This is a genomic window from Enterobacter cloacae complex sp. ESBL7, from assembly GCF_041679625.1.
Classification (GTDB): domain Bacteria; phylum Pseudomonadota; class Gammaproteobacteria; order Enterobacterales; family Enterobacteriaceae; genus Enterobacter; species Enterobacter asburiae_B.
Map to the genome: position 1 here is coordinate 111,933 of NZ_JBGORN010000003.1, position 115,343 is coordinate 227,275.

97 protein-coding genes, 1 pseudogene and 1 riboswitch (2 of these 99 cut by a window edge) are annotated in these 115,343 nt (G+C 56.1%); of the genes and pseudogenes, 41 read left to right on the forward strand and 57 right to left on the reverse strand.

Going from position 1 to position 115,343, the window contains the following annotated elements; genetic code table 11:
* On the forward strand, window positions 1-503 hold the 3' portion of the coding sequence (gene speD / locus ACERY3_RS13930; RefSeq protein WP_032649781.1) for an adenosylmethionine decarboxylase. It extends 292 nt beyond the left edge of the window; only the last 503 of its 795 coding nucleotides appear in the window; its start codon lies off the left edge, out of view; its stop codon occupies window positions 501-503.
* Window positions 504-534: 31 nt separating this feature from the next.
* Here the strand turns inward: speD and yacL are convergent, their stop codons facing one another.
* Together yacL and acnB are read right to left on the reverse strand one after the other, a co-directional pair.
* Window positions 535-897, reverse strand: a complete 363-nt coding sequence (gene yacL, locus ACERY3_RS13935) for a protein YacL (RefSeq protein ID WP_023310423.1) — start codon at window positions 895-897, stop codon at window positions 535-537.
* Between the two features lie 190 nt (window positions 898-1,087).
* Window positions 1,088-3,685, reverse strand: a complete 2,598-nt coding sequence (gene acnB / locus ACERY3_RS13940; RefSeq protein ID WP_033144650.1) for a bifunctional aconitate hydratase 2/2-methylisocitrate dehydratase — start codon at window positions 3,683-3,685, stop codon at window positions 1,088-1,090.
* Between the two features lie 399 nt (window positions 3,686-4,084).
* Here acnB and ACERY3_RS13945 point away from each other — a divergent pair, with 399 nt between their 5' ends.
* Window positions 4,085-5,641 carry a DUF3300 domain-containing protein gene (locus ACERY3_RS13945; protein WP_373225890.1) on the forward strand — a complete coding sequence of 519 codons (1,557 nt, stop codon included), beginning with the start codon at window positions 4,085-4,087 and terminating at the stop codon, window positions 5,639-5,641.
* Window positions 5,642-5,651: 10 nt separating this feature from the next.
* Window positions 5,652-6,443 carry a DUF2950 family protein gene (locus ACERY3_RS13950; RefSeq protein WP_373225966.1) on the forward strand — a complete coding sequence of 264 codons (792 nt, stop codon included), beginning with the start codon at window positions 5,652-5,654 and terminating at the stop codon, window positions 6,441-6,443.
* A 53-nt stretch (window positions 6,444-6,496) separates the two neighbouring features.
* Here the strand turns inward: ACERY3_RS13950 and lpdA are convergent, their stop codons facing one another.
* The 4 genes from lpdA to pdhR all read right to left on the reverse strand — a co-directional run bounded on the left by lpdA (window position 6,497) and on the right by pdhR (window position 13,679).
* Entirely contained in the window at window positions 6,497-7,921 is a 1,425-nt protein-coding gene (lpdA, locus tag ACERY3_RS13955; protein WP_003856313.1) for a dihydrolipoyl dehydrogenase, read from the reverse strand.
* 175 nt (window positions 7,922-8,096) lie between these two features.
* The gene (gene aceF / locus ACERY3_RS13960; protein WP_096150668.1) at window positions 8,097-9,992 is read right to left on the reverse strand and encodes a pyruvate dehydrogenase complex dihydrolipoyllysine-residue acetyltransferase; all 1,896 of its coding nucleotides are present in this window, start codon (window positions 9,990-9,992) and stop codon (window positions 8,097-8,099) included.
* A 14-nt stretch (window positions 9,993-10,006) separates the two neighbouring features.
* Window positions 10,007-12,670 carry a pyruvate dehydrogenase (acetyl-transferring), homodimeric type gene (gene aceE / locus ACERY3_RS13965; protein ID WP_023310418.1) on the reverse strand — a complete coding sequence of 888 codons (2,664 nt, stop codon included), beginning with the start codon at window positions 12,668-12,670 and terminating at the stop codon, window positions 10,007-10,009.
* Between the two features lie 244 nt (window positions 12,671-12,914).
* The gene (pdhR, locus tag ACERY3_RS13970; protein WP_008501960.1) at window positions 12,915-13,679 is read right to left on the reverse strand and encodes a pyruvate dehydrogenase complex transcriptional repressor PdhR; all 765 of its coding nucleotides are present in this window, start codon (window positions 13,677-13,679) and stop codon (window positions 12,915-12,917) included.
* Window positions 13,680-13,942: 263 nt separating this feature from the next.
* Here pdhR and ACERY3_RS13975 point away from each other — a divergent pair, with 263 nt between their 5' ends.
* The 4 genes from ACERY3_RS13975 to ACERY3_RS13990 all read left to right on the forward strand — a co-directional run bounded on the left by ACERY3_RS13975 (window position 13,943) and on the right by ACERY3_RS13990 (window position 18,110).
* Window positions 13,943-14,170: a hypothetical protein gene (locus tag ACERY3_RS13975; RefSeq protein ID WP_080352817.1), complete on the forward strand. Its 228-nt coding sequence runs from the start codon at window positions 13,943-13,945 to the stop codon at window positions 14,168-14,170.
* 46 nt (window positions 14,171-14,216) lie between these two features.
* Window positions 14,217-15,587 carry an aromatic amino acid transporter AroP gene (aroP, locus tag ACERY3_RS13980; RefSeq protein WP_058840544.1) on the forward strand — a complete coding sequence of 457 codons (1,371 nt, stop codon included), beginning with the start codon at window positions 14,217-14,219 and terminating at the stop codon, window positions 15,585-15,587.
* A 164-nt stretch (window positions 15,588-15,751) separates the two neighbouring features.
* Window positions 15,752-17,149, forward strand: coding sequence for a glycoside-pentoside-hexuronide (GPH):cation symporter (locus tag ACERY3_RS13985; protein ID WP_047060120.1), 1,398 nt, complete (start codon window positions 15,752-15,754; stop codon window positions 17,147-17,149).
* A gap of 10 nt (window positions 17,150-17,159) precedes the next feature.
* Window positions 17,160-18,110 (forward strand): family 43 glycosylhydrolase, encoded by a 951-nt coding sequence (locus ACERY3_RS13990; RefSeq protein ID WP_373225891.1) that lies wholly within the window; start codon window positions 17,160-17,162, stop codon window positions 18,108-18,110.
* 18 nt (window positions 18,111-18,128) lie between these two features.
* On the opposite strand, the gene ampE is transcribed toward ACERY3_RS13990, so the two are convergent.
* Both ampE and ampD read right to left on the reverse strand, forming a co-directional pair.
* Window positions 18,129-18,983, reverse strand: coding sequence for a beta-lactamase regulator AmpE (gene ampE / locus ACERY3_RS13995; RefSeq protein ID WP_058840542.1), 855 nt, complete (start codon window positions 18,981-18,983; stop codon window positions 18,129-18,131).
* A gap of 9 nt (window positions 18,984-18,992) precedes the next feature.
* Window positions 18,993-19,544, reverse strand: a complete 552-nt coding sequence (ampD, locus tag ACERY3_RS14000) for a 1,6-anhydro-N-acetylmuramyl-L-alanine amidase AmpD (RefSeq protein ID WP_024907473.1) — start codon at window positions 19,542-19,544, stop codon at window positions 18,993-18,995.
* A gap of 87 nt (window positions 19,545-19,631) precedes the next feature.
* On the opposite strand from ampD, the gene nadC reads away from it, so the two are divergent.
* From nadC to hofC, 4 genes are all read left to right on the forward strand, one after another.
* A complete protein-coding gene (gene nadC / locus ACERY3_RS14005; RefSeq protein WP_033144643.1) occupies window positions 19,632-20,525 on the forward strand; it encodes a carboxylating nicotinate-nucleotide diphosphorylase in 894 nt (297 codons plus the stop codon).
* A gap of 174 nt (window positions 20,526-20,699) precedes the next feature.
* On the forward strand, window positions 20,700-21,137 hold the full coding sequence (ppdD, locus tag ACERY3_RS14010; RefSeq protein ID WP_058840541.1) for a prepilin peptidase-dependent pilin: 438 nt from the start codon (window positions 20,700-20,702) through the stop codon (window positions 21,135-21,137).
* A 10-nt stretch (window positions 21,138-21,147) separates the two neighbouring features.
* The gene (gspE, locus tag ACERY3_RS14015; protein WP_058840540.1) at window positions 21,148-22,530 is read left to right on the forward strand and encodes a type II secretion system protein GspE; all 1,383 of its coding nucleotides are present in this window, start codon (window positions 21,148-21,150) and stop codon (window positions 22,528-22,530) included.
* Entirely contained in the window at window positions 22,520-23,704 is a 1,185-nt protein-coding gene (gene hofC, locus ACERY3_RS14020) for a protein transport protein HofC (protein ID WP_373225892.1), read from the forward strand. Before gspE ends, hofC begins: the two co-directional genes overlap by 11 nt.
* A gap of 43 nt (window positions 23,705-23,747) precedes the next feature.
* On the opposite strand, the gene ACERY3_RS14025 is transcribed toward hofC, so the two are convergent.
* Window positions 23,748-24,791, reverse strand: a complete 1,044-nt coding sequence (locus ACERY3_RS14025) for a GMP reductase (protein WP_023310407.1) — start codon at window positions 24,789-24,791, stop codon at window positions 23,748-23,750.
* A 228-nt stretch (window positions 24,792-25,019) separates the two neighbouring features.
* Here ACERY3_RS14025 and coaE point away from each other — a divergent pair, with 228 nt between their 5' ends.
* The 3 genes from coaE to yacG are packed head-to-tail and all read left to right on the forward strand — an operon-like array spanning window position 25,020 to window position 26,587.
* Window positions 25,020-25,640: a dephospho-CoA kinase gene (gene coaE, locus ACERY3_RS14030; RefSeq protein ID WP_039260810.1), complete on the forward strand. Its 621-nt coding sequence runs from the start codon at window positions 25,020-25,022 to the stop codon at window positions 25,638-25,640.
* The gene (gene zapD / locus ACERY3_RS14035; protein WP_023310405.1) at window positions 25,640-26,383 is read left to right on the forward strand and encodes a cell division protein ZapD; all 744 of its coding nucleotides are present in this window, start codon (window positions 25,640-25,642) and stop codon (window positions 26,381-26,383) included. Before coaE ends, zapD begins: the two co-directional genes overlap by 1 nt.
* 9 nt (window positions 26,384-26,392) lie before the next feature.
* Window positions 26,393-26,587, forward strand: a complete 195-nt coding sequence (gene yacG, locus ACERY3_RS14040) for a DNA gyrase inhibitor YacG (protein ID WP_023310404.1) — start codon at window positions 26,393-26,395, stop codon at window positions 26,585-26,587.
* Window positions 26,588-26,621: 34 nt separating this feature from the next.
* On the opposite strand, the gene mutT is transcribed toward yacG, so the two are convergent.
* The 23 genes from mutT to leuO form a co-directional block, all read right to left on the reverse strand.
* Window positions 26,622-27,014 carry an 8-oxo-dGTP diphosphatase MutT gene (gene mutT, locus ACERY3_RS14045; RefSeq protein ID WP_045888157.1) on the reverse strand — a complete coding sequence of 131 codons (393 nt, stop codon included), beginning with the start codon at window positions 27,012-27,014 and terminating at the stop codon, window positions 26,622-26,624.
* A gap of 57 nt (window positions 27,015-27,071) precedes the next feature.
* Window positions 27,072-29,777, reverse strand: a complete 2,706-nt coding sequence (secA, locus tag ACERY3_RS14050; RefSeq protein ID WP_023310402.1) for a preprotein translocase subunit SecA — start codon at window positions 29,775-29,777, stop codon at window positions 27,072-27,074.
* A gap of 58 nt (window positions 29,778-29,835) precedes the next feature.
* Window positions 29,836-30,339, reverse strand: coding sequence for a secA translation cis-regulator SecM (secM, locus tag ACERY3_RS14055; protein WP_033146485.1), 504 nt, complete (start codon window positions 30,337-30,339; stop codon window positions 29,836-29,838).
* 277 nt (window positions 30,340-30,616) lie between these two features.
* Entirely contained in the window at window positions 30,617-31,534 is a 918-nt protein-coding gene (gene lpxC, locus ACERY3_RS14060; RefSeq protein WP_008501977.1) for a UDP-3-O-acyl-N-acetylglucosamine deacetylase, read from the reverse strand.
* Window positions 31,535-31,635: 101 nt separating this feature from the next.
* A complete protein-coding gene (gene ftsZ / locus ACERY3_RS14065) occupies window positions 31,636-32,787 on the reverse strand; it encodes a cell division protein FtsZ (protein ID WP_008501978.1) in 1,152 nt (383 codons plus the stop codon).
* A 63-nt stretch (window positions 32,788-32,850) separates the two neighbouring features.
* Complete coding sequence (ftsA, locus tag ACERY3_RS14070) at window positions 32,851-34,107, reverse strand: cell division protein FtsA (RefSeq protein ID WP_373225893.1); 1,257 nt, start codon at window positions 34,105-34,107, stop codon at window positions 32,851-32,853.
* A complete protein-coding gene (gene ftsQ, locus ACERY3_RS14075) occupies window positions 34,104-34,946 on the reverse strand; it encodes a cell division protein FtsQ (protein WP_023310399.1) in 843 nt (280 codons plus the stop codon). The genes ftsA and ftsQ overlap by 4 nt, the downstream gene beginning before the upstream one ends.
* Before the next feature lies 1 nt (window position 34,947).
* The gene (locus tag ACERY3_RS14080) at window positions 34,948-35,868 is read right to left on the reverse strand and encodes a D-alanine--D-alanine ligase (RefSeq protein ID WP_058840536.1); all 921 of its coding nucleotides are present in this window, start codon (window positions 35,866-35,868) and stop codon (window positions 34,948-34,950) included.
* Entirely contained in the window at window positions 35,861-37,336 is a 1,476-nt protein-coding gene (gene murC / locus ACERY3_RS14085; RefSeq protein ID WP_033144631.1) for a UDP-N-acetylmuramate--L-alanine ligase, read from the reverse strand. The genes ACERY3_RS14080 and murC overlap by 8 nt, the downstream gene beginning before the upstream one ends.
* Window positions 37,337-37,392: 56 nt before the next feature.
* Window positions 37,393-38,457, reverse strand: coding sequence for an undecaprenyldiphospho-muramoylpentapeptide beta-N-acetylglucosaminyltransferase (gene murG, locus ACERY3_RS14090; RefSeq protein ID WP_039260813.1), 1,065 nt, complete (start codon window positions 38,455-38,457; stop codon window positions 37,393-37,395).
* Window positions 38,454-39,698, reverse strand: coding sequence for a cell division protein FtsW (ftsW, locus tag ACERY3_RS14095; protein ID WP_023310395.1), 1,245 nt, complete (start codon window positions 39,696-39,698; stop codon window positions 38,454-38,456). Before ftsW ends, murG begins: the two co-directional genes overlap by 4 nt.
* Window positions 39,698-41,014, reverse strand: a complete 1,317-nt coding sequence (gene murD, locus ACERY3_RS14100; RefSeq protein ID WP_033144630.1) for a UDP-N-acetylmuramoyl-L-alanine--D-glutamate ligase — start codon at window positions 41,012-41,014, stop codon at window positions 39,698-39,700. The genes ftsW and murD overlap by 1 nt, the downstream gene beginning before the upstream one ends.
* Before the next feature lie 2 nt (window positions 41,015-41,016).
* Window positions 41,017-42,099: a phospho-N-acetylmuramoyl-pentapeptide-transferase gene (gene mraY / locus ACERY3_RS14105; protein ID WP_008501985.1), complete on the reverse strand. Its 1,083-nt coding sequence runs from the start codon at window positions 42,097-42,099 to the stop codon at window positions 41,017-41,019.
* Entirely contained in the window at window positions 42,093-43,451 is a 1,359-nt protein-coding gene (gene murF / locus ACERY3_RS14110) for a UDP-N-acetylmuramoyl-tripeptide--D-alanyl-D-alanine ligase (RefSeq protein WP_048979010.1), read from the reverse strand. Before murF ends, mraY begins: the two co-directional genes overlap by 7 nt.
* Window positions 43,448-44,935: a UDP-N-acetylmuramoyl-L-alanyl-D-glutamate--2,6-diaminopimelate ligase gene (gene murE, locus ACERY3_RS14115; RefSeq protein WP_048979011.1), complete on the reverse strand. Its 1,488-nt coding sequence runs from the start codon at window positions 44,933-44,935 to the stop codon at window positions 43,448-43,450. The genes murF and murE overlap by 4 nt, the downstream gene beginning before the upstream one ends.
* Window positions 44,922-46,688: a peptidoglycan glycosyltransferase FtsI gene (locus ACERY3_RS14120; RefSeq protein ID WP_033144627.1), complete on the reverse strand. Its 1,767-nt coding sequence runs from the start codon at window positions 46,686-46,688 to the stop codon at window positions 44,922-44,924. Before ACERY3_RS14120 ends, murE begins: the two co-directional genes overlap by 14 nt.
* Window positions 46,689-46,703: 15 nt before the next feature.
* Window positions 46,704-47,069: a cell division protein FtsL gene (gene ftsL, locus ACERY3_RS14125; protein ID WP_008501989.1), complete on the reverse strand. Its 366-nt coding sequence runs from the start codon at window positions 47,067-47,069 to the stop codon at window positions 46,704-46,706.
* Window positions 47,066-48,007 (reverse strand): 16S rRNA (cytosine(1402)-N(4))-methyltransferase RsmH, encoded by a 942-nt coding sequence (gene rsmH / locus ACERY3_RS14130; RefSeq protein ID WP_021240527.1) that lies wholly within the window; start codon window positions 48,005-48,007, stop codon window positions 47,066-47,068. Before rsmH ends, ftsL begins: the two co-directional genes overlap by 4 nt.
* A gap of 2 nt (window positions 48,008-48,009) precedes the next feature.
* The gene (gene mraZ / locus ACERY3_RS14135) at window positions 48,010-48,468 is read right to left on the reverse strand and encodes a division/cell wall cluster transcriptional repressor MraZ (protein WP_021240528.1); all 459 of its coding nucleotides are present in this window, start codon (window positions 48,466-48,468) and stop codon (window positions 48,010-48,012) included.
* A 599-nt stretch (window positions 48,469-49,067) separates the two neighbouring features.
* Window positions 49,068-50,075, reverse strand: a complete 1,008-nt coding sequence (cra, locus tag ACERY3_RS14140; protein ID WP_058840535.1) for a catabolite repressor/activator — start codon at window positions 50,073-50,075, stop codon at window positions 49,068-49,070.
* A 179-nt stretch (window positions 50,076-50,254) separates the two neighbouring features.
* Window positions 50,255-50,746 carry an acetolactate synthase small subunit gene (gene ilvN / locus ACERY3_RS14145; protein WP_023310389.1) on the reverse strand — a complete coding sequence of 164 codons (492 nt, stop codon included), beginning with the start codon at window positions 50,744-50,746 and terminating at the stop codon, window positions 50,255-50,257.
* Window position 50,747: 1 nt separating this feature from the next.
* On the reverse strand, window positions 50,748-52,472 hold the full coding sequence (gene ilvI, locus ACERY3_RS14150) for an acetolactate synthase 3 large subunit (RefSeq protein ID WP_236902391.1): 1,725 nt from the start codon (window positions 52,470-52,472) through the stop codon (window positions 50,748-50,750).
* A 379-nt stretch (window positions 52,473-52,851) separates the two neighbouring features.
* Complete coding sequence (gene leuO, locus ACERY3_RS14155; RefSeq protein WP_045888154.1) at window positions 52,852-53,814, reverse strand: transcriptional regulator LeuO; 963 nt, start codon at window positions 53,812-53,814, stop codon at window positions 52,852-52,854.
* A 588-nt stretch (window positions 53,815-54,402) separates the two neighbouring features.
* Here leuO and leuL point away from each other — a divergent pair.
* The 7 genes from leuL (at window position 54,403) to ACERY3_RS14190 (ending at window position 61,003) form a co-directional block, all read left to right on the forward strand.
* On the forward strand, window positions 54,403-54,489 hold the full coding sequence (gene leuL, locus ACERY3_RS14160; RefSeq protein ID WP_071786497.1) for a leu operon leader peptide: 87 nt from the start codon (window positions 54,403-54,405) through the stop codon (window positions 54,487-54,489).
* A 91-nt stretch (window positions 54,490-54,580) separates the two neighbouring features.
* On the forward strand, window positions 54,581-56,152 hold the full coding sequence (gene leuA / locus ACERY3_RS14165; RefSeq protein ID WP_029741222.1) for a 2-isopropylmalate synthase: 1,572 nt from the start codon (window positions 54,581-54,583) through the stop codon (window positions 56,150-56,152).
* The gene (gene leuB / locus ACERY3_RS14170; protein ID WP_047060144.1) at window positions 56,152-57,243 is read left to right on the forward strand and encodes a 3-isopropylmalate dehydrogenase; all 1,092 of its coding nucleotides are present in this window, start codon (window positions 56,152-56,154) and stop codon (window positions 57,241-57,243) included. Before leuA ends, leuB begins: the two co-directional genes overlap by 1 nt.
* 2 nt (window positions 57,244-57,245) lie before the next feature.
* Entirely contained in the window at window positions 57,246-58,646 is a 1,401-nt protein-coding gene (gene leuC / locus ACERY3_RS14175; RefSeq protein ID WP_196354876.1) for a 3-isopropylmalate dehydratase large subunit, read from the forward strand.
* Between the two features lie 10 nt (window positions 58,647-58,656).
* A complete protein-coding gene (gene leuD / locus ACERY3_RS14180; RefSeq protein ID WP_373225894.1) occupies window positions 58,657-59,262 on the forward strand; it encodes a 3-isopropylmalate dehydratase small subunit in 606 nt (201 codons plus the stop codon).
* A gap of 162 nt (window positions 59,263-59,424) precedes the next feature.
* Complete coding sequence (locus tag ACERY3_RS14185) at window positions 59,425-60,315, forward strand: cation diffusion facilitator family transporter (protein ID WP_167818877.1); 891 nt, start codon at window positions 59,425-59,427, stop codon at window positions 60,313-60,315.
* A gap of 106 nt (window positions 60,316-60,421) precedes the next feature.
* Complete coding sequence (locus ACERY3_RS14190) at window positions 60,422-61,003, forward strand: cytochrome b/b6 domain-containing protein (RefSeq protein WP_045400998.1); 582 nt, start codon at window positions 60,422-60,424, stop codon at window positions 61,001-61,003.
* A 48-nt stretch (window positions 61,004-61,051) separates the two neighbouring features.
* Here the strand turns inward: ACERY3_RS14190 and ACERY3_RS14195 are convergent, their stop codons facing one another.
* Together ACERY3_RS14195 and sgrT are read right to left on the reverse strand one after the other, a co-directional pair.
* The gene (locus ACERY3_RS14195) at window positions 61,052-62,230 is read right to left on the reverse strand and encodes a sugar efflux transporter (RefSeq protein ID WP_319876567.1); all 1,179 of its coding nucleotides are present in this window, start codon (window positions 62,228-62,230) and stop codon (window positions 61,052-61,054) included.
* 119 nt (window positions 62,231-62,349) lie between these two features.
* Window positions 62,350-62,502, reverse strand: coding sequence for a glucose uptake inhibitor SgrT (sgrT, locus tag ACERY3_RS14200; RefSeq protein ID WP_032665133.1), 153 nt, complete (start codon window positions 62,500-62,502; stop codon window positions 62,350-62,352).
* Window positions 62,503-62,590: 88 nt separating this feature from the next.
* Here sgrT and sgrR point away from each other — a divergent pair, with 88 nt between their 5' ends.
* From sgrR to thiQ, 4 genes are all read left to right on the forward strand, one after another.
* The gene (gene sgrR, locus ACERY3_RS14205) at window positions 62,591-64,246 is read left to right on the forward strand and encodes an HTH-type transcriptional regulator SgrR (protein ID WP_224979375.1); all 1,656 of its coding nucleotides are present in this window, start codon (window positions 62,591-62,593) and stop codon (window positions 64,244-64,246) included.
* A 36-nt stretch (window positions 64,247-64,282) separates the two neighbouring features.
* Window positions 64,283-64,383: riboswitch (TPP riboswitch) on the forward strand.
* A gap of 31 nt (window positions 64,384-64,414) precedes the next feature.
* Window positions 64,415-65,398, forward strand: a complete 984-nt coding sequence (gene thiB, locus ACERY3_RS14210) for a thiamine ABC transporter substrate binding subunit (RefSeq protein WP_069303662.1) — start codon at window positions 64,415-64,417, stop codon at window positions 65,396-65,398.
* The gene (gene thiP, locus ACERY3_RS14215) at window positions 65,374-66,984 is read left to right on the forward strand and encodes a thiamine/thiamine pyrophosphate ABC transporter permease ThiP (RefSeq protein WP_373225895.1); all 1,611 of its coding nucleotides are present in this window, start codon (window positions 65,374-65,376) and stop codon (window positions 66,982-66,984) included. The genes thiB and thiP overlap by 25 nt, the downstream gene beginning before the upstream one ends.
* Window positions 66,968-67,669, forward strand: a complete 702-nt coding sequence (gene thiQ, locus ACERY3_RS14220) for a thiamine ABC transporter ATP-binding protein ThiQ (RefSeq protein ID WP_373225896.1) — start codon at window positions 66,968-66,970, stop codon at window positions 67,667-67,669. Before thiP ends, thiQ begins: the two co-directional genes overlap by 17 nt.
* 31 nt (window positions 67,670-67,700) lie before the next feature.
* Here the strand turns inward: thiQ and ACERY3_RS14225 are convergent, their stop codons facing one another.
* Window positions 67,701-68,468: a DedA family protein gene (locus ACERY3_RS14225; RefSeq protein ID WP_023334483.1), complete on the reverse strand. Its 768-nt coding sequence runs from the start codon at window positions 68,466-68,468 to the stop codon at window positions 67,701-67,703.
* 128 nt (window positions 68,469-68,596) lie between these two features.
* Window positions 68,597-69,442, reverse strand: coding sequence for an arabinose operon transcriptional regulator AraC (araC, locus tag ACERY3_RS14230; protein WP_033144615.1), 846 nt, complete (start codon window positions 69,440-69,442; stop codon window positions 68,597-68,599).
* Window positions 69,443-69,779: 337 nt separating this feature from the next.
* Here araC and araB point away from each other — a divergent pair, with 337 nt between their 5' ends.
* The 6 genes from araB to rluA all read left to right on the forward strand — a co-directional run bounded on the left by araB (window position 69,780) and on the right by rluA (window position 79,884).
* Window positions 69,780-71,489: a ribulokinase gene (gene araB, locus ACERY3_RS14235; RefSeq protein ID WP_373225897.1), complete on the forward strand. Its 1,710-nt coding sequence runs from the start codon at window positions 69,780-69,782 to the stop codon at window positions 71,487-71,489.
* A gap of 10 nt (window positions 71,490-71,499) precedes the next feature.
* Window positions 71,500-73,002 (forward strand): L-arabinose isomerase, encoded by a 1,503-nt coding sequence (gene araA, locus ACERY3_RS14240; protein WP_023310371.1) that lies wholly within the window; start codon window positions 71,500-71,502, stop codon window positions 73,000-73,002.
* A 47-nt stretch (window positions 73,003-73,049) separates the two neighbouring features.
* Window positions 73,050-73,745: an L-ribulose-5-phosphate 4-epimerase gene (gene araD, locus ACERY3_RS14245; protein ID WP_039260840.1), complete on the forward strand. Its 696-nt coding sequence runs from the start codon at window positions 73,050-73,052 to the stop codon at window positions 73,743-73,745.
* A 74-nt stretch (window positions 73,746-73,819) separates the two neighbouring features.
* Window positions 73,820-76,177, forward strand: a complete 2,358-nt coding sequence (polB, locus tag ACERY3_RS14250; RefSeq protein WP_214586672.1) for a DNA polymerase II — start codon at window positions 73,820-73,822, stop codon at window positions 76,175-76,177.
* Between the two features lie 128 nt (window positions 76,178-76,305).
* A complete protein-coding gene (gene rapA, locus ACERY3_RS14255) occupies window positions 76,306-79,212 on the forward strand; it encodes an RNA polymerase-associated protein RapA (protein WP_048975045.1) in 2,907 nt (968 codons plus the stop codon).
* Window positions 79,213-79,224: 12 nt separating this feature from the next.
* On the forward strand, window positions 79,225-79,884 hold the full coding sequence (gene rluA, locus ACERY3_RS14260) for a bifunctional tRNA pseudouridine(32) synthase/23S rRNA pseudouridine(746) synthase RluA (protein WP_008502014.1): 660 nt from the start codon (window positions 79,225-79,227) through the stop codon (window positions 79,882-79,884).
* Between the two features lie 30 nt (window positions 79,885-79,914).
* Here the strand turns inward: rluA and djlA are convergent, their stop codons facing one another.
* Entirely contained in the window at window positions 79,915-80,730 is an 816-nt protein-coding gene (gene djlA / locus ACERY3_RS14265; RefSeq protein ID WP_023310366.1) for a co-chaperone DjlA, read from the reverse strand.
* Between the two features lie 239 nt (window positions 80,731-80,969).
* On the opposite strand from djlA, the gene lptD reads away from it, so the two are divergent.
* The 6 genes from lptD to apaH are packed head-to-tail and all read left to right on the forward strand — an operon-like array spanning window position 80,970 to window position 87,699.
* On the forward strand, window positions 80,970-83,321 hold the full coding sequence (gene lptD, locus ACERY3_RS14270; RefSeq protein WP_058840528.1) for an LPS assembly protein LptD: 2,352 nt from the start codon (window positions 80,970-80,972) through the stop codon (window positions 83,319-83,321).
* A gap of 53 nt (window positions 83,322-83,374) precedes the next feature.
* Window positions 83,375-84,661: a peptidylprolyl isomerase SurA gene (gene surA, locus ACERY3_RS14275; protein ID WP_033144608.1), complete on the forward strand. Its 1,287-nt coding sequence runs from the start codon at window positions 83,375-83,377 to the stop codon at window positions 84,659-84,661.
* A complete protein-coding gene (pdxA, locus tag ACERY3_RS14280) occupies window positions 84,661-85,647 on the forward strand; it encodes a 4-hydroxythreonine-4-phosphate dehydrogenase PdxA (RefSeq protein WP_058840527.1) in 987 nt (328 codons plus the stop codon). The genes surA and pdxA overlap by 1 nt, the downstream gene beginning before the upstream one ends.
* Window positions 85,644-86,465 (forward strand): 16S rRNA (adenine(1518)-N(6)/adenine(1519)-N(6))-dimethyltransferase RsmA, encoded by an 822-nt coding sequence (gene rsmA, locus ACERY3_RS14285; RefSeq protein ID WP_023310362.1) that lies wholly within the window; start codon window positions 85,644-85,646, stop codon window positions 86,463-86,465. Before pdxA ends, rsmA begins: the two co-directional genes overlap by 4 nt.
* A 3-nt stretch (window positions 86,466-86,468) precedes the next feature.
* Complete coding sequence (gene apaG / locus ACERY3_RS14290; protein WP_023310361.1) at window positions 86,469-86,846, forward strand: Co2+/Mg2+ efflux protein ApaG; 378 nt, start codon at window positions 86,469-86,471, stop codon at window positions 86,844-86,846.
* A 4-nt stretch (window positions 86,847-86,850) separates the two neighbouring features.
* On the forward strand, window positions 86,851-87,699 hold the full coding sequence (gene apaH / locus ACERY3_RS14295; protein WP_023310360.1) for a bis(5'-nucleosyl)-tetraphosphatase (symmetrical) ApaH: 849 nt from the start codon (window positions 86,851-86,853) through the stop codon (window positions 87,697-87,699).
* A gap of 39 nt (window positions 87,700-87,738) precedes the next feature.
* On the opposite strand, the gene folA is transcribed toward apaH, so the two are convergent.
* The 13 genes and pseudogenes from folA to ACERY3_RS14360 all read right to left on the reverse strand — a co-directional run bounded on the left by folA (window position 87,739) and on the right by ACERY3_RS14360 (window position 103,037).
* Window positions 87,739-88,218: a type 3 dihydrofolate reductase gene (folA, locus tag ACERY3_RS14300; protein ID WP_008502023.1), complete on the reverse strand. Its 480-nt coding sequence runs from the start codon at window positions 88,216-88,218 to the stop codon at window positions 87,739-87,741.
* A gap of 114 nt (window positions 88,219-88,332) precedes the next feature.
* On the reverse strand, window positions 88,333-90,198 hold the full coding sequence (kefC, locus tag ACERY3_RS14305) for a glutathione-regulated potassium-efflux system protein KefC (protein WP_033144606.1): 1,866 nt from the start codon (window positions 90,196-90,198) through the stop codon (window positions 88,333-88,335).
* Window positions 90,191-90,721, reverse strand: a complete 531-nt coding sequence (gene kefF / locus ACERY3_RS14310) for a glutathione-regulated potassium-efflux system oxidoreductase KefF (protein ID WP_045888144.1) — start codon at window positions 90,719-90,721, stop codon at window positions 90,191-90,193. Before kefF ends, kefC begins: the two co-directional genes overlap by 8 nt.
* A gap of 103 nt (window positions 90,722-90,824) precedes the next feature.
* Window positions 90,825-91,058 (reverse strand): YgdI/YgdR family lipoprotein, encoded by a 234-nt coding sequence (locus tag ACERY3_RS14315; protein ID WP_023310357.1) that lies wholly within the window; start codon window positions 91,056-91,058, stop codon window positions 90,825-90,827.
* A 138-nt stretch (window positions 91,059-91,196) separates the two neighbouring features.
* Window positions 91,197-94,421, reverse strand: a complete 3,225-nt coding sequence (carB, locus tag ACERY3_RS14320) for a carbamoyl-phosphate synthase large subunit (RefSeq protein ID WP_039260850.1) — start codon at window positions 94,419-94,421, stop codon at window positions 91,197-91,199.
* An 18-nt stretch (window positions 94,422-94,439) separates the two neighbouring features.
* Window positions 94,440-95,588: a glutamine-hydrolyzing carbamoyl-phosphate synthase small subunit gene (carA, locus tag ACERY3_RS14325; protein ID WP_219940520.1), complete on the reverse strand. Its 1,149-nt coding sequence runs from the start codon at window positions 95,586-95,588 to the stop codon at window positions 94,440-94,442.
* Between the two features lie 453 nt (window positions 95,589-96,041).
* The gene (dapB, locus tag ACERY3_RS14330) at window positions 96,042-96,863 is read right to left on the reverse strand and encodes a 4-hydroxy-tetrahydrodipicolinate reductase (RefSeq protein WP_029740868.1); all 822 of its coding nucleotides are present in this window, start codon (window positions 96,861-96,863) and stop codon (window positions 96,042-96,044) included.
* A gap of 205 nt (window positions 96,864-97,068) precedes the next feature.
* Complete coding sequence (gene ispH / locus ACERY3_RS14335; protein ID WP_058840525.1) at window positions 97,069-98,019, reverse strand: 4-hydroxy-3-methylbut-2-enyl diphosphate reductase; 951 nt, start codon at window positions 98,017-98,019, stop codon at window positions 97,069-97,071.
* A 1-nt stretch (window position 98,020) separates the two neighbouring features.
* Window positions 98,021-98,470 carry an FKBP-type peptidyl-prolyl cis-trans isomerase gene (fkpB, locus tag ACERY3_RS14340; protein WP_003856450.1) on the reverse strand — a complete coding sequence of 150 codons (450 nt, stop codon included), beginning with the start codon at window positions 98,468-98,470 and terminating at the stop codon, window positions 98,021-98,023.
* A 52-nt stretch (window positions 98,471-98,522) separates the two neighbouring features.
* Window positions 98,523-99,023 carry a signal peptidase II gene (gene lspA, locus ACERY3_RS14345; protein WP_058840524.1) on the reverse strand — a complete coding sequence of 167 codons (501 nt, stop codon included), beginning with the start codon at window positions 99,021-99,023 and terminating at the stop codon, window positions 98,523-98,525.
* Complete coding sequence (gene ileS / locus ACERY3_RS14350; protein WP_058840523.1) at window positions 99,023-101,839, reverse strand: isoleucine--tRNA ligase; 2,817 nt, start codon at window positions 101,837-101,839, stop codon at window positions 99,023-99,025. The genes lspA and ileS overlap by 1 nt, the downstream gene beginning before the upstream one ends.
* A 45-nt stretch (window positions 101,840-101,884) precedes the next feature.
* A complete protein-coding gene (ribF, locus tag ACERY3_RS14355) occupies window positions 101,885-102,811 on the reverse strand; it encodes a bifunctional riboflavin kinase/FAD synthetase (RefSeq protein ID WP_023310350.1) in 927 nt (308 codons plus the stop codon).
* Window positions 102,812-102,818: 7 nt separating this feature from the next.
* Window positions 102,819-103,037, reverse strand: a pseudogene (locus ACERY3_RS14360) (DUF2575 domain-containing protein).
* 101 nt (window positions 103,038-103,138) lie between these two features.
* Here ACERY3_RS14360 and rpsT point away from each other — a divergent pair.
* The gene (gene rpsT / locus ACERY3_RS14365) at window positions 103,139-103,402 is read left to right on the forward strand and encodes a 30S ribosomal protein S20 (protein WP_003856458.1); all 264 of its coding nucleotides are present in this window, start codon (window positions 103,139-103,141) and stop codon (window positions 103,400-103,402) included.
* A 57-nt stretch (window positions 103,403-103,459) separates the two neighbouring features.
* Here the strand turns inward: rpsT and nhaR are convergent, their stop codons facing one another.
* From nhaR to dnaK, 4 genes are all read right to left on the reverse strand, one after another.
* Complete coding sequence (gene nhaR, locus ACERY3_RS14370) at window positions 103,460-104,359, reverse strand: transcriptional activator NhaR (RefSeq protein ID WP_373225898.1); 900 nt, start codon at window positions 104,357-104,359, stop codon at window positions 103,460-103,462.
* 58 nt (window positions 104,360-104,417) lie between these two features.
* Window positions 104,418-105,593 (reverse strand): Na+/H+ antiporter NhaA, encoded by a 1,176-nt coding sequence (nhaA, locus tag ACERY3_RS14375; RefSeq protein ID WP_039260856.1) that lies wholly within the window; start codon window positions 105,591-105,593, stop codon window positions 104,418-104,420.
* 172 nt (window positions 105,594-105,765) lie between these two features.
* The gene (gene dnaJ / locus ACERY3_RS14380; RefSeq protein ID WP_290094455.1) at window positions 105,766-106,896 is read right to left on the reverse strand and encodes a molecular chaperone DnaJ; all 1,131 of its coding nucleotides are present in this window, start codon (window positions 106,894-106,896) and stop codon (window positions 105,766-105,768) included.
* Window positions 106,897-106,983: 87 nt separating this feature from the next.
* Entirely contained in the window at window positions 106,984-108,897 is a 1,914-nt protein-coding gene (gene dnaK / locus ACERY3_RS14385; protein ID WP_023310346.1) for a molecular chaperone DnaK, read from the reverse strand.
* 296 nt (window positions 108,898-109,193) lie between these two features.
* Here dnaK and satP point away from each other — a divergent pair, with 296 nt between their 5' ends.
* Entirely contained in the window at window positions 109,194-109,760 is a 567-nt protein-coding gene (gene satP, locus ACERY3_RS14390; RefSeq protein ID WP_058840521.1) for an acetate uptake transporter, read from the forward strand.
* Here satP and ACERY3_RS14395 read toward each other — a convergent pair.
* From ACERY3_RS14395 to tal, 3 genes are all read right to left on the reverse strand, one after another.
* On the reverse strand, window positions 109,737-111,059 hold the full coding sequence (locus ACERY3_RS14395; protein WP_373225899.1) for an MFS transporter: 1,323 nt from the start codon (window positions 111,057-111,059) through the stop codon (window positions 109,737-109,739). The genes satP and ACERY3_RS14395 overlap by 24 nt on opposite strands.
* Window positions 111,060-111,181: 122 nt before the next feature.
* Complete coding sequence (mog, locus tag ACERY3_RS14400; protein WP_023310343.1) at window positions 111,182-111,769, reverse strand: molybdopterin adenylyltransferase; 588 nt, start codon at window positions 111,767-111,769, stop codon at window positions 111,182-111,184.
* A 110-nt stretch (window positions 111,770-111,879) separates the two neighbouring features.
* A complete protein-coding gene (gene tal / locus ACERY3_RS14405; protein WP_023310342.1) occupies window positions 111,880-112,833 on the reverse strand; it encodes a transaldolase in 954 nt (317 codons plus the stop codon).
* Window positions 112,834-113,095: 262 nt separating this feature from the next.
* Here tal and ACERY3_RS14410 point away from each other — a divergent pair, with 262 nt between their 5' ends.
* Both ACERY3_RS14410 and yaaA read left to right on the forward strand, forming a co-directional pair.
* A complete protein-coding gene (locus tag ACERY3_RS14410; RefSeq protein ID WP_319876549.1) occupies window positions 113,096-114,526 on the forward strand; it encodes a sodium:alanine symporter family protein in 1,431 nt (476 codons plus the stop codon).
* A 66-nt stretch (window positions 114,527-114,592) separates the two neighbouring features.
* Window positions 114,593-115,343: the 5' portion of a peroxide stress protein YaaA gene (gene yaaA, locus ACERY3_RS14415; protein WP_039260860.1), read on the forward strand. Its footprint extends 23 nt past the window's final position; only the first 751 of its 774 coding nucleotides appear in the window; the start codon lies at window positions 114,593-114,595; its stop codon lies off the right edge, out of view.

The window sequence follows — 115,343 nt, forward strand, 5'->3', positions numbered from 1 at the left end:
CGGGCCCGCTGCCGGAAGTGGTCGTGGCCCACCTGGATAAAAGCCATATCTGCGTGCACACCTACCCGGAGAGTCACCCGGAAGGCGGGCTGTGCACGTTCCGCGCCGATATTGAAGTGTCGACCTGCGGCGTGATTTCCCCGCTAAACGCGCTGAACTATTTAATCCACCAGCTGGAATCGGACATCGTCACCATTGACTATCGCGTGCGTGGTTTTACCCGCGATATCAACGGCATGAAGCATTTCATCGACCACGAGATCAACTCCATCCAGAACTTTATGTCCGAGGACATGAAATCGCTGTACGACATGATGGACGTGAACGTGTATCAGGAAAATATCTTCCATACCAAGATGTTACTTAAGGAATTCGACCTTAAGCACTATATGTTCCACACGAAGCCGGAAGATTTGAGCGAAGAAGAGCGTAAGGCGATTACTGACCTGCTCTGGAAAGAGATGCGCGAGATTTACTACGGCCGCAATATTCCGGCCGTGTAAGAGCAAGCCGGAGCAGGGATGCTCCGGGCTGTTATTTCTGTTTCATAAAGTCGCGGTAGGCATTTACCACCTGAAGGAAATCCTCTACGCCGCACATCGACAGGCTTTCTTCGTCATAGTAGCTCATCCCCTCTTCCATCTCGTCACCTGAAAACTCGAGCTGGTTGGCACGCACCATGACCTCTTCACCGTCCATCCACAGCGTATATTCATGCCCGGCGCGCTGCCAGGATCGTTCACTGCCTTTCACCGTATTTGCCGCCTGTTCAACCTCATCAAGAAGTGCGAGATTTTCTTTCACCTCTTCGTTAAACCAGTGTCCAACGGCTTCGTGGCCCATCGACATACGCACTTTCACCACCCCGGTGATGTCGCGCAGAAATTCGTAATCCATAGTGTTTTCCTCTGCAAAGCCATTAAGGTAATTATCGCAGCAGCGAGGAAGAAAAAAAGCGTGAGAGGTGGGAGGAATGAAAATAAAAAGGTGAGAGCAAGACCCTGCGGCCTGATGCCCTCACCCCGTCCCTCTCCCACGGGAGAGGGTGCAAACACTAAAAACCGTCTCATGGAGACGGTTTTGCTGTTTATACCGCCGTCTGGAAGATAACCCCGTCGGCCTTCTCGGTGTACTGAGAAAGCTGGTCGAAGTTCAGATAGCGATAGGTATCCACCGCGGTCTTATCCACCTGAGCCACAAAGGTCTGGTACTCTTCCGGCGTTGGCAGTTTGCCAATCAGCGCCGCAACCGCCGCCAGCTCCGCAGAGGCCAGGAAGACGTTCGCACCGGTACCTAAACGGTTCGGGAAGTTACGGGTAGAGGTGGAAACCACCGTCGCACCGTCGGCTACGCGCGCCTGGTTGCCCATACACAGGGAACAGCCAGGGATTTCGATACGCGCACCGCTCTTACCAAACACGCTGTAGTAGCCCTCTTCGGTCAGCTGTGCCGCGTCCATACGGGTTGGCGGCGCCACCCACAGACGGGTTGGCAGCTGGCCTTTGTGGGTATCCAGCAGCTTACCGGCAGCACGGAAGTGACCGATGTTGGTCATACAGGATCCGATGAACACTTCGTCGATCTTCTCGCCCTGAACCTCAGACAGCGGACGCGCGTCGTCCGGATCGTTCGGCGCACACAGGATTGGCTCTTTGATATCCGCCAGATCGATGTCGATCACCGCCGCGTACTCTGCGTCAGCATCGGCTTCCAGCAGCTGCGGATCGGCCAGCCATTTTTCCATGCCCTGGATACGACGCTCCAGCGTACGACGGTCGCCGTAGCCTTCTGCAATCATCCACTTCAGCAGCACGATGTTGGAGGTCAGATACTCGATAATCGGCTCTTTGTTCAGCTTGATGGTACAGCCCGCCGCAGAGCGCTCGGCGGAAGCATCGGTCAGCTCGAACGCCTGCTCCACTTTCAGATCCGGCAGACCTTCAATTTCCAGAATGCGGCCAGAGAAGATGTTTTTCTTCCCTTTCTTCTCAACGGTCAGCAGGCCCTGTTTAATCGCATACAGCGGGATCGCGTGAACCAGGTCGCGCAGGGTGATGCCCGGCTGCATTTTACCTTTGAAGCGCACCAGCACCGATTCCGGCATATCCAGCGGCATCACGCCGGTCGCAGCAGCAAACGCCACCAGACCGGAGCCCGCCGGGAAGGAGATACCGATTGGGAAACGGGTATGGGAGTCACCGCCGGTACCGACGGTATCCGGCAGCAGCATGCGGTTCAGCCAGGAGTGGATTACGCCGTCACCCGGACGCAGGGAAACGCCGCCGCGGTTCATGATGAAGTCTGGCAGCGTGTGGTGCGTGGTCACGTCAACCGGCTTCGGATAGGCCGCCGTGTGGCAGAAGGACTGCATCACCAGATCAGAAGAGAAGCCCAGGCACGCCAGGTCTTTCAGTTCGTCACGGGTCATTGGGCCAGTGGTGTCCTGAGAGCCCACGGAGGTCATCTTAGGCTCGCAGTAAGCGCCAGGACGAATACCGGCTACGCCGCACGCGCGCCCCACCATTTTCTGTGCCAGAGAATAACCGCGGTTGCTTTCAGCAACGTCTTTCGCCTGACGGAAAACGTCAGAGTGCGGCAGACCCAGCGCTTCACGCGCTTTGGTAGTCAGACCACGACCAATGATCAGCGGGATACGGCCACCGGCGCGCACTTCGTCGATCAGCACGTCGGTTTTCAGCTCGAAGCTTGCCAGCAGCTCGTTGGTCTCGTGGTTGCGCACTTCGCCTTTGTACGGGTAAACGTCAATCACGTCGCCCATGTTCAGGTTAGAAACGTCCACTTCGATCGGCAGGGCGCCCGCATCTTCCATGGTGTTGAAGAAGATTGGCGCAATTTTGCCGCCGAGGCACAGGCCGCCGCCGCGCTTGTTCGGCACGTGCGGAATGTCGTCGCCCATGAACCACAGCACGGAGTTGGTTGCGGACTTGCGGGAAGAACCGGTACCCACAACGTCACCCACATAAGCCAGCGGGAACCCTTTTTTCTGCAGGGCTTCGATCTGTTTGATCGGCCCGACGCTGCCCGGCTGATCCGGCTCAATACCTTCACGGGCGTTTTTCAGCATCGCCAGAGCGTGCAGAGGGATATCCGGGCGAGACCACGCGTCCGGTGCCGGAGAGAGGTCATCAGTGTTGGTTTCACCGGTCACTTTAAAGACGGTAACGGTGATTTTTTCAGCCAGCGCTGGGCGGTTCAGGAACCATTCGGCATCAGCCCAGGACTGCATCACCTGCTTCGCATAGACGTTGCCCGCTTTGGCTTTTTCTTCCACATCGTAGAAGTTATCGAACATCAGCAGCGTGGACGAGAGCGCTTTAGCGGCAATCGGTGCCAGCTTGTCGTTATCCAGCGCGTCAATCAGCGGATGAATGTTGTAACCACCCTGCATGGTGCCGAGCAGTTCAATGGCTTTTTCAGGAGTAACCAGTGGGGAGGTGGCTTCGCCTTTGGCGATAGCAGCAAGGAATCCGGCTTTTACGTAGGCAGCTTCATCTACGCCAGGCGGTACGCGGTTGATCAGCAGATCTAACAGGAATTCTTCTTCGCCCTTAGGCGGGTTCTTCAGCAGCTCGACGAGCGCGGCCATTTGGGTTGCATCTAAAGGTTTGGGTACAATTCCCTCGGCGGCACGTTCTGCTACGTGCTTACGGTATTCTTCTAGCACGACGGTTCTCCTCGCTCTCATTGTCATATGCGGCGGGCGTTCTCTTCACGCTCCTGTGAGACAGCAGTTTGTAGGGTAAATGCCCGATACCGCGTCGGGCAGCATAGCAGGAATTCTGCACAGTGTTAATCCGTTTACAAAAAAGCAACATTAAAAAATTTGCTGAATCGTTAAGCATGGTGTAGCGGGGATTCAGGGCATCTTTTTGCGGTATCTTCTGCACCGTGACGCTTCAGTTTTTTCTTCATCAGATATAATTGTGTAATAAATACTCACACTCTTTATCCGGACGTACCGGACGCTTCCCAATAAAAGTCAAAACAGTAAAAGACGGGTGAATAATACTCACGCCAACCGTAACGCCTCACGGCACAGCGCTTGTCTCGTTGGAGTCATTTTATGAAGTTGCCCTTTAAGCCACATCTGCTCGTCCTTGTGTGCAGTGCCGGGCTGTTTGCCGCCTCGGGCGTCATGTTTGTCAAAGGCCGCGCCACGGAGCCCGCCGCGCCGGCCCCCGTCGCACAACAACCGGCTGCACCTGCGCCTGCCGCAGCCCAGCCCGCCCATGTTGTCGCGCCAGCCTACACTGCCGCGCAAATCGATCAATGGGTTGCTCCCATCGCGCTCTACCCGGATGCCCTGCTGTCGCAAATTTTAATGGCGTCGACCTATCCGGCCAACGTGATCCAGGCGGCGCAGTGGTCCAAAGACAACCCTAAAATGGAAGGGGACGCCGCGATTCAGGCCGTTGCCAGCCAGCCCTGGGATCCCAGCGTAAAATCGCTGGTCGCGTTTCCTCAGCTTATGTCCCTGATGGGCGAAAACCCGCCGTGGGTACAAAATCTGGGTGATGCGTTTCTCGCGCAGCCGAAAGACGTGATGGATTCCGTTCAGCGCCTGCGCGCGCTGGCACAGAAGACCGGCGCTTTACAATCCACGCCCCAGCAGACGGTCACCACCGTGACAAAACCGGCGCCAGCGAAAACCAGCGCCACCGAGGCAACGACAACCACGACGTCCGCGCCCGCCCCAACGGTAATCAAAATTGAATCTGCCGACCCGCAGGTTGTTTACGTCCCCACCTATAACCCCAATACGGTTTACGGTACCTGGTCAAATACCGCCTATCCGCCCACCTATCTTCCGCCTACTCCCGGGGAGCAGTTTGGCAACAGCTTCGTAAACGGTTTAGGCTTCAGCCTGGGCGTTGCCACAACCTATGCCATCTTCAGCAACATCGACTGGGATGATGACGATGACTGGGATCATCACCATAGCGACTGGGATAATCACGGCGGCTATAACCGCAACGGTGATAACAATATCAATATCAACGTTGAGAACTTCAATAAAATCAGCGGACAGCGCCTGACGGACGCCAACCGCACCTGGCAGCACAACCCGGCCTATCGGGAAGGCGTGCCCTATCCGACTAACCAGCTCAACACTCGCTTCCACTCCACCAACGCGGCGACAGGGCTCAGCTCAACGCAGCAAAAACCGGTTAACCGCGATAGCCAGCGTCAGGCCGCGCTAAGCCAGATGGAGAAATCCACGGGTAAAACCTTCCCCCAAACGGCGCGCACCGGAACGAAAGACGTGCAGCGTCAGGCCTCAGGCGAACAGCTGAAGCAGATTTCGCAGCGCAATAACTACCGCGGCTACGACACCAAACCGCAGACGGCGAAGCGGAGCACCGCGCAGCAGCGAGAAAACCGCCAGACCACCGCGCAGAGACAAGAGAAGCGGGCTTCGCAGCCCGCGCAGCAACGCTCTCTCCAGCAGCGAAGCAGCCAGCCGCGGGCCAATGCGCTGAGCGGTAACGACAGCCGCTCGGCGAACTGGCAGGCGCAGCAGCAGCGCGGTGCGCAAAGCAGACAGCTCGCTGCGCGCCAGCAGCAGCCACGTCAGGCGTCTGGTGGACGTGCTGAACGCCGTGAAATTCGACATCGCTAAGGGAACCGACATGAAACGTAAACTACTCAGCGGAATGGTGTTATTTATGCTTTCGGCCCCGGTGATGGCGCAGCAGTCCTTTAGCACGCCCGATCGGGCAACCGATGCGCTGACCAAAGCCATCAGTGAGCAAAATGAGAGCGCGATGACCAACCTGCTCGGAGAGAACTGGCGCGATTTTCTGCCCCCCGAAGGCGTTGATCCGGATGCTGTCGATCGCTTCCTGCGCGACTGGAACGTCCGTCATACCACGGTTGTCGAGGGAGATACGGCGCATCTGGTTGTCGGAGACAGCGGCTGGCAGCTTCCCATCCCGGTGATCAAAACCTCTGCAGGCTGGCAGTTCGACATCAAAGGAGGGGCTGAAGAGATCCTGACCCGCGAAATCGGGCGTAACGAGCTCGCCGCCATTGAAGCCTTGCATGCCTATGTTGATGCGCAGCAAAGCTATTTTGCGATGAACCAGAAATACGCACAGAAGATTGTCAGCTCGAAAGGGAAAAAAGACGGTTTGTACTGGCCAGCCTCGCCCGGCGAAGCGCCCAGCCCGCTCGGCCCGGCATTTAGCCCGAAAGAGCCGGGTACCGGATATCACGGCTATCGCTTCCGCATCCTGCCGGACAATCACGGTTTCGCGATGGTGGCCTGGCCGGTCAGCTATGGTCAGACGGGCGTAATGAGCTTTGTGATAAACCAGGACGACAAGGTGTATCAGTCCGATCTCGGCAGCGATTCAGAGCAGAAAGCCCGGGCGCTAGCCGCCTATGGCCCTGATAAAACCTGGCAGCCTGTGGCCCCCTGAACGCAGCGCATAAAAAAAGCGGCCATTGGCCGCTTTTTTTCATCTGAAGAAACTTATTTCTTCTTCGCTTTCGCGTTTGGCAGGTCAGTGATGCTGCCTTCAAACACTTCTGCCGCCAGGCCCACGGACTCGTGCAGAGTCGGGTGAGCGTGGATGGTCAGCGCGATGTCTTCAGCGTCACAGCCCATTTCGATAGCCAGACCGATTTCACCCAGCAGCTCGCCGCCGTTGGTACCGACAATCGCACCACCGATGACGCGGTGAGTCTCTTTGTCGAAGATCAGTTTGGTCATACCGTCAGCGCAGTCGGAAGCGATAGCACGGCCAGAAGCAGCCCACGGGAAGGTGGCGGTTTCGTAGCTGATGCCTTTCTCTTTCGCTTCTTTCTCAGTCAGACCCACCCATGCCACTTCTGGCTCGGTGTACGCGATAGATGGAATAACTTTCGGATCGAAGTAGTGCTTCATGCCGGCGATAACTTCAGCGGCAACGTGACCTTCGTGAACACCTTTGTGCGCCAGCATTGGCTGACCGACGATATCGCCGATAGCAAAGATGTGCGGCACGTTAGTGCGCAGCTGCTTGTCAACGCGGATAAAGCCACGGTCGTCCACTTCCACGCCAGCTTTGCCCGCGTCGAGGTTTTTACCGTTCGGCACACGGCCGATAGCCACCAGCACGGCGTCGTAACGCTGTGGTTCGGATGGGGCTTTTTTGCCTTCCATGGAAACGTAAATACCGTCTTCTTTCGCTTCAACGGCAGTCACTTTGGTTTCCAGCATCAGGTTGAATTTCTTGCTGATGCGTTTGGTGAAGACTTTAACGATATCTTTGTCGGCAGCCGGGATAACCTGGTCGAACATTTCAACCACGTCGATCTCTGAACCCAGCGCATGGTACACGGTACCCATTTCCAGACCGATGATACCGCCGCCCATAACCAGCAGACGCTTAGGAACGGTTTTCAGCTCCAGCGCATCGGTGGAATCCCACACGCGTGGATCTTCATGCGGAATGAATGGCAGTTCGATTGGGCGAGAGCCTGCCGCGATGATCGCGTTGTCGAAGTTGATCACGGTTTTGCCGTTTTCGCCTTCCACTTCCAGGGTGTTCGCACCGGTGAATTTACCCAGACCGTTTACCACTTTCACTTTACGGCCTTTGGCCATACCCGCCAGACCGCCGGTCAGCTGAGTGATAACTTTCTCTTTCCAGGTACGAATTTTGTCGATATCGGTTTTCGGCTCGCCGAAGACGATACCGTGTTCAGCCAGCGCTTTGGCTTCTTCGATAACTTTCGCTACGTGCAGCAGCGCTTTAGAAGGGATACAGCCGACGTTCAGACAAACACCGCCGAGGGTGCTGTAACGTTCTACGATGACGGTTTCCAGACCTAAATCCGCTGCACGGAATGCTGCGGAGTAACCTGCCGGGCCTGCCCCAAGTACTACGACCTGAGTTTTGATTTCTGTGCTCATCATGACCTCTTAATTTATACCCGTCGTCCACCGGGTCGTTCTATCCGCCCGCAGTTTACAAAATTGTTAACAATTTTGAAACAACAAACGGCTCACGAATTGTCGCTTTCGCCAATAACCTCACAAACACCATGAGATTATCAGAAAAAAGCCGGCCGACTGGCCGGCTTTTCGATTACATCACCAGGCGGCGAATGTCGCTCAGCATGTTGTTGATGATGGTGATGAAGCGCGCACCATCAGCACCGTCGATCACGCGGTGGTCGAAGGACAGAGAGATTGGCATCATCAGACGCGGCACGAACTCTTTGCCATTCCACACCGGCTCCATCGCGGACTTGGACACACCGAGGATAGCCACTTCCGGCGCGTTAACGATCGGCGCGAAGTGGGTGGTACCCAGGCCGCCGATGCTGGAGATAGTGAAGCAGCCGCCCTGCATTTCGCCGGCAGTCAGCTTACCATCACGCGCTTTCTTGGAGATCACGGTCAGTTCACGGGACAGCTCAGTGATGCTCTTCTTGTTCACGTCTTTGAAGACCGGAACAACCAGACCATTTGGCGTATCAACCGCAACACCGATGTTGATGTATTTCTTCAGCGTCAGCTTCTGGCCGTCTTCGGAAAGGGAGCTGTTGAAGCGTGGCATCTGCTCAAGGGCAGCGGCAACGGCTTTCATGATGAAGACCACTGGGGTGAATTTCACGTCCAGTTTGCGCTTCTCAGCTTCAGCGTTCTGCTGTTTACGGAACGCTTCCAGATCGGTGATATCGGTTTTGTCGAAGTGCGTAACGTGCGGGATCATCACCCAGTTACGGCTCAGGTTAGCACCAGAGATTTTCTGGATACGGCCCAGCTCCACTTCTTCGATTTCGCCGAACTTGCTGAAGTCTACTTTCGGCCATGGCAGCATGCCCGGGATACCGCCGCCAGCGGCTGCAGCTGGTGCAGCTTCGGCGCGTTTCACCGCGTCTTTCACGTAGGTCTGAACGTCTTCGCGCAGGATACGACCCTTACGGCCGGTTCCTTTCACTTTCGCCAGGTTCACACCGAACTCGCGCGCCAGGCGACGAATCAGCGGGGTAGCGTGGACGTAAGCGTCGTTTTCAGCGAACTCAGATTTTTCTGCTTTAGCGGCAGGGGCAGCGGCTGGTTTAGCTGCCTGCGCCGGTGCAGCAGCAGGGGCTGGAGCAGCCGCGGCAGCCGGAGCTGCGGCAGGCGCAGCGCCTTCCACTTCGAAGACCATGATCAGAGAGCCGGTAGACACTTTGTCGCCGGTGCTGATTTTGATCTCTTTAACGGTACCCGCGAACGGCGCCGGCACTTCCATAGAAGCTTTGTCGCCTTCAACGGTGATCAGTGACTGTTCAGCGGCAACTTTGTCGCCCACTTTCACCATCACTTCGGTCACTTCAACTTCGTCACCGCCGATGTCCGGTACATTAACGTCTTTCGCACCGCCAGCAGCTGCTGGTGCAGCAGCCGGAGCCGGAGCAGCGGCCTGCGCAGGCGCTGCAGCGCCTTCTGCACCCGCCACTTCGAAGATCATGATAAGCGACCCGGTAGACACTTTGTCGCCGGTGTTGATCTTGATCTCTTTAACGGTACCCGCGAACGGCGCCGGCACTTCCATAGAGGCTTTGTCGCCTTCTACGGTGATCAGTGACTGCTCAGCCGCAACGGTGTCGCCCACTTTCACCAGGATTTCAGTGACTTCAACTTCGTCACCGCCGATGTCAGGCACGTTCACTTCTTTCGCGCTCGCGGCAGCTGCTGGAGCAGCGGCGGCCGGAGCGGCTTTCTTCTCTTCCTGCGCAGGTGCAGCAGCTGCTGCACCGTCGGCGGAATCGAAAATCATGATCAGTTTGCCGGTCTCGGTTTTATCGCCAACAGAGACTTTGATCTCTTTAACGATGCCAGCCTGAGGAGACGGGACTTCCATAGAGGCTTTGTCGCCTTCTACGGTGATCAGCGACTGTTCAGCTTCAACTTTGTCGCCTACTTTGACCAGGATCTCGGTGATTTCAACTTCATCAGCCCCGATGTCCGGTACATTGATTTCGATAGCCATTATTCTTTTACCTCTTACGCCAGACGCGGGTTAACTTTTTCTGCATCGATGTTGAATTTGGTGATTGCGTCCGCAACCACTTTCTTATCGATTTCGCCACGTTTAGCCAGTTCGCCCAGTGCTGCTACAACCACGTAAGAAGCATCAACTTCGAAGTGGTGACGCAGGTTTTCGCGGCTGTCAGAACGACCGAAGCCGTCAGTACCCAGAACGCGATAATCATCAGCTGGAACGTAAGTACGAACCTGCTCAGCGAACAGTTTCATATAGTCAGTAGACGCCACCGCTGGCGCGTCGTTCATCACCTGAGCGATGTACGGAACGCGTGGAGTTTCCAGTGGGTGCAGCATGTTCCAGCGCTCACAATCCTGGCCATCACGCGCCAGTTCGGTGAAGGAGGTCACAGAGTACACGTCGGAACCCACGCCGTAGTCTTTCGCCAGAATCTGCGCTGCTTCACGTACGTGACGCAGGATAGAGCCGGAGCCCAGCAGCTGAACTTTACCTTTGCTACCTTCGATGGTTTCGAGTTTGTAGATACCTTTACGGATACCTTCCTCGGCACCTGCTGGCATTGCCGGCATGTGGTAGTTTTCGTTCAGGGTGGTGATGTAGTAGTAAATGTTCTCTTGCGCTTCACCGTACATGCGCTGCAGACCGTCATGCATGATGACTGCCACTTCGTACGCATAAGACGGGTCGTAAGAGATACAGTTAGGGATAGTCAGAGACTGAATGTGGCTGTGGCCATCTTCGTGCTGCAGACCTTCACCGTTCAGAGTCGTACGACCGGAGGTACCGCCTACCAGGAAGCCGCGAGCCTGCTGGTCGCCTGCCTGCCAGCACAGGTCACCGATACGCTGGAACCCGAACATGGAGTAGTAGATGTAGAACGGGATCATCGGCAGGTTGTTGGTGCTGTAAGAGGTCGCAGCAGCCAGCCAGGATGCGCCTGCGCCCAGCTCGTTGATACCTTCCTGCAGGATCTGACCTTTCTCGTCTTCTTTGTAGTATGCAACCTGCTCACGGTCCTGCGGGGTGTACTGCTGGCCGTTCGGGCTGTAGATACCGATCTGACGGAACAGACCTTCCATACCGAAAGTACGCGCTTCGTCGGCGATGATTGGAACCAGACGATCTTTGATCGACTTGTTCTTCAGCATCACGTTCAGGGCACGAACGAAAGCGATAGTGGTAGAGATCTCTTTGTTCTGCTCTTCCAGCAGCTGAGAGAAGTCTTCCAGCGCTGGCAGTTCCAGCTTCTCGGTGAAGTTAGGCTGACGAGCTGGCAGGTAGCCTTTCAGCGCCTGACGACGTTCGTGCAGGTACTTGTGCTCTTCAGAACCTTCCGGGAAGGTGATGTAAGACAGGTTTTCTACCTGCTCATCGGTCACTGGAACGTTGAAACGGTCGCGGATATAACGCACGCCGTCCATGTTCATTTTCTTAACCTGGTGAGCGATGTTTTTACCTTCTGCGGTATCACCCATGCCGTAACCTTTAATGGTATGGGCCAGGATTACAGTCGCTTTACCTTTGGTTTCACGCGCTTTTTTCAGTGCAGCGTAGACTTTCTTCGGATCGTGACCACCGCGGTTCAGAGCCCAGATCTGCTCATCAGTCCAGTCTGCAACCAGTGCTGCGGTTTCAGGGTATTTGCCGAAGAAGTGCTCACGAACGTAGGCACCGTCTTTGGATTTGAAGGTCTGGTAGTCACCGTCAACGGTTTCGTTCATCAGCTGGATCAGCTTACCGCTGGTGTCTTTACGCAGCAGCTCATCCCAACGACCGCCCCACATGACTTTGATCACGTTCCAGCCAGCACCAGCGAAGATGCCTTCCAGTTCGTTGATGATCTTGCCGTTACCGGTTACCGGACCATCCAGACGCTGCAGGTTACAGTTGATGATGAAGCACAGGTTGTCCAGCTTCTCACGGGTTGCGATGGTGATCGCACCTTTGGATTCTGGCTCATCCATTTCGCCGTCGCCCAGGAAGGCGTAAACGGTCTGCTCAGAGGTGTCTTTCAGACCACGGTGTTCCAGGTATTTCAGGAACTTAGCCTGATAGATCGCACCGATTGGGCCCAGACCCATAGATACGGTCGGGAACTGCCAGAATTCAGGCATCAGTTTAGGGTGCGGGTAAGAAGACAGACCTTTACCGTGAACTTCCTGACGGAAGTTGTTCATCTGCTCTTCAGTCAGACGACCTTCCAGGAATGCACGTGCATAGATGCCCGGAGAGATGTGGCCCTGGAAGTACACCAGATCGCCGCCGTCTTTCTCGTTCGCTGCACGGAAGAAGTGGTTGAAGCACACTTCGTAAACGGTCGCAGAAGACTGGAAGGACGCCATGTGGCCACCCAGTTCCAGGTCTTTCTTGGATGCGCGCAGAACGGTCATGATGGCGTTCCAGCGGATTGCAGAACGGATACGACGTTCCAGATCCAGATTGCCCGGGTATTCCGGTTCGTCTTCGACGGCAATCGTGTTTACGTAGTTGCTAGCCCCTGCACCTGAAGCAACCTTCACACCGCCTTTGCGGGCTTCAGAAAGCAGCTGATCAATCAGATACTGAGCGCGCTCAACACCTTCTTCACGGATGACCGATTCGATCGCCTGTAGCCAGTCGCGAGTTTCGATCGGATCCACGTCATTTTGGAGACGTTCTGACATGGGGGTATTCCTTATCTATCTAATACGTTGATTTGTCTGGAACCTGTCCCATTGTGCTCTTTGTTCTTAATATTTCGGGTTATCTCTTTGTTGGCTGCGCTTTCTCACCCCGGTCACATAGTTCGCTATGCTCCCGGGGATTCGCGCGCTTGCCGCCGCGATATAACCAGAACTATTTGAACAACCAAAAGCACAATAAGACAGGTTCTGCGTTTAGTTGCCGCGCTCTAAAAGTACCTGGCGCTTAATCCTTTCGTTGCTGTATGCGGCGTAATGAACGTTCGCGACGCGATTGTTCACGGCTGCGGTCCAGCAAGATTTCCTCAATGAAAGCCAGATGTCGGTGCGACGCTTCGCGCGCCTGCTCCGGTTCCCCGGCCATTATCGCCTCGAATACTCGGGTGCGATGGTTGCTTACCAGTGGGAGCATGTCCCGACGGGCATACAACAATTCAAAATTCTGACGAACGTTCTGGGCCAGCATCGGCTCCATGCAGCGTAGCAGATGGAGGAGCACCACGTTGTGGGCCGCTTCGGTGACGGCGATTTGATACTGGACGACGGCGCTGGACTCGGCGTCTAGATCGCCGGACTGCTGTGCCCGTTCAATGGCCTGATGCAGTTCGCGGATACGCACGCGATCTTCATCAGTGCTGCGAAGGGCGGCGTAATAGGCCGCAATACCTTCAAGCGCGTGACGGGTCTCAAGCAGGTCAAACTGGGATTCTGGGTGGTCAGAGAGAAGTTCTACCAGCGGATCGCTGAAGCTCTGCCACAGGCTGTTTTGCACAAAGGTTCCGCCGCCCTGGCGACGAAGCAGCAAGCCCTTTGCTTCGAGACGTTGAATCGCCTCACGCAGAGAGGGACGTGAAACGTCGAACTGTTTTGCCAGCTCGCGTTCTGGCGGAAGTTTCTCACCCGGGCGCAGAGTCCCTTCGAGGATTAAAAACTCCAGCTGCTGCTCAATCACATCAGATAGTTTTGGTTGGCGAATTTTGCTGTAGGCCATATTCCCTGTCTTACGCCTTTTTGCCCGGAGTCAATTGGTCTTACCAATTTCTATTTCGTATCGCTAAAGTAACAAAGTATTCACCTTCTGTCCATATTGGTTTTGATTGAAATCAGTAAACCCTGCACATTTTAACAACCTTACAGAAATAACGTTTCAGAAATGTAACTTTGCACAAATGAGTTGATTACTCCTTAAGAGGGAGTTTTAACCATAATGAAACGAGGGTTTTTGCAATCTGAAGCGATTCAACAAGGCAAATAATGAAAATTCGCCCACTTACGGAGCATTTCTATTCTATAGGTTGGGTTAGGAAGAATAAGCGGGCCGATTTACAAATGCTTTCTTTTTATTCAAGTCGTCATCACCCCTTCATAAAGCAGGTGCATTCGCAGGCGCTTACCACTATTCTTGCGCTTACGGAAGTCATGTCCGCTTTTTTCGGTCTCGTTAACCGTAAAGAAATAAATACAGAATATGGATTTTCATAATTACACACGCACAGCGTGAACATAACAACCACACACGAGGTTTCAAATGGAAGCTCAACAGCACGGCGATCAGCTAAAGCGCGGGCTTAAAAACCGCCATATACAGCTCATCGCACTGGGCGGTGCGATTGGTACTGGCCTGTTTCTGGGCAGCGCATCCGTTATCCAGTCAGCCGGTCCCGGCATTATTTTGGGTTACGCGATTGCCGGCTTTATTGCCTTTCTGATTATGCGCCAGTTGGGTGAAATGGTCGTTGAAGAGCCGGTCGCAGGCTCCTTCAGCCACTTTGCCTATAAATACTGGGGCAGCTTTGCCGGTTTCGCCTCGGGCTGGAACTACTGGGTGCTGTACGTTCTGGTTGCCATGGCCGAACTTACCGCCGTCGGGAAATACATTCAGTTCTGGTATCCCGAGATCCCAACCTGGGCCTCCGCAGCGGCTTTCTTCGTCATTATTAACGCCATTAACCTGACCAACGTAAAAGTGTTCGGTGAGATGGAGTTCTGGTTCGCTATCATCAAGGTCATTGCCGTTGTGGCGATGATTATCTTTGGCGGCTGGCTGCTGTTCAGCGGCAACGGCGGCCCGCAGGCAACCGTGCGCAACCTCTGGGAACAGGGCGGCTTCCTGCCTCACGGCATGACCGGTCTGGTGATGATGATGGCCATCATCATGTTCTCCTTCGGCGGTCTGGAGCTGGTGGGCATCACCGCTGCTGAAGCCGACAACCCGGAGCAGAGCATTCCAAAAGCCACTAACCAGGTTATCTACCGCATTCTGATCTTCTATGTGGGCTCGCTGGCCGTGCTGCTCTCCCTGCTGCCGTGGACGCGCGTGACCGCCGACACCAGCCCGTTTGTGCTGATCTTCCACGAGCTGGGCGATACCTTTGTAGCAAACGCACTCAACGTGGTTGTTCTGACAGCAGCGCTCTCCGTTTACAACAGCTGCGTATACTGCAACAGCCGCATGCTGTTCGGCCTGGCCCAGCAGGGCAACGCGCCTAAAGCGCTGCTCAACGTCGATAAACGCGGCGTGCCGGTAAACACAATTCTGGTTTCGGCGGTTGTGACCGGGCTGTGCGTGCTCATTAACTACATGGCTCCGGAATCGGCGTTTGGCCTGCTGATGGCACTGGTGGTCTCTGCCCTGGTCATCAACTGGGCGATGATCAGCCTGGCGCACATGAAGTTTCGCCGCGCCAAGCAGCAGCAGGGCGTCACCACCCGCTTCCCTGCCCTGCTCTATCCGCTGGGCAACTGGGTGTGCCTGGTGTTCATGGCGGCCGTGCTGGTGATCATGCTGATCACCCCGGGTATGGCGATTTCCGTCTACCTGATCCCGGTCTGGATTGCGATCCTTGGCGTAGGCTATCTCTTCAGCCAGAAAAGTCGTAATGCCATGAAAGCACACTAAGCCTCTCTCCGCGGCGCCTGCTTTTGCGGGTGCCGCGCGTTGTTACCTCCCTCACACTTTCACGCCCACAGCCCATTTATCCATATCACCGCCCTGATACTGCAACGCATATATTCCTTTGCCAGCAAATAATTCTCTCCATACCGTAAACCGGAGAGCTGTCGATGGATAACAACACACTGTCAGTAAAAGAAAAGATCGGCTATGGGATGGGCGACGCGGGATGCAACATCATCTTCGGCGCCATCATGCTGTTTGTTAACTATTTTTATACGGATATTTTTGGCCTCGCCCCTGCGCTGGTCGGCGTGCTGCTGCTTTCCGTACGGGTGATTGACGCCGTAACGGACCCGATCATGGGCGCGATTGCTGACCGTACCCGCAGCAAATATGGTCGGTTTCGTCCATGGCTGCTGTGGATCGCTTTCCCCTACGCGCTGTTCAGCATTCTGATGTTCACCACGCCGGAGTGGAGCTATAACAGCAAAGTTATCTATGCGTTTGTCACCTACTTCCTGCTCTCTTTAACATATACGGCCATCAACATTCCCTACTGCTCGCTGGGCGGGGTGATCACCAACGATCCAAAAGAGCGCGTGGCCTGCCAGTCGTATCGCTTCGTGCTGGTCGGCATCGCCACGCTGCTGCTCTCATTAACGCTGCTACCGATGGCCGACTGGTTTGGCGGGGATAACAAAGCCAAAGGCTATCAAATGGCGATGACCGTTCTGGCGCTGATTGGAACCTGCATGTTCCTGTTCTGCTTCGCCACCGTGCGCGAGCGCGTGCGCCCGGCGGTACAGACCAACGACGAGCTGAAAAACGATCTGAAAGACGTGTGGAAGAACGACCAGTGGGTACGTATTCTGCTCCTGACCCTGTGCAACGTCTGCCCGGGCTTTATCCGCATGGCAGCCACCATGTATTACGTCACCTGGGTGATGGGCCAGAGCACCCATTTCGCCACGCTGTTTATCAGCCTGGGCGTGGTCGGCATGATGCTCGGCAGCGTGCTGGCAAAAGTGCTGACCGACCGCTGGTGTAAGCTCAAGGTCTTCTTCTGGACCAATATCGTTCTGGCGATTTTCTCAACCGCCTTTTATTTCTTCGACCCGAAAGCCACCGTCACCATCGTGGTGCTCTACTTCCTGCTGAACATCCTGCACCAGATCCCGTCTCCGCTGCACTGGTCGCTGATGGCCGACGTGGACGACTACGGCGAGTGGAAGACCGGTAAGCGCATCACCGGGATCAGCTTCTCCGGCAACATCTTCTTCCTGAAGCTGGGGCTGGCGATTGCCGGGGCGATGGTCGGCTTCCTGCTCTCCTGGTACGGCTATGACGCGGGCGCAAAAGCGCAGAGCGCGGACGCCATTAATGGGATCGTGCTGCTCTTTACCGTCATTCCCGGCATTGGATACTTTGTTACCGCTGGCGTAGTGCGCCTGCTGAAAGTGGACCGCGAAACCATGAAGCAGATCCAGTCCGATCTGGAAAAGCGTCGCAATAACTACCGCGAGCTGAATGATTATCAGGAACTCAAAGCCGCAGAGACAAAATAAGGAAAGCCGAATGCAAACCTGGCCAAACCCATTTATTGAACAACGCGCCGATCCGTACATTTTACGACATGAGGGGCAGTACTACTTTATCGCCTCCGTGCCGGAGTACGACAGGCTGGCGATCCGCCGCGCAGAGTCTCTGGAAGGCTTACGTAATGCCGAAGAAGTGGTGGTCTGGCACAAACCCAACACCGGCCCGATGAGCCAGCTGATCTGGGCGCCGGAACTGCACCACATCGACGGGAAGTGGTACATCTATTTTGCTGCGACGCACACCCAGGCGCTCGACGCGCTCGGAATGTTCCAGCACCGTATGTTCGCCATTGAATGTGCCGACGGCGATCCGCTCACCGGCACGTGGGTTGAGAAAGGGCAAATCAAAACGCCTTTCGATACCTTCGCTCTGGACGCCACCACATTTGCTCATCAGGGGAAACGCTGGTATCTGTGGGCGCAAAAAGCGCCGGACATCACCGGTAACTCCAATCTTTATCTCTGTGAAATGGAGAACCCGTGGACGCTGAAAGGCGAGCCGGTGATGCTCAGCAATCCGGAGTACGACTGGGAGCGTCGCGGGTTTTGGGTCAACGAAGGCCCGGCGGTGCTGGTTCACGGCGATCGGCTGTTTATCAGCTATTCCGCCAGCGCCACCGACGAGAACTACTGCATGGGTCTACTGTGGATAGACCTGAATGCCGATCCGCAAAACCCGGCAAACTGGCACAAATCCCCGCGTCCGGTGTTCGTTACCAGCTACGAAAATCGTCAGTACGGCCCGGGCCACAACAGCTTTACGCAAACGCCGGAAGGGGAAGATGTGCTGGTGTATCACGCGCGGAACTACACCGAAATTGAGGGCGACCCGCTGTACGATCCGAATCGCCATACCCGCCTGAAGCTTGTCCGCTGGAATGAAAACGGGATGCCTGATTTCGGCATCCCGCCCGCGGATACGCTTTAGCCTTTGCGGCGCGCTGGCCTACACCAGCGTGCCGTAAATCGTCAGCAGCGCCACGATAACCACCACCACAAACGACGTTTTCTTCGCCATGGAGACAGCGGCTTTCGGCGTTTCAATCTTGTCGGTATGCGGCTCACGCGCCAGCGAGAACTGCGCCAGACGCGTTAGCACCTGGTACTGCGACGTATGGCGATCGGCAAGAGAAGCGAACCATGCTGGCAGCGCTTTTTCACCGTGACCAATTAACGCGTATACCACGCCGACCAGACGTACCGGGAGCCAGTCGAGCACGTGCAGGATGGCGTCAATACCGGACTGCAGGCGTTCATGCGGCGTCAGATAACGGGCAAGCCAGGTCTGCCAGGCGCGCAGGAACGCATATCCCATCAGCAGTACCGGCCCCAGCGGGCCACCCACTACAAACCAGAACAGCGGCGCAAGATAGTAACGGAAGTTAATCCACAGCAGCGCGTTTTGCAGCTCGCGCAGGAATTCGCGCTCGTCGCAGTCCGGCGGCACGCCGTGGATCATCGTCAGCTCGCTCGCCATGGCACCGCGCGCATGGGCATCGTCACGGGAGGCGGCTTTCAGGTATGCGTGATAGTGTAAACGCACCTTGCCTGCGCCAATGCACAGCACCCCAAGCAGGATCCACACCACCAGCAGCGGCACGTCGAAAAAGAGTCCGTACAGCGAACGCAGGAGCAGGAACGTAATGACCATCACCCCAGCCATCATCAGCAGCGTGCGCAGCATGGAAAAATGTTTGATACGGCGGAATAACACCTCCAGCCGGTGATCCAGATGCCAGTGCTCGCCGAGCTTGAACAGGCGTTCAGCGATGATAACCAGCAGCATGGTAAACAACGTCATGGTATCTCCTTATTCTGACGACGCGGTGAGCATGGCGCGAAACCGGGGCCAGTCAAAGGCCGGGCCGGGATCGGTTTTTCTCTCCGGGGCTATATCACTGTGTCCCGTGATATTGTCGGCGATAGCCGGGTAGAGTCCGATAAGCGTGCGGGTCACTGCCGCTAGCTGTTGATACTGTGAATCGGTGTAGGGCGTCGTATCCGTGCCTTCCAGTTCGATTCCGATAGAAAAATCGTTGCACCGTTCGCGCCCGTGATACATCGACACGCCGGCATGCCAGGCGCGCTTATCAAAGGGAACATACTGAACCACTTCACCATCGCGACGAATCAGGCAGTGAGCCGATACGCGCAGATGTGCAATTTCAGCAAAGAAGGGATGAGCATCGGGATCAATCGTTCCCGTGAATAACGCATCGATCCACGGGCCGCCAAATTCACCCGGCGGGAGACTAATATTATGAACCACCAGCAGTGTGGGCTTTTCATCCTCCGGGCGGCAATCGTGGTGCGGCGAGGGCACGTGCCGCGCATCCACCAGCCATCCGTTTTCTAACAACATGCTGGAACTCCTTCTGTATGGTGCAATGACTCGGTTCAGAGTAGCATGTTTCAATATTATGATTCGTTACCAATTTGGAGTTTTATCATGCCGCCTCGCCGCTACAACCCCGACCACCGACGTGAAGCGCTTCTGGAACGTATTAATATGGATATTCCGGCAAGCGTCTCCCATGCTTTGAAAGAAGATCTGGGCGGTGACGTTAACGCTGATAAGGATATTACCGCACAATTGTTGCCAAAAGAGACGCGCTCGCACGCGGTCATTATCACCCGTGAAGACGGCGTTTTTTGCGGCAAGCGTTGGGTTGAAGAGGTCTTTACCCAGCTGGCGGGTGATGATGTGCAGATTATCTGGCACGTTGAGGACGGCGATGCAATTACGGCAAACCAGCCGCTGTTTGAACTGGACGGTCCTTCCCGCGTCTTGCTGACCGGCGAACGTACCGCGCTCAATTTTGTACAAACGCTCTCTGGCGTGGCCAGTGAAGTGCGTCGCTACGTTGACCTGCTGGCCGGTACCCGCACCCAGCTGCTGGATACCCGCAAAACGCTGCCGGGCCTGCGCACCGCGCTGAAGTATGCGGTGCTCTGCGGCGGCGGCGCAAACCATCGCCTGGGCTTATCCGACGCCTTCCTGATTAAAGAGAACCACATTATTGCCTCTGGCTCCGTGCGTCAGGCGGTGGAAAAAGCCTTCTGGCTGCACCCGGATGTGCCTGTCGAGGTAGAGGTCGAAAGCCTGGAAGAGCTGGAGCAGGCGATCAAGGCCGGGGCCGATATCATCATGCTCGATAACTTCGAAACAGAGCAGATGCGCGAGGCGGTAAAACTGACTAACGGCCGGGCCCAGCTTGAAGTATCCGGGAACGTCACTTTCGAAACGATCCGTGAATTCGCCGAAACCGGCGTGGATTACATCTCCGTCGGCGCGCTGACCAAACACGTTCGCGCCCTCGACCTCTCAATGCGCTTCAAATAACGCATTCTCCCCTCTCCACCCGGAGAGGGGAATTTCAGCCCCGCTCGCAGATCCGCTGTTCTTCCCTGCAACACTGAATAAATTCTCTGAAGCCTCCTTCCCGTTCCCTTTTTTGCCTCTCGTTTCTGCTCTTTCTCGCTGACAAAGTAGCGCCACTTTGCATAAGGAGCAGATATGGACAGACAACAAGGCTTCACCCTCATTGAGCTGATGGTGGTCATTGGCATCATTGCGATTCTGAGCGCCATCGGCGTTCCCGCCTATCAGAACTACCTGCGCAAGGCGGCGCTGACCGATATGCTGCAAACTTTCGTTCCCTACCGCACGGCCATTGAGCTTTGCGCGCTGGATCACGGTGGCGTGGAGAGCTGCGACGCCGGCAGTAACGGTATCCCTTCCCCCACCACGACACGCTACGTTTCAGGAATGAGCGTGGCGAAAGGGACCGTGACCTTAACAGGACAGGAGAGTCTTAACGGGCTGACGGTAACCATGACGCCACGGTGGAGCGACGGCAACGGTATGACGGGCTGGACGCGCGACTGCAACATCAGTGCTGACAGCGCCCTGAAACAGGCCTGCGAAGACGTTTTCCGCTTCGACAATAACTGAGGAGCGGATAATGAATACCGATCAACTCGTGGCGCTTTGTCAGCGCCATCACGCTCTGCTGCTCACCAGCGACAGTGACATGGTCAGCATCGCCGTCATGGGCAGCCCCGCGGCTGAACTCATGGAGGCGCTGCGCTTCGCGACCCAGAAACGGATTGATATTGAGTGCTGGAGCGCTGAGCGCATGGAAAAACACCGGCAGCTAACGTCACAATCGCATCTGCCCGTCGTTTCGCAAACACACTCGACGGTGGATATCCTCAACCACACGCTGCAGCAGGCAATCAACCAGCGCGCCTCCGACATTCATATCGAACCGATGGAGCATGCATGCCAGATCCGGTTACGCATCGACGGGGTTCTTTGCCCCCAACCTCCGCTTTCCGCCTCGCTGGCCAGCCTGTTCAGCGCTCGTTTAAAGGTGCTCGGTAATCTGGATATTGCAGAACGTCGTTTACCTCAGGACGGTCAGTTTACGATTGAGCTGGCAAACGAGCCGGTCTCGTTTCGGATCGCGACGCTTCCCTGCAGCGGTGGCGAGAAAATTGTGCTGCGTCTCCTGCATCAGGTTCAACAGGCTCTTGAGCCGAAAGCGCTTGGCATGAGCGCAGAACAACTGGCCTGTTTCAATGAGGTTCTCCACCAGCCGCAGGGGCTGATTCTGGTCACCGGCCCTACCGGCAGCGGCAAAACCGTGACGCTGTACAGCGCGCTGCAGGCGCGTAATACCCCTGACGTCAACATCTGTAGCGTGGAGGATCCGATTGAGATCCCCCTTGCGGGATTAAACCAGACGCAGATTAATCCCCGGGCGGGTTTAACATTCCAGAGCGTGCTGAGGGCGCTGCTGCGTCAGGATCCAGACATCATTATGGTCGGCGAAATCCGTGACGGTGAAACGGCAGAAATTGCCATTAATGCCGCCCAGACCGGTCATCTGGTGCTGTCAACGCTGCACACCAACTCGACGACGGAAACCCTGATTCGCCTGGAGCAGATGGGCGTCGCGCGCTGGATGATATCTTCCGCGCTGTCGATGGTGATTGCCCAGCGGCTGGTCCGGCGTTTGTGCCCGCACTGTCGCCGGGAAGCCAGCGAGCATGCTGAATTACCGCGCGCCGTATGGTCCAGACCGCTTCCACGCTGGCAGCCCACCGGCTGCGATCGCTGTTATCACGGTTTTTATGGCCGCGTGGCCATTTTTGAAGTGCTGGCGATCGACAATACCCTGCGTCAGGCCATTGCCAGCGGGGCGGGAATCGAAGTGATAGAGGCGAGCGCCCGGCAGGCGGGAATGATTTCTCTTTTTGAGCACGGCTGCATGGCCGTAGAAAAAGGGCTGACCACGATCGAAGAGCTGGTGCGCGTGCTGGGAATGCCGGATGGCTGCTAATCAGCTCTGGCGCTGGCGAGCGCTCACCAAAGAAGGTGAACCCCAAAGCGGAACGCTCTGGGCCACAGACCGCAATGCCGCCTTCACCAGGCTGATGCGTAGCGATCTCCATCCTCTGGCGCTGACCCGATGCGCTCAGCGGCACCGCTGGCGGCCGCATCACTGCTACGAGATGTTTCGCCAGCTCGCAACGCTTCTGCAGGCGGGGCTGACGTTGTCCCACAGCCTGCAGATGCTGGCAGAGCAACATCCGTTAAAACCGTGGCAGGCGCTGCTGCAAAGCATTGCCGATGAGCTCAGTGAGGGTTCCCCCTTTTCTGAGTCGCTAAAAAAGTGGCCAGCGGTGTTTAGCCCACTGCATGTCTCTATGGTCAAAACCGGTGAGCTCACAGGGAAACTGGAGGAGTGCTGCCGCCAGCTCGCGCGGCAGCAAAAAGCGCAGCAGCAGCTCAGAGAGAAGGTGAAAAAGGCCCTGCGCTATCCGGCGATCGTCCTGACGCTGGCCGTGCTCGTGGTGCTGGCGATGGTCATTCTGGTCTTGCCCGAGTTTGCCGCGATCTACAAAACGTTTAACACACCGCTTCCGATGCTGACACAAATGGTCATGGGGATGGCCGCATTTATCCAGTCCTATGCCCTCGCGTTGTTCGCAGCGTTATTAGCGCCCTTGGCCGCCGCCTGGGCTCTGAGGCAGAACCCTCGCTGGCAGCGCATGCTGATCCATACGCCCGTGATGGGCGCGCTGGCAAAAGGCCAAAAACTGGGACACATCTTTACCGTGCTGTCACTCACGCAGCAGGCAGGTCTCCCCTTTTTACAGGGCCTGGAGAGCGCAGAGGAGACCGTTGAAAGTCGCTATTGGCGGGGAATACTCCGCAGCGTTCGCGAGGACATTGAAAAAGGTCTCCCCGTCTGGTCATCCTTTCAGAAAGCGGCCATCTTTACCCCGCTGTGTATTCAGCTTTTACGAACCGGCGAAATGTCAGGTGCGCTGGACATCATGCTGGCAAATCTCGCCCGGCACCACACGGAACAGACCTTTCAGCGGGCAGATAATCTGGCGGCACTTCTCGAACCAGTGCTTCTGATTGTGACAGGGGTCATCATCGGCACGCTGGTAGTGGCAATGTATCTGCCGATTTTCCATCTGGGAGATGCGATGAGCGCGGGTTAGTGCTGAACAGTGCTGGCGCACGGGCATGCGCCAGCAGAAGCCATTACAGGCTATTGAATACGCGGTTTTCCTGTTCCTGAACGCGAATAAACGTCGTACGTTTCGTCAGCTCTTTCAGGCGGGATGCCCCAACGTAGGTGCAGGCCGAGCGCAGGCCGCCGAGGATATCGCGCGCGGTGTATTCCACCGGGCCGCGCAGAGGTAGCTTCACGGTTTTGCCTTCTGCCGCACGGTATTTTGCCACGCCACCGACGTGACGGGTCATCGCGGATTCAGAGCTCATGCCGTAGAAGAGCATAAATTTCTCTCCATTTTCTTCCACAACGGTACCACCGCTCTCTTCGTGTCCAGCCAGCATACCGCCGAGCATTACGAAGTCTGCGCCGCCGCCGAAGGCTTTCGCAACATCACCCGGCATGGTACAGCCGCCATCGCTGATGATCTGACCGCCCAGACCGTGCGCCGCATCGGCGCATTCAATGACTGCAGAGAGCTGCGGATAACCGACGCCGGTTTTGACGCGGGTCGTGCACACAGAGCCCGGGCCAATACCCACTTTCACGATATCTGCACCGGAAAGGATCAGCTCTTCACACATTTCACCGGTCACCACGTTGCCCGCGATGATGGTTTTCGTCGGCCAGGCTTCACGCGCCTTGCTGACGAACTGCACGAAGTGTTCGGAGTAACCGTTCGCCACGTCAATACAAACGAAGTTGAGCGCCGGGTTCGCGTTCAGGATCTGTTTGGTCTTCTCGAAATCCGCATCGGAGGTCCCGGTAGAAACCATCACATGCTTCACCACGTCAGCAGACGCGGACGCAACAAACGCATTCCACTCTTCAGGGCTGTAATGCTTGTGCACGGCGGTGAGAATGTCGAACTGTGCCAGGGCGGTTGCCATCTCAAAGGTTCCCACAGTATCCATGTTGGCGGCGATGATCGGCACGCCAGACCAGGTCTGACCGGAATGCTTAAAGGTGAATTGACGTTCGAGTTCAACGTCTGAGCGACTTTTCAATGTAGAGCGTTTTGGGCGGATAAGAACGTCTTTGAAACCTAACTTCAGATCTTCTTCGATACGCATGTGCGGATTCCTGGGGTTAGAGGCAAATATGTTAAAAGCACAACTCCAGTGACGTTATCATACGCACTAATACCTGCTCCGCAAGACTGCGAAATTCTCTTTTTTTACGCTACAATCCTATAAATTTACCTGGTAAAAAGCCGGTAAACAGGGCCAAACAGTTGCCAGCGCACCTAATAGTTTTAAACAACTGATTTTAATAATGAATAATTCCCAGGATTTGAATTAATGGGGTATATCGTCGCATTAACCGGCGGCATCGGTAGTGGCAAAAGTACCGTTGCGGACGCGTTCTCTCGTTTGGGTATCACGATTATTGATGCCGATATCATTGCCCGCCAGGTGGTAGAGCCTAATACACCCGCGCTAAAGGCCATCGCAGAACATTTTGGTCAGGCTGTCATCAGTGCCGATGGCACACTGAATCGCCGTCAGCTTCGCGAATGTATTTTTTCTGATTCTGCGGAAAAAGACTGGCTTAATGCCCTGCTCCACCCCATCATCCACCAGGAAACTCAACGTCAGATAGCCGCAGCCCGCTCGCCCTATGTCCTGTGGGTGGTTCCGCTACTGGTTGAAAATCAGCTGCAGAAGAAAGCCGATCGTGTGCTGGTGATTGATGTCGCACCCGAAACGCAAATCCAGAGAACCATGACGCGCGATCGCGTCTCGCGGGAGCATGCTGAACAAATTCTTGCCGCTCAGGCTACGCGCGCTCAGCGCCTTGCCGTGGCGGATGATGTTATTGATAATAACGGCGCACCAGATGCCATTGCATCGGATGTTGCCCGTCTGCACGCGCAGTATCTGACGTTCGCCGCGCAGGCCGTTGCACAGGAAAAACCATAATGTCGACACACATCCTTTTTGAGCATCCGCTCAACGAAAAAATGCGCACCTGGCTGCGCATCGAATTCCTTATTCAACAACTTTCACAACATCTGCCTGTTAACGATCATGCCACCGCGCTGCACTTCTTCCGCAACGTAGGCGATCTGCTGGATGTGATTGAACGCGGCGATGTCCGCACAGAATTACTCAAAGAGCTGGAGCGCCAGCAGCGTAAATTGCAGGCATGGACAGAGGTCCCCGGCGTAGATCAGAGCCGTATCGACGCGCTCCGCCAGCAGTTGAAAAGCAGTAGCGCCGTCCTGATGGCCGCGCCGCGCGTCGGGCAGTTTTTGCGTGAAGACCGCCTGATTGGCCTGGTGCGCCAGCGTCTGAGCATCCCTGGCGGCTGCTGTAGCTTCGACCTGCCGACGCTGCATATGTGGCTACATATGCCACAGGCGCAGCGTGACGCACAGGTGAACAGCTGGTTGGCAAGCCTGGAGCCAATGCACCAGACGCTATCGCTGATCCTCGATCTGATCCGTAACTCTGCGCCGTTCCGCAAGCAAACCAGCCTGAATGGTTTCTTCCAGGATAACGGTGATGATGCCGATCTTCTGCGTCTCAATCTGTCTCTCGGCGAACAGCTTTACCCACAGATTTCCGGGCATAAGAGCCGCTTTGCGATTCGCTTTATGCCGCTGGACAGTGAAAATGGCACCGTGCCGGAACGTCTCGATTTTGAACTGGCCTGTTGTTAAGGAGTGCCGATGTCTGATGTCACCACCGTAAGCTGCCCAACCTGTGGCAAAACCGTTGTCTGGGGCGAAGTCAGTCCGTTCCGCCCATTCTGCTGCAAGCGCTGCCAGCTCATTGACCTGGGCGAATGGGCGGCGGAAGAGAAACGCATACCTAGCGAAGGCGATCTCTCGGACAGCGATGACTGGAGTGAAACCCAGCAGTAATCTGTAAAGCCTGCTGGCGCTTCGCTCAGCAGGCCTACGGTTGTGCGACTAACCGCAGGATCACGGGTTCATTAGCTGGCGGGAATTTTTCGGCGTCACTTGCCTGAAGTTCCACCCAGTTACCCGGCTGTCCCTCTTTTCCCCAGGGTTCACCTTCCCAGTTTTCCACCAGCCAGAACCACAGCGTAATGTGCCTGTCCGGAAACTGGTACTCAAGCTTATCAAACAGCGTTGCGCTAAGCGGGGTGATCCCCACCTCTTCCTGAAGCTCCCGAACCAGCGCCTCTTCCGGCGTTTCACCTGACTCGATTTTACCGCCTGGAAACTCCCACTTGTTCGCCATATGGGCGTCGGCAGCGCGCTGAGTGATAAAGATTTGGTTTTGCGGGTTGCGAATAATCCCGACGGCAATTTGCAGTATTTTCATATTGTCACTTCCATAAAAAAGGCGCAGATTTCTGCGCCTTTTTGTTTTTTTATGAACTTAGCTCAGGCGGCCGTGGCACGCCTTGTACTTTTTACCGGAACCACACGGGCAAGGATCGTTACGACCCACTTTACGATCGCCGGTCTGCGCGGCGATCGCCGCTGCGGCTTCGCTGTCGTCGGTCTGATGACTCAGCTGTTGCATTTGTGCCAGGCGCTCGGCCTCTTCACGACGCTGCTGCTCCATCGCTTCCACTTCTTCAGGCATACGCACCTGAACCTTGCTCAGGGTGCTGATCACTTCGTACTTCAGTGATTCCAGCATCGAGGCAAACATGGAGAAGGATTCACGCTTATATTCCTGCTTCGGATCTTTCTGCGCATAGCCACGCAGGTGAATACCCTGACGCAGGTAGTCCATCGCCGCCAGGTGCTCTTTCCACAGGGAGTCGAGCGTCTGCAGCATTACGCCTTTTTCGAAATGACGCATCATTTCAGCACCAACAACCTCTTCCTTACGCTTGTAGACGTCCAGCGCGGTTTCAAAGATACGTTCGCGAAGGGTCTCTTCGTGCAGCTCAGGCTCTTTATCCAGCCACTCTTTGATTGGCAGATCGAGGTCAAAGTCATTTTTCAGACGTTCCTGCAGGCCTTCGATATCCCACATCTCTTCCAGAGACTGCGGTGGAATATGCGCGTCGATGGTGGCTTTAAACACATCTTCACGAATGCTGTTGATGGTTTCGCTCACGTCGGACACGTCCAGCAGTTCGTTACGCTGGGTGTAGATCGCACGACGCTGATCGTTAGCCACATCATCATATTCCAGCAGCTGCTTACGAATATCAAAGTTGCGGCTTTCCACTTTACGCTGTGCGTTAGCGATCGCTTTAGTCACCCACGGGTGCTCGATGGCTTCGCCAGGCTTCATCCCCAGCTTACGCATCATGCCGGACACGCGGTCGGAGGCGAAAATACGCATCAGCGCATCTTCCATAGACAGGTAGAAGCGGGATGAACCGGCATCACCCTGACGACCCGCACGGCCGCGCAGCTGGTTATCGATACGACGAGATTCGTGACGCTCTGTACCGATGATGTGCAGACCGCCGGAAGCCAGGACGGCGTCATGACGAACCTGCCAGTCAGCTTTGATCTGCGCAATCTGTTCTGGCGTTGGGTTTTCCAGCTCCGCCACTTCAGCCTGCCAGCTACCGCCCAGCATAATATCAGTACCACGACCCGCCATGTTGGTGGCGATGGTCACCGCCGCCGGATAACCCGCCTGCGCAACAATGTCCGCTTCTTTAGCGTGGAATTTGGCGTTCAGAACGTTGTGTTTGATACCCGCTTTAGTCAGCTCGTGAGAAACCACTTCGGATTTCTCGATGGAGATGGTCCCCACCAGAACCGGCTGGCCGTTGGCAGTACGGTCGCGAATATCTTCGATGATCGCCTGAATTTTTTCCGCTTCGGTCATGTACACCAGATCCGGCATATCCTTACGGATCATCGGACGGTTGGTTGGAACGACCACGGTATCCAGCTTGTAGATGGAGCTGAATTCAAACGCTTCGGTATCAGCGGTACCGGTCATCCCCGCCAGCTTCTCGTACAGACGGAAGTAGTTCTGGAAGGTAATAGACGCCAGCGTCTGGTTTTCATTCTGAATATCCACACCTTCTTTGGCTTCGACAGCCTGGTGCAGACCGTCAGACCAGCGACGTCCCTGCATGGTACGGCCGGTGTGTTCATCGACAATGATCACTTCGCCGTCTTTAACGATGTAATCGACGTCGCGGGTGAACAGCGCGTGGGCGCGCAGTGCAGCGGTCACGTGGTGCATCAGCATGATGTTGCTCGGAGAGTACAGGGACTCGCCCTCTTCCATGATGCCTTCAGCGACCAGCAGCTCTTCAATTTTCACCAGACCACGTTCGGTCAGGTTCACCTGGCGCGCTTTTTCATCTACGGAGAAGTGGCCTTCACCCTGGAAGGTATCCGAGTCCTCTTTCTCCTGGCGCAGCAGGTGTGGAATGATTTTGTCGACCTTACGGTACATCTCTGAGCTGTCTTCAGCCGGGCCGGAGATGATCAGCGGAGTACGCGCTTCATCGATCAGGATGGAGTCAACCTCATCCACCAGCGCATAGTGCAGCTTACGCTGTACGCGCTCTTCCGGGCTGAACGCCATGTTGTCACGAAGGTAGTCGAAGCCGTATTCGTTGTTGGTGCCGTAGGTGATGTCCGCGTTATACGCTTCGCGCTTGGCTGGCGCAGGCAGGCCGGACATATTGATACCGACGGTCATACCGAGGAATTCGAACAGTGGGCGGTTGTTTTCGGCGTCACGCTGCGCCAGATAGTCGTTGACGGTAACGACGTGAACGCCTTTACCGGTCAGTGCGTTCAGGTAAGCCGGCAGCGTTGCGGTCAGGGTTTTACCTTCACCGGTACGCATTTCCGCGATGCAGCGCTCGTTAAGCACCATACCACCCAGCAGCTGGACGTCGAAGTGACGCATGCCGAATACGCGCTTACTCGCTTCGCGCACGACAGCAAACGCTTCCGGGATCAGGCTTTCTAAGGTTTCACCTTTTTCCAGACGCGCACGGAATTCCGCCGTTTTCGCTTTCAGCTCGTCATCAGAGAGCTTCTCCATCGCCGGTTCCATACCGTTGATGACGGCAACAGCTTTGCGCATACGGCGCAGGGTACGATCGTTACGACTACCAAAAACTTTAGTTAACAATTTGATTAGCATAATAAATTCTCAAACGCCCCATTGTGGGCAGATAAATTAAGGTATTGAAAAAGTTAATTTAGCTGAGGCGTTGCGGCCCGGCGCGAATGCCGTGAGCCTGGCTAATCCAGGTTGAAACAGAGAATGAAGCTGGTGAAACAAACGCACGCTGCGTTGTCTGACGAACCATGACCGGCGGCTGGCTGTCCTGCGTGAGCAGCGCGTTGAGCGTGTCCAGCAGGGCAAGATGCTGAGCCTGCACCGGCAGCGCCTCTTCCGCAACAGGCATGGCCTGCGGTGCCATCGCAAAGGACAGATGGCGGATAACGGTGCGGATAGCGTGCTGGTGCCAGTAATCGACGGTGAAGTTTGGGCGGCGGCTGGCTTCAAGCCACGCGAGGTTAGTGAAGTTAACCCGCGTGCTGAGATCGTGTTTAGTGGTGGAGGTTTTTGCGGGCGTCGCCGCTTCGGCACTGTTGCTGAGCGCAGGCAAGCCGAAACTCGCCGCGACCATCCCTAATAAGAGATGCGGCCAGAAGTAACGTCTGCCAAATTGTCGCCAGCGCGTCAGTATTCCGCTCACCTGCTCCACCCAATAAGCCAGCCTTGCAGAGGCTGAGTTCAGTTATTCATTTTAGCGCCCAGATAGTACCACTAAAGCCAATATACATCAGCAGGAATGAGGTGCCGCCGCGGAGAAAAACGGTCAAGAATGCAGCTAACGCACATATTTTCTGAGTAAGACAAACGAGAGATAGCGCTGGGGTAAACGAAGAAGGGTAAAAATAAAAACGACTGGTCTTCCTGGTCGGAGAGAGTACCAGGTTAACCAGTCGATTTTTACGAAACGGTTTGAACCGTTACGCCAGAACCATGCTTGGTGCTTTGAAAGCCAGCGGCAGTTCAGCTTCGTCTTCGAAGGTCACATATTCCCAGGCTTCCTGTTTTGCCAGGACGGCCTGCAACAGTTTGTTGTTCAGCGCATGACCGGATTTGAACGCGGTAAATGCACCAATGATGTTGTGACCACACATGAACAGGTCGCCGATAGCATCCAGCATTTTGTGACGAACGAATTCATCTTCGAAACGCAGGCCGTCTTCGTTCAGTACGCGATAATCGTCAACAACGATGGCACAATCGAAGCTGCCGCCCAGGCACAGGCCGCGGGACTGCAGATATTCGATATCACGCATGAAGCCAAATGTACGGGCTCGGCTGATCTGGCGCATAAACGCATCGGCAGAGAAGTTCATCGCATAGCGCTGGGTGCTGGAGTCAATCGCCGGATGGTTAAAGTCGATGGTAAAGTCCAACGAGAAACCATTGTACGGTTTGAATTCAGCCCACTTGTCGCCATCTTCGACGCGAACGGTCTCTTTGATGCGTACAAATTTCTTCGCGCAGTTCAGTTCTTCGATGCCGGCATCCAGCAACAGATAGACGAACGGTGCAGCACTGCCATCCATAATCGGGATTTCTGGCGCATCGACTTCAACAATAATGTTGTCGATACCCAGACCCGCCAGGGCGGCGTTCAGGTGCTCTACGGTAGAAATCCGCACGTCATGCTCGTTCACCAGACAAGTACAGAGCATAGTATCACGCACAGATTTGGCATCGGCCGGAAAATCTACCGGTGGATTCAAGTCAGTGCGACGATAGATGACCCCGGTATTGGCCGGCGCAGGGCGTAACGTCAGCGTGACTTTCTTGCCGGTATGTAAACCGACACCAGTCGCCTGAACGATACGTTTAAGTGTCCTTTGTTTGATCATCGTATAATCTCGCCAAATTAACTATCCAACCGAGAGTGTATATCACTAACGGTGGGCCAGTTTAGCACAAAGAGCGCAAATCCCCTAATTCCAGCCAATTCTTAGTCAGCTTGCTTACGCAGGAACGCCGGGATATCCAGATAATCTGGCTCTTTCGCCGTTTGCGGCGTTGGGTCGTTCACCACTTTCGCGGCCGGTTTCTGCTCCTGAGTCAGAGGAGACATACCGTGCTGCTGGTAACGATCCATTACCGGTTGCTGAGTCTGCTTGTTGGTCACTAAGGTGATCTCAGGACGCTTGTCCATACCGATACCGGTCGCAACAACGGTAACACGCAGCTCGTCGTTCATTTCAGGGTCAAGGGAAGTACCGATTACCACGGTCGCGTTGTCAGAGGCGAACGCACGGATAGTGTTACCCACGGTTTCGAACTCATCCAGACGCAGGTCAAAGCCAGCGGTAATGTTGACCAGCACGCCGCGCGCACCAGACAGATCGATATCTTCCAGCAGTGGAGAAGAGATAGCCATTTCAGCCGCTTCTTCAGCACGGTCTTCACCGCTCGCCACGCCAGAGCCCATCATCGCGTAGCCCATTTCGGACATCACGGTGCGAACGTCTGCAAAGTCAACGTTCATCAGGCCAGGACGGGTAATCAGTTCAGCGATACCCTGAACCGCGCCTTTCAGCACGTCGTTTGCTGCACCGAATGCGTCCAGCAGGGAAATACCGCGACCCAGAACTTTCAACAGCTTGTCGTTCGGGATGGTGATCAGCGAGTCCACATGCTTGGACAGCTCGGTGATACCCTGCTCCGCGAAGGCCATACGCTTCTTGCCTTCAAAATTGAAAGGCTTGGTCACGACAGCAACGGTCAGGATACCTAAATCTTTAGCCACTTCAGCCACAACAGGTGCTGCGCCGGTACCGGTACCGCCACCCATGCCTGCTGCGATGAAGACCATGTCCGCACCTTCCAGTGCAGCGCGCAGCGCTTCACGATCTTCTTCAGCCGCATTGCGACCGACTTCCGGGTTAGCCCCTGCTCCCAGCCCTTTGGTGATACCACCGCCGATCTGGATAGTCTGGCCTACAGCCGTCTTACGCAGTGCCTGCGCATCGGTGTTAACTGCGAAGAATTCAACACCTTCAATGCGTTCACGCACCATATGCTCTACGGCGTTACCGCCGCCGCCACCGACGCCGATGACTTTAATCACCGCGTCGTTGGTCAGTTCCATAGGTTCAAACATAATTTCTCTCTCCGTTGTGCCTGTCGCCCGAGACCGCTAATTCTCTCCGGTCTCTTAAAAAAATTAAAACTCTTTTCGCAACCAGTTGTTCAGTCGTTTGACCCACGACCCCACTGAGACGCGTTTTTCCACTTCTGCTTCACCACTGAGATGAGATTCCTTCCCGTAGTGGAGCAGGCCCACAGCCGTTGAATAATACGGCTCCTGAGCATAATCCGTTAAACCGGTGATATTCAGCGGCGCACCAATACGCACCTGCGTATGGAATACGCGCTGAGCACAGGCCGCAAGACCTTCAATTTGCGCTGCACCGCCGGTTAATACAATCCCCGCCGCAAGATGATGTTTAACGCCCTGCTGACGAAGCTGTTCCTGTAACTGTAAAATCTCTTCGTTGACCAGGTTGAGCAGCTCGGTATAGCGCGGCTCTATCACCTCTGCCAACGTCTGGCGCTGCAGGCTACGCGGTGGACGACCACCGACGCTCGGCACTTCAACGCTCTCATCTTTGCCAACGATAGACCCCAGCGCGCAGCCGTGGCGCACTTTAATCGCTTCTGCATCGCTCGACGGCGTACCAAAAGCGTAAGCAATATCGCTGGTCACAACATTCCCGGCATAAGGGATCACTTTCGTGTGGCGCAACGCACCGCCGGTATACACGGCGATATCCATTGTACCACCACCAATATCGACCACACAGACACCCAGTTCACGTTCATCTTCGGTCAGTACGGAATAACTTGCCGCCAGACCCGCGAAAATAAGTTGGTCAACTTTCAGGCCACAACGTTCAACGGCTTTTACAATGTTCTTCGCCATATCGTTGTGACATGTGATCAGGTGCACTTTTGCCTGCATACGTACGCCAGAAAGGCCGACCGGGTTCTTAATCCCTTCCTGGTAGTCAATCGCATATTCCTGCGGAATGACATGCAGCACGCGATGCTCGTCGCGGACACGCACGGATTTCGCCGTGTGCACGACGTTTTCAACGTCTTCCTGCGTCACTTCTTCTTCGGAAATCGGCACCATACCGATTTCGTTCTGGCAGCTAATGTGCTTACCAGAAAGGGCCAGATAGACAGAAGAAATCTGGCAATCTGCCATCAGTTCAGCCTGATCGATGGCGCGCTGAACGCATTTCACCACCGATTCAAGATCGTTTACCCCACCTTTATCCATACCACGGGACGGGCAACTGCCTACGCCAATGATATTGACCATACCGTCGGGCAGAACTTCCCCTACTAAAGCGGCAACCTTCGCGGTGCCAATCTCCAGTCCAACTACCAGTTTTCTGTCCGTCGCCTTGATCATTGTTGTTCTGCCTGTACCTGTGCCTGATTCTGTTGCTGATTAGGTTCCTCGACCGGAGCCGGTACCCAACCGACTGCTGCGCCTGAGTCATAGCGCAAATCAACGTAGCTTATCCGTTTGCCGTCAGTCTGTGCCTGCTGCTGTAAAACCGGGTAAAGTTCGACAAAACGCGCCAGACGCTTCATTGTGTCGCCGCGTCCCAGGTTGAGCTTAATGCCGTTCGTTAACGTCAGCTGCCAGGAACGGCGCGCCGTCATGGCAGCATCTTTTAACGTAAACCTGTCCTTCGCCAGCACCTGACCCATTTCGCGAAAACCTTGTAACACCTCGTTTTCGCTACCTTCCGGGCCATACAACATCGGTAAATTTTGCTTGTTGACACGATCGGCCGGGACGCTGAAGGAGTTTCCGTCTGCGTCAACCATGTGCTGATCATTCCAACGCGCAATGGGCACATATTCAACCAGATGAATCTTCAATTCATCAGGCCATTGCTTTCTTACGCTCGCCTGTTTTATCCATGGCAGACGTTCTATCTGGCTCTGGATAATGTTGACGTCCTGCGTCATAAAAGTGCCAGGCGAGCCCAGCGCCAGAATTGACTGGCGAATATCGTCGTTACGCGTGTAGTGACGCTCACCGGTGACCACCAGCTTAGAAAGCGGCAACCGCTGCGCATCTTCCATCCAGCCCAGGACCATCCAGCCGCTGATAAACACGGTGCACAGCACCCCGAGCAGGAAAATGATGCCTGCAAGACGCGTTCCATTACTGCGGCGTGAGGAGGCGTATTCGTCCTCGTCATCGCGGTTGCGCGTGTTCAATGCAGCCTGAGACATATCAGCCCGCCTGGTCCAGAATGCGTACGACTAACTGCGAGAAGCTCATCCCCGCCTGACGCGCGGCCATCGGCACAAGGCTGTGGCTGGTCATTCCCGGAGAGGTATTCGCTTCCAGCAGATAAAATTGTCCGTCACTGTCCTGCATCACGTCGATGCGTCCCCAGCCCTGACAACCCAGAATATGCCAGGCTTTAAGCACCAGGGACTGTAAATCTGCTTCACGCTCAGCTTCAAGACCACAAGGGCAGAAATATTGCGTCTCATCAGAGAGATACTTCGCCTCATAATCATAGAAGGTTCCGGCCGGTTGGATACGAATTGACGGTAAAATTTCTTCGCCAAGCATCGCGACGGTAAATTCCGGCCCGCTGAGCCATTTTTCAATCAGAACTTCTTCATCATGTTGAAATGCCAGTGCTAAAGCGGACGAAAGATCTTCAGCTTTGTCGACTTTGGACATTCCCACGCTGGAGCCTTCCCGGCTGGGCTTTACAATAACCGGTAAGCCCAGCTCAGCAATGCGTGCATTAACGCTATCCGGCAGGCCCAATTCAAATTCGCGACGCGTCAGCGCAACCCAAGGCGCAACGGGTAACCCCGCGCCCTGCCACAGAAGCTTGCTGCGCAGTTTATCCATAGAGATAGCGGAGGCCATCACGCCGCTGCCGGTGTAAGGCATGCCGATCAAATCCAGAAGCCCCTGCAGGGTGCCGTCTTCGCCGCCGCGACCATGCAAAGCGATAAAGACTTTATCGAAGCCCATGGCTTTTAATTGCGTCACGTCGACCTCTTTTGGGTCGACCAGGTGCGCATTGACGCCAGCTTCACGCAAGCCCGCCAGCACAGCCGCGCCGGAATTCAGGGAAACCTCGCGCTCGGCGGAGGTGCCGCCAGACAGGACAGCAATCTTATCAGCCATGATGCTCATCCTCCTGGGTTTGCGGCTTCAGTTTGATTTCAGCTAAGGTACGGGCGATTTTGCCAATATTTCCCGCGCCCTGAATCAGAATCAAATCGTTACCTGTCAGAACCGGTGCCAGAATTTCCGCCACCTGTGCAGGGTCAGAAACCAGAATAGGGTCAACTTTACCGCGTCCACGGATGGTACGACACAGGGAACGGCTGTCAGCCCCCGGAATCGGCGTCTCGCCTGCGGCGTACACGTCCAGCATTAACAGGGTGTCTACCTGTGACAGGACGCTGGCGAAATCGTCGTACAGATCGCGCGTACGCGTGAAGCGGTGCGGCTGGAAGACCATCACCAGATTTTTGTCCGGCCAGCCTGCACGTGCGGCTTTAATGGTGGCGTCGACTTCGGTCGGATGGTGGCCATAGTCGTCCACCAGCATCGCAGTGCCGGCTTTACCGTTCACGGCGTCCAGCGGGAATTCACCGAGGAAGTCGAAACGACGGCCGGTGCCCTGGAAGCTTTCCAGCGCGCGCAGAATCGCATCATCATCAATGCCTTCTTCCGTCGCGACGGCCACAGCCGCTGCGGCATTGAGGGCGTTATGGCGACCTGGCGCATTCAGCGTGACGTGCAGCAGCTCTTTGTCCTGACGCGCCAGCGTGAAGTGCCCCTGCGCACCAATCTGTTTGTACTCTTCCACGCGGACGTCAGCGTCTTCACTGAAGCCGTAAGTAGTGATTTGACGACCCACGCGCGGCAGCAGCTCGCGGATCACCGGATCGTCGACGCACATCACCGCGCGTCCATAGAACGGCAGGTTGTGCAGGAAGTTGATGAAGGTCTGCTTTAAGTTCTCGAAGTCGCCCTGGTAGGTATCCATATGGTCAGCTTCGATGTTAGTGACAATCGCCACCATCGGCTGCAGGTGCAGGAACGACGCGTCGCTCTCATCCGCTTCAGCAATCAGGTAACGACTGTGGCCCAGACGCGCGTGTACGCCCGCGGCTTTGACCAGACCGCCGTTGACGAACGTCGGGTCGAGACCCGCTTCCGCATAAATACTGGAAACCATCGCCGTGGTCGTGGTTTTACCGTGGGTCCCGGCAATGGCGATGCCGTGACGGAAACGCATCAGTTCCGCCAGCATTTCTGCACGGCGGATCACCGGAATGCGCGCTTCGTGCGCGGCAACGATTTCCGGGTTGTCAGAGGAGATAGCGCTCGAGACCACCACCACGCTCGCATCGCGCACGTTTTCCGGGCGATGGTTGAAATAGATAGTCGCCCCAAGCGACGCCAGCTGCTGCGTTACAGGGTTTGGCGCCAGGTCAGACCCGCTGATCTGATAGCCTTCGTTAGCTAACACTTCGGCAATACCGCCCATGCCAGCACCACCGATGCCAACAAAGTGAATGTGCCGGACGCGACGCATCTCGGGCACGATTGAACGCAGTTTTGCCAGTTGTTGTGTATTCATTCTCTAAACGCCATCGACTACTTAAAATTCGTGCAGCGCAACACGCGCTGCGAGGGTTAAGCCTGGGCTGCCAGGCTCACTTCTTTTGCCACCCGTTCCGTCGCATCAGGGATAGCGGCCGCGCGTGCGCGTTGCGCCATCTCCAGCAGTGCGTCTCTGTTCCAGCCCGCCAGGGTGGTGGCGACCGCGTCGGCGGTAAATTGTGGCTGTTCAAAAATCTTCGCGGCACCGGCTTTCTCAAGCGGCAGCGCATTCCAGTACTGCTGTCTGTCTTTGTGCTGGAACGGCACAAACAGGGCCGGCAGACCGGCGGCGGCGATCTCGCTCACCGTCAGCGCGCCTGAGCGACAGACCACGACATCGGCCCAGGCATACGCTGCCGCCATGTCGTCGATAAATTCTGTGACTTTATGCTGCGGCTGACCTTCGTCTGCATAAGCTTGCTCAACGGTCTGCTGAGCACCTTTTCCGCTCTGGTGCCAGATGGTCACGGTATCCCCCAGCTTTGCGGCAACCTGCGGCATCGTCTGGTTTAAAATGCGTGCGCCCTGAGAGCCGCCGACAACAAGCACACGAACCGGCCCTTCACGGCCCGTCAGGCGAGCGTCCGGCAGCGGGAGCGCCAGCACGTCCACGCGCACCGGGTTACCCACCACGTCCGCTTTCGGGAACGCACCGGGAAACGCCTGCATAACTTTGGTAGCGATTTTCGCCAGCCACTTGTTGGTCAGACCGGCAATACCGTTCTGCTCATGCAGCACAACGGGAATGCCTAACGACCATGCCGCCAGCCCGCCAGGACCCGAGACATAGCCGCCCATGCCCAGCACCACATCAGGCTTAAAACGCTTCATGATGGTGCGCGCCTGACGCCAGGCGTTAAAAATACGCACCGGTGCCAGCAGCATTGCCTTGAGGCCTTTGCCCCGAAGGCCGGAAATACGAATAAAGTCGATCTCGATACCGTGCTTCGGCACCAGATCGGCTTCCATGCGGTCTGCGGTTCCCAGCCAGCGTACCTGCCAGCCCTGATCCATTAAATGGTGCGCAACCGCCAGCCCCGGGAACACGTGTCCACCGGTACCGCCTGCCATCACCATTAACCGCTTCGGTTGATTCATCGTGAACCTCGTGTAAACGCCTGGGCTTTTTCCAGACGCGTTTCATAATCTATACGCAACAAAAACATGATGGCCGTCGACATAATCAACAGACTCGAACCACCATAACTGATCAACGGCAGCGTCAGACCTTTGGTCGGCAGCATACCCGCTGCGGCCCCGACGTTAACCAATGCCTGGAAGCTAAACCAGATACCAATTGAACAGGCTAAGAATCCTGAGAAGCGGTGATCGATCTCCAGCGCTTTCCGGCCGATAGACATGGCGCGGAAAGCGACGAAGAATACCATTAATAGCGCTAATACCACACCGATATAACCCAGTTCTTCCGCAATAATGGAGAAGATGAAGTCAGTATGCGCTTCCGGTAAATACTCCAGTTTCTGTACCGAGTTACCCAGCCCTTGCCCCCAGACTTCACCGCGACCAAAGGCCATCAGCGACTGCGTCAGCTGATAGCCGCTGCCGAACGGATCTTCCCACGGGTTCCAGAACGAGGTCACACGGCGAATACGGTAAGGCTCGGCGAGGATCAGCAGCACAACCGCCGAAATCCCCATCCCGATGATAGCGATGAACTGCCACAGCTTCGCGCCCGCCAGGAACAGCATCGCCAGAGTGGTAACGAACAGCACGACAACGGTACCGAGGTCAGGCTGCGCCAGCAGTAATACCGCCAGCACCAGAATCACGCCCATCGGTTTTAAGAAGCCGCGCAGATTGTTACGCACTTCATCAACCTTACGCACCAGGTAGTTAGCCAGGTAGCAGAACAGGGAGAGCTTGGTAAATTCCGCAGGCTGAATGCGCAGCGGGCCAAAGGCGATCCAGCGTGAAGCCCCGTTAACAGAGCTCCCCACCACCAGTACGATCAGCAGCATAATAATCGAGGCGATCAGCATCGCCGTACTGTGCCGCTGCCAGAACTCCATCGGCAGACGCAAGGTCACCAGCGCCAGGCAGAACGCCAGAATGATGTAAAGACCATCACGCTTGGCAAACAGGAAAGGATCGTTCGCCAGACGCTGCCCGACGGGCATTGAGGCTGACGTCACCATAATGAAGCCGACCGCCGCCAGCCCCATAGTGAGCCAGAACAGCGTGCGATCGTACATGACCAGGCTGTCGTTATCTTTTTGACGAGAGCCCATCACCCAGCCTTTGAGCGCCGCAAATACCCATGCCAGGATCCCAAATCCTGGCAGGCGCGGCATTTTCAGGCGAGGGAGAGATAAACGCATTAGCCTAACTCCTTCGCCAGGCGGGTAAAGACATCACCACGCTGTTCGAAATTCTTGAATTGATCGAGGCTGGCACAGGCCGGAGAGAGCAGCACCATATCGCCTGGCTTCACGCGAGGGGCAATCAGCCGCATCGCCTGTTCCATGGTTTCGGTTTGCTCGGCAACCTCAGGGCGCAGTTCAGCCAGTTCGCTGCCGTCACGCCCGAAGCAGTACAGGCGGATGTTATCTCCGGCGAGATACGGCTTCAGTGAGGAGAAATCAGCTGATTTACCGTCGCCGCCCAGCAGTAAATGCAGGGTGCCGTCAACGTGCAGACCGTTCAGCGCGGCCTCCGTGCTTCCGACGTTGGTGGCTTTGGAGTCGTTAATCCAGCGCACGCCGTTGTGCTCCAGCGCCAGCTGGAAACGGTGCGCCAGACCAGAAAACGTGGTTAACGCTTTCAGGCTGGAGGAGCGCGGCAGCCCTACTGCATCCGCCAGCGCCAGCGCCGCCAGGGCATTGGTATAGTTGTGCTGACCAGTGAGCTTCATCTCTTTCACGTTCAGCACTTTCTCACCCTTCACGCGCAGCCAGGTTTCGCCCAGCTGACGGTTCAGGTGGTAATCCCCCATCGTGATACCGAAGCTGATACAGCGATCGTCTGCACCGCGTACGGGCATGGTCAGCGCGTCATCAGCGTTAACAACGCAGACTTTGGCATTTTCATAAACGCGGAGCTTGGCGGCGCGGTACTGCTGCAGACCAAATGGATACCGATCCATATGATCTTCAGTCACGTTGAGGATCGTCGCAGCCGCAGCGTGCAGGCTGGAGGTCGTTTCCAGCTGGAAGCTGGAAAGCTCGAGAACATACAGCTCGCAGCCTTTATCCAGCAGCATCAGAGCGGGTAAACCAATGTTACCGCCAACGCCGACGTTCATGCCCGCCGCTTTCGCCATTTCACCCACCAGGGTGGTGACGGTGCTTTTACCGTTAGAACCGGTAATGGCGATAACAGGTGCCTGCGCTTCGCGGCAGAACAGCTCGATATCGCCGACAATCTCAACGCCCGCATCCGCAGCAGCGCTCAGCGAAGGGTGCGCCAGCGCCATACCTGGGCTTGCGACAATCAGATCGGCTGCCAGCAGCCAGTCATCATTCAGACCACCAAGGTGGCGTTCAACCTGTTCCGGCAGTTTGTCCAGACCCGGCGGAGAGACACGCGTATCCATCACGCGTGGCGTCACGCCGCGTGCGAGGAAAAAGTCCACGCAGGAGAGCCCCGTGAGGCCCAACCCGATGATAACGACTTTTTTGCCCTGGTAATCTGCCATGATTAACGTACCTTCAGCGTTGCCAGGCCAATCAGCACCAGCATCAGCGAAATAATCCAGAAGCGCACAATCACGCGCGGCTCCGGCCAGCCTTTCAGTTCATAGTGGTGGTGAATCGGCGCCATACGGAAGATGCGCTGACCGCGCAGCTTGAAGGAACCGACCTGCAAAATCACCGACAGGGTTTCAACCACAAACACGCCGCCCATGATCACCAGCAGGAACTCCTGACGCAGCAGTACGGCGATAATGCCGAGCGCACCGCCCAAAGCCAGAGAACCGACGTCACCCATAAAGACCTGCGCCGGATAGGTGTTGAACCACAGGAAGCCCAGCCCCGCGCCGACAATCGCCGTACAGACGATCACCAGCTCACCCGCGTGGCGCAAATAAGGGATGTGCAGGTAGTTCGCAAAGTTCATGTTACCGGTCGCCCACGCCACCAGCGCAAAACCGGCGGCCACAAAGACGGTTGGCATAATGGCCAGGCCATCCAGACCGTCGGTCAGGTTAACTGCGTTGCCGGTACCGACAATCACAAAGTAGGCCAGAAGGATGTAGAACAGCCCCAGCTGCGGCATCACGTCTTTAAAGAACGGCACGACCAGCTCGGTGGCTGGCGTATCTTTCCCGGCCAGATACAGAGCGAAGGCCACGCCCAGCGCGATCACCGACATCCAGAAATATTTCCAGCGCGCGATCAGGCCTTTAGTATCTTTGCGAACGACTTTGCGGTAATCATCCACAAAACCGATGATCCCATAACCCACCAGTACCGTCAGAACGCACCAGACGTACGGGTTGGAGGGATAGGCCCACAGCAACACGGAAACGACGATGGCGGTCAGGATCATGATCCCGCCCATGGTCGGCGTGCCGCGCTTGCTGAAGTGCGATTCCGGACCGTCGTTACGCACAACCTGGCCGAAAGAGAGTTTTTGCAGACGGGCAATCATGCGCGGGCCCATCCACAACGAGATGAACAGCGCAGTCAGCAGGCTGACGATGGCGCGAAACGTCAGATACGAAAAGACGTTAAAGCCTGAATAATATTTGACCAAATGTTCGGCCAGCCAAACTAACATGTCCCGTTCTCCTGTAATGCGTGCACAACCTCTTCCATGGCGGCACTACGTGAACCTTTCACTAACACAGTCACAATTTGTTTTTCTGTAATCAACGCCTTAAGGCGCGCTATCAACGCGGTTTTATCAGCAAAATGCTCGCCAACGCCGCTGGCTTGGCTAATCGCCTGGCTCAGTTTTCCTGCGCTCAGCACGCAGTCCAGCCCTGCAGCTTTCGCCGCTTCACCGACCTGGGTATGGCAGGCTTCGCTTTCGTCGCCCAGCTCTGCCATATCGCCCACCACCATGATGCGGTAGCCCGGCATTTCAGATAACACCTGCACCGCCGCCGTCATCGAGCCCACGTTCGCGTTGTAGGAGTCATCAAGCAGCAGCTTGTTTTCCGAAAGCTGAATCGGGAACAGACGCCCCGGCACGGCTTTCAGGTTCGCCAGCCCGGTTTTAATCGCTTCATGCGACGCGCCCACCGCCGTCGACAACGCCGCCGCCGCAAGCGCATTGGCGATATTATGGCGACCCGGCAGCGGCAGCAGTACATCTACGCCACCCGTTGGGGTGGTGAGGGTGAACTCCGTACCGTGCGACGTCACATGGATATTGGTCGCGGTAAAATCACTGTTGGCCGCATTCGGCGAGAAGCGCCAGGTTTTACGCGAACCAATAATGCTTTGCCAGTTCAGCCAGTCGTTGTTGTCGGCGTTCAGAATGGCGATACCGTCATCCGGCAGACCGGTGTAAATCTCACCTTTGGCTTTCGCTACGCCTTCCAGCGAGCCAAAGCCTTCCAGATGCGCCGCCGCGAGGTTATTCACCAGCGCGGCTTCCGGGCGAGTCAGGCTCACGGTCCAGGCGATTTCGCCCTGGTGGTTTGCCCCTAACTCGATTACCGCAAATTCATGTTCTTTGGTCAGGCGGAGTAATGTCATCGGCACGCCGATGTCATTATTGAGGTTGCCCGCGGTATAAAGCGTATTCCCGCACTGGCTGAGGATCGCCGCCGTCATCTCTTTCACCGACGTCTTGCCTGATGAACCGGTCAAGGCGACAACGCGCGTAGGGACCTGCTGGCGAACCCAGGCGGCCAGCTCACCGAACGCGAGACGCGTATCTTTCACCACAATTTGTGGCAGATCGATATCGAGCTTGCGGCTGACGAGCAGCGCACCGGCGCCGTTCTCTTTGGCCTGTTCCGCAAAATCATGCGCGTCAAAACGCTCGCCTTTCAGCGCCACAAACAGACAGCCTGCGGTGATTTTGCGGGTGTCCGTCGTTACGGCATCAATGGTCAGGTCCAGCCCGTGCAGGTCGCCCTTAAGAATGGCAGCTGCCTGGCTTAACGTGATGCTAATCATGCCACGACTCCCAGCAGACGAGCTGCCGTTACGCGGTCCGAGTAGTCCAGACGGCGATTGCCAACGATCTGATAATCTTCATGGCCTTTGCCCGCCAGCAGGACAACATCATTCTCCTGCGCCTGCATGATGGTGTTGGTCACGGCTTCCGCACGCCCTTCCACCACGCGAGCGCGGCCCGCGTCCAGCATGCCCGCCAGAATGTCATTAATGATGGCGCGCGGCTCTTCGGTACGCGGGTTGTCATCGGTCACAACCGGAATATCTGCGAACTGCTCGGCAATAGCCCCCATCAGCGGGCGTTTGCCTTTATCGCGATCGCCGCCGCAGCCAAACACGCACCAGAGCTTACCGGCGCAGTGCAGGCGCGCCGCTTCCAGCGCTTTTTCCAGCGCATCCGGCGTGTGGGCATAATCAACCACAACGGTCGGTTTGCCCGGCGCGCTGAACACTTCCATACGGCCGCAAACCGGCTGCAGACGCGCTGAGGTTTTCAGCAGTTCAGCCATCGGATAACCCAGCGCCAGCAGCGTTGCCAGCGCCAGCAGCAGGTTGCTGACGTTAAACGCGCCCATCAGGCGGCTTTCAATTTCGCCTTCACCCCAGGAAGAGGCAAAGCGGATTGTCGCCCCGCTGTCGTGATAATTCACCTCAACCGCCTTCAGCCAGCGGCCGTGGCAGTTCGGATTGATATGGTCTTCCATCGACACCGCAACCGCATCCGGCAGCTTCGCCAGCCAGCGGCGGCCCACTTCGTCGTCGGCGTTGATGATGGCTTGTCCGTAATGGTGAGTAGAGAACAGCAGCCATTTCGCGGCTTCGTAATGCTCCATATCACCGTGATAATCAAGATGATCGCGGCTCAGGTTGGTAAACACGGAAGCGGCAAATTTCAGCGCCGCGACGCGGTGCTGAACCAGACCGTGCGAAGAGACTTCCATCGCAGCAAAGGTTGCCCCCTGCCCTGCCAGACCGGCAAGCACATGCTGTACGTCTACGGCCGAGCCGGTGGTGTTTTCCGTCGGGCTCACTTTGCCCAGCAGGCCGTTACCCACGGTACCCATCACCGCACCGGTTTCACCCAGCAGCTGGGCCCACTGCGCCATCAGCTGAGTGGTAGTGGTTTTACCGTTCGTACCCGTGACGCCGACCAGGCGCAGCTGGTCAGAAGGTTCGTGATAAAAACGTCCTGCCAGCGCGGAAAGACGCTCGTTTAACTGGCTGAGATAGATGACCGGTACCCCGTGCATTTCACGGATCTCACCGTCGGTTGCCTCATCTTTGGCCTCAGCAATAATGGCAGCCACACCTTGCGCAATCGCCTGCGGGATATAACGACGCCCGTCCGCCTGATGACCGACCACCGCCACAAAAAGATCGCCAGAAGCAGCCACGCGGCTGTCCAGTACCATCTCTCGCAGTGCTCGCTCCGGTGCATTTGGCACCCACGGAGCGAGAAGGTCGCGCAAATTACGATCTGCCACCTGTACCCTCGCCTTGATTAATTACAAATTCACTTTTTTCGCCCGTCGCCAGCGCATCCGGTTCGATGTTCATGGTGCGTAACACGCCGCCCATGATAGCCCCGAACACAGGCGCGGAGACGGCGCCGCCGTAGTATTTACCCGCCTGTGGATCGTTTATCACGACCACCAGCGCAAAACGCGGATTGCTTGCAGGCGCAACGCCTGCGGTATAGGCAATGTATTTGTTGATATAGCGGCCGTCCGGCCCTACTTTTTTCGCCGTACCGGTCTTGATGGCGATGCGATAACCTTTGATTGCCGCCTTAACGCCGCCGCCGCCGGGCAGCGCCACGCTTTCCATCATATGAACAACTGTACGGACGGTTGATTCCGGGAAGATACGCTCGCCGGGAACCGGTGGATCAACTTTGGTAATCGACAGCGGACGATAAACGCCATAGCTGCCGATCGTTGCGTAGACTCGCGCTAACTGTAACGGTGTCACCATTAGCCCGTAGCCGAAAGAGAAGGTGGCCCTCTCTATGTCAGACCACCGTTGTTTTTGAGGATATAAGCCACTGCGTTCTCCGACCAACCCCAAATTGGTCGCCTTTCCAAGTCCAAAACGTGAGTAAGTCTCTACTAACGCTGAGGACGGCATCGCTAACGCCAGCTTTGAAACACCGACGTTACTCGACTTCTGTAACACCCCGGTCAGGGTCAATTCGCTGTAGCGCGCCACGTCTTTGATCTCGTGGCCATTAATTCGGTATGGAATAGTATTCAGGACGGTGTTTTCATTGACGATACCGCGCTGAAGGGCAGTCATGACCACCATCGGCTTAACGGTCGAACCCGGTTCGAACACGTCGGTGATGGTACGGTTACGCATAATATCCTTCTGCGTACCGGTAAGATTGTTAGGGTTGTAGGACGGGCTATTGGCCATCGCCAGCACTTCACCCGTGTTGACGTCAACTAACACGGCACTGCCCGATTCCGCTTTGTTGAAGGCCACGGCATTGTTCAGCTCGCGGTAAACCAGCGCCTGTAACCGCTCATCAATACTCAGGGCCAGATTGTGTGCGGCCTGGCTGTCCGTAGAGGAAATATCCTCGATCACGCGACCATAGCGGTCCTTACGCACAATGCGCTCGCCGGGCTGGCCGGTGAGCCATTTATCAAAGCTTTTTTCAACGCCTTCAATCCCCTGGCTATCAACGTTAGTAAAGCCAATGAGGTGAGCAGTCACTTCGCCGGATGGATAGTAACGACGGGATTCTTCACGTAGATGGATCCCCGGCAGCTTCAATTTTTTGATGTAGTCCGCCATGTCAGGGTTCACCTGACGCGCCAGATAGATAAAGCGCCCTCGCGGGTTCGTATTTACGCGTGAAGCTAACTGGTCCAGCGGCATCTTCAGCGCATCCGCAAGGGCCTTCCAGCGGTTATCAAGCGTGATCCCGCCAGCATCATGCAGTTCTTTAGGATCGGCCCAGATCGCCTTCACCGGCACGCTCACCGCCAGCGGACGACCCGAGCGGTCGGTGATCATCCCGCGGGATGTCGACACTTCCTGGACGCGCAGGGAGCGCATGTCGCCCTGACGCACCAGCATGTCAGGGGCGATGATTTGCAGCCAGGCCACGCGTCCCAGCAGAAAACCCAGAGCGAGTAAAATGCAGCCGCAAAGCAACGCAAAACGCCAACTGACAAAGTTGGCCTGTTCTTCCTGACGTTTTGGTTTTAGCGTTTTTGCCGCTGCTTTCATGCGTCGCGTTTTCCCTTATTTTTGTACTACGATATTTTCCTGCGAAGGATCAACATGCTGCAGCTGCAGCTTTTCCGTTGCGATCCGTTCAACCCGGCTGTGATCGCCGAGCGCGTTTTCTTCAAGGATCAGATTTCGCCATTCAATATCCAGCGCATCGCGTTCCAGTACCATCTGCTCGCGTTGCGCAGTCAATAAACGTGTATGGTGGGCGGTGGTCACCACCGTAACTGCCGTGACAATGATGCAAATGAACAGACAGAGTGGCAGTTTCCCAAACCGCAAAAGATCGTCGCCGATCACGCCAGGCAAGGCATGGCGCTCGTTGCTTCCTAACGAATCCTTAACTTTGCTTAGGGTCTCTGTCACTCTGCCGATCATGCGTTCGTCCTCTCTGCAACACGCAGCACTGAACTACGGGCGCGTGGATTCTCTGCCACTTCTTCTTCGCCCGGCATCAACTTGCCTAATGCTCGCAACTGACGGCCACCCAGTTTCCTGAGTTGTTCTTCCGTCATCGGCAGCCCCGCTGGCACCTGTGGACCGCGGCTTTGCTCACGCATAAAGCGTTTCACAATACGGTCTTCCAGCGAATGGAAGCTGATGATGGATAACCGCCCACCCGGGGCCAGCACGTCGAGCGAGCTTTTTAGCGCCAGCTCTATTTCCTCCAGTTCACTGTTTACCCAGATGCGAACCGCCTGGAAGGTACGGGTCGCGGGATGTTTGTGCTTATCCTTCACCGGTGTCGCCGCCGCGATCACTTCGGCCAACTCTTTGGTGCGGGTCATGGGCTCAATGCGATTGCGCTCAACGATGGCGCGCGCAATACGTTTGCCAAAGCGCTCTTCGCCAAACGTTTTGATGACCCATGCAATATCGGCTTCGTCAGCGGTCTGTAACCACTCAGCGGCAGACTGACCGCGCGTCGGGTCCATACGCATGTCCAGCGGACCATCACGCATAAAGGAGAAACCACGTTCAGCGTCATCAAGCTGGGGTGAAGAGACGCCAAGATCGAGAAGAATCCCGTCGATCTTGCCCGTCAGGCCACGCTCGGCAACATAATCCGCGAGCGCAGAGAAAGGTCCATGCACGATGGAAAAGCGTGGGTCATTGATGGTTTGTGCAACGGCAATTGCCTGCGGATCGCGATCGATTGCCAGCAGACGTCCTTCCTCTCCAAGCTGGGAGAGAATCAAACGCGAGTGACCACCGCGACCAAACGTGCCATCAATGTAGATGCCATCCGGACGAATATTCAGGCCGTTAACGGCCTCGTCCAGTAACACCGTTTTGTGTTTATAATTTTCCATCATATTTATAGAGACAAGTCCTGCAGCCGTTCCGATAATGTCGCGGAATCAGACTGCTCAGCGTCGATATCTTCCTTGACCTGTTGATACCAGGTCGTTTCATCCCACAGTTCAAACTTGTTGAACTGCCCGACCAGCATCACTTCTTTGGTCAGACCGGCATGTTGCCGCAACACAGGGGCAATCAGTAACCGCCCTGCGTTATCCATCTGACATTCACTGGCATGTCCCAATAACAGCCGCTGCACGCGGCGTTCCTGCGGGTTCATGCTCGACAGTCGCGACAGCTTTTGCTCAATAATTTCCCATTCAGGCAAGGGGTAAAGCAGCAGGCAGGGGGAGTTAATGTCAATGGTGCAAACCATTTGACCCGCAGCGTTCTCAATCAGCTGGTCGCGGTATCGGGTTGGTACCGATAAACGCCCTTTACTGTCGAGATTGACTAACGTAGCTCCACGGAACATGCCAGTCTCACCCCTCCTCACCACTTTAACCCACAAACTCCCACCTAAAGGAGTTTACGGAGCGAGGGAAAAGCTTGTCAAGCCAGGACTCTCCCTATAAGGACCCGAAAGCCCTCTATTTACAGAGATAAACAGTCCTGGTTAATAACTGCACAACTGGCGAGGCAAAATTAACGTTATGAATATTTGTAAGAAAAAAACCGAATATGCACACTAGCGTTAAAGCTCACTCAATATCATCGCAGATAAATATAAAGTGTCAGTTTGCGACGCGGGCAGCATTTTATGACAGATTCTCAGGGGATAACAGCGCCAGATTCATCCAGGTGCCCGGTAAGCGCGGAGGTTGCCACGTAAGCTGGAGCAGTAAGAGGAAAAACGTCTGAATATTCATCGACCGATGATGGTTTGTAACAAAATAATACAAAGATAGCTGTTTAAAATCGCCCGGACGTTCTTTTAAAGGACAATTTAAAAGCCAGAATGAATTAAAAAAATAGGCGATTACGATCCCGCAAGAATTATCCTAATTTCTCTCCGGGAATTATCTGCACGAATAATCACAACAAAATGGGGCAGATTTCTCCGCCCCGGTCATTTCATTTTTGGCGGCTTAAAATTCCGCGATGGTAGAGATTACGTTTGATACGCGTCAGACCCGGCTTCGGTTTGCGCGGCTCATCCAGGCTTGCCAGCACAATCTCAAGCACGCGTTCAGCCACATCGCGGTGACGCTGTGCTACCGCCAGCACCGGGCACTGCAGGAAGTCGAGCAGCTCATTATCCCCGAACGTGGCAATCGCCAGGTCGGAGGGCAGTTTACCTTCACGACGTAAGGTCACATCCATGACGCCCTGCAACAGCGCAAATGACGTAGTGAACAGCGCCTGAGGCATCGGATGCGTTTCCAGCCATTTCTCAAACAGCTGCGCTGCGGCTTCACGTTCGTAGCTGTTGGCATAGAGGTAGTGAACCTCGCGCGGATCGTCTTTCCAGGCGGCTCTGAATCCCTGCTCACGCAGGAAGCTCACGGAAAGCTCGGGCAACGCGCCAAGATACAGCACCGTTTCAGCGGGGAACGTTCTCAGCTCTGCGGCCAGCATTTCGGCATCATCCTGATCCGCACCCACGACGCTGGTGAAATGCTCGCGATCGAGCGCGCGGTCCAGCGCAACGATTGGGAACGGGTCGTTCGCCCAGCGCTGGTAGAACGGATGCTCTGGCGGCAAGGAGGTCGACACGATGATGGCATCCACCTGGCGCTGGAGCAGATGCTCAATGCAACGCATTTCGTTGTCGGGCTGGTCTTCCGAGCAGGCAATCAGCAGTTGATAGCCGCGCTGGCGCGCCTGACGTTCAAGATAGTTGGCGATACGGGTATAGCTGGTGTTTTCCAGGTCTGGGATCACCAGACCAATAGAGCGGGTACGCCCGGCACGCAGACCGGCTGCGACAGCATTCGGATGGTAGTTATGCTCACGAACCACCGCCATAACTTTTTCAACGGTCTTGTCGCTGACACGGTACTGCTTTGCTTTACCGTTAATCACATAGCTGGCCGTTGTTCGTGAGACGCCGGCTAGCCGGGCGATTTCATCCAGTTTCACAATTGCCCCTTAAAAAAAGAAAAGAGTCCATGGCCCTGTCAAGGTTATGGTTAAATCTTTTAACATCTAAACGCAGAAAAGACTTCGCGGCAACCGCTTTTATCTGCGTTGTCGGCTGATTACGCAAAAAAAAGCCCGGCTTTGGTGACCGGGCAGAAAGAGGCGAACCTTTTTGACAACTAACGCATGATTTTCTCGCCGCGTGACAGACCTACGACACCCGATCTCGCCACCTCGACAATTTTTGCAACGTCCCGCACGGACGCGAGGAAAGCATCCAGCTTGTCGCTTGTCCCGACCAGCTGCACAGTATAAAGAGAAGGCGTGACGTCGATAATTTGTCCGCGGAAAATATCCGCATTGCGTTTGACTTCATCACGCCCGTAGCCACTGGCCTGAATTTTCACCAGCATGACCTCACGTTCAACGTAGGCCCCCTGCCCCAGCTCACTCACGCGCAGTACGTCGACCAGCTTATGCAGCTGTTTTTCAATTTGCTCAAGCACTTTGGCATCGCCGACGGTTTGGATCGTCATGCGCGACAGCGTCGGGTCTTCCGTTGGGGCAACGGTCAGGCTTTCAATGTTATAGCCGCGCTGCGCAAAAAGGCCAATGACGCGCGACAGTGCGCCAGACTCGTTTTCCAGTAAAACAGATAATATCCGGCGCATATCAGGTTCTCTCCGTTTTGCTTAACCACATTTCATCCATACCACCACCACGAATATGCATCGGATAAACGTGCTCGGTCCCATCAACAATCACATCCATAAAGACGAGGCGGTTGTTTTTAACGTGCTCAAGCGCTTGCGCGAGCTTCGTTTCCAGCTCAGCCGGATCGGTCACCCGCATGCCTACATGGCCGTAAGCTTCAGCAAGACGAACAAAATCCGGCAGCGATTTCATGTATGACTGAGAGTGGCGGCCAGAGTAGATCATATCCTGCCACTGCTTCACCATACCGAGATACCCGTTATTCAGGTTCAGCACCAGTACGGGCAGTTCATATTGCAGCGCGGTAGACAGCTCCTGAATGTTCATCTGAATACTGCCGTCCCCCGTCACGCAGACGACGGTTTCGTTCGGCAGCGCCAGCTTCACGCCCAGCGCGGCAGGCAGACCAAAGCCCATGGTTCCCAAACCACCGGAGTTGATCCAGTGTCGCGGTTTATCAAACGGGTAATACAGGGCGGCAAACATCTGATGCTGCCCCACGTCTGAGGTCACGTACGCCTCACCTTTCGTCAGTCGCCACACCGCTTCAATGACCGCCTGCGGCTTAATATTTTCACTTTGCGTGTCATATTTCAGGCACTGACGCGCGCGCCACTGCTCAATCTGCTGCCACCAGTCGCGGATCTCATCCAGCGGCTGGGTTGCACTCTCCTGGGTCAGCAGATCCAGCATTTGCTCCAGAACCTGCCGGGCGTCACCGACGATCGGCACATCAGCCGACACCGTTTTTGAAATTGACGTTGGATCGATATCAATGTGCAGCACGGTAGCGTTCGGGCAATACTTTGCCAGGTTGTTGGTGGTGCGATCGTCAAAGCGCACGCCGACGGCAAAGATTACATCGGAATGATGCATTGTCATGTTGGCTTCATAAGTACCGTGCATACCCAGCATCCCCAGCGCCTGACGATGGGTGGCAGGAAACGCCCCCAGCCCCATCAGCGACGACGCAACGGGAAGGTTAAGCTTTTCAATCAGTTCACGAAGCTGGTCTTCACAGGCAGAGTTGATCGCCCCGCCACCGACATAGACCACCGGTTTTTTGGCTGCCAGAAGCGTTTGCAACGCTCGCTTGATCTGACCTTTATGCCCCTGCGTTGTGGGGTTATAAGAACGCATGCTGACCGATTCCGGCCAGACATAAGGCAGCTTGTTTGCCGGGTTGAGAATATCTTTAGGCAGATCGACCACCACCGGTCCCGGACGTCCGCTCGCCGCCAGCCAGAAGGCTTTTTTCAATACGCCGGGAATGTCTTCTGTTTGCTTGACCAGGAAGCTGTGCTTCACAACGGGACGCGAAATCCCAACCATGTCGCACTCCTGAAACGCATCGTAGCCAATCAGTGAGGTTGCCACCTGCCCGGAGAGGATCACCAGCGGGATAGAGTCCATATAGGCCGTCGCAATCCCGGTAATGGCGTTTGTCGCGCCGGGGCCAGACGTGACTAACACCACGCCCACTTCACCCGTCGCACGTGCCAGGCCGTCAGCCATGTGTACCGCCGCCTGCTCGTGACGTACCAGAACATGGTCAATGCCCCCAACCGTATGCAGCGCATCATAAATATCGAGAACCGCACCGCCAGGGTAGCCGAACACTTGCTTTACGCCCTGATCGATCAGCGACCGAACGACCATTTCCGCGCCAGACAACATCTCCATGCTTTGCCTCCAGGCATTTTGTTATAGACGGACTGGCGAATTCATTTCCGCACCGTCTTACGATTGGGATGAACCAATCTTATATTTTGCAGAGTGTTCTTTACCTTAACCGCTCGTTATGAGGCAGGCAATTAGCAAACCCGGGGAGATAAACGGTGCGTAAAGCAGAAAAAGCAGCCGTTCACAGAAGATATGGTTAATTCCTCTGGGAATAGAGAATGAGGTGATAAATCATCGCTGAAAAGCGCGACAATGCAGGAAATCATCTATTTTTGCGTGCCGTAGAGCAGCCAAAAAAAATCATCACAGAACAAAATAGTAGTTATCTAAAAAAACTCAGGATAAATCACATAACCCGATGCGATTTATCCTGATGCGTTTACCGGCGACAGATGCCAACCAGCAACTCTTCCATCCACTGATGTCCTTTATCCCGGCCCGCTGCTTCATGCCAGGAAAGATAACAGGTACGGCTATTTAGCTTGAGCGGCAGAGGCAAAATTTGCAGATTTAAAGGGTCAGAAAACTCTTCTGCCAGCCAGCGCGGCGCAATTGCCACCAGCTGTGTCTGGGAAACCACGTTTAATACGCTGACCATGGCCATGCCCTGATAAGCCACGCTCGCCTGTTTATCCGCAGTGTCATACCACGGCAGGCTAAAGGAAGCATATCTGTCGAGCGCAACAACGGCGTGCTGCTCGTTATAAACATCGTTTTCTCGCAGCGGAGAATTCAGGCGCGGGTGTTTTTTACTGGCGACCAAAACCATTTCATCTTTAAACAGCGGCACGCAGGAAAATTCCGGACGACGGAACTCTTCATACCCCAGAACGAATTCGATCTCCTGATAGCGTAACTGATGTTCTGTGTTTTGATTCAGGGATGATTTAAAAACAAGATTGATATTTGGTGCGATCTCTTCAACTTTATTATAGATAATCGACGTTAAATAATTATCTAAAGGGCTACAGACGCAAAGATGGAATACGCGCTCGCTGCTTAAGGGTTCAAAGCCCGATCCTGGCAGCTCATTTTGGACCAGTTGCAACGCCTGACGAATGGAGCCAAACAGCTGGAATGCGCGCGCCGTAGGCTGGATCCCCCTCCCGTAGCGAACAAATAATTCGTCGTTAAACATAAGCTTAAGCCTGGCAACGGCATTACTCACGGCAGGTTGTGACATCCCCAAGGTTTGGGCAGCGCGGGTGATATTCTGTTCCTGCATGACAGCATCAAACACCGTCAGAAGATTCAGATCCACCGTGCGTAACTGCGGTTTAATCCCATCAGTAGCTTGAGGTTGTTTAATATTATTTTCTGGCACTTCTGACTCCACTGTCACGCTACACCCCTTTGCTAACGTACGGTAATAATCTTGAAAAATATCATTTATCATGCAAATACGATCAGCGAAAGAGAATTATTTAAAATTCGGAATAAATAAAGACTTTATATTAACGAAAATTAATGAGCAAAACTGATATGTTTGACTTTAGGATTTAAATGAAACCATAAATCAAACCAATATACAATTACCGTCAGGTTAATGATGACTTAAGTATTATTAAACTGTTATTACTATCGCCCTACAGTTAGTTAACAACCTGTTATCCCTGTTCGCTTTTCAGCGTTTCGAAATAGATTCACTGCATTTATAACTTTATGATATCAAAACCCTTTAAGCACCAGGCATCCTCTTCAAAACATTTCACTCATTTTTAAACATTTATATTTATTGGTTTCTGCAACTCTTTTCTCAAGTCCAAAATTAGACAATTAATCGGGTCAAAAAAGCTAAAACCAGCACAATTAGCTAAAGTGAATACCCTGTTGATTCCGTCTGTCGGGCCCGTTTTCACCCTCAGGGGTTGACATGAACAACCGTATCCAGTACCACTAAAAGCATATTGAATTTAACGGAGCACGATTCATGACACGCACCATTCGTTTCACCGGTCTACTACTACTAAACGCATCCACTGTGCGCGGTAGACTGGCGGGCGAAATTCAGCGTTGAATCGTCACCAGTAAGACTAGAAACCCGCGCCACTGCGCGGGTTTTTTTATGCTCGTAGCAAGGCGCCCTAAGACTGACAAGGACCTAACCCATGAGCCAGCAAGTCATTATTTTCGATACAACTTTACGTGACGGTGAACAGGCATTACAGGCAAGCCTGAGTGTAAAAGAGAAACTGCAGATCGCGCTGGCTCTCGAACGTATGGGTGTTGACGTGATGGAGGTCGGTTTCCCTGTCTCTTCCCCAGGTGATTTCGAATCCGTACAGACCATTGCGCGCACCATTAAAAACAGCCGCGTCTGTGCCCTGGCGCGCTGCGTAGAGAAAGACATCGACGTCGCCGCCGAGTCGCTGAAGGTCGCCGAAGCGTTCCGTATCCACACCTTTATTGCTACCTCGCCTATGCACATCGCAACCAAGCTGCGCAGCACGCTGGATGAGGTGATTGAGCGCGCGGTCTACATGGTTAAACGCGCACGCAACTATACCGATGACGTTGAGTTCTCCTGTGAAGATGCGGGCCGTACGCCAATCGAAGACCTGGCGCGCGTTGTGGAAGCCGCCATCAACGCGGGCGCGAAAACCATCAACATCCCGGACACCGTCGGCTACACCATGCCGTTTGAGTTCTCCAACATCATCACCGGCCTGTATGACCGCGTGCCGAATATTGATAAAGCAATTATCTCCGTCCACACCCATGATGATTTGGGTCTGGCCGTAGGCAATGCCATCGCCGCCGTCCACGCTGGCGCGCGTCAGGTAGAAGGCGCGATGAACGGTATCGGCGAACGCGCGGGCAACTGTTCGCTGGAAGAAGTGATCATGGCGATCAAAGTGCGCAAAGACATCATGGACGTGCACACCCGCATCAATCACAACGAAATCTGGCGCACCAGCCAGACCGTCAGTCAGATTTGCAACATGCCCATTCCGGCTAACAAAGCAATTGTCGGTACCGGCGCCTTCGCGCACTCCTCCGGTATTCACCAGGATGGCGTCCTGAAGAATCGTGAAAACTACGAAATCATGACCCCGGAATCCATCGGCCTGAATCAGGTGCAGTTGAACCTGACCTCCCGTTCCGGTCGCGCGGCGGTTAAACATCGTATGGAAGAGATGGGTTATAAGGACAGCGATTACAACATGGACCAGCTGTACGACGCGTTCCTGAAGCTGGCCGACAAAAAAGGCCAGGTGTTCGACTATGACCTGGAAGCGCTGGCCTTTATTAACAAGCAGCAGGAAGAGCCGGAGCACTTCCGTCTGGATTACTTCAACGTGCAGTCCGGCTCCAGCGACATCGCCACCGCCTCGGTCAAACTGGCCTGCGGCGATGAAATTAAAGCAGAGGCCGCTAACGGTAACGGCCCTGTCGATGCCATCTACCAGGCGATTAATCGCGTCACCGAGTACGACGTTGAGCTGGTGAAATATGACCTGACGGCCAAGGGCCACGGCAAAGATGCACTGGGTCAGGTCGACATTGTTGTTACCCACAATGGCCGCCGCTTCCATGGCGTGGGCCTGGCGACCGATATCGTTGAATCCTCCGCGAAAGCGATGGTACACGTGTTGAACAACATCTGGCGCGCCGCCGAAGTCGAAAAAGAGTTGCAACGCAAAGCTCAGAATAAAGAGAACAACAAGGAAACCGTGTAATGTCGAAGAATTACCATATTGCTGTGTTGCCGGGCGACGGTATTGGTCCGGAAGTGATGGCACAGGCGCTGAAAGTACTGGAAGCCGTTCGCGCGCGTTTTGCGATGAAAATCACCACCAGCCACTACGATGTGGGCGGTATTGCGATTGATAACCACGGTACGCCGCTGCCAAAAGCGACCGTGGAAGGCTGCGAAAATGCTGATGCCGTGCTGTTTGGTTCCGTCGGTGGCCCGAAATGGGAACACCTGCCGCCGGCAGAGCAGCCAGAACGCGGCGCGCTGCTGCCGCTGCGTAAACATTTCAAACTGTTCAGCAACCTGCGTCCGGCGAAGCTGTATCAGGGTCTGGAAGAGTTCTGCCCGCTGCGCGCGGATATCGCCGCCAATGGTTTCGACATTCTGTGCGTGCGTGAACTGACCGGCGGGATCTATTTCGGTCAGCCAAAAGGACGCGAAGGCAGCGGACAACACGAGAAAGCGTTCGATACCGAGGTGTATCACCGTTTCGAAATCGAGCGTATCGCCCACATCGCGTTCGAGTCGGCGCGCAAACGCCGCCATAAAGTGACCTCCATTGATAAAGCGAACGTGCTGCAGTCTTCCATTTTGTGGCGCGAGATCGTCAGCGAAGTCGCTAAGCAGTACCCGGACGTCGCGCTGTCGCACATGTACATCGACAACGCGACCATGCAGCTGATTAAAGATCCGTCCCAGTTTGACGTGCTGCTGTGCTCCAACCTGTTCGGCGATATCCTCTCTGACGAATGCGCGATGATCACCGGCTCGATGGGCATGCTGCCCTCTGCAAGCCTGAATGAAGAAGGCTTTGGCCTGTACGAGCCTGCGGGCGGCTCCGCGCCGGATATCGCCGGCAAAAATATTGCTAACCCGATTGCGCAGATCCTCTCCCTGGCCCTGCTGCTGCGCTACAGCCTGGATGCAGGCGAGGCGGCAACCGCAATTGAAAACGCCATTAACCGGGCGTTAGAAGAAGGCGTCCGTACCGGCGATTTAGCACGCGGCACGGCGGCAGTCAGTACCGATGAAATGGGCGACATCATTGCCCGCTATGTCGCTGAAGGGGTGTAATCATGGCTAAGACGTTATATGAAAAGTTGTTTGATGCGCACGTTGTTTACGAGGCACCAAACGAAACCCCGCTGCTGTACATTGACCGTCATCTGGTACACGAAGTGACCTCTCCGCAGGCATTTGACGGCCTGCGCGCGCACAAGCGTCCGGTACGTCAGCCGGGTAAAACCTTCGCGACGATGGATCACAACGTTTCCACCCAGACCAAAGACATTAATGCCTCGGGTGAGATGGCGCGTATCCAGATGCAGGAGCTGATTAAGAACTGCAACGAGTTTGGCGTTGAGCTGTACGACCTGAACCATCCGTATCAGGGCATCGTCCACGTGATGGGGCCTGAGCAAGGGATCACCCTGCCGGGCATGACCATCGTCTGCGGTGACTCCCATACCGCGACCCACGGCGCGTTTGGCGCTCTGGCGTTCGGGATTGGCACTTCCGAGGTGGAACATGTGCTGGCAACGCAGACCCTGAAACAGGGCCGCGCCAAAACCATGAAGATTGAAGTGAAGGGTAAAGCCGCACCGGGTATTACCGCAAAAGACATCGTGCTGGCCATCATCGGTAAAACCGGCAGCGCAGGCGGCACCGGTCACGTTGTTGAGTTCTGCGGGGAAGCCATCCAGGCGCTGAGCATGGAGGGACGCATGACCCTGTGCAATATGGCGATTGAGATGGGCGCAAAAGCCGGTCTGGTCGCGCCGGACGAAACCACCTTCAACTACGTGAAGGGTCGTCTGCACGCGCCGAAAGGTCAGAATTTTGACAACGCGGTAGCGTACTGGAAAACCCTGAAAACCGACGATGGCGCAGCCTTTGACACCGTCGTCACTCTTCAGGCAGAAGAGATTGCGCCGCAGGTGACCTGGGGCACCAATCCGGGCCAGGTGATTTCCGTTAACGACAATATCCCTGACCCGGCATCCTTTACCGATCCGGTCGAGCGCGCCAGTGCGGAAAAAGCGCTGGCCTACATGGGGCTGAAGCCCGGCGTGCCGTTGACCGATGTCGCCATTGATAAAGTCTTTATCGGTTCCTGCACCAACTCCCGTATCGAAGATTTGCGTGCCGCAGCCGAGATTGCCAAAGGCCGCAAAGTGGCGCCAGGCGTGCAGGCACTGGTAGTACCTGGCTCCGGCCCGGTGAAAGCCCAGGCGGAAGCCGAAGGTCTGGATAAGATCTTTATCGAAGCGGGCTTCGAGTGGCGTCTGCCCGGCTGCTCCATGTGTCTGGCCATGAACAACGATCGCCTGAATCCGGGCGAGCGCTGCGCCTCCACCAGCAACCGTAACTTTGAAGGCCGTCAGGGCCGCGGTGGGCGCACCCATCTGGTCAGCCCGGCAATGGCCGCCGCTGCGGCAGTCACCGGCCATTTCGCCGATATTCGCAGCCTGAAATAAGGAGACAATCATGGCAGAGAAATTTACCCAACATACGGGCCGGGTTGTCCCGCTGGACGCCGCTAACGTCGATACTGACGCTATTATTCCAAAACAGTTTCTGCAGAAAGTGACGCGCACCGGTTTCGGCGCACATCTGTTTAACGACTGGCGTTTCCTGGACGATAAGGGCGAAGCGCCTAATCCGGAATTCGTTCTGAACTTCCCGGAATACAAAGGCGCCTCCATTTTGCTGGCACGCGAAAACTTTGGCTGCGGCTCATCCCGTGAGCACGCGCCGTGGGCGCTCACCGACTACGGTTTTAAAGTGGTCATTGCCCCAAGCTTCGCGGATATTTTTTACGGTAACAGCTTCAACAACCAGCTGCTGCCCGTCACGCTGAGCGATGAACAGGTCGATGAGTTGTTCGCGCTGGTTAAGGCGAATCCGGGCATTTCGTTTGAAGTGGATCTGGAAGCCGAAGTGGTGAAAGCCGGGGATAAGACCTACAGCTTCAGCATTGATGCGTTCCGCCGTCACTGCATGCTGAACGGTCTGGACAGCATTGGTTTAACCCTCCAGCACGACGCGGCGATTGCCGCTTACGAAAACAAACAGCCCGCATTTATGAAATAATCCTCCGGCCTGCAGTCCACTCTGCAGGCCGCGTTTTATCCCGATACCCGCCTCCTTCTGTAAATACTTCCCAAACCCAGCCAATAATGACGTTATATTTAATGTCAATTTAATGTTCCGTGCGCAAAATAATCGCTCAATCAGCTGGCAGCGGAAATAATCATGGAAAAGAAAAATGGCAATGAGTCTCATATCCGTTCTCGGGAAATACATAAATGCACATTAGTGAGCGTAATAATAAATAGTTTACTCACCGCCTTTCAGATAGTTGCAGGAATATTTTCCGGCTCACAAGGTTTAATTGCTGATGGGATTCATTCTCTTTCCGATTTATCCTCCGACTTTGTCGTTCTGATTGCGAATAAAAAGAGTCAGAAAGCCTCTGATATCGATCATCATTACGGTCATCTGCGTTTCGAAAACGGTGCAAAGCTCATTATTGGCGCTATTCTGCTGCTTGTGGGGGTAGGGATGCTCTGGTCCGCAGGCAATAAACTGCTTCACCCCGAGACGCATCAGCTGGTGAAAGGGGCCGCGCTGTGGGTGGCGATACTGGCGCTGGTGGTGAAGGAAAGCCTGTTCAGATACATGTTTGCCACGGGAAAACGTATTCAGTCCTCGCTGCTGATAGCCAATGCCTGGCATGCCCGTTCTGACGCAGCGTCGTCAGTGGTTGTCGCCATCGGCATTGCCGGGAATTTAGTGGGCTTTCACGCGATGGACCTCATTGCGGCCCTGATTGTCGGAGTATTCATCGCCCACATGGGTTACAAATTTTCTGCCGATGCCCTGCACGATTTGATGGACCGTTCGCTTGAGCCCGAGCTGGAGCACGACATCAAAACGTGTCTTCTCGCAACCGAGGGCGTCACCGGACTCCATGATTTAAAAACACGCAAGATGGGCGATTTAGCCCTTGTCGATGTCCATCTTGAAGTGAACGGCGAATTAAGCGTAAAAGAAGGACATCAGATTGCCGTGAATGCCAGAAATAACGTGATGCAAAAATTCAATGTGCTGAACGTGATGACGCATATTGATCCTGCCCACTAACCGGAACGCATAAATACAGTGTGACGCAACCGACCGTTAAGGTTTCGTTAATTAATCTGCGTCACACTGCATCGCATCAGCTCTCTCATTTTTGAGGTAAAAAGCGATGAAACCAACATTACGCGATACGCTTCCCCATAAAGAAACGCCTTTTCTTCGCATACTGCACATTCTTGTGGCCGTACTGGTCCTCGCCCAGATTATCAATTCTAATTTCACCGAAAGTGAAGCCCTCCACGAATCCGGGCTGAACGGAATTGTCACCTGGATCCATGTTATCTCCGGGTTTGGTTTAATTTTTTGTGGCATTGCCATGATGGCATGGATGTTAACCCAGCGCGGATTTAAGTATTACTTCGCCTGGCTGGCGCTGGATTTTCGCGGAATTGTTGACGATATTCGCACCCTCGCGCAGCGTCAGCTTCCTGACGCGCATGCCGGCGGTATGGCAGCAACGGTGCAAGGTCTGGGCGTGCTGGCGCTGCTGGGCGTTGCACTCTGCGGCGCGGCCTGGTTCGTGCTGAACGCCACGCTCGGGCCGGTATCGTCCGTCACGGAATCCGTCTTAGATTTGCATAAATTCCTGACGGTCTTTATTGAGACATATTTCTGGGCACACGGTTTCATGGGCCTCGTTCATATGTACCTGACGCTACGCGCGCAGCGTAAATATCAGTATTCAGAATAAAACGGTTCACAGAGCCCGGCGTTCCCGGGCTCCGTTTCGTTCATCCGATCACACGTCTTTTACGCGGCAGGTCAGCAGAAGCGTCACGACGGATAGCGCCGCAATCATCCAGTAGACAGACGCATGCCCGTAGCTTTGCGCCAGCGCCCCCTGAATCACGCCCGCCAGAATCACCCCGGTTGAAATGCTGTTGGTAAAAAGCGTGGTCGCCGAGCCGGCACGGCCGGGCATGAGATCCTGAAACCAGAGCATGCCGATCCCGGCAACAATCCCAATAAACACGGCGTTAAACATCTGCAGCGCCAGCAACGCTTCCCGCGAATGGAAAAGGATCAGCCCCGCGTAGAACAGCACCCCGGCCGCCACGGCGACGATCATCATCCTGCGCTTTCCAAAGCGCTTAACGTAGTAACCCGCCAGAATCATTGCCGGGATTTCCAGCCCGGCGGCAGTGCCCATCAAGATCCCCGCAAGCTTGTCCGGCAGGCCCAGATCGCTGCTGATCCACAGCGGCATATCGATGATGTACATGGTGTTGCAGGTCCACATCAGCGTGGAGGCAATAAACAGCATGCGGACGTTTTTGTCCTGCCAGCCGCTCACTTCGGTGACAGGTTTATCCGTCGTCTGTTCGACGCGCGCCACGGACGGCAGCGCGAAGGCAATCAGCGCCAGGCTGATGACAAAAATCCCGGCGGCGATGGAAAACATGGTGGTAAAGCCGTAGTTCAACGCCAGCATGAAGGCCAGCGGCGGGCCAATGACCCACGCCAGCGAAAGCTGGGCGCGCATCACCGAGCTGAACATCACCACTTCACGCGCCGAGTTATCCGCATATTCACGGGCCAGCGCGAACAGCTGCGGCATGGCGGTGTTCGCCAGCGAAGCCAGCAGCACGCCGCAGGTAATGAGCGTCAGATAATGACGGTTGAAGGCAAAGAGCAGCGCGTTGCCCACAGCCATGGCGCAGCAAAAAAGGATCAGCCTGCGGCGATCGCCCTGGCTGTCCGATCGTTTCGCCAGCGCGAGGCTGACCAGGATCCCGGCAATGGCGTTAACGGTGTAAAACAGGCCGACCCAAAACGGCTGCGCCCCCACCTCGCGGCTGAGAAACAGGCTCAGCGTCGGCGCCTGCAGCGCCCCCGCCACGCCCATCATAAAGGCCACCAGCATAAAAGCGGCATACACGCCGTTCAGGCGTCTCCCCATCGTCATCAACCACAGCATGCGCAAGTCCTTGTGAAAGCGAATCGAAATTGGGTGAATAGTAAACGAAAAAAGCCAGCAAAAACATTTTGCTGGCGGGTGATAAGCACCAATACTCAGTCACACATGATCGAGGCGAGTTAGCGGGAAGAGGTCGGGGCTGTAACGTCCCACTGCATCAATTCTTCTAACGTTTTCAGCCGTTGCTCTGCACACCGGCGGGCCAGCCAGGACGATCCCTTTGTCGCTGAAAAGTACTGCTGATAAAACTGACGTGCGGTAGACCTCTTCATAATTTACCTCCTCGCTTCATCGAGGAGAATTATTGGCCTAATATAGGGATAAATAAATTGCTGGTTTTTTGTCAGGAGTTCCCCTTTTATGCCTTCCGGTCGTCTGCAACAACAGTTTATCCGCCTCTGGCAGTGCTGCGAGGGGCAATCGCAGGAGACCACGCTCAACGAGCTGGCTGACCTGCTTAGCTGCTCCCGCCGCCATATGCGCACGCTGCTCAACACCATGCAGCAGCAGGGCTGGTTAAGCTGGGAAGCGGAGGCGGGACGCGGCAAACGTTCGCGGCTGACCTTCCTCTATACCGGGCTGGCGCTGCAGCAGCAGCGCGCGGAAGATCTGCTCGAGCAGGACCGCATCGATCAGCTGGTACAGCTGGTTGGCGACAAAGCCGCCGTGCGCCAGATGCTGGTTTCCCATCTCGGGCGCAGCTTTCGTCAGGGCCGACACATTCTGCGGGTGCTCTACTACCGTCCGATGAAAAATCTATTGCCCGGCACGGCCTTACGCCGCTCTGAAACCCACATGGCCCGGCAAATCTTTAGCGGCCTGACGCGGATAAATGAGGAAAACGGGGAACTGGAGGCGGATATCGCGCACCACTGGCAGCAGCTTTCCCCGCGCCACTGGCGCTTCTTTTTACGCCCCGGCATCCATTTTCACCACGGCCGCGAGCTGGAAATGCACGACGTCATCGCCTCTCTGGAACGTGCCCGCAGGCTACCGCTCTACTCGCATATCTCCCGCGTCCACTCGCCCACGGCCTGGACGCTGGATATTGAGCTGTCGCAGCAGGATAAGTGGCTTCCCTGGCTGCTGGGCTACGTGCCGTCGATGATTTTGCCCGGCGAGTGGGAATCAATGAACAATTTTGCCAGCCTGCCGATTGGCACCGGGCCCTACTCCGTGTCCCGCAATAACAGCAACCAGCTGAAAATCCGCGCGTTCGACGACTACTTTGGCTATCGGGCGCTGATCGACGAAGTGAACGTCTGGGTATTACCGGATCTCAATGAAGACCTGAGCTGCGGGCTGACGCTGGAAGGCCCTACCACGGGAGAAAAAGCCGTTGAGAGTCGCCTCGAGGAAGGGTGTTACTATCTCCTGTTTGACCGCCGCACCCACCGTGGAGCAAATCAGGCCGTCCGCAAGTGGGTTAGCCACGTTTTGTCCCCTTCCAATCTGATTTACCATGCGGAAGAGCAGTACCAGACATACTGGTTCCCGGCGTACGGCCTGCTTCCGCGCTGGCACCACGCCCGCCCGGTGCACTGCGACAAACCCGCAGGGCTGGAGTCCATCACCCTGACCTACTACCGCGAGCACGTGGAGCATCGTTTTATCGCCAGAATCATGACCCGGCTGCTGGCAGCCGAGGGGGTCAGGTTAGAGGTCAGGGAAGTGGACTATGACGAATGGCATCAGGGGGAGATCGCCAGTGATATCTGGCTCAACAGCGCCAACTTTACCCTGCCGCTCGATTTTTCGCTTTTCTCGCATCTGTATGAAGTCCCGCTGATCCAGCACTGCATCGACCGTGACTGGCAGCAGGATGCCGCCCTGTGGCGCGCGGGCGAAATGAATCTTGCAGCATGGTGCCAGCAGCTTCTGGCCGAGCAGGCGATCGTACCCTTGATCCACCACTGGCTGATGATCCAGGGCCAGCGCAGCATGCGCGGCCTGCGGATGAACACCCTGGGCTGGTTTGATTTTAAATCCGCCTGGTTTGCGCCGCCGGAGCCATAACGCTTTCGTAATATTCACCAAATCATTACAATAGCGCCGTTCTCAACGGGGTGCTGCATCACAGATGTGCGCTGAGATAATACCCGTCGAACCTGATCCGGATAACGCCGGCGAAGGGATTTGAGGCTGTCTCTCAAAATCCTTTGCCACTCAACTTTGAGGTGCAAAGTGTTAAAAAAAGTTCTTCCCCTGCTGGCGCTGTTTGCGCTGCCTGCTTTTGCCAAGCCCGTCCTGACGGTCTACACCTATGACTCCTTCTCTGCCGACTGGGGCCCTGGCCCGGTGGTTAAAAAAGCCTTTGAAGCGGACTGTAACTGCGAGCTGAAGTTCGTGGCGCTGGAAGATGGCGTATCGCTGCTCAACCGTCTGCGCATGGAAGGGAAAAACAGCAAGGCCGACGTGGTGCTCGGGCTGGATAACAACCTGCTGGAAGCCGCCTCGCAAACCAAACTGTTTGCCAAAAGCGGCGTAGCGGCAGATGCCGTTAACGTGCCGGGCGGCTGGAAAAACGACACCTTTGTGCCGTTCGACTATGGCTACTTTGCTTTTGTTTACGACAAAAATAAGCTGAAAAACCCGCCGAAAAGCCTGAAAGAGCTGGTCGAAAGTGACCAGAAATGGCGCGTGATTTATGAAGATCCGCGCACCAGTACGCCAGGCCTGGGCCTGCTGCTGTGGATGCAAAAGGTTTACGGGGATAAAGCGCCGGAGGCGTGGCAGAAACTGGCCGCCAAAACCGTCACCGTCACCAAAGGCTGGAGCGAAGCCTATGGCCTGTTCCTGAAAGGTGAAAGCGATCTGGTGCTGAGCTACACCACCTCTCCGGCCTACCACATCATCGCCGAGAAGAAAGATAACTATGCTGCCGCTGATTTTGCTGAAGGGCACTATCTGCAGGTGGAAGTCGCCGCGCGTACCGCCGCCAGCAAGCAGCCGGAGCTGGCCGAGAAGTTCCTGAAGTTTATGGTTTCACCGGCGTTCCAGAATGCGATTCCCGCAGGCAACTGGATGTATCCGGTCACGAACGTTGCGCTGCCCGCAGGTTTCGAGCAGCTGACCAAACCAAAAACCTCGCTGGAGTTTACGCCGCAGCAGGTCGCCGCGCAGCGTGCAGCATGGGTAAGTGAATGGCAACGCGCCGTCAGCCGTTGATTCCCGGCTGGTTACTTCCCGGGCTGCTCGCCGCCACAGTGATGGTGGCGGTCAGCCTGGGGGCTTTTCTTGCACTGTGGTTCAACGCGCCAGAGAGCGACCTGCTCGCCCTCTGGCACGACAGCTACCTCTGGCACGTTATCCGTTTCTCCTTCTGGCAGGCGTCTCTCTCAGCCCTGCTGTCGGTGCTCCCGGCTATTTTTCTTGCTCGCGCCCTGTATCGGCGGCGCTTCCCCGGCAGGCTGGCACTGCTGCGCCTGTGCGCCATGACGCTGATCCTGCCCGTGCTGGTGGCGGTATTTGGTATTCTGAGCGTTTACGGTCGCCAGGGCTGGCTGGCTTCGCTGTTCGGTCAGCTTGGTCTGGAATGGTCATTCTCTCCTTACGGCCTGCAGGGCATTCTGCTGGCGCACGTCTTTTTCAATATGCCGATGGCAACGCGCCTCTTTTTGCAGGCGCTGGAAAACATACCCGGCGAACAGCGTCAGGTTGCCGCCCAGCTCGGCATGCGCGGCGTGTCGTTCTTCCGCTTTGTCGAATGGCCGTGGCTGCGCCGCCAGATCCCGCCCGTCGCGGCGTTAATCTTCATGCTCTGCTTTGCCAGCTTTGCCACCGTGCTGTCGCTCGGCGGCGGGCCGCAGGCCACCACCATTGAGCTGGCGATTTACCAGGCGCTGAGTTACGACTACGATCCCGGTCGCGCCGCGCTGCTGGCGATGGTGCAGATGGCGTGCTGCCTTGTGCTGGTGCTGTTGAGCCAGCGGCTGAGTAAAGCCATTCCCCCTGGCAGCAATCAAATAACCGGCTGGCGCGATCCGCAGGACAGCCTGCACAGCCGCGTTACCGATTTTATCCTGATCGCGCTGGCGCTCCTGCTTCTGCTGCCGCCGCTGATGGCCGTTATCGTTGACGGGCTGAACCTCAATCTCATCTCCGTCCTGCAACAGCCCGTCCTCTGGCAGGCGACCTGGACCTCGCTGCGTATCGCGCTGGCGGCAGGGTTACTGTGCGTCATGCTGACCATGATGCTGCTGTGGAGCAGCCGCGAACTCTACGCACGGCAGGCCCAAAAGGCCGGACAGGCGCTGGAGCTGACGGGCATGCTGATTCTGGCGATGCCGGGCATCGTGCTGGCGACGGGCTTCTTTTTACTGTTCAACAGCACCGTCGGCCTGCCGGAAAGGGCCGATGGCATTGTGATTTTCACCAACGCCCTGATGGCCATTCCTTACGCGCTCAAAGTGCTGGAAAACCCGATGCGCGACGTCAACAGCCGCTACGGTTTGCTGTGCCAGTCGCTGGGCATGCAGGGCTGGCAGCGGCTGAAGGTGGTCGAACTGCGCGCGCTGAAACGTCCGCTGGCGCAGGCGCTGGCGTTTGCCTGCGTGTTGTCGATTGGGGATTTTGGCGTGGTGGCTCTCTTTGGCAATGACGATTTCCGCACGCTGCCATACTGGCTCTATCAGCAGATCGGCTCTTATCGCAGTCAGGACGGCGCGGTCACCGCGCTGCTGCTGCTGCTGCTGTGCTTTGCCTTATTTACCGTTATCGAAAAACTTCCGGGGCGTGATGTTAAAACTGACTGATGTAACCTGGCTTTACCAGCATCTGCCGATGCGCTTCACGCTCTCCGCGCGCCAGGGGGAGATGATCGCCGTGCTTGGCCCAAGCGGCGCGGGAAAAAGCACGCTGCTTAATCTGATTGCGGGTTTTCTGCAGCCGGCAAGCGGCGCGATCGTCATTAACAATCACGATCATACCCACACGCCGCCTGCAAAACGTCCTGTCTCAATGCTGTTTCAGGAAAACAACCTGTTTACCCACCTGACGGTGCGGCAAAACATCGCGCTGGGAATGCATCCGGGACTCAGGCTGAACGATGCCCAGCGCCAGAAGCTGGAGATCATTGCCGCCCAGATGGGGATCAACGAGTTCATCGACAGGCTGCCGGGTGAGCTTTCCGGCGGCCAGCGTCAGCGCGTGGCGCTGGCGCGATGCCTGGTGCGCGAGCAGCCGATCCTGCTGCTGGATGAGCCGTTCTCGGCGCTCGATCCCGCGCTGCGCCTGGAGATGCTCGCCCTGGTGCAGGACGTCTGTCAGCGCCAGCAGCTGACGATGCTGATGGTTTCACACAGTATTGAGGATGCTGCCCGCATCGCCCCGCGATCGGTGGTGATTGCCGAAGGGCGTATTTTGTGGGATGGAAAAACAGAAGAACTGCTGAGCGGTAAGGCGGGGGCGTCTTCACTGTTGGGCATTCGTGCCGTCTGATGCCCTCTCCCACAGGGAGAGGGAAAAGTCCTTAACGGCTGACCACTTTCAATAAAATCTCGCCGTACACCGGCATCAGCGGGTGACGAATCAGCGCGACCAGCGCCACCACGGCCACACCCAGCGTCAGCGGGGCCAGCCACAAAAGGCGAGAGCGCGGAAGATAGCGCGTCAGGCGATCGACGCTGGCTTTCGCGCTGCGCCACAGCCGCCAGCAGAGCCATGCCGCCAGCCACAGCAGCACAGCCGTGCCCAGCAGCAGCCACTTAAACTCACCGCTTTGCATACCGTCGGGGATATCGATGGCCGCGCCGGCCAGGATCCCCGGCAGGAAGTAGAACGGCGGCCAGAAGACGCAGCCGATAATGTTCGGCACCACGAATTTCGCGACGGGCAGATCCAGCATCCCCGCCACCATCGGCACCAGCGGACGCGTTGGCCCGACAAAGCGGCCGACGAGGATGGTAAACATGCTGTGCTGATGCAGCGCATGCTCGGTTTTATCCAGCAGGGCTTTGTTCTTTTTCATGAACGACCAGCGGTGCAGCGGCTTCTTAAAGCGCCAGCCCAGCCAGAAGGAGATCCAGTCGCCGAGCAGGCAGCCGATAATCCCGGCCAGCCACGCCTGCCAGAAATTAACCTCGCCGCTGCCAATCAGCGCCCCAAGCCCTGCCATCATCACGGTGCCGGGCAGGATCAGCCCAACCAGCGCCAGCGATTCCAGAAACGCCACCAGCGCCACGGCGATGAGCGAGTACATAACGGACTGGGTAATAAAGTGTTCCAGCAATGCCTGCATAACTATTCCGGTCAGAAAACGAATCAGCGATTCTGCTTAGCGCCCCGCACCGCGTCAAGGCAACAATTGTCTGAATAGTTTACAGGTTGCTTTCTGCATTCACCTGTTTGTTTATCTTTTTTTACCGTTTATTCACATCCCGCGCGGAATTCGCTCGGGCTGGCGCCGGTGCATTTTTTAAATACCCGGGAGAAATAGAGCTGATCCTCAAAGCCCACGTTGCGTCCGACGGTGGCGATCGGCATCCGGGTGGTGCTGAGCAGCAGCTTCGCCTGGCTGATGCGCTGATCCTCGCGCCAGCTCAATACGCTGACGCCCAGCTGCTGGCGGAACAGATGCGACAGCCGCGACGGCGACAGGCAGACGTGCTGAGCAACGCTGGCGATATCAAACTGGCTATCGGCCAGGTGGTCGCTAATGTACTGGCAGGCGTCGCGCACGCGGTTGTCCAGCGGGGGGTTAAGCGACTCGTTAATCGCCTCCATCCGTCGCAGCAGCAGCTGTTCAAGCAGGTTAATCGCCAGCAGTTCAGCGTAGCGACCACCGGCCTGTCCCGCTTCGATAATCTGCGCAAAAAGCTCGCGAAACTGCCCCAGATGAACCTCATCCGGGCGATAAAAACCGGTATGCGCAAAAATGGCGGGCCACGAAAGCCACTCCTGCCAGTAGGCGCGCGGACGGAAATAGACCCACTGGTGATACCACTCTTTGGCATCCGGATGACGGCCATAGTGGTGGATCTCCCCCGGCGGGAACAGCAGGATATCGCCGGGGCGGCAGACAAACTGCTGGTCACCGTTCTTGATGATCCCTTCCCCTCGCACGGTCAGGTTGAGGATATACCCTTTCATGCCGAGCGGTCGATCGACGTAAAAGTCGAGGTATCCCTCAGCCTCGATAGGGGTCAGTCCCGCCACAAGGTGCGCGTTAAACGAGTATCCCGGCAGCAGGGGATCGTTTTGCGTTTCGGCCATAGATTCAGTTCTCCCAAGGGTCCTGAAGGAAACCAATTGTCCATATCACTAAAAGCAGCTTTAAAATGGCCCGCGAAAAGATCCAAAAAGCATCACGCCGCTTTTACGTCCGCCATGTTTCAGCCTTTCCCCCTGATTTCTCCGCCAGAGCAGGCAGATAACCAGTAACAAAAGTGTCTATAAGTGCGGCAGAAATGTCCACATTGAATATTTGCACGGCGTCACACTTTCCGTTGTAACAGCAATTTAGTCCATAAGATTAGCGGATCCTGCCTGACGACTTTTTTCCCCAGTCTCTAATGTTCTTCCATACCTGTTTTTTCGATGGAGCAACACCATGGCAATTGCGATTGGCCTCGATTTTGGCAGCGATTCGGTTCGCGCGCTGGCAGTGGACTGTACGTCCGGCCAGGAGATAGCAACCAGCGTTGAGTGGTACCCGCGCTGGCAAGAGGGGCGCTACTGTGATGCGCCGAACAACCAGTTCCGTCACCACCCGCGTGACTATATCGAGTCGATGGAAGCGGCGATCAAAACCGTCCTTGCCGAACTGACTGACGCCCAGCGGGCTGAGATTGTCGGAATTGGCGTCGACAGCACCGGCTCCACGCCTGCCCCGGTGGATGCCGAAGGCCGCGTGCTGGCGCTGCGCCCGGAGTTCGCCGACAATCCGAACGCCATGTTCGTGCTGTGGAAAGACCATACCGCCGTGGAAGAGGCCGAAGCCATTACGCGCCTGTGCCACCAGCAGGGCAAAACAGACTACTCGCGCTACATCGGCGGGATTTATTCCAGCGAATGGTTCTGGGCCAAGATCCTTCACGTCACCCGTGCCGACGCAGCCGTTGCGCAGGCTGCGGCGTCATGGGTTGAGCTGTGCGACTGGGTGCCTGCCCTGCTCTCCGGCACCACCCGCCCGCAGGATATCCGCCGCGGCCGCTGCAGCGCCGGGCATAAATCCCTGTGGCACGAAAGCTGGGGCGGCCTGCCTCCGGCCGCGTTCTTCGATGAGCTCGACCCGATCCTCAACAAGAGCCTGACGTACCCGCTGTTTACCGACACCTTTACCGCCGATATTCCCGTCGGCACCCTCTGCGAAGAGTGGGCGACGCGCCTCGGCCTGCCGCAGAACGTGGCCATCTCCGGCGGCGCCTTTGACTGCCATATGGGCGCCGTGGGCGCGGGCGCACAGCCAAACACGCTGGTCAAAGTCATCGGGACCTCCACCTGCGACATCCTGACGGCAGATAAAGCCACCGTCGGCGACCGGGCGGTGAAAGGCATCTGCGGCCAGGTTGACGGCAGCGTGGTGCCGGACTTCATCGGTCTTGAAGCGGGTCAGTCCGCGTTTGGCGATATTTACGCCTGGTTTGGTCGCGTGCTCGGCTGGCCGCTGGACCAGCTGGCGGCGGCACATCCTGAACTGAAAACCCAGATAGCCGACAGCAAAAAGCAGCTTCTGCCTCAGCTCACCGAAGCCTGGGCAAAAAATCCGTCTCTCGATCACCTGCCGGTGGTGCTGGACTGGTTTAACGGCCGCCGCACGCCGTTTGCCAACCAGCGTCTGAAAGGGGTGATCACCGATCTCAACCTGGCGACCGACGCCCCTGCGCTGTTCGGCGGTCTGATTGCCGCAACGGCCTTCGGTGCCCGCGCCATTATGGAGTGCTTCACCGGGCAGGGCATCGACGTGAACAACGTGATGGCGCTGGGCGGCATCGCCCGTAAAAACCCGGTGATCATGCAGGCCTGCTGCGACGTGCTGAACCGTCCGCTGCAGATTGTGGCCTCCGATCAGTGCTGCGCGCTGGGCGCGGCGATTTTCGCTGCCGTGGCCGCAGGCGTGCATGCCGACATCCCGACCGCGCAGCAGCATATGGCGAGCGCCGTCGAAAACACGCTCCAGCCGCGTGCCCAGCAGGCGCAACGCTTTGAACAGCTTTATCAGCGCTACCAGCAATGGGCAAAAAGCGCCGAACTTCACTATCTCCCTGTCGCCGCCCCGGCCAAAAGCACCGCGGACACTACGGCAACCCTGACCCATTAAGGACACGATGATGACCATTTTTAATAACTATGAAGTGTGGTTTGTGATTGGCAGCCAGCATCTGTACGGACCGGAAGCGCTGCAGCAGGTGACGAAACACGCGGAGCACGTTGTTAACGCGCTGAACGCGGAAGCTAAACTGCCGTGCAAACTGGTGCTGAAGCCGCTGGGCACGACGCCGGACGAAATTACCCACATCTGCCGCGACGCCAACTACGACGATAAATGCGCCGGTCTGGTGGTGTGGCTGCACACCTTCTCACCCGCCAAAATGTGGATCAACGGCCTGTCTATCCTCAACAAACCGCTGCTGCAGTTCCATACCCAGTTCAACGCCTCGCTGCCGTGGGACAGCATCGACATGGACTTTATGAACCTGAACCAGACCGCGCACGGCGGCCGCGAGTTCGGCTTCATCGGCGCGCGTATGCGCCAGCAGCACGCGGTGGTCACCGGCCACTGGCAGGATGGCAAAGCGCAACAGCGTATCGGCTCCTGGATGCGCCAGGCAGTATCCAAACAGGATACCCGCCATCTGAAAGTGGTGCGTTTCGGCGACAACATGCGTGAAGTGGCGGTCACCGACGGCGACAAAGTGGCCGCGCAGATCAAGTTCGGCTTCTCCGTGAATACCTGGGCCGTGGGCGACCTGGTGCAGGTGGTGAATGAAATCAGCGACGGCGACGTGAGCGCGCTGGTGGACGAGTACGAAAGCAGCTACCGCCTGACGCCTGCGGCACAAATCAACGGCGACAAGCGTCAGAACGTGCTGGACGCGGCGCGCATCGAGCTGGGCATGAAGCGCTTCCTGGAACAGGGCGGCTTCCACGCCTTTACCACTACCTTTGAAGACCTCCACGGCCTGAAACAGCTGCCGGGTCTGGCGGTACAACGTCTGATGCAGCAGGGCTACGGCTTTGCGGGCGAAGGCGACTGGAAAACTGCCGCTCTGCTTCGCATCATGAAGGTGATGTCGACCGGTCTGCAGGGCGGCACCTCCTTTATGGAGGACTACACCTATCACTTCGAAAACGGCAATGACCTGGTACTCGGCTCGCACATGCTGGAAGTGTGCCCGACGATCGCCGTGGAAGAGAAACCGATCCTCGACGTGCAGTACCTCGGCATCGGCGGCAAAGCCGATCCGGCGCGTCTGATCTTCAACACCCGTACGGGCCCGGCCATCAACGCCAGCCTGATCGACCTGGGCGATCGCTTCCGCCTGCTGGTGAACTGCGTCGATGCGGTTGAAACGCCGCACTCTCTGCCGAAACTGCCGGTCGCCAACGCCCTGTGGAAAGCACAGCCTGACCTGCCAACCGCCTCAGAAGCCTGGATCCTGGCCGGCGGCGCGCACCACACGGTGTTCAGCCACGCCCTTGATCTGAACGACATGCGTCAGTTCGCCGAGCTGCACGACATCGAGCTGACCGTCATTGATAACGATACCCGCCTGCCTGCGTTCAAAGACGCGCTGCGCTGGAACGAAGTCTATTACGGTTCAAAACGCTAAGTATGGAATGCCCGGTGACGCTACGCTCACCGGGCAGGGAGATAACGATGTTAGACGATCTCAAACGTCAGGTGCTCGAAGCCAACCTGGCGCTGCCGAAACATAATCTGGTCACCCTGACATGGGGCAACGTCAGCGCCGTTGACCGCGAAAAAGGCGTGTTCGTGATTAAGCCTTCCGGCGTGGATTACACGGTGATGACCGCAGACGATATGGTCGTTGTCAGCCTCGAGACCGGCGAAGTGGTCGAAGGTAAGAAAAAACCGTCCTCCGATACGCCGACTCACCGCCTGCTGTATCGGTCATTCCCGACCATCGGCGGCATCGTGCATACCCATTCGCGCCACGCCACCATCTGGGCGCAGGCGGGCCAGTCCATCCCGGCGACCGGCACCACCCACGCGGACTACTTTTACGGCACCATTCCCTGCACGCGTCTGATGACCGATGCTGAGATTAACGGTGAGTACGAGTGGGAAACGGGGAACGTGATTGTCGAAACCTTTGAGAAACAGGGGATCGACGCGGCGCAAATGCCCGGCGTGCTGGTGCACTCCCACGGCCCGTTTGCCTGGGGTAAAAACGCAGAAGACGCGGTGCATAACGCCATCGTGCTCGAAGAGGTCGCCTATATGGGGATCTTCTGTCGCCAGCTGGCGCCGCAGCTGCCGGATATGCAGCAAACCCTGCTGGATAAGCATTACCTGCGCAAGCACGGTGCGAAGGCCTATTACGGGCAGTAAACTGTATATAAACCCAGCATTAAAATCTTAACCAGGCTATAATCAGGCCTGGTTTTGTTTTCTGGGATAACGGCGTGGCGCAGGCGCAAGAAGGCTTTTTACTGACCCGACACTGGCGGGATACCCCTCAGGGCACCGAGGTCGCGTTCTGGCTGGCAACCGACAGCGGTCCGCTGCACGTTACGCTGCCCCCGCAGGAATCCGTGGCCTTTATTCCTGAAGCCCACGTCGAAAAGGTGAAGCAGCTGCTGCGCGGCGAAAACGGCTGGCGCATCACCCCGCTTGAGCTGAAGGATTTCCACCGCCAGCCGGTTTACGGCCTCTACTGTCGCGCCCATCGCCAGCTGATGCGCTATGAAAAGCTGCTCCGCGAGGCGGGCGTGACGCTCTACGAGGCCGATATCCGCCCACCGGAACGCTTTCTGATGGAGCGGTTCATCACCGCCCCCGTCTGGGTCGACGGCACCGCGCAGAGCGGCAGCCTCGTTAACGCGCGCCTGAAGCCGAATCCGCACTACCGCCCGCCGCTGAAGTGGGTCTCCCTGGATATCGAAACCACCCGTCACGGCGAACTGTACTGCATCGGTCTGGAAGGCTGCGGCGATCGGGTTGTCTATATGCTCGGGCCGCCGAATGGCGATGCATCCGCGCTGGATTTCCGGCTTGAGTACGCCAACAGCCGCCCGCAGCTGCTGGAGAAGCTTAACCAGTGGTTTGCCGACTACGATCCCGACGTTCTGATCGGCTGGAACGTGGTGCAGTTCGACCTGCGCGTCCTGCAAAAGCACGCCGAGCGCTACCGCATCCCGCTGATGCTGGGGCGCGGAAACAGCGAGCTGGAATGGCGCGAACACGGTTTTAAGAACGGCGTTTTTTTCGCGCAGGCCAACGGTCGCCTGATTATCGACGGCATTGAGGCGCTTAAGTCCGCCTTCTGGAACTTCTCTTCATTCTCCCTCGAAGCGGTCGCACAGGAGCTGCTTGGCGAAGGCAAATCCATCGACAACCCCTGGGACAGAATGGACGAGATCGACCGGCGCTTTAATGAAGATAAACCGGCGCTTGCCACCTACAACCTGAAAGACTGCGAGCTGGTCACGCAGATTTTTCACAAAACCGAGATTATGCCGTTCCTGCTGGAGCGCGCGACGGTAAACGGCCTTGCGGTCGACAGGCACGGCGGCTCGGTTGCCGCCTTTAGCCACCTTTATTTTCCGCGGATGCACCGGGCGGGATACGTCGCCCCCAACCTCGGGGACGTACCGCCGCAGGCAAGCCCCGGCGGGTACGTGATGGACTCCCGGCCAGGATTGTATGACTCGGTGCTGGTGCTGGACTACAAAAGCCTCTACCCGTCGATTATCCGTACCTTCCTGATCGATCCCGTCGGGCTGGTTGAGGGCATGGCCCAGCCGGATGATGAGCACAGCACCGAAGGTTTCCTCGGCGCACGCTTCTCGCGGGAAAAACACTGTCTGCCTGAAATCGTGGGAAACATCTGGCACGGCCGCGATGAGGCCAAGCGCCACGGCAACAAGCCGCTATCACAGGCGCTGAAAATCATTATGAACGCCTTTTACGGCGTGCTGGGCACCAGCGCCTGCCGCTTCTTTGATCCGCGTCTGGCCTCCTCGATCACCATGCGCGGGCACGAGATCATGCGCCAGACCAAAGCGCTGATTGAGTCCCGGGGCTATGACGTCATCTACGGCGACACGGACTCCACCTTTGTGTGGCTTAAGGGCGCGCATTCAGAAGACGACGCCGCGCAAATCGGCAACGCGCTGGTCGCCTTCGTGAACGACTGGTGGCAGGAACATTTGCAGAAAGAGCGGTTAACCAGCGCGCTGGAGCTGGAATTTGAAACCCATTTCGCCCGCTTTTTAATGCCCACCATTCGCGGCACCGATCAGGGCAGCAAGAAGCGTTACGCCGGGCTGATTCAGGAAGGCGACGCGCAGCGGATGGTTTTTAAAGGGCTGGAGACGGTACGTACCGACTGGACGCCGCTGGCGCAGCAGTTCCAGCAGACGCTCTATCTGCGGGTGTTTCGCAATGAGCCCTATCAGGACTACGTGCGCGAGACGATAGCCAGCCTGATGGCGGGCGAACTTGACGCGCAGCTGGTATACCGCAAGCGCCTGCGCCGCCCGCTGGCGGAGTACCAGCGCAACGTTCCTCCGCACGTACGCGCCGCGCGCCTGGCGGATGAGGAAAACGTACGCCGTGGCCGCGCGCCGCAGTATCAAAACCGGGGAACCATCAAATACGTCTGGACCATTAGCGGCCCGGAACCCGTGGATTATCAGCACTCTCCTCTGGATTACGAACACTATCTGACGCGCCAGCTTCAGCCGGTTGCCGACGGAATTTTGCCCTTCATCGACGATGATTTTGCTACACTGGTTACAGGGCAACTTGGCCTATTTTGACGCGTGACGAAATGGCTGCCATCCAGTACCATAGCGCCCTTTCCATTCCTGGACCCATTTTTCGTTGACCGTCTTTTTTGACGGTAGTCGAACTATTGCCTGCAATTAAAGATTAGAGCCGAACAACTATGCCTTTTACACTTGGTCAACGCTGGATCAGCGATACAGAAAGCGAACTTGGACTAGGAACCGTCGTAGCAATCGATACGCGTATGGTTACCCTCCTCTTCCCTGCCACCGGTGAAAACCGTCTGTACGCTCGCAATGACTCCCCTGTTACCCGCGTGATGTTTAATCCGGGTGACACCGTGACCAGCCATGACGGCTGGCAGCTCAAGATTGAAGACGTAAAAGAAGAGAATGGACTGCTCGCCTACATTGGTACTCGTCTTGATACGGATGAAGCCAATGTCATCCTGCGTGAAGTGCTGCTCGACAGCAAACTGGTGTTCAGCAAGCCGCAGGACCGCCTGTTTGCCGGGCAAATCGACCGTATGGATCGCTTCTCCCTGCGCTATCGCGCGCGTAAGTTCCAGAGTGAACAGTACCGCATGCCGTGGAGCGGCCTGCGCGGCCAGCGCACCAGCCTTATCCCCCACCAGCTGAACATCGCCCACGACGTGGGCCGTCGCCACGCGCCGCGCGTGCTGCTGGCAGATGAAGTGGGCCTGGGTAAAACCATCGAAGCGGGCATGATCCTGCATCAACAGCTGCTTTCCGGCGCTGCCGAACGCGTGCTGATCGTGGTGCCAGAAACCCTGCAGCACCAGTGGCTGGTTGAGATGCTGCGCCGCTTTAACCTGCGTTTCTCCCTGTTCGACGATGAACGCTATGCCGAAGCGCAGCACGACGCCGACAACCCGTTTGAAACCGAACAGCTGGTGATTTGTTCCCTGGACTTCGTGCGCCGCAGCAAGCAGCGTCTTGAGCATCTGTGCGATGCCGAGTGGGACATTATGGTTGTTGACGAAGCGCACCACCTGGTCTGGAGCGAAGACGCGCCGAGCCGCGAATACATGGCTATCGAGCAGCTTGCCGAACGCGTGCCTGGCGTCCTGCTGCTGACCGCAACGCCGGAGCAGCTGGGTCTGGAAAGCCACTTCGCCCGTCTGCGCCTGCTCGATCCAAACCGTTTCCACGACTTTGCGCAGTTCGTGGAAGAACAGAATAACTACCGCCCGGTCGCCGATGCCGTCGCCATGCTGCTGGCGGGCAAGCGTCTTTCTGATGACGAGCTCAACACCCTCAGCGACCTGATTGGCGAGCAGGATATCGAGCCGCTTTTGCAGGCTGCGAACAGCGACAGCGACAACGCGGAATCCGCGCGTAAAGAGCTGATCGACATGCTGATGGACCGCCACGGCACCAGCCGCGTGCTGTTCCGTAATACCCGTAACGGCGTCAAAGGCTTCCCGAAACGCGAGCTGCATACGATTAAGCTGCCGCTGCCGACGCAGTATCAGACGGCGATTAAAGTCTCCGGCATTATGGGTGCGCGCAAAACCCAGGAAGAGCGCGCCCGCGACATGCTTTATCCGGAACAAATCTACCAGGAGTTTGAAGGTGATACCGGCACCTGGTGGAACTTCGATCCGCGCGTGGAGTGGCTGATGGGCTACCTGACCGCGCACCGCTCCCAGAAAGTGCTGGTGATCTGCGCCAAAGCAGCCACCGCGCTGCAGCTGGAGCAGGTTCTGCGCGAGCGTGAAGGCATTCGCGCCGCCGTGTTCCACGAAGGCATGTCCATCGTCGAGCGCGACCGCGCCGCGGCGTGGTTCGGAGAAGAGGACAGCGGCGCGCAGGTTCTGCTGTGCTCGGAAATCGGCTCTGAAGGCCGTAACTTCCAGTTCGCCAGCAACCTGGTGATGTTCGATCTGCCGTTTAACCCGGACCTGCTGGAGCAGCGTATCGGCCGTCTGGATCGTATCGGTCAGGCACATGATATTCAGATCCACGTGCCGTATCTGGAAAAAACCGCGCAGTCCGTGCTGGTACGCTGGTTCCACGAAGGTCTGGACGCGTTTGAACATACCTGCCCGACGGGCCGTACCATTTATGATCAAGTGCATGGCGATCTGATCGGCTACCTGGCCGCGCCGGAAAACGCGGAAGGGTTTGATGAGCTGATCAAGTCCTGCCGTGAGAAGCACGACGCGCTGAAAGCGCAGCTGGAGCAGGGCCGCGACCGCCTGCTGGAGATCCACTCCAACGGCGGTGAAAAAGCGCAGGCGCTGGCCGAGAGCATTGAAGAGCAAGATGATGACACCAGCCTGATCAGCTTCTCCATGAACCTGTTCGATATCGTCGGCATCAACCAGGACGATCGCGGCGAGAACCTGATTGTCCTGACCCCGTCCGATCACATGCTGGTTCCGGATTTCCCGGGCCTGCCGGAAGATGGCTGCACCATCACCTTCGAGCGTGACGTGGCGCTGTCCCGCGAAGATGCCCAGTTTATCACCTGGGAACACCCGCTGATCCGCAACGGTCTGGACCTGATCCTCTCCGGCGATACCGGCAGCAGCACCATCTCCCTGTTGAAAAACAAGGCGCTGCCGGTGGGCACCCTGCTGGTGGAGCTGATCTACGTTGTGGAAGCGCAGGCGCCGAAACAGCTGCAGCTCACCCGCTTCCTGCCGCCAACGCCCGTCCGCCTGCTGCTGGACAAAAACGGCACGAACCTGGCGGGACAGGTTGAATTCGAGAGTTTCAACCGACAGCTGAGCGCGGTAAACCGCCACACGGGCAGCAAGCTGGTGAACGCGGTACAGCAGGATGTGCACGCTATTCTGCAACTGGGCGAAACCCAGATTGAAAAAGCGGCCAGAGCGCTGATTGACGCCGCGCGCAGTGAAGCCGACGAGAAACTGTCTGCGGAGCTGTCCCGTCTGGAAGCGTTAAAAGCCGTCAACCCGAACATCCGCGACGACGAGCTGGCGGCGATTGAAAGCAACCGTCAGCAGGTGCTGGAAAGCCTGAATCAGGCTGGCTGGCGTCTGGATGCCCTGCGTCTTATCGTTGTGACGCATCAGTAAACGGAGCGCAAGATGGTGATGGAGCCTTACAATCCGCCGCAGGATCCCTGGCTGGTCATTCTGTATCAGGATGAACACATTATGGTGGTCAACAAGCCCAGCGGCCTGTTGTCCGTGCCGGGGCGTCTGGACGAGCACAAAGACAGCGTGATGACGCGCATTCAGCGCGATTATCCGCAGGCGGAGTCTGTCCATCGCCTGGATATGGCCACCAGCGGCGTGATTGTGGTGGCGCTGAACAAAGCGGCGGAACGCGAGTTAAAGCGCCAGTTCCGCGAGCGCGAGCCGAAAAAGCAGTATGTCGCCCGCGTCTGGGGCCACCCCGCGCAGGCGGAAGGGCTGGTAGATTTACCGCTGATCTGCGACTGGCCGAACCGGCCTAAGCAGAAGGTGTGTTACGAAACCGGCAAGGCCGCGCAGACCGAGTACGAAGTGCTGGAGTACGCGCCGGATAATACCGCGCGCGTCCTGCTTAAGCCGATTACCGGACGTTCGCACCAGCTGCGCGTGCATATGCTCGCCCTGGGTCATCCGATTCTGGGCGACCGGTTTTACGCGCCGCCTGAAGCGCTGGCCTTAGCGCCACGTCTGCAGCTGCACGCGCAGACGCTCACCATCACCCATCCGGCCTTCGGTAACGCGATGACGTTTAAAGCCCCGGTGGACTTCTAAAAAAAAAGCCCGACATCGTCGGGCTTTTTCTTATTTGAAACCTTTCTTCTCTTTAATGAGCTCGTACGCCTTCTGGATTTCCTGCGCTTTTTGCTTCGCCATCTCCATCATTTCTGGCGGTAAGCCTTTCGCGACCAGTTTGTCCGGATGGTGTTCGCTCATGAGCTTACGATAGGCACGTTTAATCGTGGTCTGATCGTCAGAGGGCTTAACGCCAAGCACGTTGCAGGCGTCTTCCAGCGTCGGACCACGCTGCGCCTGCTGCCAGGCACCGCCGGACGACTGCTGGTGATAGCCGCCGCCAAACTGCGCCCCGCCCTGCATCATGCGCAGGAACTGGTCGAACTGCATGCGGGAGATGCCCAGCTCTTCCGCAATGACGTACAGCACGTCACGTTCATTAGGGTGAAGTGAGCCGTCTGCGAAGGCCGCCTGGATTTGAATTTCCAGAAACATCCGAATTAAATCAAAACGTCCAAAGCAGATGCTGCGGAACTGACGCATTTTTTCGCGAAGCGGATAATTATCCGACTTACCGATGCGAAACGCATTTTGCGCTGCCAGACGGGAGTCGCCGTGCAGGTTCATGCGATCCATAAAGACGCTGGCAATCTGAATATCGGCTTCTGTGACACGCCCTTTGGATTTGGTTAAGTGCCCCATGACCTCAAAGGTGGTGGAGAAAAAGAGTGACTGACGCTCGCGCTGATTGGCAAACCAGGCCATTTTGCGGCTGCGCGCCTTATCAAACATATGGCCGATAATAAGCCCAAGCACAATCCCCCAGAACCCGGCACCCATGATGATGGCGAACGCAACGCCGATTATTTTACCCCAATACTGCATATACTCCCCGGATAGTCATATTCCTGGCCGACGCAACGTCATCATCACTGTGTTCAAGTCACGGTCAATTGAAGGACATCGCCTATAATTTGCTTTATCATACTCGTCATTCGATAGCGAGCCTAACACTCTGGCACGCAAACGGGCAGGATTAACGCTGGTACTGCGCAGATGAGTAAGATAGTCTCTGAGCGTTTGTAAGCCGTAGCCACTGATGACGGAACAATAAAATACAACGTATGAAAAAACGTATCCCCACCCTCCTGGCCACAATGATTGGCTCCGCCCTGTACAGTCAACAGGGTCTGGCGGCCGATCTCGCCTCGCAGTGTATGCTTGGCGTTCCAAGTTATAATCGCCCACTGGTGAGTGGCGATACAAATAGCTTGCCGGTAACCATTACTGCCGACAGTTCGAAAGGGACTTACCCTGACAATGCCACCTTTACGGGCAATGTCGATATTAACCAGGGCAATAGCCGCCTGCAGGCAGATGAAGTGCAATTGCACCAGAAACAGCCGGAAGGTGCGGCCGAGCCGGTACGAACGGTGGATGCGCTGGGTAATGTGCACTATGACGACAATCAGGTCATCCTGAAAGGTCCGAAAGCCTGGTCAAACCTGAATACTAAAGATACTAACGTCTGGAAAGGTGATTACCAGATGGTGGGTCGCCAGGGGCGCGGCGACGCTGACCTGATGAAACAGCGCGGCGAAAACCGCTATACGATCCTGGAAAACGGTACGTTCACGTCATGTCTGCCGGGTTCCAATACCTGGAGCGTGGTCGGTAGCGAAGTTATCCATGACCGCGAAGAACAGGTCGCAGAGATCTGGAACGCCCGCTTCAAGCTGGGCCCTGTTCCCATATTCTACAGCCCTTATCTGCAGCTTCCCGTCGGTGACAAACGTCGCTCCGGTTTCCTGATCCCGAATGCCAAATACAGCACGTCGAACTACTTTGAGTTCTACCTGCCGTATTACTGGAACATCGCGCCAAACATGGATGCGACGATCACGCCGCACTATATTCACAAGCGCGGCAACATCATGTGGGAGAACGAGTTCCGCTATCTGACCCACGCCGGTGCGGGTCTGATGGAGCTGGATTATCTGCCGTCGGATAAAGTCTTCCAGGACGAGCATCCGACCGAAGGCGATAAACACCGCTGGATGTATTTCTGGCAGCATTCCGGGGTAATGGATCAGGTCTGGCGTTTTAACGTCAACTACACCAAGGTCAGTGACCCGAACTACTTTAACGATTTCTCGTCAAAATACGGTTCGAGTACCGATGGGTATGCCACGCAGATCTTCAGCGTTGGCTATGCGGTGCAGAACTTCGATGCGACGGTAACCAACAAGCAGTTCCAGGTGTTCTCCAGCCAGACCGCGAGTACCTATGGTGCCGAGCCGCAGCTGGACGTTAACTGGTACCAGAATGACGTGGGTCCGTTCGACACCCGTATTTATGGTCAGGCGGTGCATTTTGTAAACACCAATTCCAATATGCCGGAAGCCACCCGAGTTCACCTGGAGCCCGTCATCAACTTGCCATGGTCGAATGACTGGGCAAGCCTGAATACGGAAGCCAAGCTGATGGCGACACACTATCAGCAAAAAAATATTGATGATTACAACACCAGCAACAACGCTCATCTTGAGGAAAGCGTAAACCGTACGCTTCCACAGTTCAAAATGGACGGTAAGCTGATCTTCGAACGCAATATGGGACTTCTGGCGGATGGCTATACCCAGACGCTGGAGCCACGTATGCAGTACCTGTACGTGCCTTATCGCGATCAGAGCAACATCAATAACTATGACTCCTCTTTACTGCAATCTGATTACAGCGGCCTGTTCCGCGACCGTACCTACGGTGGCCTTGACCGCATCGCCTCAGCGAACCAGTTAACGACCGGGGTCACATCACGCGTTTATGATGACGCTGCCGTTGAACGTTTTAACGTTTCTGTTGGTCAAATCTACTATTTCACCGAGTCTCGCACGGGCGATGACAATATTAAGTGGGAGAAAGATAACAAGACAGGTTCGCTGATTTGGGCTGGTGATACCTACTGGCGTATGACCGATCGTTGGGGTCTTCGCGGTGGCGTGCAATATGACACCCGTCTCGACAATATCGCCAACAGTACGGCGTCGATTGAGTACCGCCGGGATGAAGATCGTATGGTGCAGTTGACCTATCGTTATGCCAGCCCGGAATATATTCAGGCGACGTTACCAAACTATGGTACTGCAGAGCAGTATAAAGACGGTATTTCGCAGGTGGGTGGCGCAGCGAGTTGGCCAATCGCCGACCGCTGGTCAATTGTAGGCGCGTACTACTTCGACACTAACGCCAATAAAGCTGCTGACCAGATGGTAGGTCTGCAATATAACTCCTGCTGTTACGCGCTGCGTGTCGGCTACGAACGCAAGCTTAACGGCTGGAACAGTGAAAACAATCAGAGCAAATACGATAACGTGATTGGCTTTAACTTCGAGTTACGCGGCCTGAGTTCCAACTACGGTCTGGGTACGCAGAAAATGCTGCGCTCGAATATTCTGCCGTACAGTAGCGCCTTGTAATGTGCTTGATTTGCAACGTAATCCGCTTTGCGGTTAATTGAAATGGAAAAAGTATGAAGAACTGGAAAACGCTGCTGCTCGGTGTCGCTATGGTTGCGAATACCAGCTTCGCGGCCCCCCAGGTTGTTGATAAAGTCGCTGCTGTGGTTAACAACGGCGTCGTGCTTGAAAGTGACGTTGACGGTCTGATGAAATCGGTGAAGCTCAATTCGGGCGAAGCCGGTCAACAGCTTCCGGATGACGCCACGCTGCGCCACCAGATCCTGGAGCGTCTGATCATGGATCAGATCGTTCTGCAGATGGGGCAGAAAATGGGTGTGAAGATCACTGACGAGCAGCTCGATCAGGCGATCGCTAACATCGCGAAGCAGAACAATATGTCTTTAGACCAGATGCGCAGCCGTCTGGCCTATGACGGCATCAGCTACGCCACCTACCGTAACCAGATCCGTAAAGAGATGCTGATTTCGGAAGTGCGTAACAACGAAGTGCGTCGCCGCGTCACCATCCTGCCTCAGGAAGTGGACGCGCTGGCAAAACAGGTGGGCAACCAGAACGATGCGAGCACAGAGCTGAACCTGAGCCACATTCTGATCCCACTGCCAGAGAACCCAACGTCCGATCAGGCTGCGGAAGCAGAAAGCCAGGCGCGTTCGATTGTTGAACAGGCGCGTAACGGCGGCGACTTTGGCAAGCTGGCAATCACCTACTCCGCTGACCAACAGGCGCTGAAAGGCGGCCAGATGGGCTGGGGACGTATTCAGGAGCTGCCATCTATCTTTGCCCAGGCGCTGAGCACGGCGAAGAAAGGGGATATCGTTGGTCCTATCCGTTCAGGCGTGGGCTTCCACATTCTGAAGGTGAACGATCTGCGCGGCCAGAGCCAAAATATCTCCGTCACCGAAGTTCACGCTCGCCACATACTTCTGAAACCGTCACCGATCATGACTGACGATCAGGCGCGTGTGAAGCTGGAACAGATCGCAGCTGACATTAAGAGCGGTAAAACCTCATTTGCGAAAGCAGCAAAAGAGTTCTCTCAGGATCCAGGCTCTGCTAACCAGGGCGGCGATCTGGGCTGGGCGGCTGCGGATATCTACGATCCTGCCTTCCGCGATGCGTTGATGAAGCTGAACAAAGGCCAGATCAGCGCGCCGGTCCACTCTTCATTCGGCTGGCATCTGATCGAGCTGATGGACACCCGTAACGTTGATAAAACGGATGCGGCACAGAAAGACAGAGCCTACCGTATGCTGTTTAACCGTAAGTTCTCTGAAGAAGCCGCAACCTGGATGCAAGAACAACGCGCCAGCGCTTACGTGAAAGTTCTGAGCAACTAATGAAACAGCATCGTGTTGTTATCACGCCCGGCGAACCCGCCGGGATTGGGCCTGACCTCGTTGTCCAGCTCGCCCAGCGCAGCTGGCCGGTAGAACTGGTTGTCTGCGCCGATGCAACACTGTTACAAGACCGGGCAACACTGCTCGGTCTGCCTTTAACGCTCATCCCTTACGTTGAAGGCCAACAGCCAGCACCGCAGCAAGCCGGTACCCTCACCCTTCTTTCAGTTCCCCTTCGTACGCCGGCCATCCCGGGCCAGCTCAGCACGGAAAACGGTCACTATGTCGTTGAAACCCTTGCGCGCGCCTGCGACGGTTGTCTGAAGGGCGAATTTGCCGCTCTGATCACCGGCCCCGTCCACAAAGGCGTCATCAACGAAGCGGGTATACCCTTTACCGGGCATACGGAGTTCTTCGAAGAGCGCTCGCACAGCCCGAAAGTGGTGATGATGCTGGCGACGGAGGAAATGCGCGTTGCGCTGGTGACTACCCATCTGCCGATCAAAGCCATTCCTGATGCGATCACCCCAGAACTCCTGCGCGAGATCATCGGGATTTTGCACCACGATCTGCAGACAAAGTTTGGGATCCCGCAGCCGCACGTGCTGGTCTGCGGCCTGAACCCGCACGCCGGTGAAGGCGGGCACATGGGCACCGAAGAGATCGACACCATCATTCCGGTACTCAACGAAATGCGGGCGAAGGGGATGAACCTCAGCGGGCCGCTGCCTGCAGATACCCTTTTCCAGCCGAAATACCTGGATAATGCCGACGCCGTGCTCGCGATGTACCACGATCAGGGCCTGCCCGTGCTAAAATACCAGGGCTTTGGCCGCGGGGTGAATATCACCCTCGGTTTACCCTTTATTCGAACGTCCGTTGACCACGGTACTGCGCTGGATCTGGCAGGCCAGGGGAAAGCGGATGTCGGCAGTTTTATTACGGCGCTTAATCTCGCCATCAAAATGATTGTTAATACTCAATGACTAATCGAGTCCATCAGGGCCACTTAGCCCGTAAACGTTTCGGGCAAAACTTCCTTAACGATCAGTTCGTGATCGAAAGCATTGTCTCGGCTATTAATCCGCAAAAAGGCCAGGCGATGGTCGAAATCGGCCCGGGCCTTGCCGCGCTGACCGAGCCGGTAGGCGAACGCCTCGACGAGCTGACCGTCATCGAACTGGACCGCGATCTGGCCGCACGCCTGCAAACGCACCCGTTCCTCGGGCCGAAGCTGACCATCTATCAGCAGGACGCCATGACCATGAACTTTGGCGAACTGTCGGAAAAAATGGGCCAGCCGCTGCGCGTCTTCGGCAACCTGCCGTACAACATCTCCACGCCGCTCATGTTCCACCTCTTTAGCTATACTGATGCCATTGCCGACATGCACTTCATGTTGCAAAAAGAGGTTGTTAACCGTCTGGTTGCAGGCCCGAACAGTAAAGCGTATGGTCGTTTAAGCGTGATGGCACAGTATTATTGCAACGTGATCCCGGTACTCGAAGTACCGCCGTCAGCGTTCACACCACCACCAAAAGTGGATTCAGCGGTTGTGCGCCTTGTGCCGCACAAAACGAAACCGTATCCGGTTAAAGATCTGCGCGTACTGAGCCGCATTACCACAGAAGCCTTTAACCAGCGCCGTAAAACGATCCGTAACAGCCTGAGCAATTCGTTTACCGTTGAGGTGTTAGCCGAGCTGGGGATTGACCCGGCAATGCGTGCGGAGAACATTTCCGTAGAGCAGTACTGCAAGCTGGCTAATTACATCAGCGATAATGCGCCGCCGAAGGAGAGTTAAGCCATGATTGATTCGCCCCGCGTATGTGTCCATGTACAAAGCGTCTATGTTGAATCACAGTCCTCACCGGACGAAGAACGTTTTGTTTTCGCTTACACCGTGACCATTCGCAATCTGGGGCGGATGCCCGTGCAGCTGCGCGGGCGCTACTGGCTTATCACTAACGGCAATGGCCGCGAAATCGAAGTTCAGGGCGAAGGTGTGGTCGGTGAACAGCCCCACATCGCCCCTGGCGAAGAGTACCAGTACACCAGCGGCGCGGTGATTGAAACGCCGATGGGTACCATGCAGGGCCATTATGAAATGGTCGACGTTGATGGCAATGATTTCCGCGTTGCCATTCCTGTGTTCCGTCTCGCCGTAACCACACTCATTCATTAATCTAATGTCTACATATCTGATTGGCGACGTTCACGGTTGCTACGATGAACTGATCGCATTATTAAAACAGGTCGACTTTACGCCAGGACAGGACACGCTCTGGCTGACGGGCGATTTAGTCGCGCGTGGCCCCGGCTCCCTTGAAGTATTACGTTTCGTCAAATCGCTGGGCGACAGCGTCCGCATGGTGCTGGGCAATCACGATCTGCATCTGCTGGCGGTTTTCGCCGGGATCAGCCGCAACAAACCTAAAGATCGCCTCACCCCACTGCTGGATGCGCCGGACGCGGACGATCTGATTAACTGGCTGCGCCGTCAGCCCCTGCTGCAGATCGACGAAGAGAAAAAGCTGGTCATGGCGCATGCCGGGATCACCCCGCAATGGGATCTTGAGACGGCGAAAACCTGCGCGCGTGACGTTGAGGCGGTGCTGGCGAGCGACTCATATCCTTTCTTCCTTGATGCCATGTACGGCGATATGCCGAACCACTGGAGCGAGGATCTCAGCGGTCTGGCCCGTCTGCGCTTTATCACCAACGCGTTCACCCGCATGCGCTTCTGCTTCCCGAACGGACAGCTGGATATGTATTCCAAAGAGACGCCGGAAAGCGCGCCCGCTCCGCTCAAACCGTGGTTTGCCATTCCGGGACCGGTGACCAGCGAGTACAGCGTGGTATTTGGCCACTGGGCTGCGCTGGAAGGAAAAGGCACACCGGAAGGGATTTACGGTCTGGATACCGGATGCTGCTGGGGCGGAGAGTTAACCTGCTTACGCTGGGAAGATAAAGCTTACTTTGTGCAGCCGTCCAACCGACAGCTGGACTTAGGAGAAAGCGAGGCCGTTGCCTCCTGATACGCTATTCCCTCTCCCGGCCGGGAGAGGGAAAATCACTTAACGACGTTCCAGAATCTCGAAGCAGTAGCTGTGGGAGTTCTGTGCATCCGCGTCGTGGAATTCGCTGAATACCGATTCCCACTCGTCCGGATCGTAGTCCGGGAAATGGGTATCCCCTTCCACTTCTGCATCAATGTGGGTCAGATACAGCTTCTGCGCTTTTGGCAGGAACTGCTCGTACACGCGCCCACCGCCGATCACCATGATCTCTTCGGCATTGCCGCATGCAGCAATCGCCTCGTCTACTGATTTTACCCATTCGACGCGATCGTCAGTGCCCGGCTGGCTGCTGATAACGATATTCTTACGGCCCGGCAATGGACGACCAATCGACTCCCAGGTCAGGCGGCCCATCACTACCGGCTTGTTTAACGTAGTACGTTTAAACCATGCGAGATCGGCAGGCAGGTTCCACGGCATGGCATTTTCCATACCGATAACGCGGTCCACCGCCAGCGCTGCAATCAGACTGATCATTGAAAATTTCCCGGATGCAAAAAATTGCCGCCACTATACGGAAAGCTTAATCTTTCGTCGACTGGCGGCAGGGTAAAGATAAAGAAATTTTTTAATATTGCTGGCAACTCCACTTCACGCGGAAGGTTTACTCTCGGGCTCGTCAGCCGGATCACCGGTATGCTTGCCCTCTTCCGTGCCCTGCCAGCCATGGCGCTGGATCAGCGACAGGTGGTTACGGTCCTCGTTAATGATTTCCGTCAGCATCGCGCTGGTGCGTTTGAACACCGCCGCACGCTCGGTGGCGGTACTGCCAGCCATCGCCGCCATCTCTTCGACCATCTCGGTATTAAAGCGGCGGAACAGGTCTGCCCGTTCGCGTGCTTCATACGCGCCAAGTCCAAGATTTTCCAGCGCCATGCGGCCAGACTTCAGCGCACCTTCGAAGGTTTCACGCTCGGGCGCGTCTACGCCCGCCTGCCGCAGCCGGATGTAGTGATCTACATCGCGCGCGCGGGAGATAATAGTCAGCGCCGGGAAATGCTCTTTTACCAGCTCCACCATCTGCATGCTGGTTTCCGGATCGTCAATCGCGTTAATCAACACCTCGGCTTTTGCCGCCCCGGCGGATTCCAGCAGATCGACGCGGGTTGCATCCCCGTAAAACACCTTCATATCAAATTTACGCAGGGTATCGACATGGTCGGGGTCGTGATCGAGGATGACCATTTTCACCCCGCTCGACAGCAGTAAACGACCCACGATCTGCCCGTAGCGGCCAAATCCGGCGATGATGACGCGCGGCTGCTCCTCGTCGATCTCGTCGGCCTCGCGCTCCTGCCCGCTGTCCGATTTTTCCAGACGCGTCAGCACCACCAGCAGCACCGGCGTCGCCGCCATCGACAGGGCGACCGCCAGCGTCAGCGCCTTCGCCCACTCGGGATCGAGCACGTTTGCCATCTGCGCGGCGCCAAACACCACGAACGCAAATTCACTCCCCTGCCCCAGCAGCACGGCGAACCAGCGGCGCTGCCTGCCCGGCACGTTCAGTGGGCGAGCAATCAGCCACAGCATCACCATTTTAATGACCAGGAAGCCGACGAGCAGGATGACGATCCGCAGCGGGTGCGTCACCAGCGTACCGAAGTCGACGGACATCCCGACGCCGATGAAAAACAGTCCCAGCAGCAACCCTTTGAACGGCTCGATATCGCTTTCCAGCGCGTGACGGTATTCAGAGCTCGCCAGCAGCACGCCTGCGAGGAACGCCCCCATCGCCATCGACAGCCCGGCCTCCTCCAGCAGCAGACCGAAGCCAAACACCAGGAACAGCGCCACGGCGCTGAACACTTCGCGCAGGCCAGAACGAGCGACAAACCGCAGCAGCGGGCGGGTCACGTAGCGGCCAAGCAGCACCACCAGCGCCAGCGCGCCCGCCACCTTCAGCGCCGACAGCGCGAAAGCGCCCAGCGTGGTAGAGGAACCGCTGGCCGCCAGCAGCGGGATCATCGCCACCAGCGGGATAGCGGCAATGTCCTGGAACAGCAGCACCGAGAACGCGCTGCGTCCCATCTGGGAGACCGTCAGATTTCGCTCGTTCATCGCCTGCATGGCAATCGCCGTCGAGGAGAGCGCCAGCGTCATGCCGATGAGCTCTGCCACTTTCCAGTCCATACCCAACAGGATGCAGAACCCACCCAGCAGCAGGCCGCAGGCCACCATCTGCAGTGCCCCGCCGCCAAATACCGAGGCGCGAAGCTTCCACAGCCGCTGCGGGTCGAGCTCCAGGCCAATCACAAACAGCATCAGCACCACGCCAATCTCAGCGAAATGGAGAATCGCCTCGGCATCCGTGACCAGCCGAAAGCCCCACGGCCCAATGACGCAGCCTGCAATCAGGTAGCCGAGCACCGAACCCAGCCCCAGGCGTACCGCCACGGGCACAATCAGCGCCGCCGCGCCGAGGTAAATCAGCGCCTGTATCAGCGTATGGCTATCCATGGTGCGTCTCCTGCCACTCAAGTAAGCGTTGTTTATAATGACGAGCCTGCGCCTGCAGCGTTTCATCGTCGCAAACAAACGTGCAGTGCATCGCAAACGGCGGGAGCCAGTTCAGACCGCAATAGAGCGCGGTCGCCTGCAGCGGCTGCGCCAGGACGTCAAAACCCGGGAAGGAACCGATATCAAAATGGTTTTCCCCACCGCCGGTGGTGACCGCCCACATCAGGCTTTTTCCTTTTAGCGCATTGCCGTTGTGGCCATACGCCCAGCCGTGGGAGAAGACTTTATCAATCCACAGTTTCAGGAGAGGGGGCGTGCTGTACCACTGCATCGGATGCTGCCAGATAATCAGATCGGCACGGGAGAGCGCCTCCTGTTCGGCGGCGATATCGATATTAAAATCGGGATAGAGTTGATAGAGGGAACGTATCTCTACGTTATCAAGCGTCCTTACCTGCTCAAGCATCCGCTTATTCGCATGCGAGTGCTGCGGATAAGGATGGGCATAAATTATCAGAATCATTGATTAGCCTGTTGTTACTGCTTTCTTTTAACAAAAGAGTGTAGTCAGTAATTCAACAGGCTAATAGTGAATATTATTGACGGGCTTACGTCAGAATTCTGAATTAGTTATCCAGCTCGCCCATGGATTTCACCTGGTCACGGTTGATCTGCTCGGTTTGACCGGTTTCGGCGTTTTTGTACGACACCAGACCGGTATCGTCATCCACCTGAGGTTTGCCGTCGGTGACAATGGTTTTGCCATCGGTGGTTTTTACGGCCTGATTAGACGAACAGCCCGCAACGGTGAACATTGTCGTGGCAGCCAGAACGGAAGCGATCAGTAATTTATTTTGCATGGTGTTTTCCCCTGCTCTCAGTTGAATTTCGTTATCGACCTAACCATTTTAGGCTAACTGACTGAAAGCGGATGAAAAACCAGAAGGTTCTGAAGATGGGAGAATGCCCGGCAACCGAACGGCACCGGGCATTTTTACTTATTTGCTAATCTGCGCGTGCATTTCCTGCACCGAAATCACCTTCTCGGTGGCATCCGCGTTCAGCGCCATGGCCGTTGCGAAACCGCCGTTCAGGGTGGTGTCGTAGTGCACTTTGTACTGCAGCGCGCTGCGACGAATCAGCTTGGAGTCTTCAATCGCCTGGCGGCCTGCGGTGGTGTTGATGATGTAGGTGTATTCGCCATTCTTGATACGGTCCTGAATGTGCGGACGACCTTCATGCACCTTGTTCACCAGACGCGGGTTGATGCCGGCTTCGCCCAGCACAATCGCGGTACCGTGGGTCGCGTCCAGCTCGAAGCCCTGTTTCAGCAGCTTGGCGGCCAGGTCAACCACGCGCTCTTTATCGCCTTCGCGAACGGAGAGCAGCGCACGGCCTGATTTTCTCATGGTGGAGCTACTGCCCAGCTGCGCCTTCGCGAACGCTTCTGCGAAGGTGCGGCCCACGCCCATCACTTCCCCGGTAGAGCGCATTTCTGGCCCTAACAGCGGGTCAACGCCCGGGAATTTATTGAACGGCAGCACCACTTCTTTCACCGAGTAGTACGGTGGAATGATCTCTTTGGTCACGCCCTGCTGCGCCAGCGTCTGGCCCGCCATCACGCGCGCCGCCACTTTCGCCAGCGGAACGCCGGTGGCTTTGGAGACGAACGGTACGGTACGTGCCGCACGCGGGTTGACTTCAATCAGGTAGACTTCGTTGTCTTTCACCGCAAACTGGACGTTCATCAGACCGCGAACCTGCAGCTCGAAGGCCAGCTTCTGCACCTGCTGGCGCATCACGTCCTGAATCTCCTGGCTCAGCGTGTACGCTGGCAGAGAACAGGCGGAGTCGCCGGAGTGCACGCCCGCCTGCTCGATGTGCTCCATGATGCCGCCAATCAGCACCATTTCGCCATCGCAGATGGCGTCAACGTCCACTTCAACCGCGTCGTCGAGGAAGCGGTCGAGCAGCACTGGCGCATCGTTGGAAACACTCACCGCAGTCTGGAAGTAGCGACGCAGGTCGGCCTCGTCATACACAATTTCCATCGCGCGGCCGCCCAGCACGTAGGAAGGACGCACCACCAGCGGGTAGCCAATCTCTTTCGCCTTCTCAACGGCCATTTCAATGGCGGTGACGGTGGCGTTCGCCGGCTGTTTCAGCTTCAGACGGTCAACCGCCTGCTGGAAACGCTCGCGGTCTTCCGCACGGTCAATCGCGTCCGGGCTGGTGCCGATAACCGGCACGCCTGCTGCTTCCAGCGCGCGCGCCAGCTTCAGCGGGGTCTGGCCGCCGTACTGCACGATAACGCCTTTTGGCTTCTCGATGCGCACGATTTCCAATACGTCTTCCAGGGTAACCGGCTCGAAGTAGAGGCGGTCAGAGGTGTCGTAGTCGGTCGATACGGTTTCCGGGTTACAGTTGACCATGATGGTCTCGTAACCGTCTTCGCGCAGCGCCAGCGAGGCGTGTACGCAGCAGTAGTCGAACTCGATGCCCTGGCCGATACGGTTTGGACCGCCGCCCAGCACCATAATCTTGTCGCGGTCGACGGACGGGTTCGCTTCGCACTCGTCTTCATAGGTGGAGTACATGTAGGCGGTGTCGGTCGAGAATTCAGCCGCACAGGTGTCCACGCGCTTGTAGACCGGATGCAGGTCGTACTGGTCGCGCAGCTTGCGGATTTCCGCTTCGCGCACGCCCGCCAGCTTAGCCAGACGCGCATCGGCGAAGCCTTTACGCTTCAGCACGCGCAGGAAGTCAGCGTCCAGGCCGTTGATGCCCAGTTCAGCGACCTGTTCTTCCAGACGCACCAGCTCTTCAATCTGCACCAGGAACCAGCGGTCGATGTTGGTCAGGTTGAACACGCCGTCGACGGACAGGCCCGCACGGAAGGCATCGGCGATATACCAGATACGCTCTGCGCCCGCGTCTTTCAGCTCGCGGCGGATTTTGGTCAGCGCTTCCGGGTCGTCCAGGCTCACTTTCGGGTCGAAGCCGGTCGCGCCCACTTCGAGGCCGCGCAGCGCTTTCTGCAGGGATTCCTGCTGCGTGCGGCCAATCGCCATCACTTCACCGACAGATTTCATCTGGGTGGTCAGACGGTCGTTCGCGCCTGCGAATTTCTCGAAGTTGAAGCGTGGAATTTTGGTCACAACGTAGTCGATGGACGGCTCGAAGGACGCAGGGGTGCGGCCACCGGTGATGTCGTTCATCAGCTCGTCGAGGGTGTAACCCACCGCCAGCTTCGCCGCCACTTTCGCAATCGGGAAGCCGGTCGCTTTAGAAGCCAGCGCGGAGGAACGGGACACGCGCGGGTTCATTTCGATAACAATCAGACGGCCTGTTTTCGGGTTCACCGAGAACTGCACGTTAGAACCGCCGGTTTCCACGCCGATTTCACGCAGTACCGCCATCGAGGCGTTACGCATGATTTGATACTCTTTGTCGGTCAGGGTCTGGGCTGGCGCAACGGTGATGGAGTCGCCGGTGTGGATACCCATCGCATCGAAGTTTTCGATGGAGCAGACGATGATGCAGTTGTCGTTTTTATCACGCACCACTTCCATCTCGTACTCTTTCCAGCCAATCAGCGATTCATCAATCAGCAGCTCTTTGGTTGGAGAGAGATCCAGACCGCGTTCGCAAATTTCTTCGAACTCTTCGCGGTTGTAGGCGATACCGCCGCCGGTGCCGCCCATGGTGAACGATGGACGGATGATGCACGGATAGCCCACGTCAGCCGCGACGGCCAGCGCTTCTTCCATGTTGTGTGCGATACCGGAACGCGCGGTGTCGAGGCCGATTTTCTTCATCGCCACGTCGAAGCGGCGACGGTCTTCTGCTTTATCAATCGCGTCGGCGGTCGCACCAATCATGGTCACGCCGAACTCTTCCAGCACGCCCTGACGCTCCAGCTCCAGCGCACAGTTCAGCGCCGTCTGGCCGCCCATGGTTGGCAGCACCGCGTCCGGACGCTCTTTCTCGATGATTTTACGCACCACTTCCCAGTGAATCGGCTCGATGTAGGTTGCATCAGCCATTTCCGGGTCGGTCATGATGGTTGCCGGGTTAGAGTTCACCAGGATAACGCGGTAACCCTCTTCACGCAGGGCTTTACACGCCTGCGCGCCGGAGTAGTCGAATTCGCAGGCCTGGCCGATGACGATCGGGCCAGCGCCAAGGATCAGGATGCTTTTTATGTCTGTACGTTTTGGCATTGTCTTCTCGGCTCCTGATTATTTAGCGGTCTTACGGTATTGCTCGATAAGTTCGATGAAGTGATCGAACAGCGGCGCGGCGTCGTGTGGGCCCGGGCTGGCTTCCGGGTGACCCTGGAAGCTGAATGCTGGCTTATCGGTGCGATGAATCCCCTGCAGGGTGCCATCGAACAGCGACTTATGGGTCACGCGCAGGTTAGCGGGCATCGAGGCTTCATCGACGGCAAAGCCGTGGTTCTGCGCGGTGATCATCACCGTGTTGTTGTCGATGTCTTTCACCGGATGGTTACCACCGTGGTGGCCGAACTTCATCTTAACGGTGTTCGCACCGCTCGCCAGCGCCAGCAGCTGATGGCCAAGACAGATGCCGAATACCGGGATGTCGGTTTCCAGGAAGGCCTTGATGGCGGCGATGGCGTAATCGCACGGCGCCGGGTCGCCAGGACCGTTGGACAGGAAAATACCGTCCGGATTCATCTTCAGCACGTCTTCGGCAGACGTTTGTGCCGGAACCACCGTCAGGCGGCAGCCGCGGTCAACCAGCATGCGCAGGATGTTGCGCTTGGCGCCGAAATCGTAGGCCACCACGTGGAACGGCAGCTCGCTCTCTTTTTTCGCTTCCGGCAGGTCGCCTTCCAGCGTCCAGCTACCCTGAGTCCAGCTGTAGGCTTCAGCGGTCGTCACTTCTTTCGCCAGGTCCATGCCGTTCAGGCCCGGGAAGGCTTTCGCTTTTTCCAGCGCCAGCGTCGCATCGAGGTTATCACCCGCGATGATGCAGCCGTTCTGTGCACCCTTCTCGCGCAGCAGACGCGTTAACTTACGGGTATCGATATCGGCAATCGCCACGATGTTATGGCGCTTCAGGTAAGAAGAGAGGTCTTCGGTATTGCGGAAGTTGCTGGCAATCAGCGGCAGGTCGCGGATGACCAGGCCTTGCGCATGTACCTGAGAAGATTCTTCGTCAGCCGCATTGGTGCCGACATTGCCGATATGAGGATAAGTAAGAGTAACGATTTGGCGAGAATAGGAAGGATCAGTGAGGATTTCTTGATAACCGGTCATTGAAGTATTGAAAACGACTTCCCCAACCGCCGAACCCGTTGCCCCTATGGCCCGACCGATAAACTGGGTTCCGTCTTCCAGAACCAATAGCGCTGACTTAATCAAAACACCCTCCAGAGAATATTCACTCACTTTATTTGCATATTAATTCATAGCATGTCATGGATCAATGCAAATGTGTTGCCAGCGGATTTTTGGCAAACGGCGGCATTCTGGGGATTTGGTGGGTAAAAGTCAACTTAAAACGGATATTTTGTTTACTCTTTTGCAAGTCTGGCGAGTGGAATGCGGCTTAAGCGACAAAAAGATCAGGTAAATCACTGCGGAAAACGCTTGCGCGCCTGGTTTAATGAAAAATGAGATGGTGCAGCACTATAAAGTAGACCAGATGGTCAAAATTTACATTTCAGTAACGTTAAAACGCCACAAGAGAGAGATATTTAGAGACTTAAACAAAAATACGCTATAAAACAGATAAAATAAAAGGGCAATAAAATATTGCCCTATGCAATCAAACAATTACGACTGCAATAACCACATCACGATGGGTAATAATGCTTACAAATTGTTGAGATCGAGCACATCTCGCATATCAAAAAGGCCATCCTTCTTGTTTTTAAGCCACAAAGCGGAACGTACGGCGCCGTTGGCGAACGTCATTCGGCTGGAGGCTTTATGCGTAATTTCGACGCGTTCGCCAATATCGGCGAACATCGCCGTGTGTTCGCCGACGATGTCACCCGCTCGCACGGTTGCGAAACCAATGGTGCCAGGAACGCGTTCGCCGGTGTAACCTTCACGCGTATAGACCGCGCAGTCTTTTAAATCTTTATCAAGTGCATGAGCAATCGCTTCGCCCATCGCCAGCGCCGTACCCGATGGCGCATCAACTTTGTAACGGTGGTGAGCTTCTACGATCTCGATATCGGTATAGTTGCCCATCACCTTCGCGGCCTTCTCCAGCAGCTTCAGCATGACGTTAACGCCCACGCTGAAGTTCGCCGCGAAGACAATCGCAATCTCTTTTGATGCATCCTGGATAGCCTGCTTGCCCGCATCGTCAAAACCGGTGGTGCCGATCACCATCCCCTTGCCGTGCTGACGACAAAACGCCAGATGCGCGAGCGTCCCTTCCGGGCGGGTAAAATCGATGAAGACATCGAAGTCCTCTTTTACCGCCTCCAGGCTGCTTTGCACGGTAACGCCCGTGTGGCCTGCGCCTGCCAGCTCACCGGCATCGGTCCCCAGAAGCGACGAACCTTCACGCTCCAGTGCCGCGCCAAGCGCGACGCCATCCATCTGAAGTGCCGCCTGAATAAGCTGACGGCCCATACGTCCACCCGCGCCCGCAATGGCGACACGGATCTGTGCATCATGCATAGTTATTCTCTTACGTTAAAATGATGTAAACCGTTTTCAGATTAACCAGCCTTGAGAAGCACTGCCAACTGAAAACACCGATAATTAGAATTTAACGTGAAACCGACTTAAATATCAGTAAAAGACATGATTTTGTCGTCACGATAAAGTAACGGGTAAAAAAAAGGCCAGCACAGGAGGTGCTGGCCTTTCATCAGAAAAAGGACTATTCGACTTCGCGGGCGTCGATGCGCAGTTCTTTCGGGACTTCGAAAACGATGTTCTCTTCACGTCCTTCCAGCGGCACCGCTTCGCCACCGCCCAGTTCCTGCAGACGGGAAATGACGTTCTGTACCAGAATATCTGGCGCAGACGCCCCGGCCGTCACGCCGACACAGCCCGCATGCTTAACCCACGCTTCCTGAATATCCGACGCGTCATCAATCAGGAAAGCCATTTTCCCCATGCGCTGCGCCAGTTCGGCCAGACGGTTGGAGTTAGAGGAGTTTTTGGAGCCGACCACCAGCACCACATCCGCCTGTTCAGCCAGTGCGCGCACAGCTTCCTGACGGTTAGTGGTCGCGTAGCAGATATCATCCTTACGCGGACCGACGATTTTCGGGAAGCGCTGGCGCAGGGCGTCAATCACGTCTGAGGTATCGTCTACGGAGAGCGTCGTCTGGGTCATAAACGACAGACGGGCTTCATTTTTCACGTTCAGCGTTAACACATCTTCAGGCGACTCAACCAGATACATACCCCCTTCCGGGTTGCTGTACTGGCCCATGGTGCCTTCGACTTCCGGATGCCCGGCATGGCCAATCAGAATCGACTCTTCACCACGACGGCTGGCGCGCGCCACTTCCATATGCACTTTTGTCACCAGCGGACAGGTGGCATCGAATACGGTCAGGTCGCGGCTTTTCGCCTCGTTGCGTACCGCCTGCGAGACGCCGTGCGCGGAGAAGATCAGGATCGCACCGTCCGGCACTTCGCTGATCTGCTCAATGAAGATGGCGCCGCGCTCGCGCAGGCTGTCGACCACGTAGCGGTTATGCACCACTTCGTGACGCACATAAATCGGCGCGCCGTAAATCTCCAGCGCGTTTTCAACAATGCTGATAGCGCGGTCTACACCGGCGCAAAAGCCGCGCGGGTTAGCCAACAGGATCTGCATTTCAGGCCTCCAGTGCAGGATCGATTTCCAGCACTTCAACATCAAAATGAACGGTACGCCCGGCAAGCGGATGGTTGAAGTCAACGGTAATAGAGTCGCCGTTGATCTCGCGGATCACGCCAGGCATTTCGCTGCCGTCCATAGCGGTAAAGAGCATAATCGCTCCGATCTCCGGTTCACCCGCGTCCATAAACTCGCGGCGCGAGAAATACTGGATCAGGTCCGGACTCGGCACGCCAAACGCGGCATCCGGCTCAAGCGAAAAGGCTTTTTTCTCTCCCTCTTTCAGGCCCAGAAGCTGCTGCTCAAGACCTTCAGACAGGGAGGTATCGCCAAGACGAAACAGGGCCGGTTTGCCGTTATTGCGGGTGGATTCGGCCGTGGAGCCGTCATCCAGCTTCAGCGTGAAGTGAACGAGAACCGCGCTGTTGCTCTGTACGGATTTAGACATGCAAATTGCTCGCTTGTTTTGCCCGGTAGCATTACGCCACCGGGCGAGTGTGTTACGCCTGCTCTTTCGCGGCCGGTTTAGGCAAGAAGCCTTCCAGCACGATTAACGCCGCACCGATACAAATTGCCGTATCGGCCAGGTTAAAGGTCGCGAAGTGCCAGTCGCCGACGTAGAAGTCGATCATATCGACCACAAAGCCGTGCCACAGACGGTCAAACAGGTTGCCCAGCGCGCCGCCAATGATCAGCGCGAAGGCAATGTTATTCAGCTTTTGCGTGGCCTTCGAGCGGTACATCAGCACCGCGAGGATCACGCAGATACCGAGAGCGATACCCGCAAAGAACCAGCGCTGCCAGCCACCGCTGTCGGCAAGGAAACTAAACGCTGCGCCGTAGTTACGCGCGTAGTGCAGGTTAAGCGACGGGAACAGCGGAACCGTCTCCCCCAGAGCAAAATTCTGGAGGATCAGGAACTTGCTGCCCAGATCGATAATCAGCACCACCACAACCAGCCACAGCCAGCGCAGTCCTGTTGAACAGAGAGTTTTACTCATCAGGCAAACTTACGTTTTTCGCCGTCACCGGCGACGTTGCTTACACAGCGTCCGCAGATGTCTGCGTGTTCCGCCACCTGGCCAACATCAGTGGTGTAATGCCAGCAACGCGGGCATTTCTCACCGTCGGCTTTGCTCAGCGCGACTTTCAGTCCTTTGAGCAGTTCGCTCTGCTGAGCATCAGCAGAAGCTTCGGCATAATCCGCAACTTTCGCACCGGAGGTCAACAGGACAAATCGTAATTCATCGCCCAGCGCCGTCAGCTTCGCCGCCAGCTCCGGTTCGGCATACAGCGTAACTGCCGCTTCCAGAGAGCCGCCGACTTTCTTGTCCGCGCGCGCCTGCTCGATAACCTTGTTCACTTCGCCACGCACTTTCAGCAGCTCGTCCCAGAAGGCATCGTTCATCGCTTCGGTGCTGGAGAGATCGAACAGACCTTCGTACCACTCGCCCGTGAACACATACTTCTCACGGTCGCCCGGCAGGTAGCCCCAGATTTCATCCGCGGTGAAGGACATGATCGGCGCCATCCAGCGCACCAGCGCTTCTGCGATGTGGAACAGCGCGGTCTGGCAGCTACGACGCGCCACGCTGTCCGCTTTCGCGGTGTACTGGCGGTCTTTGATGATGTCGAGGTAGAACGAGCCCATCTCGATGGAGCAGAAGCGCATCAGGCGCTGCACCACTTCGTGGAAGTCGTAAGACTCATAGGCTTTCAGAATATCTTCCTGCGCCGCTTTCGCGCAGCCTACCGCCCAGCGGTCCAGCACCACCATCTCTTCCGGTTTCACCATGTCTTTTGCCGGATCGAACCCGTTCAGGTTCGCCAGCAGGAAGCGCGCGGTGTTACGGATACGACGATAGCTGTCGGCAGCACGCTTCAGGATCTCGTCAGACACCGCCATTTCGCCGGTGTAATCGGTTGAGGCTACCCACAGACGCAGAATGTCTGCGCCCAGCTTGTTCATCACATCCTGCGGAGAAACGGTGTTACCGATAGATTTGGACATCTTACGGCCCTGACCATCCACGGTGAAACCGTGAGTCAGTACCTGACGGTAAGGCGCTTTACCCTTCATGGCGGTGGAGATCATCAGAGATGACATGAACCAGCCGCGGTGTTGGTCAGACCCTTCCAGATACATATCGGCAGCGTGACCGGCAAATTCCGGACGCACGTCAACCACGGAAGAGTGGGTAGACCCGGAGTCGAACCACACGTCCAGGGTATCCGGCACTTTCTCGTAGTTGTCTGCGTCAGCGCCCAGGATGTCGCGGGAGTCGAGATCCCACCACGCCTGAATACCGTCAACTTCGACGCGCTTCGCCACTTCTTCCATCAGTTCCAGGGTGTTTGGGTGCAGCTCCTGCGTCTCTTTATGCACGAACAGAGACATCGGCACGCCCCAGGTACGCTGACGGGAGATACACCAGTCAGGACGGTTAGCCACCATGGATTCGATACGCGCCTGGCCCCAGTCAGGGATCCACTGCACGCCTTTGATCTCTTTCAGAGACTGCTCGCGCAGGCCTTTCTGATCCATGCTGACGAACCACTGCGGGGTCGCACGGAAGATGATCGGGGTCTTGTGACGCCAGCAGCACGGATAGCTGTGCTGCATTTTTTCAACGTGCAGCAGCGCGCCGCTGGTGCGCAGCATGTCGACGATGATGTCGTTCGCTTTGAAGACGTTGATACCGTCCAGCGCCGGGTAGGTGCCAGGCAGATAAGATCCGTCCGGGCCAACCGGGTTAGCGATTTCCAGACCGTACTTCAGGCTGATGTTGTAGTCGTCAGGACCATGGCCACCGGCGGTATGTACAGCACCGGTACCCGCTTCCAGCGTCACGTGGTCGCCCAGGATCGCCGGAACGTCGAAGTCCAGGAACGGGTGTTTGAAGCGCGTCAGCTCCAGCGCGTCGCCTTTCACGGTGCCCAGCACGGTGTAGTCGGTGATATGCGCGCGCTTCAGCACGCTCTCAACCAGATCTTTCGCCAGGATAACCGCCTGACCATCAATCTGAACCAGCGCGTATTCGAACTCACCGGACAGGGAGATCGCGCGGTTCGCCGGCAGGGTCCACGGGGTGGTGGTCCAGATAACCAAAGAGATCGGGCCGTTTACCGAGGAGACGCCAAATTTAGCCTTCACAGCATCCTGATCGACAGCGTTGAACGCCACGTCGATAGACGGAGAGGTTTTGTCGTAATATTCAACTTCCGCTTCTGCCAGCGCAGAGCGGCAGTCCACGCACCAGTGCACCGGCTTAGCGCCTTTGTGCAGGTGGCCGTTACCGATGATTTTACCCAGCGCACGGATGATGTTGGCTTCAGTTTTGAAATCCATGGTCAGGTATGGGTGCGACCAGTCGCCCAACACGCCCAGACGGATGAAATCAGCGCGCTGACCGTCAACCTGCGTGGCTGCGTATTCGCGGCACTTCGCACGGAACTCGGCGGCGGTGAACTTCTCACCCGGTTTGCCAAACTCTTGCTCCACTTTCAGCTCGATTGGCAGACCGTGGCAGTCCCAGCCCGGAACGTAAGGCGAGTCATATCCCGTGAGGCCTTTGGACTTCACGATAATGTCTTTCAGAATCTTGTTAACCGAGTGACCAATATGAATGCTGCCATTCGCATATGGAGGGCCATCATGCAGAATGAAGGTTTTTTTGCCTTTTTTGGCTGCACGAATGATGCCGTACAGGTCATCATCGGTCCAACGCGCCAGCATTCCCGGTTCGCGCTTGGCGAGATCGCCGCGCATCGGGAACCCTGTTTCCGGCAAATTCAGGGTTGATTTATAGTCACTCATCAGATTCTCGGTTCCGTATTTATCACGTAGGCAGTTAAGCCGGGTTCAAAGCCCAAAAAACTCGCGGGCCGTCAATTCATCTCGCGCAATTTGCGCTTTTAGTTCATCCAGCGAACCAAATCGCTGCTCGTTGCGTATTTTTTTACGCAGTATCACATCTATATGGCGACCATAGAGGTCCATTACAACGTCCAGCAGGTGCACTTCTAACTGTTGACGCACACCGGCGACGGTCGGACGCGTGCCAATGTTGGCGACGCCGTAGAACGGCTTATCGCCCAGTCCTGCCACTTCCACCGCATACACCCCTTTAACCGGGGAAACCTGACGACGCAGCGGTATATTCGCCGTCGGGAAGCCTATCGTGCGGCCCAGCGCATCGCCATGGACCACGCGGCCAGAGATGGTGAACGGATGGCCCAGCAGGGTTTCTGCCGTGTCCAGGTCATCATTAGCCAGCGCCTGACGCACCGCCGTGCTGCTGACGCGCACGCCGCCTTCGCAGAAGGTCATCGCGCTGGTGACGTCAAATCCGTACTCCAGACCAGCCTTCTGTAATAGCAAGAAATCGCCCTGACGACCAGCGCCAAAGCGGAAATCATCGCCCACGGCAAGAAACTGTACGCCAAGACGCTTAACCAGCAGGTCGCTGACGAAATTTTGTGCTGTCAGCGCGGCAAAGCGACGATCGAAACGTAAACACAATACATAGTCCACGCCGGACTCCGCCAGATAGCGCAATTTCTCGCGCAGGCGAGTGAGTCGGGCGGGAGATTTATCGCCCGCAAACAATTCCAGCGGCTGCGGCTCGAAAATCATCACTACAACGGGCAGGCCACGGGCCTCCCCTTCTTTTCGCAATCCCTGCAACAGCGCCTGATGACCACGATGCACGCCGTCGAAATTACCAATAGTCAGCACGCACCCGTGTGGCGCGCTGCTGAGATTATGTATGCCGCGTATCAGCTTCATGTCTGGCTCAAAACAGTGAAAATCGCCAAAGTATACCTTGTACAGCGGTTAAGGTTAACCGGCGATTGTTCGCGCAAAACAGAAAGCCGTAATGATTTCATCAGGCTGACCTTTCGCAGCGAAAAAATCTGCTCGTGAACTGCGATTTTTATGCCGAAAGGCTGTATTCAGGGAAGACAAGCTGGTAGAATCCTGCGCCATCACTACGTAACGTAGCGTCGCTAATTAACGGCGCTTATTTGCACAAATCCATTGACAAAAGAAGGCAAAGAGGGCATATTCCTCGGCCTTTGAATTGTCCACATAGAACATATTTGGGAGTTGGACTTGGCTAATATCAAATCAGCTAAGAAACGTGCCGTTCAGTCTGAAAAGGCTCGTAAGCACAACGCAAGCCGTCGCTCTATGATGCGTACTTTCATCAAGAAAGTATACGCAGCAATCGAAGCAGGCGACAAAGCTGCAGCGCAGAACGCATTTAACGAAATGCAACCAATCGTGGATCGTCAGGCTGCTAAAGGTCTGATCCACAAAAACAAAGCAGCGCGTCATAAAGCAAACCTGACCGCGCAGATCAACAAACTGGCTTAATCGCTACTTGTTGTTGCTTGTTTAAAGAACCCGCTTAACGCGGGTTTTTTTATGCCTTCAGATTGCCGGTGGCGTAAACAGCGCCGAGTAGTCACGGTTGCAGATTCGCTGCACCGCCGGGTGCTGAATCATTCGTTCGGCAAATATGGCGTGGTACTCCTCCATCACGTTGTCCACTCTGCCTATCTCCGTAATCTTGTCGTCCGAATAGAGATCGTGCGCGTACAGCGTCGGCGCAACGAAGATCGCATTATGCGCTTCGCCAAAGGCTTTCATCAGCGCCGCATCGTCGAACTCACCGAGGATTTCTACCTTCAGCCCCTGCGAATTAAACCAGTTCAGCAGCTTGCGTCCGAGCATGGAACGCCTTCCCGGCACCAGCAGGCGACGCTCTTCAAGGCTCGCGGGGAAAGGTTTTTCCGGCGGCGGATTAATGCACCAGAAGCTCACGCCACATTCGCCAATCTTCACCGAGAACAGCCCTTCCTGCTGGGTGGAGTCGATCGGGCAGTCCGAGATAATCATGTCCAGCTTGTGCTGGCTCAGCTGTTCCAGCAGCATCTCGTGGGTGGATTCAAAGCAGCGCAGGTGGATTTGCTCATCTTCGACTACCGCCGCATCCAGCACGCCGCTCACCAGCCGCTTGGACAGCGCATCCGCCACGCCCACGTCAAAGAGCAGGTTCGACTCTTTGCGGTAGTTGACGATATCCAGCATCTCCTGGCTCAGGGTGAACATTTTGTCCGCATAGCGGAACACCAGTTCACCCAGTTCGCTGGGTTCAATCCCACGCCCCTTACGCTTGAACAGCTTGCCCTGCAGACGCTCTTCCAGGGCCTTGATTTGCCCGGTGATGGTTTGCGGCGTCAGGTAGAGCGCCTCTGCTGCTCCCACCACCGAACCCTGTTTGTAGACGTGCCAGAAGTAGTACAGATGGTTGTAATTTAAATGAGACATCGCGTCTTCTCTCCCTGAGTGTGTATCGGGAGAAGGATCGCCTCCTCCCGGTGTTCCGTTATGCCTGGACGGCCTGTCCGGACAACTTCACCTTCAACAAGGTATAACCGATTACCGCGGCCAGTAATGACCCGATGAGAATGCCGAGTTTAGCCCAGACGATAAGCTCAGGCGCATGCGTACCAAACGCCAGTGTCGAAATAAAGATCGACATCGTAAACCCGATTCCACACAGCACGCCGACGGCCATAATTTGCGAAAACGTGGTGCCATGCGGCAATGACGCCAGCTTCAGCTTCGTCGCCAGCCAGCAGAAGAGGCTAATGCCCAGCGGCTTACCGATAAACAGCCCGGCAATAATGCCCAGCGGCAGCACGGACGTCAGCCCGTCCAGCGTCACGCCGCCGAGGGAAACGCCCGCGTTGGCAAACGCAAACAGCGGCAGGATCATAAAGGCAACCCAAGGGTGCAGCACATGCTCCAGCTGTTTGGCAGGCGACTTGCCGTCCTGTGGTTTAAGCGGCACGAAGAAGCCCACAATCACGCCTGCCAGCGTGGCGTGCACGCCGGATTTCAGCACCGCCGTCCACAGCACCATCCCCACCAGGATATAGATACCGATGCGGCGAACATTGAAGATGTTCAGCAGCGCCAGCACCGCAATCGCCCCGGCGGCGACGCTCAGGGACAGGATCGACAGATCGCTGGTGTAGAACAGCGCGATAATCACAATGGCGCCCAGGTCATCGATGATCGCCAGCGCCATCAGGAAGATTTTCAGGGCCACCGGCACGCGGCTACCGAGCAAGGCTAAGACACCGAGCGCAAAGGCGATATCCGTCGCGGCCGGGATCGCCCAGCCGTCACGCGCAACAGGATCCTGCCAGGTGAACGCCAGGAAGAGCAACGCCGGAACGACCATTCCACCGATCGCTGCGATCACCGGAAACGCCGCGCGCTGGCGGCTGGCAAGCGAGCCCAGCACCAGCTCGCGCTTAACCTCAAGACCCACCAGCAGGAAGAACACCGCCATTAGCGCATCGTTGATCCACAGCAGCATGTTCTTATTAATTTCCAGCGCCCCGACCTTCAGCTCAACGGGCGTTTCCAGAAATGCATGGTAGAGATCCTGCGTGATGCCAAGGTTAGCCAGCACCATCGCGGCCGCTGCGGCAATAATCAGGATCACGCCACCGGACGCCTCACTGCTAAAGAAACGGTGTAGTAATTTCATTTACGTTCTCTCTTTTACAACAATACCTCGATAAAACCATAATACCAAGCCAAATAGCTCGGCAAAAACAGATTAATGTTGAGTATAGACTCAGTTTAACCGAGCTATACGCGCAAATAAAAAAGCCCGGAATCGCTTCCGGGCTTTGAGAAGATGAAAACCAGCTAACGAATCAGCGAGTCAAATCATCGAAGAATTTTTTGACGCCATCGAAGAAGCTTTTGGAACGCGGGCTGTTTTTCTCGCCCGTCGGGCCGCCAAAGCTCTCCTGCAGTTCTTTCAGCAGCTGTTTCTGCTTGTCGTTCAGGCCAACCGGCGTTTCCACGACGACGCGGCACAGCAGATCGCCCTGCGCGCCACCGCGAACGGATTTAACGCCTTTTCCGCGCATGCGGAACAGCTTGCCGGTCTGGGTTTCCCCAGGCACTTTCAGGTTCACGCGACCGTCCAGCGTAGGCACTTCGATTTCACCACCGAGTGCCGCCATCGCGAAGTTGATCGGCACTTCGCAGTACAGGTTATTACCTTCACGCTCAAAGATGGCGTGCTGCTTGACCTGAACCTGAACGTACAGATCGCCTGCCGGTGCGCCGTGCTCACCTGCTTCGCCCTCACCGGCCAGACGGATGCGGTCGCCCGTATCGACGCCAGCCGGGATTTTAACGGACAGGGTCTTGGTTTTCTCAACGCGACCGTGGCCGTGGCATTTGGTGCACGGATCTTTAATCAGCGTGCCGCGACCGTGACAGTGCGGACAGGCCTGCTGTACCGCGAAGAAGCCCTGGCGCATCTGTACCTGACCAGAGCCGTGACAGGTTGGACAGGTCTGAGGCTGTGTGCCCGCTTTCGCGCCGCTGCCGTGGCAAACGTCACACTCTTCCAGCGTAGGGATACGGATCTCTTTGGTGACACCGCGAACGGCCTCTTCCAGCGTCAGCTCCATGTTGTAGCGCAGGTCCGCGCCGCGCGCCGCGCGCTGACGACCACGGCCGCCGCCAAAGATGTCGCCAAATACATCGCCAAAGATATCGCTGAAGTCAGCGCCGCCGCCAAAGCCGCCGCCGCCCATGCCGCCCTGTTCAAAGGCTGCGTGACCGTACTGGTCATAGGCCGCACGTTTTTGTGCATCGGTCAGGACTTCGTAGGCTTCTTTGATCTCTTTAAATTTGGCTTCAGCCTCTTTGTCACCCTGGTTACGGTCCGGGTGGAATTTCATGGCCAGGCGCTTGTACGCCTTTTTGATTTCACGCTCTTCCGCAGTTTTCGGAACGCCTAAAATCTCGTAATAGTCTTGCTTTGCCATTGGTTTTTTTAAGCCCCTTAACATGCGAGCACGGGCGTGGAGAGTTCTCCTACGCCCGTGCCGATTAATTACCCTGCATCAGGGCGATTATTTTTTATCTTTAACTTCTTCGAACTCAGCGTCGACAACGTCGTCGTCTTTCGCGTTGTTCGCCGAAGCGTCAGCGCCCGCCTGCTGTTGAGCGTGCTGCTGCTGAGCGATTTCCATCAGCTTCTGAGAAGCCTGCGCCAGTTCCTGCATCTTCGCTTCAATGTCCGCTTTATCTTCACCTTTCAGTGAGGATTCCAGCGCGCTCAGTGCAGCTTCGATAGCAGTCTTGTCTTCCGCTGGCAGTTTATCGCCTGCTTCTTCAACCTGCTTACGGGTGCTGTGCAGCAGATGGTCACCCTGGTTACGGGTCTGAACCAGCTCTTCGAACTTACGGTCGGATTCCGCGTTAGCTTCGGCATCGCGAACCATTTTTTCGATTTCCGCTTCGTTCAGGCCAGAAGATGCCTTGATGGTGATCTTCTGCTCTTTACCGCTGTTTTTGTCTTTCGCAGACACGTGCAGGATACCGTCAGCATCGATGTCGAAGGTGACTTCGATCTGCGGCATGCCGCGCGGTGCCGGGTTAATACCGTCCAGGTTGAACTGACCCAGAGATTTGTTATCCGCCGCACGCTTACGCTCACCCTGAATCACATGGATGGTTACCGCAGACTGGTTGTCTTCAGCGGTAGAGAACACCTGGCTGTGTTTCGTTGGGATGGTGGTGTTTTTGTTGATGAGCGCAGTCATCACACCGCCCATGGTTTCGATACCCAGAGACAGCGGGGTAACGTCCAGCAGCAGTACGTCTTTAACTTCACCGGTCAGTACGCCACCCTGAACCGCAGCACCGATTGCGACCGCTTCGTCCGGGTTAACGTCTTTACGTGGCTCTTTACCAAAGAACTCAGCCACTTTCTTCTGAACCATTGGCATACGCGTCTGACCACCCACCAGGATAACGTCCTGGATATCGGATACGGACAGGCCAGCGTCCTGCAGGGCAACTTTCAGCGGCTCGATTGAACGGTTCACCAGGTCTTCCACCAGGCTTTCCAGTTTCGCACGGGTCACTTTGATGTTCATGTGTTTAGGACCGGTCGCATCTGCAGTGATGTACGGCAGGTTCACGTCGGTCTGCTGAGCGGAAGACAGCTCGATCTTCGCTTTCTCAGCGGCTTCTTTCAGGCGCTGCATGGCCAGCGGGTCGTTACGCAGGTCAATGCCCTGATCTTTCTTGAACTCGTCAACGAGGTAGTTGATCAGACGGGTATCGAAGTCTTCACCGCCCAGGTGGGTATCACCGTTGGTTGCCAGAACTTCGAAGGTTTTTTCGCCATCAACTTCGTCGATTTCGATAATAGAGATATCGAAAGTACCACCACCCAGGTCGTAAACCGCGATAGTACGGTTGCCAACTTCTTTATCCAGACCGTAAGCCAGTGCAGCAGCGGTTGGTTCGTTGATGATACGTTTTACTTCCAGACCTGCGATACGGCCAGCATCTTTGGTTGCCTGACGCTGAGCATCGTTGAAGTACGCAGGAACGGTAATAACAGCTTCAGTTACCGGTTCACCCAGGTAATCTTCAGCGGTTTTCTTCATTTTTTTCAGCACTTCAGCAGAAATCTGCGGTGGTGCAGTTTTGGTGCCTTTCACATCAAGCCATGCATCGCCGTTATCTGCCGCGATGATTTTGTAAGGCATGATGGAAACGTCACGCTGAACTTCTTCGTCCTGGAAGCGGCGGCCGATCAGGCGTTTAATCGCAAACAGGGTGTTTTGCGGGTTTGTCACTGCCTGACGTTTAGCCGGCTGACCAACCAGAGTTTCACCATCCTGGGTATAAGCAATGATAGAAGGCGTGGTGCGATCGCCCTCGGCGTTCTCCAGCACGCGTGCAGTAGTGCCATCCATAATCGCTACACAAGAGTTGGTAGTACCCAGGTCGATACCAATAATTTTACCCATCTAAACGTCTCCACTAAAAATTCAGTCAACATGTGGTTGTGTACCTGTAATAAGGGCAGAACGTGCTTTTTCAACTGCCCAGATTTGATTTTTTTCAGGTCCACACACTGCGGTTGACTACAAGATGGGGTCGCGACGGCATCCATCAAGGGGCAAGCATAAAAAAAATTTTAATTTCACCCTGATGAGATCATAGACGCCACCGATTGCGCCCATTATGATGCCGCGCCCAGTCAGGGAGAACTGACGCGGGTTTAACCATTTCACCATATTAATGATGATTTTTTTGAGGACTTATGGGCAACACTAAGTTGGCTAATCCGGCTCCGCTGGGCCTGATGGGTTTTGGCATGACCACTATCCTGCTGAACCTGCACAATATCGGGATGTTCCCGATGGATGGCATCATCCTGGCGATGGGCATTTTTTACGGCGGTATCGCGCAAATCTTCGCGGGCCTGCTGGAATATAAGAAAGGCAATACCTTCGGCTTAACCGCCTTCACCTCTTACGGTTCTTTCTGGCTGACCCTGGTTGCCATTCTGCTGCTGCCTAAAATGGGCATGGCTGACGCGGCAAACGCCCACTTCCTGGGCGTTTACCTGGGCCTGTGGGGCATCTTCACCCTGTTCATGTTCTTCGGTACCCTGAAAGGTAACCGCATGCTGCAGTTCGTTTTCCTGAGCCTGACCGTGCTGTTCGCCCTGCTGGCGATCGGTCACCTGGTGGATAGCGAAGGCATCGTTCATGTTGCAGGCTGGATTGGCCTGGTTTGCGGCGCAAGCGCTATCTACCTCGCAATGGGTGAAGTGCTGAACGAACAGTTTGACCGCACCATTCTACCGATTGGTGAAAAACACTGATCCCTCTGTCGTGTCCGCTTCGCGGGCACGACATCCCTTCATCTGCCCCAGCCAAATCCCTAATCCCAGCCCCATCAGCGAGAGCGCGAGTACATACCAGGCTGGCGCCATCGGCGAAACGCCCATCAGCACCGTCACCGCAATCGGCGTAAGCCCGCCGAAAATGGCATACGACACGTTGTAGGAAAATGAGATCCCGGTGAAGCGTACCTCCGGCGGGAACGCGCGGACCATCACGTACGGTACCGCTCCGACAACGCCCACGCACAGCCCTACCACGCCGTACAGCAGGAACAGCTGTTCAGGATGGCTGCCTGCCAGATGGTAAAACGCCCAGCTTGATGTGGCCAGTAACAGGCTACCGACGATAAAGGTAACGCTGGCACCGAAACGATCTGCTGCCAGCCCGGCGGCCAGACAGCCAAAGCAGAGCATGATTGTCGCGATACTGTTCGCCTGAAGCGTCACGGCAGGGGCGAAACCGTACTGCTTTTGCAGCCACACCGGGGACATCAATATCACCACCACAATGCCCGCCGAGAGCAGCCAGGTGAGCAGCATCGACACCACCACCGCTTTTTTATGGCGTACCACGACCGCCTTCACCGGCAGCTCCTGCGCCAGCGCTTTGCGCTTCTGCATCTCGAGGAAAATCGGCGTCTCCTGCAGCCAGCGGCGCAGGTACATCGCGACCAGACCAAACGCCCCGCCCAGCAGGAACGGAATACGCCAGCCCCAGTCGTGCACGGCCTGCTGCGTCATGCTGGTGTTTACAATTGTCGCGACGACGGAACCGAGCAAAATCCCTACCGTTAAGCCCGCGGTTAAGGTTCCGCAGGCGATTCCAATGCGGCGCGCCGGAACATGCTCCGCGACAAACACCCACGCGCCCGGCACTTCACCGCCAATCGCCGCGCCCTGAAGAACGCGCATCAGCAACAGCAGCAACGGAGCGAAAATACCCATCGAGGCATAGGTGGGCAGCAGACCAATAGCCAGCGTCGGCACGGCCATCAGCAGGATGCTAAGGGTAAACATCTTCTTACGCCCGACCAGATCGCCAAAGTGGGCCATGATAATGCCGCCCAGCGGACGCGCCAGATACCCGGCGGCAAAAATGCCGAAGGTTTGCACCTGGCGCAGCCATTCCGGGATATCCGCCGGGAAGAAGAGCTTTCCCACCACGGCGGCGAAGAAGACGAAGATGATAAAGTCGTAAAACTCCAGCGCGCCGCCTAAGGCCGCGAGCGTGAGGGTTTTGTAGTCCTGTCGATTCAGAGGTCGGGTGTTATGTGACATAGCGAACCATTATGCGTGTGTTGTGGATTTATTTTTACAGCAATCGTAAAGAAAAAATTACTATACCGTAAAAGCTTTACCACGCCATCGCCGCTTCAGCTAATGTCACATATTGGTTAATTTCAGGAGATTGTTTCGCGACGTGCGTTTTTCGGGCGAAAAGCTGCTACCACTTTCTCATCGGTTTCCACATACGGACCGTCAAGGAGCTGTATACAATACGGTACACTTGCAAAGATGCCGTGAACGAGGACGCTGCCATCTTCCGCTTTCAGCCCTTCCAGCGTCTCTTTGATCGACTTCGGCTGCCCCGGCAGGTTCAGAATCAATGCCTGTTTGCGGATCACTCCCACCTGGCGGGAAAGAATGGCCGTCGGGACAAAGTGTAGACTTATCTGGCGCATCTGCTCGCCAAAGCCCGGCATTTCGCGATCGGCAATCGCCAGCGTTGCGTCCGGCGTCACGTCGCGGCGCGCGGGGCCGGTTCCGCCCGTTGTCAGAACAAGGTGGCAGCTCATCTCATCCACCAGCTCGCAGAGCGTCTGCTCGATGATCGGCTGTTCGTCAGGGATCAGGCGGGTCTGAATGTCAAAGGGGGTGGTCAGCGCGCTGCCAAGCCACTCTTCCAGAGCGGGGATGCCTTTATCCTGGTAAACGCCGCTGGAGGCGCGGTCAGAAATCGACACTAGGCCGATGCGTAAGGTATTCATATCCATTCCATTCGAAAAGTACTGATTAAAGGGAATGATACACGCAGAGAGGAGATTCAGACAGGGTACGAAAGAAGTCGCGTGACCGGGAGCCCGGTCACGCAGAATGATTACAGCAGGTCGCCGATCATTTTTTCCAGTTTGCCCTGGTCAACAGCAAACTTACGGATACCGTCCGCCAGCTTGTCTACAGCCATTGGATCCTGGTTGTGCTGCCACAGGAACTCGGATTCAGTGATGCGCTCTGGGCGCGCTTTCACTTCACCGGTGTAAGACAGCTTACGCTCGATGGTACCTTCGCTTTCTGCCAGCTCTTTCAGCAGCGCAGGGGCGATGGTCAGGCGGTCACAGCCAGCCAGCTCGATGATTTCACCGACGTTACGGAAGCTTGCGCCCATAACCACAGTCTCATAGCCGTGCTGTTTGTAGTATTCGTAGATTTCAGTAACAGAAACCACGCCTGGATCTTCAGCCGGCGCGTACTCTTTCTTATCGGTGTTGGCTTTGTACCAGTCCAGAATACGGCCCACGAACGGAGAAATCAGGTATACGCCTGCTTCTGCACATGCGCGCGCCTGCGCGAAGGAGAACAGCAGGGTCAGGTTACAGTTGATACCGTCTTTTTCCAGCTGCTCTGCCGCGCGGATACCCTGCCAGGTAGAAGCCAGTTTGATCAGGATACGGTCGTTGCTGATGCCTGCATCGTTGTACATTTTGATCAGACGTTTCGCTTTGGCGATAGACGCTTCGGTGTCGTAGGAGAGACGTGCATCCACTTCGGTAGAGATACGGCCAGGAACCAGTTTCAGGATTTCCAGACCGATGTTCACTGCCAGTTTGTCGGTGGCATCCACAACCTGCTGCGCGCGGTCGTTGCTCTGTGCTTTCGCCCAGGTCACTGCGTCGTCAATCAGTTTGCGATACTCAGGGATCTGTGCGGCGTTAAGGATCAGAGAAGGGTTAGTTGTGGCATCCTGCGGCTGGTACAGCTTCATTGCCGCGATATCTCCGGTGTCAGCTACGACAGTGGTGAACTGACGAAGGGAGGTCAATTTATCCGTCATGATAGTGTTTCTCTTTTAACGTGCCCTGGATAATTCACGCTACCGACAGCATGTCTGCAGCGGAAAAATGACAGGTTTACTTGTTAGGGGGATGTAACCGGTCTGCCCTGATGATAACACGACGGAGGGGTAGCGCAACCGCAGACAGTGCGCTTAGGTAGAGTATGGTAAACTCGGAAGATTAACAGGCTGCTAAGCAACAGCATGCCCAATCAGTGGTAGCGCTTACATATTCACTTTGGCATCAACAAGAGGGACGTTAATGCCTGATTTCTTTTTCTTTATTAACGAAGTCCTGTGGGGTTCGATAATGATTTACCTGCTTCTGGGAGCAGGTATTTGGTTTACGCTACGCAGTGGGTTTATCCAGTTTCGTTATATTCGCAAGTTTGGCAGAAGTCTGAAAAACAGCGTTACGCCCCAGCCGGGCGGATTAACGTCGTTCCAGGCACTCTGTACCAGCCTGGCGGCACGCCTCGGCAGCGGGAATCTGGCGGGCGTTGCGCTGGCAATCAGCGCCGGCGGGCCAGGCGCGGTCTTCTGGATGTGGGTGACGGCGCTACTCGGGATGGCCACCTCCTTTGCCGAAAGTTCGCTCGCCCAGCTGTATAAAGAGAAAGATAAAAACGGCCAGTTTCGCGGCGGTCCCGCGTGGTACATGGCGCGTGGCTTGGGGATGCGCTGGATGGGCGTTCTGTTCTCGCTTTTTTTACTGCTCGCGTACGGCCTTATTTTTAATACCGTCCAGGCAAATTCTGTCGCCAATGCCCTGCGCTATGCCTTCTCCTGCCCGGAGTGGGTCGCCGGTATTGCTTTAGCCCTCGTCGTTCTGCTCACCATTTCTGCCGGTCTCAGGGGCGTTGCCCGCCTGATGCAGTGGCTGGTTCCCGTTATGGCGCTGCTTTGGGTTGTCGCGAGCCTGTTCGTCGCCGCACTGCATATCGACCAGGTGCCGGGCGTGATTGCGACAATCGTCAGAAGCGCTTTTGGCTGGCGCGAAGTGGCCTCCGGGGCGCTGGGCTACACCTTTAGCCAGGCGCTGATGGCGGGTTTTCAGCGGGGCATGTTCTCCAATGAAGCCGGAATGGGGTCAACCCCCAACGCGGCCGCTGCCGCCTCTTCCTGGCCGCCACACCCGGCCGCACAGGGCATTGTGCAGATGATTGGCGTCTTTACCGATACCATTATCATCTGCTCCGCCAGCGCCATGATTTTGCTGCTGGCAGGCCCCGTCCCGCACTCCTCTGGAACCGCCGGGATACAGCTTCTCCAGCAGGCGCTGGTGAACCTGACCGGCGGCTGGGGAGCAGGATTTGTCTCGCTCGTCCTGGTGCTGTTTGCCTTCAGTTCGATTGTGGTGAATTACCTCTACGCCGAAAATAACCTTATTTTCCTGAAACTCGACTCCCGTACCGCAATCGGAGCCCTGCGGCTCGCGGTCATTCTGATGATCATCGCTGGCTCCTTCCTCAGTATGCCGCTGGTCTGGCAGCTGGCCGATATCATTATGGCGCTAATGGCGATCACGAACCTCACCGCTATCCTGCTGCTCTCGCCCGTTGTGACCCTGATTGCCAGAGACTATCTGCGTCAGCGCAAACTCGGCGTTCCGCCGGTATTTGATCCCGCCCGCTATCCCGATATTAAGGCGCAGCTTGCCCCCGGCACGTGGGATGATTTGCCGCGGCAATAACAGCTATCGATCAATTCAGGGCGATTTTTTGCTAAAGTCGCTCTAAATTTCCTGCAAGGACTGGATATGCTGATTCTGATTTCACCTGCAAAAACGCTCGACTACCAGAGCCCGCTCGCCACCGAGCGCTATACCCAGCCTGAACTGCTGGACTACTCGCAACAGCTGATCCGCGAAGCGCGTAAGCTCTCTGCGCCGCAAATCGCCTCGCTGATGAGCATCAGCGACAAGCTGGCCGATCTTAACGCGACCCGCTTTCACGAGTGGCACCCGGATTTCACCCCGGCTAACGCTCGCCAGGCGATTCTGGCGTTTAAAGGTGATGTCTACACCGGCCTGCAGGCGGAAGATTTTAGCGAAGCCGATTTCGATTTTGCCCAGCAGCATCTGCGCATGCTGTCGGGTCTGTACGGCGTACTGCGCCCGCTGGATCTGATGCAGCCGTATCGTCTGGAGATGGGGATTCGCCTGGAAAATGCCAAAGGCAAAGACCTGTATCATTTCTGGGGCGATATCATTACCGACAAGCTGAACGCGGCGCTGCACGCTCAGGGCGATAACGTGGTGATTAACCTGGCATCCGACGAATACTACAAGTCGGTGAAGCCGAAAAAGCTGGATGCGGAGATTATCAAACCGGTGTTCCTCGACGAGAAGAACGGTAAGTTCAAAGTGATCAGCTTCTACGCTAAGAAAGCGCGCGGCCTGATGAGCCGCTACATCATCCAGAACCGCCTGACGAAGCCGGAGCAGTTAACCAAATTTAACAGCGAAGGCTATTTCTTTGACGAGGCGTCGTCGGGGAAAGGCGAGCTGG

Coding starts and splice junctions, on each gene's coding strand:
- yacL (WP_023310423.1), bottom strand. CDS start 897: ATGGATTACGAATTTCTGCGCGACATCACCGGGGTGGTGAAAGTGCGT.
- ACERY3_RS13945 (WP_373225890.1), top strand. CDS start 4,085: ATGAAGTTGCCCTTTAAGCCACATCTGCTCGTCCTTGTGTGCAGTGCC.
- ACERY3_RS13950 (WP_373225966.1), top strand. CDS start 5,652: ATGAAACGTAAACTACTCAGCGGAATGGTGTTATTTATGCTTTCGGCC.
- lpdA (WP_003856313.1), bottom strand. CDS start 7,921: ATGAGCACAGAAATCAAAACTCAGGTCGTAGTACTTGGGGCAGGCCCG.
- aceF (WP_096150668.1), bottom strand. CDS start 9,992: ATGGCTATCGAAATCAATGTACCGGACATCGGGGCTGATGAAGTTGAA.
- aceE (WP_023310418.1), bottom strand. CDS start 12,670: ATGTCAGAACGTCTCCAAAATGACGTGGATCCGATCGAAACTCGCGAC.
- pdhR (WP_008501960.1), bottom strand. CDS start 13,679: ATGGCCTACAGCAAAATTCGCCAACCAAAACTATCTGATGTGATTGAG.
- ACERY3_RS13975 (WP_080352817.1), top strand. CDS start 13,943: ATGAAAATTCGCCCACTTACGGAGCATTTCTATTCTATAGGTTGGGTT.
- aroP (WP_058840544.1), top strand. CDS start 14,217: ATGGAAGCTCAACAGCACGGCGATCAGCTAAAGCGCGGGCTTAAAAAC.
- ACERY3_RS13985 (WP_047060120.1), top strand. CDS start 15,752: ATGGATAACAACACACTGTCAGTAAAAGAAAAGATCGGCTATGGGATG.
- ACERY3_RS13990 (WP_373225891.1), top strand. CDS start 17,160: ATGCAAACCTGGCCAAACCCATTTATTGAACAACGCGCCGATCCGTAC.
- ampE (WP_058840542.1), bottom strand. CDS start 18,983: ATGACGTTGTTTACCATGCTGCTGGTTATCATCGCTGAACGCCTGTTC.
- ampD (WP_024907473.1), bottom strand. CDS start 19,544: ATGTTGTTAGAAAACGGATGGCTGGTGGATGCGCGGCACGTGCCCTCG.
- nadC (WP_033144643.1), top strand. CDS start 19,632: ATGCCGCCTCGCCGCTACAACCCCGACCACCGACGTGAAGCGCTTCTG.
- ppdD (WP_058840541.1), top strand. CDS start 20,700: ATGGACAGACAACAAGGCTTCACCCTCATTGAGCTGATGGTGGTCATT.
- gspE (WP_058840540.1), top strand. CDS start 21,148: ATGAATACCGATCAACTCGTGGCGCTTTGTCAGCGCCATCACGCTCTG.
- hofC (WP_373225892.1), top strand. CDS start 22,520: ATGGCTGCTAATCAGCTCTGGCGCTGGCGAGCGCTCACCAAAGAAGGT.
- ACERY3_RS14025 (WP_023310407.1), bottom strand. CDS start 24,791: ATGCGTATCGAAGAAGATCTGAAGTTAGGTTTCAAAGACGTTCTTATC.
- coaE (WP_039260810.1), top strand. CDS start 25,020: ATGGGGTATATCGTCGCATTAACCGGCGGCATCGGTAGTGGCAAAAGT.
- zapD (WP_023310405.1), top strand. CDS start 25,640: ATGTCGACACACATCCTTTTTGAGCATCCGCTCAACGAAAAAATGCGC.
- yacG (WP_023310404.1), top strand. CDS start 26,393: ATGTCTGATGTCACCACCGTAAGCTGCCCAACCTGTGGCAAAACCGTT.
- mutT (WP_045888157.1), bottom strand. CDS start 27,014: ATGAAAATACTGCAAATTGCCGTCGGGATTATTCGCAACCCGCAAAAC.
- secA (WP_023310402.1), bottom strand. CDS start 29,777: ATGCTAATCAAATTGTTAACTAAAGTTTTTGGTAGTCGTAACGATCGT.
- lpxC (WP_008501977.1), bottom strand. CDS start 31,534: ATGATCAAACAAAGGACACTTAAACGTATCGTTCAGGCGACTGGTGTC.
- ftsZ (WP_008501978.1), bottom strand. CDS start 32,787: ATGTTTGAACCTATGGAACTGACCAACGACGCGGTGATTAAAGTCATC.
- ftsA (WP_373225893.1), bottom strand. CDS start 34,107: ATGATCAAGGCGACGGACAGAAAACTGGTAGTTGGACTGGAGATTGGC.
- ftsQ (WP_023310399.1), bottom strand. CDS start 34,946: ATGTCTCAGGCTGCATTGAACACGCGCAACCGCGATGACGAGGACGAA.
- ACERY3_RS14080 (WP_058840536.1), bottom strand. CDS start 35,868: ATGGCTGATAAGATTGCTGTCCTGTCTGGCGGCACCTCCGCCGAGCGC.
- murC (WP_033144631.1), bottom strand. CDS start 37,336: ATGAATACACAACAACTGGCAAAACTGCGTTCAATCGTGCCCGAGATG.
- murG (WP_039260813.1), bottom strand. CDS start 38,457: ATGAATCAACCGAAGCGGTTAATGGTGATGGCAGGCGGTACCGGTGGA.
- ftsW (WP_023310395.1), bottom strand. CDS start 39,698: ATGCGTTTATCTCTCCCTCGCCTGAAAATGCCGCGCCTGCCAGGATTT.
- murD (WP_033144630.1), bottom strand. CDS start 41,014: ATGGCAGATTACCAGGGCAAAAAAGTCGTTATCATCGGGTTGGGCCTC.
- mraY (WP_008501985.1), bottom strand. CDS start 42,099: ATGTTAGTTTGGCTGGCCGAACATTTGGTCAAATATTATTCAGGCTTT.
- murF (WP_048979010.1), bottom strand. CDS start 43,451: ATGATTAGCATCACGTTAAGCCAGGCAGCTGCCATTCTTAAGGGCGAC.
- ACERY3_RS14120 (WP_033144627.1), bottom strand. CDS start 46,688: ATGAAAGCAGCGGCAAAAACGCTAAAACCAAAACGTCAGGAAGAACAG.
- ftsL (WP_008501989.1), bottom strand. CDS start 47,069: ATGATCGGCAGAGTGACAGAGACCCTAAGCAAAGTTAAGGATTCGTTA.
- rsmH (WP_021240527.1), bottom strand. CDS start 48,007: ATGATGGAAAATTATAAACACAAAACGGTGTTACTGGACGAGGCCGTT.
- mraZ (WP_021240528.1), bottom strand. CDS start 48,468: ATGTTCCGTGGAGCTACGTTAGTCAATCTCGACAGTAAAGGGCGTTTA.
- ilvN (WP_023310389.1), bottom strand. CDS start 50,746: ATGCGCCGGATATTATCTGTTTTACTGGAAAACGAGTCTGGCGCACTG.
- ilvI (WP_236902391.1), bottom strand. CDS start 52,472: ATGGAGATGTTGTCTGGCGCGGAAATGGTCGTTCGGTCGCTGATCGAT.
- leuL (WP_071786497.1), top strand. CDS start 54,403: ATGACACGCACCATTCGTTTCACCGGTCTACTACTACTAAACGCATCC.
- leuA (WP_029741222.1), top strand. CDS start 54,581: ATGAGCCAGCAAGTCATTATTTTCGATACAACTTTACGTGACGGTGAA.
- leuB (WP_047060144.1), top strand. CDS start 56,152: ATGTCGAAGAATTACCATATTGCTGTGTTGCCGGGCGACGGTATTGGT.
- leuC (WP_196354876.1), top strand. CDS start 57,246: ATGGCTAAGACGTTATATGAAAAGTTGTTTGATGCGCACGTTGTTTAC.
- leuD (WP_373225894.1), top strand. CDS start 58,657: ATGGCAGAGAAATTTACCCAACATACGGGCCGGGTTGTCCCGCTGGAC.
- ACERY3_RS14185 (WP_167818877.1), top strand. CDS start 59,425: ATGGAAAAGAAAAATGGCAATGAGTCTCATATCCGTTCTCGGGAAATA.
- ACERY3_RS14190 (WP_045400998.1), top strand. CDS start 60,422: ATGAAACCAACATTACGCGATACGCTTCCCCATAAAGAAACGCCTTTT.
- ACERY3_RS14195 (WP_319876567.1), bottom strand. CDS start 62,230: ATGCTGTGGTTGATGACGATGGGGAGACGCCTGAACGGCGTGTATGCC.
- sgrT (WP_032665133.1), bottom strand. CDS start 62,502: ATGAAGAGGTCTACCGCACGTCAGTTTTATCAGCAGTACTTTTCAGCG.
- sgrR (WP_224979375.1), top strand. CDS start 62,591: ATGCCTTCCGGTCGTCTGCAACAACAGTTTATCCGCCTCTGGCAGTGC.
- thiP (WP_373225895.1), top strand. CDS start 65,374: ATGGCAACGCGCCGTCAGCCGTTGATTCCCGGCTGGTTACTTCCCGGG.
- thiQ (WP_373225896.1), top strand. CDS start 66,968: ATGTTAAAACTGACTGATGTAACCTGGCTTTACCAGCATCTGCCGATG.
- ACERY3_RS14225 (WP_023334483.1), bottom strand. CDS start 68,468: ATGCAGGCATTGCTGGAACACTTTATTACCCAGTCCGTTATGTACTCG.
- araC (WP_033144615.1), bottom strand. CDS start 69,442: ATGGCCGAAACGCAAAACGATCCCCTGCTGCCGGGATACTCGTTTAAC.
- araB (WP_373225897.1), top strand. CDS start 69,780: ATGGCAATTGCGATTGGCCTCGATTTTGGCAGCGATTCGGTTCGCGCG.
- araA (WP_023310371.1), top strand. CDS start 71,500: ATGACCATTTTTAATAACTATGAAGTGTGGTTTGTGATTGGCAGCCAG.
- araD (WP_039260840.1), top strand. CDS start 73,050: ATGTTAGACGATCTCAAACGTCAGGTGCTCGAAGCCAACCTGGCGCTG.
- rapA (WP_048975045.1), top strand. CDS start 76,306: ATGCCTTTTACACTTGGTCAACGCTGGATCAGCGATACAGAAAGCGAA.
- rluA (WP_008502014.1), top strand. CDS start 79,225: ATGGTGATGGAGCCTTACAATCCGCCGCAGGATCCCTGGCTGGTCATT.
- djlA (WP_023310366.1), bottom strand. CDS start 80,730: ATGCAGTATTGGGGTAAAATAATCGGCGTTGCGTTCGCCATCATCATG.
- lptD (WP_058840528.1), top strand. CDS start 80,970: ATGAAAAAACGTATCCCCACCCTCCTGGCCACAATGATTGGCTCCGCC.
- surA (WP_033144608.1), top strand. CDS start 83,375: ATGAAGAACTGGAAAACGCTGCTGCTCGGTGTCGCTATGGTTGCGAAT.
- pdxA (WP_058840527.1), top strand. CDS start 84,661: ATGAAACAGCATCGTGTTGTTATCACGCCCGGCGAACCCGCCGGGATT.
- rsmA (WP_023310362.1), top strand. CDS start 85,644: ATGACTAATCGAGTCCATCAGGGCCACTTAGCCCGTAAACGTTTCGGG.
- apaG (WP_023310361.1), top strand. CDS start 86,469: ATGATTGATTCGCCCCGCGTATGTGTCCATGTACAAAGCGTCTATGTT.
- apaH (WP_023310360.1), top strand. CDS start 86,851: ATGTCTACATATCTGATTGGCGACGTTCACGGTTGCTACGATGAACTG.
- folA (WP_008502023.1), bottom strand. CDS start 88,218: ATGATCAGTCTGATTGCAGCGCTGGCGGTGGACCGCGTTATCGGTATG.
- kefC (WP_033144606.1), bottom strand. CDS start 90,198: ATGGATAGCCATACGCTGATACAGGCGCTGATTTACCTCGGCGCGGCG.
- kefF (WP_045888144.1), bottom strand. CDS start 90,721: ATGATTCTGATAATTTATGCCCATCCTTATCCGCAGCACTCGCATGCG.
- ACERY3_RS14315 (WP_023310357.1), bottom strand. CDS start 91,058: ATGCAAAATAAATTACTGATCGCTTCCGTTCTGGCTGCCACGACAATG.
- carB (WP_039260850.1), bottom strand. CDS start 94,421: ATGCCAAAACGTACAGACATAAAAAGCATCCTGATCCTTGGCGCTGGC.
- dapB (WP_029740868.1), bottom strand. CDS start 96,863: ATGCATGATGCACAGATCCGTGTCGCCATTGCGGGCGCGGGTGGACGT.
- ispH (WP_058840525.1), bottom strand. CDS start 98,019: ATGCAGATCCTGTTGGCTAACCCGCGCGGCTTTTGCGCCGGTGTAGAC.
- fkpB (WP_003856450.1), bottom strand. CDS start 98,470: ATGTCTAAATCCGTACAGAGCAACAGCGCGGTTCTCGTTCACTTCACG.
- lspA (WP_058840524.1), bottom strand. CDS start 99,023: ATGAGTAAAACTCTCTGTTCAACAGGACTGCGCTGGCTGTGGCTGGTT.
- ileS (WP_058840523.1), bottom strand. CDS start 101,839: ATGAGTGACTATAAATCAACCCTGAATTTGCCGGAAACAGGGTTCCCG.
- ribF (WP_023310350.1), bottom strand. CDS start 102,811: ATGAAGCTGATACGCGGCATACATAATCTCAGCAGCGCGCCACACGGG.
- nhaR (WP_373225898.1), bottom strand. CDS start 104,359: ATGTCTCATTTAAATTACAACCATCTGTACTACTTCTGGCACGTCTAC.
- nhaA (WP_039260856.1), bottom strand. CDS start 105,593: ATGAAATTACTACACCGTTTCTTTAGCAGTGAGGCGTCCGGTGGCGTG.
- dnaJ (WP_290094455.1), bottom strand. CDS start 106,896: ATGGCAAAGCAAGACTATTACGAGATTTTAGGCGTTCCGAAAACTGCG.
- dnaK (WP_023310346.1), bottom strand. CDS start 108,897: ATGGGTAAAATTATTGGTATCGACCTGGGTACTACCAACTCTTGTGTA.
- satP (WP_058840521.1), top strand. CDS start 109,194: ATGGGCAACACTAAGTTGGCTAATCCGGCTCCGCTGGGCCTGATGGGT.
- ACERY3_RS14395 (WP_373225899.1), bottom strand. CDS start 111,059: ATGTCACATAACACCCGACCTCTGAATCGACAGGACTACAAAACCCTC.
- mog (WP_023310343.1), bottom strand. CDS start 111,769: ATGAATACCTTACGCATCGGCCTAGTGTCGATTTCTGACCGCGCCTCC.
- tal (WP_023310342.1), bottom strand. CDS start 112,833: ATGACGGATAAATTGACCTCCCTTCGTCAGTTCACCACTGTCGTAGCT.
- ACERY3_RS14410 (WP_319876549.1), top strand. CDS start 113,096: ATGCCTGATTTCTTTTTCTTTATTAACGAAGTCCTGTGGGGTTCGATA.